Below are 114,803 nucleotides of genomic sequence, written 5' to 3'. Positions count from 1 at the left end.
TCTTTTGTACTATTAAATATCTAACGGCTGGTTTATTACATAAATATCATGTTAATCCAACAAAAAATATTAAATAAAAAATTTTGTTTCATTAATTTAATTTTTTTGTGCGACATGAGCGCAAAAACTGTAGAATAATTTGATGAAGACTTCAAAAAATTGAAATGAATCATTATTATAACAAAATGAAAATAATCACTCGAATTCTTATTACATCATTTATTGCTTGGTTTACATTTGCAGAAAAATTAATTGCGGACCCATTCTCAAACGTTAATCTAAGAGCTGGCCTGATTTCTGCACTTCAGCAACACCCGGTGATCCTAGATTTTTATTCGGAAAACGATTATGAACTCATTTGGTTTGGAAATAATGAGTTAGCAAGTCAAAGAAGAGCTGAATTAGTCAATTCACTTCAGTCGGCTTCATTTCATGGCCTTCCCAAAAAAAAGTATCAAGTAAATAGCCTACTAAGCAAGTTATCCACCAGCGACAGTCTATTTGAAATAGGGTTGCTAGAAGGGTTATTTATGATTGCTTTTACCGAATATGCTTCCGACTTAGATACTGGAGTATTGATCCCATCGGAAATTGACACTGATATTGTAAGGCAGATTAAGCTCAAAGACACGGATTTTTATATTCAAGGTCTTCTTTCGCGAAATCCATACGACTATTTTCGATCGCTTGGTCCTCAGTCGAGTGAATATGCTCGCCTTTTAGTAGAATACCAAAAATTGTTGGAAATAATTAGAAATGGAGGTTGGTCGAATATCGCCACAGACAGAATTCTGCGGTTTGGTGAATCAGGTGATGATGTGGTTGCCGTCCGAAATCGTTTGTTCGACCAAGGCTACATGTCCAATTCAATATCAACCAAATTTGATAAAAAACTTTTAAAAGCTGTCCAAAAATACCAATCTGATCATGGTTTGATTCCGGATGGAATTGTCGGTGAAGGTACAATTCTGGAGCTAAATATTACCGCAGAGCAAAGATTATCTTCCATAATTGTAGCTTTGGAGCGTGAACGTTGGCTAGGTGATACGCTGGGCCAAAGGCATATATGGGTAAATTTAGCAGATTTTAAGGCAAAAATAATTGAAGATCAGGCGGTAGTTTTCGAAACCCGAACTGTGCTTGGAGTTAACGATGAAAGTATGCGCAGTCCTGAATTTTCAGATAAAATGGAGTATATGGTAGTGAACCCTACTTGGCACATTCCTGTTTCAATCGCTAAAAATGAATACTTGCCGGAATTGAAAAAGGATCCTGAGGCTTTGCCATTTTTAAAGCTATTTGACAGCTCAGGATCTCTTGTTGATCGGGAAAGTATAGATTTCTCTATTTTAGGTAAAAATTATTTTCCATATGAAATGAAACAGTTACCATCCACAACTAATGCTTTGGGATTAGTTAAATTCATGTTTCCTAACCCTTACAATATTTATTTACACGACACCCCGGCTAAAGATTTATTTATGAAAGAAGTCCGTGACTTTAGCCACGGCTGTATTAGGTTGCACGAGCCTTTTGACTTCGCTTATGCTCTTTTAGAAAAGCAAACGGATGAACCGAAAAGTGAATTTCAGAATGCTTTGAAAAGTGAAGAAGAAACTATTATTTTACTATCGAAAAGCGTTCCTGTTCATATTACTTACAGAACCGCTTTTACTAAAGCTGGTGGAGGTATAGAATTTCGCAGAGATATCTACGGACGTGACCAAAAAATATATGATGCTCTTGCAGAGCTGGGCTTAGAATTAAGTGAAAACATATAGTATAAAATACCTCACAGGATTATAATGGGTTTTACTTTAAAAGAAATTTGTGAAGCAGTAGGTGGTTATACTGAGGGTGACGCAACTATAATCGTGAATTCTGTAGCAGAACCTGGTTTGGCCAGTGAAATCGATTTAGCCTTCGCAGCTGATATTAATTTTGCCAATCAAATTAAAGATGGTGCCTCTAGAGTTGCAATTCTGTCGCCGGGTATGAACTTTAGAGATTATGGATTAGATGGGGCTTTAATCGTAGATAGGCCTCGTTTTGCTATGTCAGGCTTAACTAAAATTTTTGATCAAGGTCAGCGCTACCCAACAGGAGTTCATAGTACAGCTATTGTTTCTAATAAGTCTAATATCGCAAAAAACGTGAGTATAGGTCCATATTCCATAATATCTGATGGTGTTGATATTGGTGAGGGTTCGGTAATTGGCCCAATGTGTTTTGTAGGCGTAGACACAAAAATTGGTGATAATGCGTACCTCCGTGAAGGAGTAAAGATCGGCTCCGATGTCATTATTGGTAAAAGGTTCATAGCTCAATCTGGTGCCGTCATAGGCAGCGATGGTTTTTCCTTTGTAACAAAAGATGTGTCTGACGCAGAAATGGCTCGAGAAAGTTTAGGTAAAGCTCAAAGATCAAATAATGAGAATAAATGGGTGAGAATTCATTCTCTGGCAGGAGTGGTTCTTGGCGATGATGTAGAGATTGGCGCAAACAGTACTATTGATCGTGGCACTGTGCGAGCAACCAGAATTGGAAATAATGTAAAAACTGATAATCTTTCGCAAATAGGACATAATGTATCGATAGGAAATAATTGTTTAATTTGCGCTCAGGTTGGGATAGCTGGGTCCTCTCGATTAGGAAATAATGTAGTTTTAGGAGGTCAGACAGGTATAAGTGACAATATTGTAATTGGAGACAATGTAATTACGGGAGGGGCCACGAAGGTTTTGTCGAATGTGCCATCAGGTAAAATAATGCTCGGTTATCCTGCTACCAGTATGGATAAACAAATAGAAAGTTACAAAGCTCTAAGAAAATTACCAAATTTAGTTAAGCAGTTTGCGGATCTGAAAAAAACTATTTCAAAAAAAAGATAAAAAATAATTAGTGCTAATTGAGAAGCTCAAATCAGTGGAAAAAATCATGGATATTCGAAGCAAAGTCATAGAAATTATCGCCGATCAAGCGATAATTGAGACTTCCGATGTGAGTGATGAAAGTACTCTTGAAGGTCTGGGCATAGATAGTCTTGGCTTAGTCGAAAGTATTTTCGCTATTGAAGAGGCTTTTGATATTCAGGTGCCTTTCAACGCAAATCAACCGAACGAAAGTCCGTTTGATTTGTCATCTGTTGCGACGATCGTACAGGGAATAGAAGAGTTAATTCAGGAACAATCGTGAAACGGGTCGTCATAACTGGTGCCGGTACAATTAATTCCATCGGTCAAAATGTTTCACAAACAATAAATTCATTTAAAGAAGGTCGTTGTGGCATTTCTGATCTTAAATTTAAGGATGTAGAACGTTTATCGATTAAAATTGGTGGCCAGATTCATGATTTCGAGCCAGATAAGCATTTTAATCGCCAGCAGTTGTCACTGTATGATCGTTATACGCAATTAACGCTAATTGCCGCTAATGAAGCAATTGAACAATCTGGTTTAATCTTCAATGGGCAGCTTGCAGCCTCAACTGGTGTTGTTCTAGGTACTGCGGGCGGAGGAGTCAGTACTTGGGACGATAATTATAGAGCTGTCTACGAAGAAGGGAAAAACAGAGTGCACCCATTTGTAGTCCCTAAACTCATGAACAACGCTGCCGCAAGCCATCTATCAATGAAATATAACCTCAAAGGTCCAACCTTTACTGTTTCAACTGCCTGTGCCAGCTCTAATCATGCAATGGCCCAAGCTTTCCAAATTGTGCGATCCGCCCAAAGCCCAGTTATGGTCACTGGAGGTTCAGAGAGCATGTTATGTTTTGGTGGTGTAAAGGCGTGGGAAGGGCTTAGAGTGATGAGTAAGGATGCCTGCCGTCCCTTTTCTTTGAATAGAAATGGAATGGTACAGGGTGAGGGAGCGGCAATTTTTGTTTTTGAGGAGCTAGAGCATGCAAAACGTAGGGGAGCAAATATTATTTGTGAAGTAAAGGGCTTTGCGATGTCCTCAGATGCTGTTGATATAGTAAATCCTTCTAAGCAAGGTGCCGCCCGCGCAATTTCTAATGCATTGCAGGATGCTCAAGTAAATGTGGAGGATGTTGGTTACATTAATGCTCATGGTACTGGTACAGCAGCAAATGACAAAACAGAATGCTCCGCTGTTGCGGACGTCTTTGGCCACCATGCTGACAAGATAATGATTTCGTCAACCAAATCTATGCATGGGCACATAATAGGCGGAACTGGTGCTGTCGAACTGCTGGCTTGTATTCTTGCACTTCGAGACGGGATAATAGCGCCGACTATTGGATACGAGGAGCAAGATCCTGAATGTGCACTTGATATTGTACCTAACGAAGCAAGGGAAGCAAAAGTTGAGTTGGCTATTTCCAATGCATTTGCGTTTGGCGGTCTCAATGCAGTCCTTGTATTGCAAAAAGTATGAGATTAACGTGCAGCCGTAAATATTTTGATTTCCGCTTGCAATGTAATTTTTTTATTGAAAATCAAAATATAATCTCAATTCACTCAGATGGCTATAAAAGTTTATGCATTTAAATTTCTTATCTTTTTTAATAGCCAATAAATTATGGTTATCGGCAGGGTTTCTTTTGGCTTTGTCTTCCAGTTTTGGTCAAACTTTTTTTATTTCAATATTTGCTGCTGAAATAATGCACAATTTTAATCTTTCAAATTCTGAGTGGGGTACGATTTATGCGTCAGGAACTCTTTTATCCGCTGCGGCAATGATTTATTTCGGTGGGCTAGTAGATGATTATAAAACTAGAAATATTTCCTTCTTAGTTTTAGGAATTTTAACTTTAGCCATGTTGACTATGGCTAATACAGGATCTGTAGCGGGCCTAATTATTACTATTTTTCTACTGAGACTGATGGGTCAGGGGATGTCTACACACTTAGCTCATGTAGCTATGTCCAGATGGTTTTCTAGATACAGAGGTCGCGCCCTCGCAGTTGCAAATTTGGGTTATTCACTGGGAGAGTCCTTCCTCCCAATGTTTTTTGTTGGGTTTTTAGTGTGGCTACCATGGAGATCGGTTTGGTTGTTTTCTGCGATATTTCCTATAATTGTTGCCGTAGCTATATATTTTACGCTTAAGGATGAGCGATCTCCTAAGTCTTTTAAAGAGGATAAAGTTAGTTTTGGTATCGGAGGGCGGCATTGGTCCAGATCCCAGGTTCTAAAAAGTAGTATTTTTTGGTTTGCTTTTCCTGGGTTGCTAGGCTTACCAGCATTTGGAACTGTTCTTTTTTTTCAGCAAGTCAATTATGCTCTTCTCAAAGGCTGGGATCATCTTTCAATGGTTAAAGCATATCCGCTCTTTACGATTATGGCTGTTGGAGTTTCGTTTTTATCCGGATCATTGATCGACAGGTATGGGGCAACTAAATTAATTGGTTTGTACCAAATACCGGCAGTTTTTGGATTTTACATGTTTTCTATTTGTGAGACTATAATGGGGTTCTCAGTCGGGCTAATATTATTTGCGGTAACTGCTGGTTCAAACAATATTATTCCGAACGCTTTTTGGGCTGAGTGCTTTGGGACGTCTCATTTAGGTCGCATAAAGTCTTTAGCTGCTGGGATAATGGTAATTGGTTCAGCGCTGGGTCCCTTAATAAGCGGTGTTTTAATCGATGTGGGTTTTAATTTAAATTCGCAATATATTTTGTTTGCTACCTATTTTATTCTGAGTTCCGCTCTACTATTTACGTGCACTCGAAAAATACTGGTTAACTATTAATGATTATTTTGCATCATAAAATTGTTGCACCCCTTTAAGGCTGCAAAGTCATCCAATACCAGGTATATTGAAAATCTTCGGTTAAATTTTGAGAACCGTCCTTTATTGCAAAAAGCTTTAGTAAAGTCTTCTGAGTTTAAATGTTCTTTCAGAGACCGTGCAACGCCTCCAATTAAAAAAATACCGCCAAATGGCAATAATATTAGGGCAAGGTCTCCAAAAAACGATCCGGCAGAACTCGCTATAAACTGGGCAACTTTTTTTGAGTTTTCATCACCTTGAGATGCTTTCTGCATTATCTGAGCTGCAGTTTCCGTTTTTCCACAAAGGGCCGCTCCTACATTTTCAATCCCTCGCCCTGAAAGAATATCTTCAACTGATATAAAAGAATTTTCTGAAGCTATATTATTTAAAATTGATCGATAATTTTTATCTGCTAAAGATATTTGTGAATGGCCTGCTTCTGAAGGCGGGACAAAGGTTTTTTGTCCAACTTTGAATACTGGAGCAGCATTGAAGCCTGTACCCATGCCACACACTAGTTTTGTTTCGTTTGGATTTGAATTGTGAGTTCCAATCCTGATGGATTCTACCTGAGAACTATCTAGACTTGTCAGCCCATATCCCTGAGCTTGTAAATCGTTAATTATTCCTACATGTTCAGCGCCCGTTATTGAGGCTATGGAACCTTCGCTGAAACTCCACGAGAGATTAGTCATTTTTGCAGACTTCCCTTCGATGGGCCCTGCGGCAGCAATTCCTGCATACGTTACAGAGCTAATGCTAACTAGGTCCAAATAATCAGCTAGAATAGTTTCAAATGAGTCATACTTATTGTTTGAGTATGTCATACAAGTGTCTTCGAGAAGTACCTCACTATCGAACAACGCAATTCTTGTATTTGTGCCACCGATATCAGCGGCTAGACATAGCTGGTTTTTCATCAAAGGCTTTCTTAATTTCTCGTATAATATTATCCATTAAGTCTATTTCTTTAATGCTGCAACAATAAATAATACAATTAAAACAATTATTTATACACCTAGCCCACTTTTGCCAGTATCGCTGAAAGCTATGCATTACATATAGTCAATTCGAAAGTTATAAAAACCAGAATATTTGAAATTTGTATTGGAGAGTTTTATGAAAGAAGCTATGTCTTCAGACAATAGCGGAGTTTCTTTATGGCTGAACTTAAATTCATTGAAGTTCGTGGTGCTAGAGAGCACAATCTAAAGTCAGTGGATGTCGATATTCCACGGGACCAGCTTGTTGTTATAACTGGTCTTTCTGGTTCTGGTAAGTCTTCTTTAGCCTTTGATACAGTTTATGCTGAGGGTCAAAGGAGATATGTTGAAAGCTTATCAGCATATGCTCGACAATTTTTGGATATGATGGAAAAGCCTGACGTGGATCATATTTCGGGATTATCTCCAGCTATTTCTATTGAGCAAAAAACTACCTCAAAAAACCCCCGATCAACGGTCGGAACCGTTACAGAAATCTATGATTATTTACGATTGCTTTTTGCCAGAGCTGGAACACCTTATAGTCCGGCCACTGGACTTCCGATAGAAGCTCAACAAGTTCAGGAAATGGTTGATAAAATTATGTCGCTAGAGGCTGGAACTAAAGCATTTCTCTTAGCTCCCATTGTTCGTGATCGGAAAGGTGAATATAAAAAAGAATTTTTGGAGCTCAAAAAACAAGGGTTCCAAAGAGTAAAGGTTGATGGTAGTTTCTACGATCTTGATGAGCCCCCTGAATTAGATAAAAAATACAGGCATGACGTAGATGTTGTGGTCGATCGATTAGTAATCAAAGAGGGTTTAGAGACACGTCTCGCCGATAGTTTAAGAACATCTTTAGATCTGGCTGATGGCATTGCAATATTGGAAACATTGGTTGAAAATGGAGAGCCACAACGCCACACTTTTTCGGAGAATTTCTCCTGTCCTATCAGTGGCTTCACTATTCCAGAAATAGAGCCTCGGCTTTTTTCTTTTAATGCTCCCTTCGGCGCCTGTCCTGACTGTGATGGGTTGGGTGCTGAGTTATTCTTTGATGAGCGTCTAGTGGTTCCTGATAAAGAATTAAAAATAAGTGATGGCGCTCTTGCTCCATGGAGAAAGGGTAAAAGCCCTTACTTTCTGCAAACTATTGAGGCGCTCGCCAATCACTATGGTTTTGATTTTAGCGCTAAGTGGAAAGAAATACCAATATCTGTACAGCAAGTATTTCTCTATGGTTCCGGAGAGGATGAAATCCTATTCAGGTACGATGAGGGGGGCCGAGTATATCAGGTAAAGAGAACATTTGAGGGTGTTATTCCAAATATGGAACGCCGTTATAAAGAAACTGATAGCAGTTGGATACGGGAGGAATTTGAGAGTTATCAAAACAAACGGCCGTGTGAAACGTGTGAAGGTTATCGTCTCAATTTGCAAGCACGCTCTGTCAAAATTAATGAGTTCCATATCGGTGAAATTGTGGAGATGTCAATTAAAGATGCTCTAAACTGGTTCTCAAAAGTGAAAAACTCGCTTTCACTACAAAAACAGGAAATCGCTAATTCTATTTTGAAGGAAATTATCGAACGACTTGGATTTTTGAACAATGTGGGACTAGAGTATTTGACTTTATCTAGGAGCTCAGGAACGCTTTCGGGTGGTGAAAGTCAGCGAATAAGACTTGCTAGTCAGATTGGGAGCGGACTAACAGGTGTTCTTTACGTGTTGGATGAACCATCTATCGGTTTACACCAACGAGATAACGGTCGACTATTGCAGACTTTAAAAAACCTGCGTGATCAGGGGAATACGGTAATTGTAGTTGAACATGATGAGGAAGCCATTCTTGAAGCAGACTATGTGTTTGATTTAGGACCAGGCGCTGGCGTTCACGGGGGCCAAGTAGTGGCAGCGGGCACACCTGGCGAAATTATTGCGAATTCAAACTCTATAACTGGTCAATACTTGTCAGGTGATAAAAGTATAGCGGTACCATCTGTTAGAAGAAAAGGTAACGGTAAAAACATTACAATTAATGGAGCTACTGGCAATAATCTGAAATCTTTAGATGTAAAATTTCCTTTGGGTAAGTTTCTTTGCGTGACGGGTGTTTCAGGTGGAGGTAAGTCAACTTTAGTCATAGAAACATTGTTTAAAGTTGCATCAATGAGACTAAATGGAGCCAAGCAAACACCCGCCCCCTGCGAAAAAATTATTGGTCTAGAATATTTAGACAAAGTAATCGATATTGATCAGAGGCCAATAGGTCGTACGCCAAGATCAAATCCAGCAACATATACAGGGGCATTCACACCTATTCGAGAATGGTTTTCAGGTTTGCCGGAGGCAAAAACAAGGGGATACAAGCCTGGAAGGTTTTCTTTCAATGTGAAGGGTGGCCGTTGTGAGGCATGCCAAGGGGATGGGGTTATCAAAATTGAAATGCATTTTTTGCCTGATGTTTATGTAACTTGTGAAACATGTGCAGGTGCTCGATATAACCGAGAAACGTTAGAGATAAAATTTAAGGGAAAATCTATTTCTGATGTTCTGGATATGACGGTCGAAGATGCTCAATCATTTTTTAGTGCTATTCCCAGTATAAGAGAAAAAATGGATGCTTTAATGAGAGTTGGTCTCGGCTATATAAAGGTTGGTCAGCAAGCTACAACGTTATCTGGAGGTGAGGCACAGAGAGTAAAGTTATCTAAAGAGTTATCGAAGCGAGCAACCGGCCGCACTCTGTATATTTTAGATGAGCCGACGACTGGATTACATTTTGATGACGTGCGAAAGCTTCTGGAAGTACTTCATGAGTTAGTTGACCAAGGAAATACGATCGTAGTTATTGAACACAATCTTGACGTGATAAAAACAGCGGACTGGATAATAGATATAGGTCCTGAAGGTGGTGATAAAGGGGGACAGATTGTTGCCGAGGGTCGGCCGGAAGATGTTGCGTTGAACCCAAAAAGCTATACTGCACATTACTTAAATGAGTTGGTTTTCAAAAAAGAAATTTCAGCGGCCGAGTAAAACCCTTTGATGAATAAAATTAGATAGGAATAACCTTAATTGAAGTTATTCTATTTGCTTTCCTTTCTACTACCTCAAAGCGATAACCATGGAAACTAAATACTTGCCCAACGGTCGGTATCATTTGTGCTTCATGGATCACTAATCCTGCGAGGGTATTTGCTTCATCATCCGGCAGTGACCAATCGTTCGCTCTATTAATATCTCTAATCGTTGTTGATCCTTCCAGAAAATATGATCCGTCTTTCGACTGCTTAATATCGTTTGTGTCCTTTGGATCAAATTCATCAGATATTTCACCCACGATTTCTTCCAAAATATCTTCAAGTGTAATCAAGCCTTGGAGACTACCATATTCATCAACAACGAGCGCAAAATGCGTTCTAAGATGCAAAAATTGCCTCATTTGATCATCTAAAGAAGTTGTGTCTGGTACGAAATATGGTTTCATGGCGACATGGCTGATGTCAAAGTTATTCAGCTGGTTAATGTTCGGAGATTCTTCATTTATAACTTTATACATTTCCCGTGCTAAATCTTTGGCATGTATTACGCCGATTATGTTATCTGGATCATTTAGAAATACTGGAAGTCTGGTGTGAATGCTCTCCAAACATTGCGTTAAAATTTTGGTTGGTTCGTCACTTGAATCAATCATTTCAATGTTCGACCTATGGAGCATTATCTCTTCCACGGTTCTATCGGACAAATCTAAGGCCCCCAAAATCAGGTCTCTGTCCTCTTTTTCAACAATACCCTCCGAATGCCCGAGTTGAATTGCTCCAGCAATTTCTTCCCGTACAGCTAATATATGACTGTTAGGATCTGTTTTAACCCCAAAGACCCGCAAGATTAATCTTACAAGAAATCTAACAGAGGCTACTATGGGAGATAAAACTTTAATGATCAGATTGATAAAACCAGCAACTTTGGCAGCAGCTAATTCGGCATTTGTAATAGCATATGTTTTGGGCAATACCTCCGCAAAAATTAAGACGAGGATTGTCATAATTAATGTAGCAAGGGCGATGCCACTCTCCCCAAAAGTTTGCGTAAATAATGCTGTTGTTAGGGAGGTAGCTAAAATGTTTACTAAGTTGTTACCTAAGAGAACAGATCCAATTAACCCCTCTGTGTCCTCAGTTATTTTTAACGCTTTCGCAGCACCTCTTGAGCCTTTGTCCGCATGCGTGCGCAACTTGCCGCGTGAAGCCGCGGTCAGAGCAGTTTCGCTACCAGAAAATACAGCGGAAAGAAGCAAAAGAAAAAAAACTGCCCCAATCGTTATCCAAAAACTTTGATCTATAAACGTTAAATCGCTCTCCATACCTTTTCCTAAGTTTAAAAGTCCTGCGCTACAAAAAGAGTGTTATAGTTAATTACCAATAAAAATCAAAGAAGATTCCAAAAGATAAATAATTTAACGATAATTTTGCTGTAAATATTGAGACTCTCCAAAGCATAACTACTTTTCTGATAACGGGTGATGATTAAATACCAAATTATTAAGGCTGTCGTCTACAACATGTGTGTATATCTCAGTGGTACCCAAATCTGAATGGCCTAGTAAAGTTTGGATTACTCTTAAATCTGCTCCATTGGCCAGAAGGTGTGTGGCAAATGCATGCCGAATGACATGTGGACTAACCTTTTTTGGATCTATTTCGGCAAGAATTGCCCACTTTTTTAATTTTTTAAATAGCCACTGACGCGTTAAATAACCACTTTTGTTGTTAGATGGAAATAAATATTTCGAACTAAAGCTATCGTGCTTGTTCGAAGCTTTCAGTAAAATTTCTCGGTGTTTGAGCCAGATATTAATTGAGGATCGTGCTACTTTTGATACAGGAACAAGACGTTCTTTCGATCCCTTACCTGAGACTAAAACCATGTTGGGATTGCCTTTTACAGAGTCTAGTGGAAGTGACATCATTTCGGAAACACGCATTCCAGTAGCATATAGGAGTGTCATCAAGCAAATATTACGAGCCTTTAAACTTTTGTTTTTTGCTTCTTTTCCGGCCGCTTCTAAAAGTCGCTCTATTGTCTCTAAAGTTACTGACTGAGGAAGCTTTTTTGATCTACCTGGGCCCGAGATCTGAAGCGCTGGATTAGTCTGTGTCCATCCTTCCTCAACAGCAAATCTATAAAATTGTTTTATTGATGATAAATGTCTAGCCCGGCTTGCTATTGATAGTCCTCGATTTTTGAGGTGAACCAGGTATTGCTCAATATGCTGAAGTTGTACATCTAGAATTTGAATTTTACTGGGCGCTAACCAATCGATATATTTGTCTAAATCTTGGCTGTAAGATTTAATGGTATTTTCAGATGCGTCAATATCTACAGATTTAGCTTCCAAAAAAGTAAAAATAAGATCTTTGCTCATTCTTAAGTTTCACTCAGTATTAACCATAAGGCAGTTCGCTGTGATACTCTTTCCAACCCAACGTGTCGAAGCGTAGATATTGATTCAAGTAAATCTTGCATGTCACCGGATATACCTCGCTCCAATTGTATTAATGCATTCAAAATAACTTCCCCTAATTTTCCATCTGCCAGTTGTAATCTCACATAACTGGGCACTCTTGGGCGATAAAATGCATCCAAAAGAGTTTTTTCAAGAGCATTCTTTGGTTTGACAAACTGCACCTCGCGGTTTGTGAAAGCAAAAATAATTGGCTCTAAAGCGTTAATTGCCAGTGGGTTAGATATTATGTTATTGTAGTTTGAGGAAAGCATTCCAATTTTTATAGCCATAATTTCTGAATTTGGAGTGAGTTTTGTTTCTAAAAGTCTTGGGGTAAATATTTCCGCAAAAATTGAAGAATTTGCAGTGAATCGAAATAATTGCCATGCATTCTTTAGTGCTAATTCTACTTCTTTAGTGCTATCTGATGAGGCAAGAGCTTTATCAAGACGTTGTATAGCGCTTACTCTTTCCCAAATGCCATAGGATGAAGTAGGTTCATAGGCTGTAAATATTCCCAAAAATCTGTTAGCATCAATAACGCCATATTCTGCTAGTTTTTCAGCTGCAGTGAGTTGGGCATACCACCCGTTCTCGCCTGATAAATCACTAAAGATAAATGCGTTAGCTAAATCCTCTCTTACAATATGGTAGCCCAGTGTTTCGTATAATTTGAAATCTAATGGACTTAGGTTTATTTCTGGCGTTGGAAAAAATTTTTGCGTTGCTTCGTCAATTTCCAAAAATTCCCCTAATAGTACCAAAGTAGAAGTTTCAACACTGTCCAGAGCTTTCGATGTGTTGTAAATCAGCGATGCAGTTAGCCAATCACCTTCAAGTGCATGGCAATAAATTCTACCAGCATCATTTTTATAATTAGCACCAAGCTCCAATACTTGTTTACAGGCTGGCTCGTATTGACTGCCTAACAATGATGCTTCGAACAATTTAGGCACGAGCTGTGGAGGTAATGGTGAAGCGCGTTCTAGAAGCGCAATTGCTGGATCAATCGCTCCTGAACTAATCAAAATCGATATCCTTTCAGAGAGAAATTCTTCTGTATCGTCCAATGATAAAGGTGCTTCTGCTTCCGCTAAAAGCATTTGGAATAGTAACTTTTGTGCGGCTGGTGAGGTTGGCGACCCAAGTTCCCGTAATAATCGCACTAAATCGTCTGCTTGGCTTTCCTTCCACATACTAGCAGGAAAGCCGGTAACCGTTGGTGGTAAAAGGCCAACTGAACTGCGTGGAACATCGTCTAATTTGGTTACTTCTATTTCTGGTAGGGCCGTTTGACTTACCTGGACCAGATTATGAGAATTAATTAACTTTTGGCTATTATACACATAATAATTATTTTCGAGAAACTTTGATGAGACTGTTCCAGTAAAAACTGCGGTAGCCGCAATTGAAGTAAAAATAAAGCTCGCTTTAGTTCTCATGAAGCTCCACAGGTAAATTTATAATTTTTTGTTTTGGAGTGAAATCAAATCCCAGGAAAGGTCCAATATAGGCAAATATAATTAATGCTACCGCTCCTAATGCGGAAAAATAGAAAAGCCACTTAATAATTTTACCCATATTATATACCTGCTATTCAAACATTATTGAAGTTAGTCCTGAAAGTATTGTCAAGTTAATCTAATAACAAACAGTCATTGAAATTTGAACCTAGTTTCTTGATAAAGGAGCTATGAAAGAACAATTAAAAAAAACCATTGCATTTATTGGTATGATGGGTGCGGGGAAGACTGCCGTGGGAAGAGTAGTTGCATCAAAACTAAACGTGCCATTCCTTGATGCTGATACTGAGATTGAAAAAGCAGCTAATATGTCTATTCAAGAAATTTTTACCCGTGATGGGGAAGATTTTTTCAGAGAAAGGGAAGCTCAAGTAATTTTACGTTTAATGAAGGGTTCCCCAAGTATTCTATCCACAGGGGGAGGGGCATTTATACAAGAAGCCAATAGACAAGCAATAAGTTCGCTTGGTGTATCCTTATGGCTGGATGTCGAGATTGATTTGCTGTGGTCGCGAGTAAAAAACAAAGATACCAGGCCTCTCCTCAAATCTCCAAATCCTTTTGAAACTTTAAAAATGCTTCACCTTGAAAGGCAGCCCATATATAAGAAAGCTGATCTCTCAGTTAAGGCTTCATCGCATTACACCGTTGAGGATATGGCCCAAAAAGTAATAAATAGTCTAAGATCATTTCCTAACTTGTTTGAGGAATAATTTAATGCAAAAGGTAAGTGTAGGTTTAGATAAACACTCCTACGACATATTAATTGGCCATGGTTTAATTAAAAATTCTGGTCAAATAATTGCACCGTTACTATCTAACAATCGTGTTGTTGTAATCACAGATCAGAACGTTGCCCCATTACATTTGCGTTTTTTTGAAAGTTCGATGAAATCAGCAGGAGTATCCGTTTCCTCATTAGTTCTTCCCGGTGGTGAAAGTACAAAGTCCTGGAAGTACTTAATTCGAGTTGTGGAATGGATTTTAGAGCAGAAAGTAGAGCGTAACGATCTGGTGGTTGCTCTCGGTGGTGGAGTGATAGGTGATTTAGTGGGCTTCGCAGCCGCAACCGTAAGACGCGGCGTACAATTTGCGCAAATTCCGACTTCTTTGCTTGCTCAAGTCGATAGCTCCATTGGAGGTAAAACGGGTATTAATGTGAGTTTCGGTAAAAATTTAGTTGGTGCATTCCATCAGCCTGCAGTTGTTATTGCAGACACTGAAGCGTTGGAGACACTTCCTCATCGGGATTTTTTATCTGGTTACGGAGAAGTGGCCAAATACGGATTGCTTGGCGACGAGAAATTTTTTAGATGGTTAGAAGAAAACGCTGCCTCTTTAATAGATGGGGATGTTGAACTCCGCATGGAAGCTATTAAAAGGTCTTGTCAAATAAAAGCTAAAATTGTTGAAAATGATGAGCGAGAATATGGTGAGCGTGCACTTCTAAATTTAGGACATACCTTTTGTCATGCATTGGAAGCAGTCACAAACTTCAGTGACATATTATTGCACGGAGAAGGTGTCTCTATTGGTTGTAATTTAGCATTTGAAGTCTCTTCTAGACTTGGGCTATGCTCTCAGGAGGTGCCTAGTAGAGTTAGGGAGCATTATCATTCCATCAACGTAGCGACTGATATTTTTCAAATAAATGGTTTTGTGGGGAACGCAGAGCAAATATATGATTTAATGGCCCAAGATAAAAAAGTCGTGAATGGAGTGATACGATTCATATTAGCCAGTGATATAGGAAAAGCTATGGTCCACGAGAATATAGACAAAGCCCTAATATTAGAAGTTCTACAGCAGTCCTTGGAACTTTAAGTACACCTTAAAAGGGTATTTCATCATCGAGATCATTAGAGGCGTAACTCGTCTGATCATTATTTGATAAATCACTATTTTGAGATTTATTTTCAAGTTGTGAGTAATCTGAACCTTCTATATCTGAACCTGAGTTCCTGCTATCCAACATTGTGAGTTCGCCTCTATATGGCCTTAGAACTACTTCGGTAGTATATCGATCATTTCCAGCTTGATCCTGCCATTTACGTGTTTCTAACTGTCCTTCCACGTAAACTTTAGAACCTTTCTTTAGGTACTGTTCAGCAACACGTACAAGTGCTTCATTCGTAATCGAAATATTGTGCCATTCAGTTCTCTCTCGTCGTTCGCCAGTATTTCGGTCTTTCCATGTCTCAGATGTCGCAATACTGAAATTTGCCACTTTTCCACCATTTGGAAAGTTACGGACTTCCGGGTCACGACCTAAATTTCCTAGTAGGATTACTTTATTTACTGACCCTGCCATAATACTTACCTTTCCGATCCAAATAAGAAAAGTAGTACAGCATTTCCAAGTCAGAATGAAAGAGTAAAATTGATCAATCAGTATTTTCCATTCAATCTTTTTAATCGATGCTTTCGACTTTCACTTGCTACAAAGATTTAGAGAGCTATTTCTTTTTTATGAAAAGAAGTCTAACAATTTTTTCCGGCTGCCTTTGGCTAATGGTAGCCTCTATATTAAATGCGAGCTCCACAACACAAACACTTTTAGACCAACTTGAGCGTGCGCAGTCCATGGATGAAGCGGGTCCAATTGTCGATAAGCTTTGGAGAGAATGGACTAGCGCTCATAAGAATAGTGATGAAGAGTCTTTGATGTCTGAGGGTTTAGTCGCGATGTCAGAAGGAAACTTGGGTCGAGCTGAAAATATTTTCACAAAACTAATAGAAGTAAATCCAAATTTTACTGAGGCTTGGAATAAAAGGGCAACCCTTCGATTCATGTTATGGGATTTTGAAGGTTCGCTCAAGGATGTCGAAAAGGTTCTAACTCTGGAACCGAGACATTTTGGGGCGCTATCTGGTCTTGGCATGATACACCTTCGGTTGGGAGATCCCGAAAGAGCTCTGAAAGCATACGAGGACTTAGTAAATATTTTTCCAAGTAATGCTGATGCTGTTCAAAAGATTATCACGCTTAAAAACTATTTAGGCATAAATACTCTTTAGTTCTCGATACATTTGTGACATTTCTCATTTTGAGAAATAGTCTGATAATAGAATAAATGTGAATAATCCAAAAATAATACAGACGATAAAGGGAAACCCTCATCAAATAGTTTTTGTGGGTTTCTTTATTTATGCATTTTCCCTGGGTGCAATGTTTCCTCGTTTGGATGATATTCAAACTTCTTTAGAGATTGATAAAGCCGAATTGGGTTTGTTGCTTCTTTGCATTCCTCTTGGGCTTCAGGTCACACTTTTATTCGCTGATAGGTTGGTTAGAGCCATTTCATTAAAAAATGTTATTTGTTTAGGAATTCCATCAATTTGCTTTACACAATTTGCAGCAGTTGCAGTAAATCAAATCGCATTTTTTGCTTTTTTTCTGATCATATGTGGTGCCTTTGTGGCTGTAGTGGAAGTGGCGATTAACCTTGAGGCTGATCGAGTTGAGCATGCTTTGGGCAGCCGTATCATGAATAGAAGTCATGCTTTTTGGTCTATTGGATTTTTTTCCACCGCCGTAGTGGGGGCATTATTTTCTCAATTTAAAGTGATGTTAGAAATACATTTTTTGTTAGTTTGTGGAATAGCTTTTCTTATATCAAAAATAATTTTCGAGGATTATATCGTTGCCTCTCCAAGGCACACCAATGTTACAAAGATTAAAAAGTTTTCACTTCCAACCGGCCCTATTTTTGTGATGGTCCTATTCACCATGTCAGCAATGCTGGTAGAGGGTGCTAATATTGACTGGTCAGTAATATTTATGAGGGAGATACATTCTGCTTCTCCTTTTATTTCTGGCTTTTCTCTCGCAATGGCTGCTTTTTCTCAAGCTTTGGTAAGATTTTTTGGCGATAATTTACTAAATAAATTTGGACCCATTTTGATAAGCGTTGCGAGCCTTTTTTTCATGTTCTTAGGCATATTTTTAGTTGTTTTATCAAACTCAAGTATATTGGCAATATTGGGGTTCCTATTTATGGGAGCTGGTAGTGCAGTAATTTTCCCGATGGCGATTTCAATAGCTGCTTCTAGAAGTGATCGTCCAGCAGAAACTAATGTGGCATCTCTTACCCAGTTTGCCTTTGGAATGTTTCTTTTAGGACCTCCCATTCTTGGCTTTGTTGGAGAGGCTTATAGTCTAAGATGGTCTTTTTCCCTTTGCATTCCTTTACTTATTTTAAGCTGTTTAATGCTTCTGATTATGATTAAGAAAGAGCCATACTTTTCGAAGTAATTTGTTTTTATTGGATGTTAATATGGAGGTATACATAAAATGGCGGTTGTTTGGATACCCTCACAAGATCAAATTTTGAATTCAAACTTAAAAAAATTTACTGACTTTGTTGAAGAAAATACTGGTAAACACCTCAAGTCGTATGATGAGTTACATCACTTTTCCATATCAAATCCTGAGTTTTGGCGATTTATAATTGAGTTTTGCAAAGTTGAAGGTGAATGGAATGGACCTATATACGAGGGAGAAAAAATATTTTCGGCAAAATGGTTTCCTCAATCAAAATTAAATTTTGCTGAAAATATGCTAAAAAATCGAAGTGATGATGAGGCTTTGATTTTCCGGTGCGAAGATCGTATTTCAGAAACACTTAGTTTTGCTGAACTATATAATCAAGTAAGTAAGACAGCACAGCATCTGAAAGAACTCGGCGTGACTAAAGGTGATCGAGTGGCTGGTTTTCTACCCAATTTTGCAGGCTCAATAGTGGCAATGCTAGCTACTGCTTCAGTTGGAGCAATTTGGTCTAGCTGTTCGCCTGACTTTGGGGAACAGGGAGTGATTGATCGGTTTGGACAAATTGAGCCTAAAGTCCTTTTCTGCGTAGATGGATATTTTTATAATGGAAAAACACATAATTGTTTAGATAAAATAAAGTCCTTCACAGCTCGATTACCCTCTTTAAAGCAGGTGGTTATATTCGATTATGCGTCTCTAAGTAATATTATTATTGATAATTCAGTTTCCTATCAGGAAATTGCAGAAAACTATGAAGCAAGCGAAATTGGTTTTGAGCGTGTGAGTTTTGATCATCCCCTTTATATAATGTATTCTTCTGGTACCACTGGCGTGCCAAAATGCATCGTACATGGGCATGGAGGTACTCTTGTTCAGCATTTGAAAGAACACCAGCTTCAAACAAACATTTCTTCCGGCGATAGAGTATTTTATTTTACAACTTGCAGCTGGATGATGTGGAATTGGCTGGTTTCAGCTCTTGGAACCGGAGCAACCATCATGCTCTATGATGGATCTCCTACATATCCAGATAATACCGTTCTTTGGAAGTTTGCAGATGAAGAGCAGTGCAGCCATTTCGGCACCTCGGCAAAATACATCGAAACGTTAATGAAAAATGATGTCAATCCAAGTGCAATTTTTAAACTGAGTAATTTGAAGGTTATTTGCTCAACAGGCTCACCCCTTAGTGCAGAGTGTTATGATTATATTTACAAAAATGTGGGGTATGTTCATTTAGCTTCCATTTCGGGGGGAACAGACATCGTGTCATGTTTTGTTATAGGAGTTCCCACTATCCCGGTAAGACGTGGAGAGATTCAGGGTGCTGGCTTAGGTATGGCGGTAGAAATTTGGAATAGCAGTGGCAGGGTTAATCGAGGAGAAAGAGGGGAATTAGTTTGCACAAAGCCGTTTCCATCCAGACCAGTTAAATTTTGGAATGATATCGATGGTAAGAAATACCATGCAGCCTACTTTGATCGTTTTGAGGGAGTATGGGCTCATGGTGATTTTGCCGAGCAAACAGTTGATGGCGGATATATTATTTATGGCAGATCCGATGCAACCTTAAATCCTGGAGGCGTAAGGATTGGGACTGCTGAGATATACAGACAAGTGGATAGGGTCAACGAAGTTTTAGAAAGTATTGTTATAGGACAAATATGGGAAAGTGATACGCGAATAGTCTTGTTTGTTAAGTTAAGAGAGGGGATTAATTTAACTGAAACTTTGGCTGATACTATTAAAAAATTAATAAAAGATAATTGCACCAGTCGTCATGTGCCATCAAAAATACTTCAGGTAGAAGATATACCAAGAACAAAGTCAGGTAAGATCGTTGAAATACCTGTTAGGGATATTGTTCATGGAAGGGAGGTAAAAAATAAAGAAGCTCTCGCTAACCCGGAAGCCCTTGATTACTTTAGAGATCGGCCCGAACTGGCATTGGAATAACTTTTGCTAATAAAATATAAACTTATTCAGCTGCAATTTTGATAACTGGTTCCATTTTTTCCAATTTAGATTTTACTAAATGGCACTTGATTTGGTGTCCGCCGTCTAAAGTTTTTATTGGTGGTACTTCTGTTTCGCATAGTGAACCAGGAACGTCTTTTTTCCATCGGCATCTAGTTTGAAATGGACAACCAGAAGGTGGGTTCATCGCGGACGGAATATCTCCCTCTAGCACTATATGTTTTTTCTCAATACTCGTATCGGCAATTGGAACCGCAGACAGTAGTGCCTCCGTGTATGGATGATAGGGCGGTGAAAAGACTTGGTCCGTTGTTCCCAACTCAACAACGTGACCAAGGTACATCACCATAACCCTATCTGAAAGATAACGTACAATTGAAAGATCATGACTTATAAAGAGCAGAGTTGTTTTTTCTTTTCTTTGAATTTCCATTAGTAAATCAGTGACTGCAGCCTGCACAGATACATCCAGCGCTGATACTGGCTCGTCTGCAACTACAATCCGAGCGCCACCAGCAAAAGCGCGCGCTATTCCAACCCGCTGCTTTTGACCTCCTGAAAGTTGGCGAGGCATTCTGGTTGCAAATGCACGGGGTAACTTCACCAAATCAAGTAGCTGAAGCATGCGGTCATTTCTCTCGTCATCACTTTGGCCGTATTTAAATACTTCCAGTGCCCTTACTATCTGACGGCCTACTGTCATTGATGGATTAAGCGTATCAAATGGGTTCTGAAAAACCATTTGAATATCTGCGACCGTTTGAGTGTCTCGAGCTTCTATTGGCGTAGATCCTATATTTTCATTGTCTAAAAGGATGCCGCCGTCGGTCGCGGTCTCCAGACCCATCAATACTTTTGCAAATGTAGATTTCCCACAGCCAGATTCGCCAACTATCGCTAATGTTTCACTCTCCCTAGCTTCAAACGAAAGTGTCTCATTTGCCTTCACTGTTTTATATGTGCCACTTGAGCCGAATAATGCATTAGCTGCTACTTCGTAATATTTCTTCAGATTATCTATTTTTAGAACCACATCCCCAGGTGGCAGACTTTCGAACTGTGAAGAATTTGAAATTGGTGTATCCCAATCAATTTCATCTATTCTCGAACATCGACTGAAATGTCGCTCAAAACCTTTAATTTTGTTCATCGGGATAGCTTGGGTGTTACATAAGCCATCTTTAAAATAATTACATCTTGGACCAAAATTGCATCCGCTTGGTCGTTCATGAGGCAATGGAAAGTTGCCTGGAATTGCTACCAGGGGGCGACTATTTTTATCAGCGCCTGGAAGAGGGATGGATCGGAATAGAGCCTGAGTGTAGGGATGCTGCATTTTATCAAAAACATCTGATATTGAACCTGTTTCTACGGCTTCACCAGAATACATAACACAAATTTGATCACAAGTTTCTAAAATTAATCCCAGATTGTGCGAGATAAACAGCATAGAAGTGCCATATTTTTTGCCTAAGTCTTTAACTAGATCTACCACGGCGGCTTCGACTGTTACATCCAACGCTGTCGTTGGTTCATCTAAAATTAAAAGAGATGGTTTAGACATTAAAGCCATAGCGATGACTATGCGCTGCTGTTGACCACCTGAAAGTTGATGAGGATATGACTGCAAAATTCTCTCTGGATCCGGTAGTTTTACATCGATAAGAACTTCTTTTGCTCTTCGCAAAGCTTCCTTCTCCGATACACCCTCGTGAATAATAGGAACTTCTATCAGCTGCTTTCCAACTTTCATGGCTGGGTTCAAAGACGCCATGGGTTCTTGATAAATCATTGCAATTTCATTGCCTCGAATATCTCGCAACTGTTCAGCGCTCATCTTACCCAGATCTTGCCCTTTAAATTTAATTTTTCCTCCAACAATGTGGCCATTTACTCCTAAGTCCTGCATAACACCTAAAGCAACTGTCGATTTTCCACAGCCAGATTCACCCACCAAACCAACGGCTTCTCCAGGTTGTACGACCACAGAGAAGTCCATTACGGCAGGGATTTCTCGAAGGCGGGTGAAGAACGAAATGGAAAGTTGATCAATCTCTAAAATTGGTCCATCGTAGCTAATTTTTGACATTATATTCTCTGTTTAGACCTCTTGTTGTGAATAGCACAAACTTTTTTAATCTTTTAGGCTTTCTTCTCTTAGGCCGTCTGCTAGTAAATTTAATCCTAGGACCAAACTTAGCAAAGCAATAGATGGGACTAGAGCAGGGTGGGGGTAAATTGAAAGCAACTTACGACCATCGTTAATAGTAGCACCCCAGTTTGGATCCTCTGGTGCAAGCCCAAGGCCAAAAAAACCCAGAGTTCCCAAAAGTATAGTTGTGTATCCTATTCGTAGGCAAAAATCGACGATAAGAGGACCTCTAGCATTCGGTAATATTTCCCACAGCATTATATACCAAGCGCCTTCACCTCGGGTTTGAGCTGCTGCAACATAATCTCTGGTTTTTATGTCCATCGTTAAACCCCTTACAATACGGAAAACTGTTGGAGCATTTACAAAAACAACTGAGACAAATACTGTTAGTAGTCCCGCGTCGACATCGAATAGATCGATAGATGATAAAAAGGAAATTTTGCTGCCGGCTTCATTAATCAGTGAAATATATAAAATACCCAGGACAGCGAGGCCAATACCGAGCAATGCGTTTCTTTTAGTTGGGACTATGTGAAAGCGCGAATTCACAAGCACAGTAAAGAATATCAGAGGAAATAGGAAAAGGACAACAGCCATATATTGGGGTAATCCAGTTAACCGAATTTCTGGTGTGACCAGAAGATAGAATAGCAAAATAACTGGAAATGCTAATATCAAGTTAGCTATAAACGAAATCGTTGTATCAAGGCGCCCTCCGTAATATCCTGCAGGAACCCCTAAAGTTATACCCACCATAAAAGCAAATAATGTCGCCATCGGAGCAATAATGATAACTATAGTGGAACCTGCAATCATTCTGCTGAAAACATCGCGAGCGAGATGATCGCCTCCTAATAGAAAGTGACTAAAGTCGCCATCTTCGGCGCCGCGAAGTGGTGTCCCAGGGACTTTATTTTTCATACCAGAGAACTGTGCTAATGGATCGTGTGTTGTAATCCAGTCAAGGGCTCCAGCAAAAAAACCTGCGAAAACCCAGAACATCACTATTGCAAAGCCAATCATGCCGATTGTTGAGTCAAATAATTTTCCGTAGAGACCAAGTGAACGTTTAAATCTAAATGAAACAAGAAACAGAATAACCAAAGCAACCCAAACTGGCCCTAGTCTGAGTACTATCTGGATAATTATGTCACTCCAAGTTAACAAATCCATATCAATAATCCCTAAGTGACACTGATGCGGGGATTTAGGTATACATACCCAATATCAGATATGAGTTGTGTAACTAAAACGACGAATACTGATACAACAGATACGCCCAGCAAAAGTTCTATGTCATTGTTACCTGCCGCTTGCACAAGAGCCCATCCAAAACCCTTATAGTTAAATAGGGTCTCAACAATTACAACACCATTTAACAGCCATGGGAATTGAAGCATTATAACTGTGAATGGAGCAATCAGTGCGTTTCTTAGAGCATGCTTTAAAACTATGTTTGGAAAAGATACACCTTTCAGACGGGCTGTTCTGATATATTGAGCTGTCATTACCTCAGCCATTGAGGCACGGGTCATTCGAGCAATGTAACCCATCCCATAGATGGCTATTGTTACGACTGGTAGAAAAAAGTTTTCTAAGTTTGGATTGTCCATCGCTGCTGTAGCAGTACCTTTAAACCATTTAAGTCCAAACGCGCTTGATGCAAAAACTGCTATTAGAATGACCCCAGATACGTATTCGGGGGTCGCAGTCGTGACAATTGAAAAAGTTGATAGGGATCTGTCGGTACGGCTTCCTTCGCGCATTCCTGCTAATATTCCAATGATTAAAGCGCTTGGCACCATCAGAGCCATGACCCAAAACATTAAAATTCCAGTTAGGCCCAATCGGGTTGTGACTATACCCCACACATCGCTTTTAAAGCGGGTAGAGTACCCCCAGTAACCCTGTAATATGCCACAATACCTGGGAGCTTCAGATGGAATTTGATCACTTTTAAAACATCTCCCTCGTATCTCTCCGTCTGAGCCTTCAATTACGTATCCTGGATATACTCCTAACCATTCACCATATTTAACCGGTAGCGGTAGGAGATACCCTCTGTTTTCCAAAAAGGAGAGGACGGCTTCATCGTTCATACGAAAATTGCCCTGGGTTTTCGCCATTTTTTCCAAATTTGGATAAAGATTTGTGAGAAAGAATACTACGAATGTCAGGCATAGGGACGTAAACAGCATTATCGCTATTCGTCGAAGTATGAATAGTGCCATTTATTACCCGTAAACTTTAGAGATTAAAGAGGTTATATCAAAGCCGCGCCTAAATTTGGCGCGGCCCTAGTTTATTTAATATTAAGCTTTGAAGCCCCACTTATAAACGTGTGGGTGGTACGCTATGTGCTGCTCACACTGCAGGTCAGGTCTGTGGCTTCTATAGAGATTTCTCCAGTACGGTTGAATTGTTACACCCTCATCTCTGATTAGAGCTTGACACTTGCCAGCGATTTTACGTCTTTCGTCAGCATCAGCAATAGAGTTTGCTTCTGCCAATAGAGCATCAAATTCTTTATTATCCCACGCGAACTCATTCCAAGCTTCACCTGACCGGTAAGCTAAGCCCCAAACTTGGGTTGCAAACGGTCTGTGGTTCCAGTTCGTTGAGCTGAACGGATATTTTGTCCAATCATTCCAGAATGTTGAGCCAGGTAAAATAGTCCTCTTGACTTTAAAACCAGCGTCTCGCAGCTGCGCTGCAACAGAGTCTGTGGTGTTTTTGCGCCAATCGTCATCTATAGAATGCAGTTCATGTTCATAGTCTTCCATACCAGCTTCCTTCATCAAAGCCATCGCTTTGGCAGGATCGAATGGTAGCCGGGTTACGCTATCATCGTGCTCCGGGTGCATTGGCCCAGAATGGAAGTTATTAGCTGGGGATCCTTTCCCCGCATAGCCTAATTCCAGGCAAACTGAGTTATCAACAGCCATTGCAAGAGCCTGTCTAACGCGCTTATCTTTATACGCGTCGGCTAGTTGGTTTGGCCGAATTACGATGGTTGAGCCCGTGGAAATTGTAGAGTTTTCCCATCCGATTGAGGGTACAATATCAACGAATTCACCAACAGTTTCGTAGAAAACATCCACTTCATCGCCCTCAGCAGCTGCAATGTATGCAGATTGATCAGTACCGTAATCAATGAATTCAATACGATCCAATGGAACTGTTCGGCCTACAGCATAGCCCCACCAATCGTGCCCTTCATTTTTTACAGTCACTGCTTTAACGCCTGTCTCATAACTTTCTGGTATAAAAGGACCTGTTCCTACTAGGGCAGATGTTCCCATTGTGTCTGGGTTGAAACTAGAGTGAACAACGGCAGCTGGGTAGTCCGCCATGCCTGCGATTACCGTGATGTCAGAAGCGACACATGTTATTTCAACTGTGTGGCTATTTACAACCTTAATTGCACCAGCCGCTGCCTTGCCAGTATCCGCATCGATCAATGAAGCCATGCGTCCGGCCATTGAATTACCTTCAACTGATTTATCGCACCAGCCTTCAATGACTCGCGCAACGTCGTCAGCTGTGAAATCGTCGCCGTTGTTCCACTTTACGCCTTTACGAACGTTAAGTGTATACTTTGTAGCATCTGAGTTCGCAGACCAACCTTCTAATAAGTTTGGTGTAATTGAACCATCGTTATTATATTCAACTAGATATTCCAGTGTCCCAGCAGTGAAATGCGCAAGTTGTGTCCAATCAAAAGTTCTTGGATCTTTAAGTGCAATGCATTCCATTGCCATCCGCATTGTGCCACCTTGTTGTAAATGTCCGCCAGCTGCTACTGGCGTCGAAGCGCCAATAAGTCCATATGCACCAGCAGCCGTGACTCCCAGGGCTGTGGCTCGAGCCATAAATTCTCTTCTATCCATTTCGCCATCGAGATGTTCTTTAGCATACATCTGAGCAACTGGATGGATTTCTCCTCGTACGTTTTTATGCGTCATTTTTGTCTCCCTGTTATGACACCTAATTTAAATCTAGAAGCAGAAGCATACAAAATAATGCCTGAAACTTCAACCGTACCTGATATGAGGCATTAAAAGATAGTGAAGGTCAACAGTAGTTATCGGCATTTCCTTGTCAAAATACGACAGGCATATGATTGATAAACGACATACCTTTACAAAGTTAGATCGGTTATGTCGTTCCAGTCAGTCATTCGTGTTTTAATCCAGGTTTTTTGCCTTTTAGCATATTGCCTTGTAGCTATTGACGCGTTTTCTATTGCCTGGTTAATCGACAATTCACCTTTTAAATGTGCGATCAATTCTGAGGCGCCAATTGCTTTGCTTGCGAGTGAATTTTCATTCCAATTAACCAGATTTTTTTTTGCCTCATCCAAAGCCCCCATTTTGATCATTTGTTCAAAGCGAAGTCGTATTTTTTTATCTAAATCAGCTTTGTCTGGATTAACTACTAACGGATGACATTCACTTACAGGTAAAATTGCAAGCTCGGTCTCACTTTGCCATCTTTTTAAGGACTTACCAGTTTCATGGAAAACTTCCCATGCTCGAACAACCCGCATTGGATTCTTAACATCAATATTTTCTAAGGTCTCGTTGTCAAGATCCTGTAGAAGGCCCATGATACCATTATCATTGAGCTTTTTCTTGCTTAAATTTTTTACTTTATTGGAAATTTTAGGTATGTTTACGAGACCCTCTGTGAGTGCTGTAAAATATAAGCCTGTTCCACCAACGATTATTAAATTTTTGTTAGTTTTTAAAATTTCTGATAATTCCCGCAACCAATGTCCAACGGAATACTCTTCGTCAGGTGCTTTGTGCCCGTATAAGTGATGCTGTATTATTTTTTCATCTTTTGATGTAGGTCTGGCCGTTAAAATCCGCCAATTACTGTAGACCTGGAGTGAGTCTGCATTAACAATGTGTCTTTTCAATTTGATAGCCAAAGACATCGCAAGTTTAGATTTTCCAGACGCTGTAGGTCCAACAAGTAAGATTGGCTTATTGCTTACTTTCTTTAGAAAATTATTAGTTATCGTATCAGTCATGCTGTTGTGCTTTATAAATTATTCTGAGATAAACCAAGAAATTTCTTGAGTGATGAAAATAATATTAGCTATCACAGCTGTTTTGCCCTAATCATTCAAGTGTTAAAGACGGAGATATCAATGGCCTCATCTGACAGCAAAGTTCCTCAATTTAAAAGGGTAATGCTGAAGATTTCGGGTGAAGCTTTGATGGGAGATAAGGGTTTTGGATTAAATCCACCAACCGTTGAAAGAATTGCACGAGAAGTAAAATCTGTCCACGAGTTAGGCGTGGAGATATGTATGGTCATTGGGGGAGGAAACATATTCAGGGGTTTGCAGGGCAGTGCTCAAGGGATGGAGCGAACTACTGCGGACTACATGGGTATGCTTGCAACTGTAATGAATGCTTTAGCTATGCAAAGCGCTTTAGAAAGTGTCGGTGTTTACACACGTGTGCTGAGTGCCATACCAATGGATCAAATTAGCGAGCCATATATTCGTCGTAGGGCAGTAAGGCATTTAGAAAAAAAAAGAGTATGTATATTTGCTGCTGGAACTGGAAACCCTTATTTCACTACAGATACGGCTGCGACCTTACGAGCGAGCGAAATGGCTTGCGACGCTATATTTAAAGGCACAAAAGTAAATGGAGTTTACGATAAAGATCCAGTTGAACACACTGATGCAAAAAGATTTGATCATATTTCTTATGATCAGGTACTCTCGCAACATCTAAAGGTCATGGATGCCTCGGCTATTGCACTTGCCCGTGACAATAAACTGCCCATTATAGTTTTTTCACTGGCGGAACCTGGCGGATTTAAGACAATTTTAGCTGGAAATGGTACCTACACAAAAGTATATGAAAATAGCTAGGATTATTGTGCTTCTTATGCAATGATTTACTGAAAAGAGCAGAAAAATGTCAGAAGAATTTGAATTAGATGTCGATGACTTAACACGCAGAATGGATGGGGCAATGAGTGCTCTGAAGTCGGAATTTGCTTCGCTTCGTACGGGTAGAGCATCTTCATCGATGCTAGACCCAATAATGGTTGAGGCTTATGGTCAGAAGACTCCAATTAATCAAGTGGGGACGGTAAATGTTCCGGAACCTCGGATGGTAACAATTAATGTTTGGGACAAATCGCTTGTAGAATTAGTAGATAAAGCAATTCGAGAAAGTGGTTTAGGTATAAATCCTCAAATGAACGGTACTTTGATTATGCTTCCAATACCGGAGCTAAATGAGGAGCGGCGAAAAGAACTTAGTAAAGTTGCGGCTCAATATGCCGAGCAAGCTAGGATATCAATTCGCAACATTAGAAAAGACGGAATGGATCAGGTAAAGAAATATAAATCAGATGGAATGTCTGAGGATGATCAAAAGTTTTGGGAGAGCGAAGTCCAGGAGATGACCGATGACTACGTTAAGCGAATTGATAGTTTTCTGAATACTAAGCAAGATGAGATCATGCAGGTTTGACTAAAACAAGAATGCCAGAAAATAAAGGAACTATTGGTGCAGCCGAGCATGTTGCTATAATCATGGATGGTAACGGTCGATGGGCCAAGGCGCGAGGCAAACCTCGTCTGTATGGGCATCGAGCCGGTGCAAAGCGAGTACGAGACATTGTTGAGGCTTGTCCTCAACTCGGTGTTAAATACCTAACAGTCTTTGCCTTTTCCACCGAAAATTGGAAACGTACTCAAACAGAAGTTGCAGGTTTGATGAGATTATTTAAGAAATATATTCTCAGCGAGGCAAAAAGATTGGTAGATGCCGGGGTTCGTGTAAGGTTTATCGGCGATCGTTTGCGCCTGGAGCCAAGGTTAGTCCAATTGATGGATGAGCTGGAAAAGATGACCTCGGAAAATACACTTGTTAACCTCACCGTTGCAATCAATTATGGTGGAAGAGATGAGGTGGCTCGAGCTAGCAGGCGAATGGCGCAAGATGTCGCAAAGGGTAAACTTAATCCAGACAAAGTTAATGAACAAACTTTGGCTCGTTATCTTGATACTTATGTACTTCCAGACCCTGATCTTGTTATTAGAACTTCTGGAGAAGCTAGAATTTCTAATTTTCTGTTATGGCAATCGGCCTACGCAGAATATGAATTTGTCAAAACTTTATGGCCAGATTTTAAAGTCAGGGATTTTCAAGAAATTGTATCTATTTTTGGTTCTCGTAAGCGTCGTTTCGGCGGGTTGCTGGCATCATGACAGTGGCGCGATGGAGTGACTTACCGTCTCGCCTATACTCAGCTAGTGCTTTGGGATTAGCAGGTTTTTCAGCAATGTTTTTCGGTGGGCTATTCTTGCTAGTTACTGTAGCTGGTTTGGTCTTCGTTATGCATTACGAATTGGCCAAAATGCAGAGTCCACTATTCTTGGACGCTCCAATATATTCTTCAATTGCTGCTTTGATAACCATCTTATTCTTAACCTATGCAGATCTTTGGATATTGTCTTTGAGTATTTTAGCAGTTTCCTTGATATGCCAGTACTTTTTAATGAGAACTCAAAAGCTTTTGGGTGCACTATACTCTTTGATTATAATTTTAGGCGGTTTCTATATCATAGAACTCAGAAGTCATTTCGGAATTTTATTTGTTGCATGGATTGTCTGCCTTGTTATTTTGACAGATACATTTGGTTATTTTGGCGGTCGGTTAATTGGCGGTCCAAAATTTTTTATTAGTATTTCGCCGAATAAAACTTGGGCCGGAGTGCTGTCTGGTTGGGCAGGGGCCTTCCTTTGTACCTATTTTTTCATGGAATTCAATGCCTTTGCGGATTTTACGCTTACCGGACAGACTTTATTTTTATTTGCAATCTTACTCTCTTTTTGCTCACAAGTTGGTGATTTGTTCGAAAGCTTTATGAAGAGAAAATGTAAGGTGAAGGATAGTTCAAATATTATTCCAGGACATGGTGGTTTTCTTGACAGATTTGATGGTATCATTGTTGCGATATTAATTTGTGGTATTTCGGAACCTCTATTTTCATGAATAAAAAAAGAATTTCTATTTTTGGAGCTACAGGCTCGGTTGGGCAAAATACTCTTGATTTAATTTCCCGTGATAGAGAGTCCTATGAAATTGTGGTGTTAACTGCAGGCTCAAACATTGATTCACTTATCAAGGCAGCTTTACAATTCAAACCTCAGGCCATTGTAGCTGCAACCAATGATCAATTTAAAGAATTAAAAAATGCTTTAAGCAATACCGAAATCAACATTGGAACAGGTAGAGCGGCACTGCTCGAAAGTGCGTCTAGAAAGTGTGATCTGGCATTTTCAGCTATTGTTGGTGCTGCAGGCCTTGAGCCAGGATTGATTGCACTGGAAAATGGAGCTAATTTAGCGCTGGCAAATAAGGAAAGTATGGTTGCAGCGGGGGATCTGGTAAAAAAAACGGCCTTTAAAAACAATTGTAAATTAATACCAGTTGATAGCGAGCACTCTGCTATTTTTCAAGCGCTACATGGAGAGAATGTTAACTCGATCGAAAGGGTTATTTTAACTGCCTCCGGTGGTGCGTTCCGTGATTGGACAATTGAGGAAATAGCCAAGGCTACCCCTGAGCAGGCATCAACCCATCCAAATTGGAACATGGGTCAAAGAATTACTATTGATAGCGCGTCGATGTTTAATAAGGCCTTGGAAGTAATTGAAGCAAAAGAACTTTTTAATCTGACAGCAAAGCAAATTGAGGTTCTTGTGCATCCACAGTCTCTAGTCCACGCAATAGTGGGCTTCTGCGATGGTGGTATGCTGGCTCATTTAGGTCCGCCAGACATGCGCCATGCTATTGGCTACGCCCTAAACTACCCAAATCGTAAAACATTGCCGTTAGAAAAGTTAGATTTTACAAAAAGTAGTCCTCTTACATTTCTAGAGCCAGATAAAGAACGTTTTCCTGCAATCGGTTTGGCATATGACGTGATGGCGTTAGGGGGTATATCTGGAGCTGTATTCAATGCTGCTAAAGAAACTGCACTTGACGGGTTCTTAGCAAAACAAATTGGTTTTCTAGACATGTCCATTATTGTTGAAAAAACTATTACTGAAATTTGCCATTTGAAAAACTGCCATAAAACGGAAATTTGTTTAAGTAATATTCTTGATCTTGATTCACTGGCACGAAATTATGCGGCAGAGTTAATTCAGATGCAGGGGAGCTAGAAAAAGTTTGGAAGTTTTTCCCTATTTTGGTGGAATTTTGCACCCTGTCGTCTCATTTATTGTGAGTTTATCTATAATTGTTTTTGTGCATGAGTATGGCCACTACATTGTGGGTAAGTGGTCTGGAATCAAGGCTGATGTATTTTCCGTAGGTATGGGACCTGTTATTTTATCCCGTGTCGACAAGAATGGAACTACTTGGCAGATAGCTGCAATTCCATTTGGTGGGTTTGTAAAATTTAAGGGTGATGCAAGCATATCCAGTAGTCATGCGGACTTTCGTTCAAAAGCACTCGATGAAAACGATTTGCGAACAACTTTGCATGGTGCGCCACTTTGGGCGCGGACTGCGACAGTCGCGGCAGGACCGATATTTAACTTCATATTCTCTATAGCCATATTTTTCATCCTGTTCGTATCGGTAGGGCAGGTGCGAGAGCCGTTGACCGTAAGTAAAATAAATCCATTACCATTTGTTAATCAGCTTGAACAAGGTGATGAAATTATAAGTATTTCTGGTTATAAAATTGGCTCAGCTAGCAGCTTAAGTGAGATACTAGAGTATATCGAATATGTTGATCCAAATTCAATTACTTATGAAATCCGAAGAGATGGAGAGACATATTTTGTGGTTGGCCCGCCAATAGATCTTCCACGTGTTTCGGGCTTAGTCCCGCTCTCGGCTGCTGTAGAAGCAAATTTGAATGCAGGTGATGTTATTTTGGAAATCAACGGTGAGCCAATTAATAAATTCGATGAATTGAAAGAGGCGGTTGAAAAATCTTCTGGATCTTCTATTGACCTCACGGTTTGGCGCGACGCAAAAATATTTCAAACGACAATTATTCCCAAAAGAGAGGACATACCTCAGCCTGAAGGCGGTTTTATAACAAAATGGAGAATTGGAATAGTCGGCTCGATATACCCTTTTGATTTGCTTACAGAGCCAATCCCAATCCTGCAAGCAGTTCGACTCTCCGTTTTTCAGACTTACTCGATAATCTCTTCCTCAATTAATGGGCTATACCATATTGTAGCAGGCAATATTAGCACCTGTAATTTATCTGGCCCAGTTGAAATAGCGGAAATTTCTTCTCATATGGCAAAGGAAGGAATTCAAAGTTTTATTCAAACACTGGCATTATTCTCAGCCGCCATTGGTTTTATGAATCTATTACCAATCCCAGTTTTGGACGGAGGCCACTTGGTATTTTATGCTTATGAGGCAATTTTCAAGAAACCTCCAAACCAAAAGGCATTGGGCGTTCTTATGACGACGGGGCTTGCTTTGGTGTTGTTTTTTATGATGTTTGCAATTTTTAATGATTATTATTGCTGATTTTCACTAATTTTATTTTATGCTTTTAAAATCGGATTTGATTGCCTTTGACATGATAAATTTTTGTAGGTAGTCACATAGTGGGGTTAAAAAGCAATACCTGGGAAATCCTATGAAATTGAGAGAAAAACTTTTTTACATCATTTTTGCTTTACCGGCATGTTTGTTCTTATCATTTCCAAGCATTCTTTTGGCTCAAACATTTGCGATTTCAGAAATCGAGATAGTTGGCAATCAACGAATTGAGACTGATACAATCAAGTCGTTCATCTCTTTACCGGAGGGCCAGAATTTTGAGGCTAATGAAATTAACGCTGCATATCAAAGAGTTCTAAAAAGTGGTTTGTTCGAAAGTGTGGAGTTTGACGAAAATGACGGCTTGCTGAGAGTAACTGTCGTTGAGTACCCCACTATTAATCGAATTTATTTCGAGGGCAATGTACGTGTTGAGGATGCAGCTTTAGAAAAGGTATTAAAATCTAAAGAAAAATATGTGCTGGATTCTCAAACGGTTGAACAGGATCGAAAAAATATTGCGGAAACGTATGCCGTAATGGGACGTTTAGCGGCAAGAGTTAATCCAAAAGTAATTAGAAAGCCAGAAAACAGAGTAGATTTAATTTTTGAGATTTTTGAAGGTGGCGTAATTGAAATTGAAAAAATTGGGATTGTAGGCAATAGGGCTTTTTCTGACCGACGGTTACGTCGTGTTTTATCCACTAAACAAGCTGGTCTTTTTCGAACCTTCGTAAGATCCGATACATTTGTAGAGGAAAGAATAGAGTTTGATAAAAAAGTTCTAACAGATTTTTATACTTCACGAGGTTTTGTAGATTTCCGAGTAAATTCGGTCAACGCAGAACTTACAGAGGAGAGGGATGGGTATTTCTTGGTCTTTAATATATCTGAAGGTCAAAAATTCGCTGTAGGAGATGTAGCTGTCGAAACCAGCCTAAAAGAATTGAACGTAGATGAGTATTTTGAAATCTTAAAGCTAATAAAGGGTTCAACATACTCTGCTAAGATTGTTGAGCTTGATGTCGAAAGAATAGAGCGTTTAGCTTTGAGAAATGGCGTTGATTTTATTAGGGTTAAGCCCAAAGTTACAAAGGACAGTTCTTCTTTGTCACTTAACGTTAACTACTTAATGGAACGCAGCCCACGCGTTATTCTCGAGCGAATAAATATAGCCGGTAACACTGCTACTTTAGACAAAGTCATTCGTAGACAATTCCGGGCCGCTGAGGGGGACCCGTTCTCTGCACGACGTATTAGACAAGCAACTGATCGCATTCGTGCTCTAGGTTTTTTTGAAACTGTTGATGTTTCGGCTCGCCAAGGGAAAGCAAAAGATTCTGTAATTGTTGATGTTTCGGTAAAAGAGAAGCCAACTGGATCTGTTAGTTTAGGGGGATCTTATTCCACCAGCTCAGGTTTTGGTCTTCTATTGGAATATGCGGAACGAAATTTTTTGGGTAGAGGGCAAGACTTCCGCCTGAAATATAATTCGGGTGTTGGTAGTCGAACATATTCTCTCGGTTTTATAGAGCCAGAATTTTTGTCTCCGGGCTTAAGTCTTGGGTTTTCTAGTAAGTTCACAGAAACTGAGAAAGAGAACTCTAATTACGATACAACTATCCTGGATGTCTCACCTCAAGTATCTTTCCCAATTAGTGATTATAGTAATATCTCTGTGAGCATAGGATACAATGAGACAGAACTCAGGGACCCAGTGAATGTTGGAAACATTATTCAAAATGAAGTGAATATGGGACAAGAGGAAAGAGCATATTCAAAAGTTGCATATACTTACAATACATTGCGTGATGGATTAGACCCAAACTTTGGTATGGTTTTTAGAGTGTCTCAAGAAGTTTCTGGGTTTACTGGCGATGGTGAGAGCTCAAAAACAAGTGCGTTGGCGAGGTTACAGAGAAAAATTTTAAACGAAGAGGTTTTACTTAAAGGCACGCTCGAGGGAGGGGTCTTGAATTATGGTGATAGCCGAGTAACAGACCGTTTTTTTCTTGGTTCAGCATTAATGAGAGGTTTTGAACCCGGCGGTATAGGTCCAAGAGAAATTGTTGACGAAGGCGAAGTTATAAACGATGCCTTAGGAGGTAATACTTTTGCAGTGCTTAGACTGGAAGCCGAATTTTCGTTGGGTCTCCCTGAAGAATATGGGGTCGATGGTGGGATATTCTTTGATGTAGGTAACTTGTGGTCGTTAGATAAAATGAATGAGAATGTTATTTATGAAGATGGTTCCTGGCGAAGTGTACTTGGCGCTTCTTTATTCTGGAAAACACCTATTGGGCCACTCAGATTTAATTTTTCACGACCACTGCAAAAGGAAACATTTGATAGGGAGCAAAATTTTGATCTTACGATCAGGACCCAGTTTTAGAAATGCGGCTCCTATGTATTCTTTTTTGTCTTTCTGTTTATTGTCCAGCAATTACTATTGCGCAAGAGACGGACACTGGTGAAGCCAGTTTTTCTAGTGTACTGACAATAGATATATCGAGAATTGCTAGGGAGACGCAATATGGGCAGCGCATATTTAAAGAATTTGAAAACGCGCAGAGCGAACTGGTTGAAAGTAATACAGTCATACAGAGTAACCTCGAAGCTGAAGAACAAAGCCTAGTAGAACTGCGTAAAACTCTTGCTGCGGATGAATTCAGAAAATTAGCAGTTGAATTCGATGAAAGAGCCAATGCTATTCGAAAAGAACGTGCGGCGTTGGAAAATACGCTTTTTGAACTTCGAGACGAAAACATAAATAAATTATTGCAGCTTTCTGTCCCGTTCTTGCAAGAAATTATGCTGAGTTATAAAGCATCCGTAATAATTGACAGACGTAACATAGTTTTATCCAATCCGATGGTCGATATTACTGATAAGGCAATAGAGTTAATAAATGATAAGTTAGGAGACGGGACTAAGAACGCTGACTAACTAGACCCACTTTTGAGAGGTCGTTTTGATGTTAAGTAAATCCTGTATAGTATTCCAATGAGAAGGAACTTTTATGAGTGATGTTGAAAGAATTGCAGATATTGATTTAATAAAGCGTATTCTGCCGCATCGGTATCCGTTTCTATTGGTCGACAAAGTAGTTGATATAGATGGTTTTAATAAAGCCACTGGTTTAAAAAATATTACATTTAATGAACCACAATTTCAGGGTCATTTCCCAACTACTCCAATTATGCCGGGTATTATGATAGTGGAGGCAATGGCACAAACGGCAGCTGTAATGGTTGGAGTCGGTTTGAATTTGGCAGATAAAAACATGCTTATATATTTTATGGCAATCGATAACTGTAAGTTTAGAAGAAAGGTAACTCCTGGCGATCAATTGATCATGAATTTAAATACCTTAAGGGGGAAACCTGGTGGTAAAGTATGGAAATTTTACGGAGAGGCTAGTGTTGATGGTGAAATGGCAGCTCAAGCGGAATTTTCTGCTATGATGGATTTGAATAATACCGAGGTATAATCGTGGCAAATGTAAATATCCATCATAGCGCCATAATTGAAGATGGAGCGGAAATTGGCGAGGGAACTTCCATAGGACCCTTTTGCTTTGTGGGAAGTAAAGTCAGATTGGGACAAAATGTAGAATTGAAAAGTCATGTTGTCATAAAGGGCGATACCCACTTGGGTGATGAAAATACGGTTTTCCCTTTTGCTGTCTTGGGGGAAATACCGCAAGACAAAAAATTCAATGGTGAAAGTACTAGTTTAAAAATAGGAAGTCGAAATCAAATTCGAGAGCATGTCACCATAAACGTAGGAACTAAAGGTGGTGGAGGAATAACGAAAGTTGGCAATGACGGACTATTCATGGCCGGGTGTCATATAGCGCACGATGCTCAAGTTGGAGATAATGTCATTTTAGTAAATAATGCTTCTTTAGCTGGGCATTGCATAATAGAAGATAATGTTATCGTTGGTGGATTAAGTGGAGTACATCAATTTGTCAGGATAGGTGAGGGAGCTATAATCGGAGCAGTAACAATGGTCACTAATGATGTGATCCCCTACGGATTGGTTCAAGCTCCCAGGGGTGAATTAGATGGTTTAAATCTGGTAGGCTTAAAACGTAAAGGAGTTCCTAGAGCTGATATTATGGCATTGAGGGCAGCATTTCAGACCCTTTCACAGGGAGATGGTACTTTCCAGGACCGGGCTCAAAAGCTAACAGATGATAGTGAAAGCAAATACGTAGAAAAAATTGTAAGTTTTGTTTTAGGCCACAGTGATAGGTCTTTCCTTACCCCTAGATAAAATAATATGAAAAATTATAAGAATGTTGCAATCATAGCTGGCGGAGGTACTTTACCAAAAATAGTTTATGAAGAACTTTCTGATCCATACGTGATAGGGTTTGAGGGCATGCCGTGTTCTCTGAGTGACCGTGCTAAGTTTCATAATTTTAATCAGCTCGGTTATTTCTTTGAAGATTTAAATGCCCGTGGTATTCGTAGCGTTGTCATGGTTGGCGATATGAAAAGGCCATTATTGGATGAGACAAAATTTGACGAGTTTTCAAAAACAAGGTCTCATTTAATTTTTAATGCCATGCAACAAGGTGATGATACAGTTTTAAAATACATTATTTCATTATTCCTTGAGGCAAATATTACTCCCATTGGGGCACATGAAGTAGTGAGGAATTTAACATTAAAAGCAGGGGTTTATAGTGGCTCTGTAGACAACTTAAATGTAGAGGATGTTAAGCGTGCTGATGAAATTTTAGAAAGAACAAGTTGTCTTGACATAGGCCAGTCGATAGTTGTCGAGGCTGGACAGGTTTTAGGTATTGAAACGGTTCAAGGCACAGAACAGCTGCTTGGTTATGTTCGCGATACCTCTATTGCTCTAAGGCGAGTAGGAGTAGGTGTTTTCGTAAAAAGAGAAAAAATAAACCAGGACTTACGCGTGGACATGCCTACAATAGGGCCGGAAACAATCCGTCAAGTATATGATGCAAAGTTGGCTTCAATTATTATAACTCCTGGTAAAGTTATTGTACTAGACCAGGACGAATGCTTTCGACTGTGCGAAGAGCTTTCATTATCATTTATCGTTAAGGAGCGGGAAAAATGAAAGTGTATTTAGTTGCGGGTGAACCTTCGGGTGATAAGCTTGGAGCTGAATTAATGGCTGGTTTAAAAAGCTGTGCTGCCTATGAATTGGACTTTCATGGCGTAGGTGGTCCTTTAATGGAAGAACAAGGACTGACTAGCTTATTCCCAATAACTGAAATAGCGGTTATGGGTATCGGCGAGATTTTAGCCAAATACATTTTTCTGAAAAAACGAATTAAAAATACAGTAGACGACATACTGCGACTTAAACCCGATGTACTAATTACGATTGATGCGCCAGAATTTTCTTTGCGGGTTGCCAAAATGGTTCGTAAAAAATTATTCATAAATACTATCCACTACGTTGCACCAACCGTTTGGGCTTGGCGTCCCAATAGAGCAAAAAAAATTTCTGGTTATGTAGATCATATTTTAGCATTGTTTCCATTTGAACCACCTTACATGCAACGGGAAGGAATAAGTTGCGATTTTGTTGGGCATCCAGTGGCAAATGAAAATTTGCCAGAACCAAGTTTGGTAAAAAAATTTCGGCAACAACATAAAATAGGCGAAAATGATACCCTTGTAGCATTTCTGCCTGGTTCAAGAATATCTGAAGTTGATCGTTTAATGCCCGTTTTTAAAAATGTTTCGTCAATGCTGATTTCTCAAAAATTAAATACTAGGATAGTTACTGTAGTAGCCCCTGCAGTCGAGCATATTGTGGTAGAAAATTTGCAGAGGTGGGGCAACAATATAATTGTGGTAACTAAGGATGATCTTTCAAGTAATGATTTTCAGAAACTAAAACGTGAAGTATTCGCTTCTTGCGATATTGCATTAGCAGCGTCAGGCACAGTTTCTTTAGAATTGGCGTCTACTGAAACTCCAATGGTAATCGCTTACGATATGGGTTTTTTATCAAGACTCGTTTTTCGGCTGTTAGTAAGCGTTAAGAGTGTAAACCTCGTGAATTTAATTTCCGAACAGCATACTATTCCAGAATTTATTGGCAGCAATTGTAAGCCTGATAAGATTTTTCAAGCCTTGGTAAATCAGCTAGAAGATCCGATTGGTCAAAAAACAGCAATGCGAAAATCTTTAGACCTTTTGAGCGTTGGTGGAGAAAATTCAGGCACTGTAGCCGCAAAATCTGTTATAGCTTTTTTGGAGATACACAAAACTTAGAATGTTAGGGTTTTATTACTTTAGAAAATGTTTTCATGAAACCAACCAGAGAAATAGGAATAATTACTTGCTGATCACCTGAAGATATATGTTTTAAATAGATGGAAGCTTTTTCTTTATTTTTGAGCGCCTCTACTTCTTCTTTAGTTAGTCCAATTTGTGAATAGCAGCCAAGACTATTACAGAATTTGAACTGATATTTTTTTGGCTCTAAGTCTTGTATGGCCAAAATTAATCCTTCAGAAAGAATAGTTTCTAAAGGCACGATGATGGTTGCAGCAGCCTCGGCTACTTGATTATCTGATAGTTTGAATATTGAAATCTCGGCAACTGGTTGTTTTTTATCGTTAAATATTATTTGGTTTGCTTCGCAACGTTCTATGGAATTCTGTGGTGCAATACATTTAAGGTTCCAGTTTTTAATTGTCTCTTTAATATATGGTTGTATTTTTTGCGGCTCTCCTGCCATAGCATCATCTATAGATAGATTATCAGCCTCTTCTGCACTAACAGTTAGGGTGCTTAAAACAGATAAAAAAGTATAGGCCAGTATTAAATTCCAAGCAAAAAAGTATTTTTTTAAAATGTGAGAGTGATGGTATTTTGGCATAGGATTCTCAATAAATAATTGGTTTTTTTATGGCCCTAATGATGAGTGCAGGACCAGCTCGTATATTCTTTCAAAAAGGTGGGTCAATCACGTTTATAATGTACTATTTATACTTCAAAAGTTTTTAGGATAGCAGAAAAATCCAAACCGGATCCGTTCTTGTTTTCTACAAAATCTTTGTAAAGCGTCATTGCAAGATCCCCCATAGGAGTAGAAGCCTTAGTTTCGCTCGCTGCATTTTGAGATAGCATAAGATCTTTTAGCATTAAATCTGACGAAAAACCTGGGATGTAATTGTTGTCAGATGGCGCTTTTGGCCCAACTCCAGGAGCAGGGCAGTAGCTATTCATTGACCAACTATATCCAGATGAAGTGGACACAACGTCAAACATGGCTTCGCGGTCCAACTCGAGTTTATCTGCCAATGCAAAGGCTTCACAAGTCGCGATCATAGTAACCCCAAGTATCATATTATTACAAATTTTTGCGGTTTGCCCACTTCCGTTTTCACCGCAATAAACAGATCTACTTCCCATGTATTCAAATAAGAACCTTAATTGATCAAAATCATCTCTACTTCCTCCAACCATAAACGTAAGGCTGCCAGATTTTGCTCCCTGAACACCACCAGATACTGGCGCATCCAGCATATTTACCTTTTTATTACTAAGGGTCTGGCAAACTTCTTTCGTCGTCTTAACATCAATGGTAGAACAGTCGATTAATGTGCTCTCAGCATTAAAATTGTTAATAAATTCGGACACTATCTCTTTAACTATTAATCCCGACGGTAACATTGTGAAAACGATGTCTACTTCATTAAGAATTGCTGGTATGGATGGCATCATAGTTATTTCAGGTAACTTTATTGAGTTATCCGTATCGAAACCCAAAACATCTAAACCATTTTTGGCTAAGTTTTTTGCCATTGGTGCGCCCATATTGCCAAGGCCTATGAAACCAATTTTCAAATTTATCTCCATATTTTAAAATGGAACCTAGAACTGTTAGTTTATTATCGCCATTCAGAAATTAAATATTAATCCATCGCTTTAAAGTTGAATTCCCCACCTTCTTTAATACCTGATGGCCACCTGCTGGTTACAGTTTTTGTTCTAGTGTAAAATTTGAATGCATCTGGGCCATGTTGATTCAAATCACCAAATACAGATTTTTTCCAGCCACCAAACGTATGATATGCGAGCGGCACCGGAATTGGTACATTAACTCCAACCATTCCAATATTTATTCGGTTTGCGAAATCTCTTGCAGTATCACCGTCTCTAGTAAAAATAGCCGTCCCGTTGCCATATTCATGGCTCATGGCTAATCCGATGGCTTCCTCATAGGAACCTGCTCTTACAGTAGACAAAACTGGACCAAATATTTCCTTCTTATAAATATCCATATCTGGCGTAACTCTGTCGAACAAATGTGGGCCAACAAAGAAGCCATGTTCATAACCTTGAAGGCTAAAATCTCGCCCATCAATAACTAATTCGGCTCCTTGATCTATTCCACTCTGAACGAGATTCAAAATATTTTGTTTTGCTGCACTTGTAACCACGGGACCAAAGTCAACATCGTCTCCTGCTGTGTAAGGTCCTACCTTTAGTTTTTCGATACGTGGTGCCAACTTTTCAATTAGGCGATCTGCTGTTTCTTCGCCGACGGGTACAGCTACTGAAATCGCCATACAACGCTCACCAGCAGCACCATAACCTGATCCAACCAATGCATCTGCTGCTAAATCCATATCTGCATCTGGCATTACAATCATGTGGTTTTTAGCCCCACCAAAGCATTGAACACGTTTTCCATTAGCACAACCTGTCCCGTAAATATATTCGGCAATTGGTGTCGAACCAACAAACCCAATTGACTGTACTGTGGGGTTGCTCAACATAGCATCTACGCTTACCTTATCTCCATTGATGACTTGAAGTACCCCTTTTGGCAGACCAGCTTCTTCCATAAGTTCTGCCAATAAAATTGGAACTGAGGGATCTCTTTCTGATGGTTTTAATATGAAAGCATTTCCACAAACTATAGATGGTGCAAACATCCACATAGGTATCATTGCGGGAAAGTTAAATGGGGTTATTCCTCCACAAACACCTAGCGGTTGTTTCATCGAATACATATCAATGCCAGGACCTGCGCTATCCGTAAATTCACCCTTGAGCATTTGAGGGGCCCCAATACAATATTCTGCCACTTCCAATCCTCTTTGCACATCACCCTTTGCATCTGGAAATGTTTTGCCATGCTCACTACTTAAAACTTCTGCTAGTTTATCCATATCTCTGTGGAGTAAATCGACGAACTTCATCATTACTCGAGCTCGCCTTTGCGGGTTTACAGCTCCCCACTTGGGTTGCACTTTTGCTGCTATTTCAACAGCTGCATCAAACTCTTCTTTAGACGCAAGCGGTACGCGTGCCTGAACCTCACCAGTTGCTGGATTAAATACGTCTCCAAATCTGCCGGAACTTCCAGAAACACTTTGACCGTTTATATAGTGCGTTAGCTCTTTCATTTTCTTCTCCTAGTTATTAAGCCCATTATGCTTGTGCAAAAAAGCTAAATCCAGAGCTATTTTAGAAAAATCAATACAAATACCACCGAAAATAAGCAGGATGGTAATAACTCAAAATAGCAAATTCATCTATTGAATGATAATACAAAGCGCCCGACGTAACTTTAATAAAGATAAAAGGATTTTACTGTCGAAATCCCATCGCATAAAAAATTTTGAAAATACTTCGTTGCTTGACTGATTGTGGGTTCAGATGCACACTGCTGTGTACAAATTGCAAATGTTGGGAGTTAGTAATGCTCATTCAACAGGTTCTACAGGTAAAGGCAATCCCCGGTGTAATAACACTACCGCCGTCTGCTGCGATGTCCGAAGTGATCAAAGTGCTGTCCAAAAAAAGAATAGGTGGAATAGTTATCTCTTCTGACAAAAAGTTTTGTGAGGGAATTATATCTGAAAGAGATATCGTTAAGATCTTGTCTCGGAATGGCGCTGTTGCTTTAGACCACACCGTCGACAATTATATGACCAGTAAGTTAATAAGTTGCACGCCTGATGCAACAGCAGACCAAGTTTTGACCGTAATGACTGAGAAGCGATTTCGTCACATGCCTGTTATTGTTAATAGTGAACTATTAGGTCTTGTAACAATAGGAGACATCGTTAAGGCTCGATTAACTGAATTGGAAATGGAAAAAGAAGCTTTGGAAGGCATGATTATGGGATATTAACATGTCTTTTCATTCATTTATCCTTGAAATTAATCTGTAAAAGTGGGATCCCATCCCTGTAGTTTTATCTAAGGAATTACTGAGTGCGCATTGGTTTATATCCAGGTACATTTGATCCTATAACATTGGGTCATATTGATATAATAAATAGAGCATCAATGCTTGTGGATAGACTTGTAATAGGTGTCGCAATCAATAGGGACAAATCTCCTCTCTTTAATTTAGATGAGCGAGTAAAAATGATTGAAGTTGAATGCTCAAGTCTCGGCAAAAAAACTGGCACAGAAATAATTGCTCATCCATTTGAGAATCTCCTTGTAGATTGTGCAAATGATGTAAACGCCTCAGTAATTTTTAGAGGACTTCGCGCTGTTGCTGATTTTGAGTATGAGTTCCAAATGGTCGGTATGAATCGCGCTTTGAATGATAGCATCGAAACCGTTTTTTTAATGGCTGAGGCAAAGCACCAGGCGATAGCATCGAAGTTAGTAAAAGAAATTGTGCGACTAGGTGGTGATGTTTCAAAATTTGTGACACCGACGGTAAACAAACAGCTCTTAGAAAAATTCTGAATAATTTATAATATCATCCGATATTAAATATGCTTTGCCATGACCACTGCGGTATCAGCCATTCTGTTGGAGAAGCCCCATTCATTATCATACCAGCTCAGAACTCGTACCAAATTGTTATCCATTACTTTGGTTTGATCAGCTGCAAAAATTGATGATCTAGGATCATGATTGAAGTCGCAAGACACAAGTTTTTTATCAGTATATCCCAGAACCCCTTTTAACGTGCTGCTTGCAATATTATTAACTGCTTCATTAATTTCAGTGATAGAGGTGTCACGATTTGCTTCAAAAGTAAGATCAACAACCGATACGTTTGGTGTCGGTACACGAACTGCAAACCCATCTAACTTTTCATCTAGTTCTGGTAGGACTAAACCAACAGCTTTAGCGGCTCCCGTTGTGGTCGGTATCATACTCAAACTTGCAGCACGTGCGCGGTATAGGTCATCATGCATTGTATCTAATACAGGTTGGTCACCGGTATAGCTATGTATGGTAGTCATAAACCCACGTTTTATACCTACTACTTCATGCAGAACTTTTGCAATAGGAGCCAAACAATTTGTAGTACATGAAGCGTTGGAAACGATTACGTCATTTTTTGTCAATGTTTCATGATTTACACCATACACAATTGTTTTATCGGCATTTTTTGCGGGAGCACTAATCAGCACACGTGACGATCCATTACTTAGATGTGCGGCTGCTTTTTCCCGGTCAGTAAAAATACCAGTACACTCCATTGCTATATCAATATGTCTCCAGGGTAACTCTGCTGGTTGCTTAATAGCAGTTACTTCAATTTCCATTTCACCAATAATAATAGAATTTTTGGTCGTTTTAATATCTTTCGCAAATCTTCCATGTATACTATCAAATTCTAACAAATGAGCATTTATTTCAGTTGATCCCAAATCATTTATTGCAACGATTTCCAGATCAGTTCTTCCAGATTCTACTACTGCTCTTAAAATATTACGTCCGATCCTGCCGAAACCATTAATTGCAACCTTGACTGCCATATTTAACCCTCAATTTAAGTTAGCGCTAACATCAAAAAATAAAGTACAAAAGTCAAGCCAAATAAGGGTCTCCAAACGGATAATACAGCATGTGATGTAAATGGTAATTAGCTGGGCGATAATATTCTAATCAAAACTCTTAAGTCGCGACTTATATCAGTTTTTGACCAATTTTTGAGGCAACATCTGTCATTCTGCACGAAAACGCCCATTCATTGTCATACCAAGCAAGTATTCTAACCAAGTTATCACCAACTACTCTAGTTTGATCTGGAGCAAATATCGAAGAGTGGGTCGTGTGATTGAAATCAATTGAAACTTTCGGTTCAGGATCAAATGCAAGTACTTTACTCATATTACCTTTGGAAGCGTCTTCTATAATATCATTAATATTTTGCGATGAAATTTTCTTTTTGGCCTTAAAGGTAAGATCAATGGCTGACACATTGGGAGTAGGTACCCTAATTGCCGTTCCATCAAGCTTTCCATCTAATTCAGGGATCACTGTTCCTATTGTTTTTGCTGCTCCTGTGGAAGTTGGTATCATAGCCAGAGCGGCAGCACGACACCGGTACAAGTCGTCGTGGCGTTTGTCTAATGTAGGTTGGTCACCAGTGTAACTATGTATCGTAGTCATCATCCCATATTCTATACCTACTGTTTCATTTAAGACCTTTGCAATAGGGGCCAAACAGTTTGTCGTGCACGATCCATTTGATAGAATTCGATCATTTCTTGAAATTTTATGATCGTTAACTCCAAATATAACTGTTCGATCCACATTTTTTGCTGGCGCTGAGATTAGTACAGATTTAGCGCCGTTTTTTACATGCGCTATAGCTTTATCATAGCTCGTAAATTTACCGGTGCACTCAAGAACAACATCACATCCTGACCAATCTAAGTCATCGGCATTGTAAGAGGATAGAACTTCAATGGGACCTCTTCCAAGATCGAAGCTGTTTTGGTTAACGTCAACCTTGCCCGCAAAACGACCATGTACACTGTCATATCTTAGAAGATGCGCGTTTGTTTCAATTGAACCTGGGGCGTTAACTTTTGATACTATTACATCGTTTCGGCCATATTCAAAGATACCTGCTAAGGTTGTTCGCCCAATTCGCCCAAAACCATTTATTCCCAGTGTTACCGTCATTTTATCCCCAATATATTTGATTCTCTTATAACCAATTTATTAGTAATAAAAACAATATTTTTATTTAAAATTAGTATGTTAGCGGTAAAATTACATGTTTGCGCAAACAGTTAGCGCAAACTATTCTATACCGAGAGAAAAATAATACTGAGGTTTAGGTACGGGATCACATTACAAAAGACTTATAGCTTCTGAGGCAATTCTATCTGGTGTAATGCCAAAATGGTTAAACAAAACTTCAGCAGGAGCAGATGCGCCAAAACTTTTCATACCTACAAATGAAGATTTGTTTGCTCTCGCTCTATGACCTAACAACCATTCATCCCAACCAGTTCTAACACCGGCCTCGATACCAATTCTAATTGCTTGGCCGGCAGGTAATATGCGTCTTTTATAGGTTTCGTCTTGTTGTGAAAATAATTCCATGCAAGGCATAGATACTACCCTGGTCCCTATTCCCTTATCTTCAAGTAATTCGCGTGCTTGCAAGGCAATAGAAACTTCGGATCCGGTCGCAATTAATATAACCCGTCGGTTTTTTGATGCTTCTTCCAAAATATATGCACCTTTAGATACTAAGTTTGCAAACTGGTGCTTTTGTCTAACAGTGGGGAGATTTTGCCTAGACAGCGCCAAAACTGATGGCGTATTCTTCATTGATAAAGCTATTTCCCAACATTCAGCAGTTTCAATTGTATCAGCAGGTCTAAATACTAATGTATTTGGAGTAGAACGGGATATAGCGAGGTGCTCTACCGGCTGATGTGTGGGGCCATCTTCTCCAAGCCCAATACTGTCGTGGGTCATAACAAAAATAGTTGGTATTTTCATAAGTGCGGCAAGTCTCATTGCCGGTCGTGCATAATCAGTGAAGCACATAAATGTTCCGCCGTACGGTCTAATGCCTCCATGAAGAGCCATACCATTCATGGCAGCAGCCATGGCGTGTTCTCGAATGCCGTAGTGTATATAACGACCTTTCCGATTGTTTTTATCAAATATTTTCATATCGTTTGATTTAGTATTATTTGATCCGGTAAGGTCTGCTGAGCCTCCTATCGTTTCCTGCATAAAGCTGTTTATTGCATTTAGTGTCAGTTCACTTGATTTTCTTGTCGCTATTGTGGGTGATGCCGCGCTACTTTCTTTCTTGAATTTACGAATAGCCGAGGTCAGTTTTTTTGGAGCATCTCCGCTAAAAATTCTTTCAAACTCCTTTCGTTTTGAATTTGATAAACTTTCTAGGTGAGACCGCCATCTTTGGAATGCCTTATCTCCCTCGAGACCTGCTTGTTCCCACTGCTCTTTAATCGATTTGGGAATATCAAATGGTTTGTGGCTCCACTGATAAACTTCTCTCGCATCTTTAATTAGTTCTGGATCGGTTAAAGCTCCATGACCCTTTGATGTGTCCTGTGCTGCTGTGCCTATCGCTATATGGGTTTTACAAGCTATCATTGTAGGTTTTTCAGACTTTTTTGCAGCTGAAATTGCACTATCAATTTCTTCAGGATCATGACCGTCTATCTCTATAACCTCCCAACCGGAGGCCTCAAAGCGTGTTTTTTGGTCGGTTGAATCTGTAAGATCTACAGTTCCGTCTATCGTGATATTGTTGTTGTCCCAAAAAACGATAAGTTTGTGTAAACGTAAATGTCCTGCAAGGCTGATAGCCTCCTGACTGACGCCTTCCATCAAACACCCGTCACCGGCAATTACGAAAGTATGGTGATCAATAATGTTTTGCCCAAATCTTGCGCGAAGGCTTTCTTCGGCAATAGCGAATCCCACCGAATTTGCTATCCCTTGTCCCAATGGACCGGTAGTTGTTTCTATAACATCTGATAGAAAATTCTCTGGATGGCCTGCAGTTTTTTTACCAAGCTGCCTAAAATTCTTTAGTTGATCTATGTCAAAATCAGCATAGCCACAAAGATATGCAACACTATAAAGAAGCATCGATCCGTGACCTGCAGATAAAATAAATCTGTCTCTATCTGGCCAGTTAGGTTGTGCGGTGCTAAATTTAAGATGTTTTTCGAACAAAATCGTAGCAACATCTGCCATCCCAATTGGCATGCCAGAATGGCCAGAATTTGCAGCCGCTACAGCGTCCAGTGTTAAAACACGTATGGCGTTAGCCTTCTCCCAGTGTTGAGGGTGAAGTTTTCGAAGCTTTTCAATTTCCATCGAAGACCGAGTCCTTCAGCAGATTAATCCATGTCAATGCATAACATGAGTATTGCGAAGTTCAAGTGAACAGTGAGGGCTGCTGATAATGATTAAAAGTTTTTGAATAAGAAAACTTAATCTATGAAAAATTTCCAAACAGGTTTATAAAATATTGTATATCAGTAATATATCCTAGAGGACTTGATTAAAGGGTAATATATGGAGCAAATAGTCGATTTAGAGCGTAGAATAGAGTTGGCGTTAAACGAAATTGAGCGCTCAGTATCTCTATATTCCAGAAATTCTCGTGTTGGTAGTGAACCCGCTAATGAAGAGTTAGAGAAACTTTCAATTGAGAATAAAAAGCTTGAAGCAGCAATTGAAGAATTAAAAGCTAAGCATAGTACGGAGCTGCAATCTTTATTAGCTGAAAGAGAAGAAGAGCGAGAAACCGTGAAAAAACTCTACAAAAGATTAACTGAAGTTGTTGAAAATTCTGGAGAATAAAGTCTATGCCTGAAATTAAGCTATCAATAGGAGGCAGAGATTTTCAAGTCGCTTGCCAAGAGGGTGAAGAAAATTTTCTCACTGACGCTGCAAATTTGTTAAATTCTGAGTCACAAAAATTGGTTTCACAGTTAGGTAGATTGTCGGAGTCTCGCATGTTGCTGATGGCAGGTTTAATGTTGGCTGATAGAATGATAAATCTAGAGAAGTCGATTAATGAGCGAGAAAAGCAAATTGAACAGAAAGAAATAGACTTAGAGAAATCGATATCTGCTGCAAAAGCTGCCTCCGATAGTAAGCCAGCGTTTGCTAATGATATTTCTGACCTTCTGGCTAAGACTGCTAAGCGATTAGAAAGCGTCGCTAAATTAACCTCTAGTCAGTAATTCTTTAAAATACGAAGTGGTAATCAGGCGTTTGCTTCGCGGATTTTTTCAGCTGCGTCTTTATCAAATTCAATACCATTTTTCTCAAATAAACTATCGAGTTCGCCTGATAAAGCCATCTCTGTAATTATATCACACCCGCCTACAAACTCTCCCTTGACATACAGCTGCGGAATTGTTGGCCAGTCAGAAAAGTCTTTTATTCCTTGTCTAACTACTTCATCCGCGAGTACATTTATGTCCTCATAGTCGACACCAATGTAATTTAGAACACCTGCTACTTTGCTCGAAAAGCCGCATTGAGGCATAGATTTATTGCCTTTCATGTACAAGACAACGTTGTTTTCCTCGATGGTTTTTTTTATTTGTTCGTTTACTTCAGACATTATTGTTCCTTTAACTATCAGATGGGGCCTTGGTTGTTAGCGCCAATGCATGTAACTCGCCATTTGAACCATCCATTTTTCCTTTTAAGGCAGCATAAACTGCCCTTTGTTGCTGTACACGGTTCATATTTTTGAAACTTTCATCAATAACCTCTGCAGAATAATGATTTCCGTCTCCTGCCAGGTCAGTAATTGTAATACTAGCATTTGGAAATTGCTCGCGTATCATATTCTCAATTTCATTTGCCTGCATAGCCATTTCAAATCTCCTTACGGCATCTTAAATATTCTTTTCACCTAAGAACAAGCCTAAAAAATCTATAGAGACAAATCTAGGTGATTAGTTAAAAATTTCAGCAAAAGAATTTCGATACTTGCTAAAAATTTCATCTTTGTCTGAATAAAAGTCTCCAAATTTGATTTTATCACCACCAAGCGTTCCAATATTTTCAATTGACACTTTAGCTTTCTTTGCATTGACAAAAAGTAACTCAGCTTGATCAAAATTACATGCAATAAGATATCGAGCTTGATCTTCTCCAAAAAGTTTAGCTGGATCTGAAGTTTGGATTTCCATGCCAAGATTTCCCTTTTCAGCTAATTCAAATGCTGCCAGTGCGATGCCACCATCTGATAAATCAGTGCAAGCATTTATGAGGTGCCTATTGTTCAATATGAAATAACCATTCTGTTTTTCAGCCATCAAGTCTACTTGGGGTGGAGAGCCATCTTGCAAATTAAACATTTCATCAACAATTGCAGACTGCCCTAAATGCCCAAAAGTATCTCCAACAACCAGCAAAAGGTCACCTGAGATAACAGAGTTTAATATTGGTTCTTCGTCTTCATTTATTAGTCCTACTGCACCAATTGTTGGGGTAGGTAGTATTGGCTCGCCGTCCGTCTCATTATATAAGCTTACGTTGCCCGAGACTATCGGCATTTCCAGTTTTTCAGCCGCCTCTGCGATACCTTTTATAGCGAGGACAACTTGTCCCATAATTTCAGGTTTTTCTGGGTTACCAAAATTTAAGTTGTCTGTTGATGCTATGGGTTTTGCTCCCACCGCACATAGATTACGGAATGCTTCAGCTACAGCTTGTTTCCCGCCTTCCAACGGATCAGCTTTCACGTATCGTGGTGTCACATCGGCCGTAAATGCTAAACTTTTATTCGTTCCATGAACCCTAACCATACCTGATCCAGTCCCAGGGGTAATTACTGTATCAGCCATTACCTGACTATCGTATTGTTGATAAACCCATTTCTTGCAGCAGTAGTTTGGAGAACTTATCAGGGATAGCAAACCCTCAAGTGGGCTGAAGCTTTTTATAACTTGCAAAGGCTTTACTTTTGGTGGTTCTTTCCAAGAACGGTCATATTCCGGCGAATTTCCAGATAAAGCTTTTAATGGAACTTGAGCCTTTATTTCTCCATTATGTTCAATAATGAATAAGTCCTCAGGTATAGTTTCTCCTATAATTGCAAAGTCTAAGTCCCACTTTTCAAATATTGCTCGACTTTGCTCTTCTTTCTCGGGTTTAAGAACCATAAGCATCCGCTCTTGGGATTCTGACAGCATCATCTCGTATGCTGTCATATTTTTCTCGCGTGTTGGAACGAGATCTAAGTTGAGTTTAATTCCAAGGTTTCCCTTATCACCCATTTCTACCGCAGAACATGTTAACCCTGCAGCACCCATATCTTGAATTGATACAACTGCATCTGTCTTCATTAGTTCCAAACAAGCTTCAAGGAGTCTTTTCTCTGTAAAAGGATCTCCCACTTGAACAGTAGGTCTTTTTTCTTCAATTGTGTCGTCAAATTCAGCAGATGCCATTGTTGCTCCGCCGACACCATCCCTCCCTGTTTTTGCACCTAGATAAACCACAGGCATTCCAACTCCAGATGCTGCAGAGTAAAAAATCATATTGTGATCAACTAAACCAGCTGCAAAAGCATTTACCAAACAATTTCCATTATATGATTTATTAAATCGGATTTCTCCCCCAACAGTGGGAACTCCAAACGAATTTCCATAACTACCGATGCCTTCTACAACACCGTGCACTAGTTCTTTCGTTCTTGGATGGTTTATTTCCCCAAATGATAAGGCGTTCATAGCTGCTATGGGACGTGCGCCCATTGTAAATACGTCTCTGAGTATTCCTCCAACGCCAGTTGCAGCGCCTTGATGTGGCTCTATGTAACTTGGGTGGTTATGGCTTTCCATCTTAAAAACAACAGCTTGATTGTCCCCAATGTCTACTATTCCAGCATTCTCACCAGGCCCGCAGATTACATTTTCACCCTTCTTTGGAAGTAATCGTAGCCATTTCTTAGATGATTTATATGAACAATGTTCATTCCACATCGCAGAAAATATCCCCAGTTCTGTAAATGTTGGATTTCGACCGATAATTTCCAGCAGAAGGTCGTATTCGCTAGAGTTAAGGCCATGACTTTCTATAAGTTCCGATGTGATTGCAGGCTCTAACATTTTATTCCTTGATTTGTTGCTGTTTCTAGTAATGGATTGATAAAGTGAGAGCAATGGAAAGGTTTTTATGATAAGGGTTTTTAGGTCGATGTGCTTAATAAATGGTGTAATTTATTGAGGTACAAACGAATAAAAGTTAAAAACTTTTTAAAAGTTTTTAGTACAAGTATTTTTAAGTTTTGAACGATTATCGAATGGAAACAGTTTTTGGAACTTATAGATTTAAATAAAAAGTTTTTTATTAGGGGATTACAAAATGCGTGGTTTCACTCCTAATGAGTTTAATGCTAGATTGTCTAAGGCCCAAATTTTATTACAAAAGTCTGATCTTGATTGCCTATTGGTAACAAATGAGGCGGATTTTCGCTATTTTACAGGATTTTTAACTCGTTTTTGGGAAAGTCCGACGAGGCCATGGTATTTGCTAATTTTTGCCAATTATCCGCCAATAACTATAGTGCCATCTATCGGAGTACATTTACTAAAAAAAACTTGGTCTGGTGAAATTCGTTCTTGGGAAAGTCCAAATGTTTCCGACGAGGGTATTTCATTGTTGCAAGATATTTTATCTGAATTTCTTCCAAAAAATGGAAAAGTTGGCCTTCCGTCAGGTCCAGAAACATTGTTGCGTATGCCACTCGTTTACTTCAATCAAATAAGGTCGTCGCTAGATAAACTTCACTTTGTAAGTGACTGTGAAATAGTTAAAAATTTGAGATTAATTAAATCTCAAGCAGAAGTTGAAAAAATCAGCCAAGCCGCTGCAATTGCTGGACGTGCATTTTCTCGAATAAATGAGGTTGCAGGTAGTGGTGTCCAACTCTCGAAAGTTTTTAGAGATTTTCAAGCTTTGTGTTTAGATGAGGGTGCTGACTGGGTATCTTATTTGGCTGGTGCATCAGAGCAGGGTGGATATTCTGATGTTATATCTCCTGCTAAAGATGCACCATTAGTAGCAGGAGATGTTTTGATGTTAGACACTGGGGTTGTTTATGATGGCTATTTTTGTGACTATAACCGAAATTTTGGTGTAACTGAGATCTCCAATAGGCTGAGCTCTAACTGGGATCGATTGCAAGAGGCAACGGAGGCTGGTAAAAATATGCTCATCCCCGGAAATACTGCGAAACAGGTGTTTTTTGCAATGAATGCAATTCTTCAAGAAAATAAGAAAAGAAAAAATAGCTCTGGCCGTTTAGGTCATGGGTTGGGTATGCAGCTTACAGAATGGCCTTCCTTTTCAAAATATGATGAAACAATATTACAAGAAGGTATGGTCGTTACACTTGAGCCAATAATAGATATAGATGACGAAAAGATATTAGTTCATGAAGATAATTTTTTAATTACGGCAAATGGTCCAGAACAAATTAGTCCTCAATGTAATCCAACAATACCTGTAATTTAGAGAAATCTAGTGCGGAAAGTTTCTTACGAAATCGGTTTGCCTATAGGCTCTAAGGCTAAACTTGGCTTAATTGTGCTCCAAGCTGATGAAACCATTGAATACGAGTTTTGGCAGCTAATATCAAAGTTGGATTTGGCGCTTCACGTGAGTCGCATTCCTAGTAATAGTGAAGTATCTAAGGATGGCTTAATGGCCATGAAGAAAGAACTGTCGGAAGCTGCAAGTTTGTTTCCTGAAAAAATTAGATTTAATGTTGTCGGCTACGCCTGTACCAGCGCTTCGAGTATAATCGGCTCTAAAGTTGTTTCAGATATGATTAGAAAGGGATGTGTTGCACAGGAGGTTTGCAACCCTATCTCAGCTTTAATAGCCGCTTGCAAGCAAATGAAAATAAATGATCTTTTGTTTTTGACACCTTATGTTAGCGATGTTTCTGAGCATTTAATTGAGGAGGTTAATTCTAATGGGATTAGAACAACCGTAACAGCTAGTTTTGATGAAAAAAACGAAGCGAGTGTAGCGAGGATAAGACCAACTTCAATAGTTGATGCAGTAAATGAGCTATATTCGGGACAGTCGGCAATATTCATTTCATGCACTAACCTTCAAACATTTACTATTATAGAAGAAATTGAAAAAAAATGTGGTTGCATTTGTTTTTCGTCAAACCAAGTCTTAATTTGGCAGATGTTACGTCTTGCCCACATTGATCATAATCTTAGAGGTTATGGTAAACTTTTAAGTAAAAGTTAGATCTGCAAAATTAAGAGGGTAAATATAAAATTTAAGCGAACTTAAGTGTATCAGCCTGGCAAGCTCAAAAATATTTCAAGATGTTTGCAATTTAACCTTTTCTTGCTCCAATTTAATTTTTTTTCGGTGTTCTATAATTTCGTCTTGGACAAAATCACGAAAGGTTTCTATTTTTTTTGAATGACGTAGTTCTTCTGGGTAAGCTAAATAAACAGGTACCTCAACAGATTCTACGTCATGCAAAACTCTCTGTACCCCGTCAAAGTCCTGTGTGACATAATCTGGTAAAACACCAATCCCTAGGTCATGAATTACAGCCTGTAAAACTCCAAAATAATTATTAACGGTCAGCATTGAGGGTAGATCATATTTTATTAAGTTTTGAACAAGTTCTAATCCTGCGCCAACCTGTGCAGACTTAGGATTTTGACAAATAAGTCTATGCTTTTTCAAGTCGTCTAAAGTTTGTGGTTCACCGTTCTGCGATAAGTATCGCGGAGAAGCATACAAGCGCATTTTAACAGTCATGAGCCGTTTTCTGATTAAATCGGCTTGGCTAGGTTCTTTCATTCGGATTGCTACATCTGCCTCCCGCATTGGCAAGTCAAGCACTCGTTCTTCAAGCATCAGATCAATTTTGAGTTGTGGATAGGCCTCGTAAAGTTTTGGTAATCTAGGAGCCAACCACAATGACCCAAAACCTATTGTAGTAGTTACTCTAAGTTCTCCATATATTTCCTCCTCACTATCTTTAATTCTGGCAGAGGCTGCATCTATTCTTTTTGACATAGATTTTGTTGCATCGAATAATAACTCGCCCTGTTCTGTGAGAATTAGACCTCGAGCGTGTCGATGAAACAAAATGGTGTTTAAGCTTTCTTCAAGTGATCTTATTTGACGACTTACTGCCGACTGCGATAGATGAAGTGTATCTCCTGCGTGCGTTAAACTGCCGGCATCCGCCACTGCATGAAAAATCCTAAGTTTATCCCAGTCCATAAGTATCTCAATATTTTTTTGATATTTGTAAACTAAATCTCTTAAGTTTCAATGAATTAAGTATTGCTTGATATAAAAATTTCCTATGAATTAAGTGTTGCTCTCAATACCACTGGATAATTTATTCTTATTAATATAGGGGCCTTAAGTAACAACAATGTATGTAGATCGTTATGAATAAAAAATTTTGTTACTATATAAGTTATGCACACTCTTCAACTAGTGGATTAGGTGGATCCTTTACAAGGGTTTTAGAGAACACTACGGGTAGGTTGGCTTTGCGAAAAAGCTCTAAAAGATGGCTACCTAACTTGAATTCTATGCAAGTCTTTTGGCACTCAATCATGGAAGTTTATGGAGTTACAATAGACGTAATGCAGGGTGACATTAGCGACATTCCTAGTCGGGAGCCTTTGATCGTAGTCGCTAACCATCCATACGGAATTTTGGATGGTTTAGTCATTGGATCCATTCTGGCACAATGTCGTGCAAACTTTAAAATTGTTGCAAATGATATTTTTAACAAAGCACAGCATTTAAAAGACACTATTCTTCCTATTTCATTTAAAAATGATCGTGATGCGATACTACTAAACTTGGGAACAAGAAAAAATGCCCTCAAGCATTTGTCGCAGGGGGGGGCAATTGGAATATTTCCAGGAGGCACAGTATCCACTTCATCTAGATTATTTTCTGAACCAGCTGACCCAGTTTGGAGATCATTCACTGCTAAAATGATTTTGAAATCAAACGCTGTTGTCATGCCTATTTTTTTTGATGGCAGCACTAGTAGAATATTTCAATTAGCCAGTCACTTTCACTCTGCATTGAGGGCTGGCTTATTAATGCGCGAATGCAAGTTGCGTTTAGATAAGTCTGTAAGCTTAGTAATAGGTAAGCCAGTTTCGCGAAATATATTAGAATCATATAAAAACGATCCGGTCGGCATGATGGATTTTTTGAGAAGAGAAACGTATAAATTATCACCAAATAAAAATCAAACTTTTGAATATGGGTATGAGTTTGGAAGCAAGCATCGAAATATGTAGGTATTTTATATGGCAGTAGGCATCTTTGACTCAGGGCTTGGTGGATTGACTATTCTTGATGCAGTCTCAAATAGAATGCCGAGCCAATGTTTTATTTACTACGGTGATAACGCTAATACACCCTATGGAGTAAGAGACTCTGATGATATTTACAAATTAACTACTACTGGATTAGAAAAATTGTGGGATGAAGGCTGTGATTTGGTTATTCTAGCGTGTAATACAGCCTCAGCTGCAGCACTGCGATCTATACAAGAAAAGTTTTTACCAAATGGTAAGAGATGCTTAGGTGTTTTCGTTCCATTAATTGAGGCTTTAACAGAGCGCAACTGGGGAGATAATTCGCCGCCACGAGAGGTTTCTGTAAAAAATGTTGCTCTATTTGCTACTCCAGCCACCGTTTCAAGCAGAGCTTTTCAACGCGAACTTGCCTTTCGTGCAATTGGTGTTGACGTAGAAGCCCAGGCATGTGGAGGGGTTGTGGATGCAATTGAAGATGGTGATCTAATACTTGCTGAGGCATTGGTCCGTAGTCATGTCGATGCATTAAAAAGAAAAATGCCTTTTCCTGAAGCGGCAATACTCGGGTGTACGCATTATCCACTTCTAGAAAAGAGTTTTAAGGAATCTTTGGGGCCCGATGTCAAGGTTTTCTCTCAGGCAAGCCTAGTGGCAGCAAGTTTACAGGATTACTTGGAGAGACACCCTAATATGAAAGGAGCTGCCACAGCTTCTAAATTTATCACTACCGGGGACCCCAAGAAGGTTTCGGACCGCGCAACACAGTTTTTAAAACGTAAGATTGACTTCGAACGCTTTTAAATCTTAAGTTTTGGCAAAAAGAGAGTATGAATGAAGCATAAATTAGCAATAATTGGAGCATCTGGCTACACAGGCGCTGAGCTTATAAGGCTAATCGAGACGCATCCAAAAATGGAAGTAACAGCACTAGTCGGGAATACTAGAGCTGGTTCGTCAATGTCGGACATATTTTCACATCTATCCCATATGGAACTTCCATACTTAACAAAACTTGAAGAAACAGATTTCGAACGAATTGACCTATGTTTTTGTGCTTTGCCCCATAAGACAAGTCAGCAAGTTATTGGTCAACTTCCCGAAAGTCTTAAGGTCATAGATCTGAGTGCAGACTTTCGCTTGAGAGACGTTAATGATTATGAAAAATGGTATAAAGAGAAACATGTTGAGACGGAACTTCAAAAAAAAGCCATTTATGGTTTAACAGAATTTTATCGCGAGCGGATTAAAGGCGCAAATCTTGTTGCAGGCACTGGGTGCAATGCAGCCCTCGGTCAGTATATATTACGGCCACTTATTAGTTCAAATGTAATTGATTTGGAAAATATTATCTTAGATATGAAATGTGCGGTTTCAGGTGCAGGTCGTGCAATGAGAGAAGACTTGCTACACTCAGAATCTTCCGAGGGAATTAGGGCTTATGCGGTGGGTGGAATTCATAGACATCTGGGAGAATTTGATCAGGAATTTTCACTGCTTGCCGGTCAGCCTGTGCAAATTCAATTTACTCCCCATCTTATCCCGGCAAATAGAGGTGTACTTGCGACTGCCTATGTAACGGGAAAGTCAGAAGAGATTTATGATACACTTTGCCAGCGATATGTTGATGAGCCCTTTTTACATGTTTTGCCGTTCGGTAAAATGCCGGCTACTCAAGACGTAAGGGGTTCGAATTACTGTTATCTTGGGGTAGTTCAAGATCGTAAGCAAGATAAAACTATCATAATTGGCGCTCTGGATAATTTAACTAAAGGTAGTAGTGGTCAAGCCATACAGAATGCCAATTTAATGTTGAATGAAAAAGAGACTTTGGGGCTGGAGATGGTCCCTTGTTTTCCATAAGTTTGTTAAAATGAAGAATTTGAAGAAAAAGCGCCGAGTTCAGATCATCAGCATTGCGTTCGTTGCATTGGCAACTGCTACTATTTTGATAGGTTTTGCGATGAAGGATGGGATTAATTTTTTTAAAAGTCCTACCCAAGTTGTTGAAAATACACCCAACCCTAATGAGGTATTCAGGATCGGAGGGCTGGTGGAGGAGGGCAGTTTGCTTCGAGGTGTTGGTGAAACCATTTCATTTAATGTTACGGATGGTAATGAAAGTGTTAATGTTAAATTTACAGGGATCTTGCCCGATCTATTTGAAGAAAATCAGGGTATGGTTGCAATGGGTAAATTTTCCGATGGAGTATTTTACGCCTCTGAAATCTTAGCTAAGCATGATGAAACTTACATGCCAGCTGAAGTAATTGACGCACTTAAAGAACAAGGGGTTTATCAAGAACCGAAATAATGATTTAACGTACTGAAACCCTCTTAATTATTTTTGAGCGAGGAATTTCATAGTTCATGATTACTGAGTTAGGTCATTTTTGTTTAATATTGGCGATGTTGGTTGCTTTTTTGCAATGTATTGTTCCATTTCTGGGCGCTCGAAAAAATAGTTATGGAATGATGAACTTTGGTGCGACCGCTGCAAATTTACAATTTGCTCTTTTAACGCTTTCTTTTGGCGCCTTGACACATGCTTTCGTAACTTCAGATTTTTCCGTTCGTTTGGTAGCTTTAAATTCTCACTCTTTAAAACCGCTGTTGTATAAGATTAGTGGAGTATGGGGTAACCATGAGGGTTCTATGCTTTTGTGGGTACTGATATTGGCTTTGTTTGGAGCTAGTGCTGTTTGGTTTGGAAGTAATCTTCCGATTAGATTGAAGGCTACAGTTCTCTCTGTTCAAGGAGCAGTTGGACTTGCGTTTTTGATATTTATTGTCTTTACCTCTAACCCATTTCTCCGTATTTTCCCAATCCCATTCGATGGCCAAGATCTTAATCCATTACTTCAGGACCCAGGTTTAGCTTTTCATCCTCCATTTTTGTATCTGGGCTATGTTGGGCTAAGTATGTCATTTTCCTTCGCAGTTGCCGCTCTTATAGAAGGCAGAATAGATGCAGCTTGGGGAAGATGGGTAAGGCCGTGGACACTTGCAGCTTGGCTTTTTTTGACAATAGGGATAGCACTTGGAAGCTGGTGGGCTTATTATGAATTAGGTTGGGGAGGTTTCTGGTTTTGGGATCCGGTAGAGAATGCATCTTTTATTCCCTGGTTGTGTGCGGCAGCACTTCTTCATTCTGCTATAGTTGTTGAAAAGCGCGAAAACCTAAAAAGTTGGACAATTCTTCTTGCGATATTAGCATTTGGTTTCTCACTTACGGGGACTTTCATTGTGAGATCTGGCTTACTAACCTCCGTCCACGCTTTTGCGAATGACCCTGAACGAGGATTCTTTATCTTACTAATCTTTTGCTTTTTTGTAGGCGGTGCTTTGACGCTTTTTGCATTTCGCTCTAATTCACTTCAGGCAAAAGGTGTATTTTCTGTCGTAAGCAGAGAGAGCTCGCTGGTTGCTAATAATATTTTGTTAGTTGTTTCTGCTTTTGTTGTTTTTGTTGGAACGATTTGGCCTTATATTGCGGAAATATTTTTTGATAGAAAGTTGAGCGTTGGACCTCCATTTTTTAATATTGCTTTTACACCTTTCATGGTCGCGCTTGGGTTAATCTTGCCAATAGGCGCGATGGTTCCTTGGAAGAGGGGAAGATTAAACAAAATTTTAAAATCGCTTTTGATACCAATCAGCTTTGCTATTTTATTGGCCTGCTTTGTTTGGGCGTTACAATCCCAAAAAACTATACTTGGCCCTATGGGTTTGTTTTTAGGAGTGTGGATAGTAATAGGAGCTTTGTATGATCTATATAGCCGAACTGGATCAAATCGAAATTTGTTGAGACTCTTTCGTTTACCTCGTTCCGATTGGGGAAAGACTGTTGCTCATGTTGGATTTGGTACCACGATATTTGCTATTTCAGCATTGGTTGCTTGGGAAAGTGAAGATATTCGCACAGCAAGTATTGGTGAAACTTGGTCTTTTTCAGGTTATGATTTTACTTTGCAGTCGGTTGAGAATTTGTCAGGTCCTAATTATTTTTCTGTTCAAGCGTCCATTAAAGTTGTTCAGGATGGTGAGGCTGTAGCAACTTTGTTTCCGGAAAAAAGAAATTATCCTGTTGCTCAGATGCCGACAACAGAGGCTGCCATAGATTACAAGCTGACCAGAGATGTTTATTTAGTTTTAGGTGACCGCCAGCTTGATGGTAAATGGACTGTTAGAACGTACATAAAACCATTTGCAAATTGGATATGGGCTGGATGCATAATAATGGCTCTGGGTGCATTGATATCATTATCGGATAGGCGCTACCGAGTAGCGGCAGGAGCAAAGTCAACCCCAAGAATTGAGATAAAAAAAGCCTGAAAATGATTTTTAAAAAAATAATTTTTATTTTCGCTTTAGCTACGTGCTCAATAGCTAATGCTGTTGAACCTGATGAGGTTCTTGCTAATCCTAAGCTGGAGGAGCGCGCGAGGCAAATCTCTAAAGATTTGAGATGCTTAGTTTGTCAGAACGAGAGTATTGATGAAAGTGATGCGGCTCTTGCAAGAGATTTGAGAGTATTAGTAAGGGAACGACTTCAGGCAGGTGATAGCAATGATGAAGTAATAAAATTTGTAGTTGATCGCTATGGAGAGTTTGCCTTGCTACGCCCGCGAATTGACGGTGTGAATTATTTATTATGGTGGTTCGGCCCATTATTTTTACTTTTTTCAGTATTAACAGCTGTATTTTATGTAAGAAAACTTGGAAACATCTCAAAGACCCAAAATGATTTAACTGCACCGCTTAATGATGAAGAACGGAAGAAATTAAAAGAGATTATGGGTGATTGAGACTATTTAACTTACTCCAACAAGATAGAGACGGTTAACTGAATTATGAATTACGAAAATATACTGGTTGAATACGAAAATTCTGTGGCAACTATTATTTTGAATAGGCCAAATGTAATGAATGCTTTAAATTCACAAATGAGGGCAGAGCTTACGGATGCTGTTACTCGATATTCTAAGGAAGCACGGGTGGTTGTTCTGACTGGTTCGGGAAGCGCGTTTTGTTCGGGGCAAGATTTAGGCGATGGCAACTCGTTACAGTCAGTAGATTTAGAGAGAACTTTACGAGATGAGTATGAGCCATTAATACGTGCAATTGTTAATTCCCCGATACCAACCGTAACTGCTTTAAATGGGGCGGCTGCAGGTGCAGGGGCAAATTTGGCATTAGCAGCAGATATCGTAATTGCGAAATCCAGTGCTTATTTTGTGCAGGCTTTCAGTAGAATTGGTTTAATTCCAGATGTCGGTGGCACTTATTTCCTGCCGCGAGCTATGGGCTTGGCTAAAGCTATTGGCTCTTCAATCTTTGCGGATAAAATTATGGCCGCTGAAGCTCAGGAAATTGGATTAATATATGAATATGTTGAAGATGATAATTATGACATCCATCTAAAATCAAGAGTAGAGTATCTTTCCAATGGACCAACAGTTGCTTTTACTGGGATCAAGACAGCAATGCGAAAATCTTTAAATAACTCTTTAGATGAACAGTTAGAGCTTGAGGCTAAATTACAAAAAAAATGCGGCAATACACGTGATTTCCAGGAAGGTGTTTTAGCGTTTCATGAAAAAAGAGATGCTAAATTTGAGGGGCGGTAAGGTCTCTTATTTGACTATCTATTTTCTATGTCTACGTAGTCTCGTAAGGTTTCGCCAAGATACAGTTGTCTAGGTCGTCCAATTTTTACTTGTGGATCTGCGATCATTTCTTTCCATTGCGATATCCACCCAACAGTCCTAGAAACTGCAAATATTGGAGTAAACATTGAGGTTGGGAAGCCCATTGCTTCTAGGATAATCCCTGAATAGAAATCAACATTAGGAAAAAGCTTCTTTTCTATAAAGTATTGGTCATTAAGAGCCATGTTCTCCAGCTCTTTTGCGACTTGTAAGAGAGGATTATCTTCAATACCAAGCAGTTCTAATACTTCATCTGCTGACTTTTTTAGTACTCGAGCTCTTGGGTCTATATTCTTATATACTCTGTGGCCAAATCCCATCAACCGAAATGGGTCGTCTTTATCTTTTGCTCTCGTAATATATTCTGGGATACGATCGACAGTTCCAATTTCTTTCAACATTTCTAGACACGCCTGATTTGCGCCTCCGTGTGCTGGGCCCCAAAGGCAGGCGATTCCTGCAGCGATACACGCAAATGGGTTGGCACCAGAGCTACTTGCTAAACGAACCGTTGAAGTAGACGCATTTTGCTCATGATCTGCATGTAATGTGAATATTCTATCCATCGCACGGCTTAAAATTGGATTTACTTGGTATTCTTCGGCTGGTACTGCAAAGCACATTCTTAAAAAATTTGACGCATAATCCAAATTATTAAGGGGATAAACAAAGGGCTGCCCAATTGTGTATTTATACGCCATGGCGGCAATTGTTGGCATTTTTGCAATAAGCCTTATTGATGCTACTTCTCTTTGCCAAGAATCAGTTATGTCTGTGCTGTCATGGTAGAATGCTGACATTGCACCCACGACGCCGGTCATAACCGCCATAGGATGAGCATCACGACGGAAACCTCTGAAAAAGTACATCATCTGCTCATGTAGCATTGTGTGGGTTGTGACCCTGTGCTCAAAATCTTCTAACTCAGCCCCAGTTGGCAAATAACCGTATAAAAGTAAAAAACATACTTCCAAATAATGCGACTTATCAGCGAGTTGATCTATAGGATATCCGCGGTGAAGCAGTTCACCTTTGTATCCATCTATAAATGTTATTGTACTGTCACAGCTAGCGGTAGAGGTAAAGCCAGGATCGTATGTAAATACACCTGCTTGATTGTATAATGTTGTAACGTCAATTACATTGGCGCCGGCTGATGGAGAATGAATAGGAAGTTCAATCTCGTTTGCACCAATAATAAGTTTTGCCGTTTTTGATTTGCCAGCCATAATGTCCTCCAAAATGCTGCAACTAGTTGATGCTTTAACTCCGCATTATCCTGACGTGGTGTGAATTAAATTTAATTTTTATACGTATCTTCAAACTCAATTAGCCGCTCAATAGTTTCAACTCTTCCTAGAACTATCATCATATCAAACACACTTGGTGTTTTAGGACTTCCCGCAAGGGCTGCCCTTAAGATGGGAGCTACATCTCGAAACTTCAGTTCAATCTGCTCACAAACGAGGTTTAACAACTCTTCTAAATAGTTCCGGTCCCATCTAACATTTTGCAGTTGCGGCGTCAATATTTTGAGAACATTTAAAGGTAAATCTTCGATTCTCCCCTCAATGTCTGGGTCAAGACAAATTGGTCGTTCTTGAAGAATAAATCTATTTTTTTCAATTAGTTCAGAAAAGCTCTTAACAGCATTTTTTGTGAAATCTAGTGACTTAAGAAGGCCGTTTAACTGTGCCTGTGAAAAGGCTGGTTGACCCACAGCTTTCAAGTATCCTGTTAGCTCATGCAGCAGCGCAGCATTATCTGTATTAGCTATATGCAACTTTGAAATATTGGACAATTTTTTAAAGTCAAACCTCGATGGACTTTTCCCAATACTTTGCAAATTAAACCATGTTTTTGCTTGTTCATCAGTAAAAAACTCATCGTCGCCATGGCTCCAGCCCAGACGCGCAAGGTAATTTCTCATTGCAGCTGCTGGATAGCCCATTTTTTTATACTCAATCACGCTTGTTGCGGCGTTACGTTTTGATAATTTTTTCCCATCTGCACCATGTATAAGTGGAATGTGTGCATAAACTGGAATTGCCCAATTCAATGCAGAATAAATTAAATTTTGTCTGGCTGCATTGTTCAGATGGTCGTCGCCTCGAATAATATGCGTAACACCCATATCATGATCATCCACTGCAACAGCCAACATGTAAACGGGCGAACCGTCAGATCTGAGTAGGATCATATCGTCTAGTTGACTATTCTTTATTACAATATCTCCCTGAACCTCATCTTTAATAATCGTAAACCCATTTTCTGGAGCCTTAATTCTTATCACAAAAGGTTTTTTTGGGAATGTGCTTGGTAAGGCATTTCTCCAAGGGCTTCGAAAAGCATTTGGACTTTTATTGTTAATTGCCAAATTTCTTAAGTCATCGATCTCCGTTTCTGTTAAAAAACATTTGTATGCTTTGCCTGTTTCCAAGAGCTTATTTGCAATCTCAACGTGACGTGGTGCCCTCTTTGATTGGCTAATAGGCTCACCATCAAAATCTAGTCCTAGCCATTTCATTCCGTCGAGGATAGCGTCCTGTGCAGCATCGGTAGAACGATTTTTGTCTGTGTCTTCAATTCTAAGTAAAAATTTTCCATTTCTACCTCTGGCATACAACCAATTAAATAGAGCTGTTCGGGCAGTTCCTATATGCATATCGCCGGTAGGAGATGGAGCAATTCGTGTCACAACGTTGGACATTAATTTCGCCTCTGTGCTGTTTTTAAGTAATTATGCTCAGTTCTTATAGTTAATAATACCAATGAACAAGCAAGTCTTCTTAGACCTACAACGGCATATGTTAACTCAAAACCATTTGCGAGGAACGATTGTTTTCTGGCTAAATCAACTAGTAAGACCTTATTAGCCCGACCAGTCGCCCTTGGACTTTTACGTCACCACTTGGCAGTATTCTGGTTTCATATGCCGGGTTGGCTGCTTCCAACGCTATTGCATCGCCTCTGTAAAAAAATCTCTTTAATGTTGCTTCACTATCTTTCACGAGTGCTACAACAATATCGCCATTTACTGCTGTTTTTGTTTCTTTTATTACGACAATATCCCCATCGTTAATTCCTTCTTCAATCATGGAGTCACCCTTTACTTCTAGCGCATAATGCTGCCCTCCATTCCTTAGCATGTGCCCTGGAACGGCTACATTATGGGAAATTTGACTTATAGCTTCAATGGGAACTCCGGCTGCTATTCGTCCCATTACTGGTAGCTCGCTAGTATGAACTGATTCGGAAAGAGTTCGAGGGTTTACGTCCTCATCGCTTGCCGGATTTTTGGTGGAAACGCGGCTTAGTTTGGTTACTTTATTGTTTGTTTCTAGTGAATCTGGCAGTTTAACTATTTCTATGGCGCGCGCTCTATGAGCAAGCCTTCGAATGAATCCCCGTTCCTCGAGAGCGGTTATAAGTCTGTGAATTCCAGACTTTGAGCGTAAATCCAAAGCCTCCTTCATTTCGTCAAAAGAGGGTGGTATTCCGTCTTTATTCAAATGCTTGTTTATATAATTTAATAAATCGAGCTGTTTTCGTGTAAGCATGCTTTATCCTCAATTTTTTACCTTTGTTCTACTAATGTTCCTTTTTTGTGTCAAGCTTTTGTGAGTTTTTGTTAAATTTTAATGTATTCGCACAGTGTTTTCGCCTGTAGAGCCTTTGCGTGCGCAGCTCTGATAAGAAGCGCATCTGCATCGCATAATAAAGCCAAACGTGCACTATCTTGGTTCTCTACAGGTTCAAGATATCCGTTTGGTAATAAAACTGCACGCATGTAGTGTTCGCGTGGTCCGTTTTTTGGAAGTGAGGTGCTACACGGAGCCATCAGGCGGGGCGCGCTTTTTTTCTCTAACCCTAGCATTGCCTGTATCAATGGTCTGATAAAGACATAGCCACAAACCAAGGCTGAAACTGGATTTCCAGGCAGCCCAACAAGTGCGGTCTCGTTGATTTTTCCAGCCATCAATGGTTTCCCAGGACGCATTGCCACCTTATGAAAGCTTTTATCAACGCCAAAATTATTGGTTGCTTCATTTATTAGATCATATTTACCAACTGAAGCACCGCCAATTGTAATAATTAGATCTGCGTCTTGCGCTAAGCCTATTATATATTCAATAGATTTTAAGTTATCCTGAGCTATTGGTAATATTCGTGGTTCAGCGCCGCACTCCTTACAAAGGGCAGCTATTCCGTATGCGTTAGATGCAATTATTTGATCAGGCTTAGGTGTCTCTCCTGGAAATACTAACTCATCACCAGTAGAAATTATTGCTACTGTTGGTTTCTTTCGGACGCTTAAATGTGCGAAATTCATAGCTGCCAAAAGTGAGATTTCTTTTACCCCAAGTATTAAGGGTGTTTTCACTTTGTATCCTTTTGAAAAGTCCGAACCTTCGAGCCTTATATTTGATTTTTTATCAAAGTTTTCTTTTACAATTATAAACTTTTTGTCAGCCTCTACATCCTCTTGCATGAGCACAAGATTCGCTCCATCTGGGACCTGAGAGCCAGTAAAAATTCTTACTGCTTCATTTTTATTTATTTTTTTTGGATAAGAATGACCTGCGGCAGACTCGCCAATGACTTTAAATTCTGCGCCTGATTTCAAGTTTGCTTTATGTATAGCATATCCATCCATCGCTGATGACGGGAAAGGGGGGTTGCTGCGAGTTGATTCCAACGGTTTGGCCAGTACACGTCCTAAGCATTTTTTTAGCTCAACGGTTTCAACAGGTGTAACTTTCGCGATCAAAAATAATTTTTCTAATGCCTCTGTTACAGAAATCATGGATTTTCGATACGTCCTGATTTTCCGCCGTCTTTCATAGTCAGTCGGATATTACCAATTTCAATCGTTTTATCTACGGCTTTCAACATATCATAAATTGTTAGGCAGCTAACTGTTACAGCAGTTAAAGCTTCCATTTCCACTCCAGTCGGCCCATTAGTTTTTACGTGAGCTTCTATATCAACTCCTGGCAATTCTCTGTTTGGCTGAAGATTTATTTTAACGTTGCTTAGCGGGATTGGGTGGCAAAGTGGTATTAAATCCGACGTTTTTTTGCATCCCATTATGCCTGCTACGCGAGCAATTGACAATACGTCACCCTTCTTGGCTTTCCCCTCGGTCATTATATTGAAGGTCTCACGTTTCATTCTAACGGCACCTTTTGCGATGGCTAATCTGTCGGTATTATCTTTTGAGCTTACGTCAACCATGTGAGCGTTGCCCTTATTGTCAAAGTGGGTCAAAGATTTAGACATTTATGGTCTCAATGGATTGCTTAGAATTTTCTGGGTTGCTGTTTTAACGTTTGGTTGTCGCATTAAACTTTCTCCTATTAAGAATGATCGTACGTCTAATTCTGCCATTGATCGGAGGTCCTCGGTATTGAAAAGTCCACTTTCGCTAACAATCAATCGATCACTGGGTAAAAGTTTTGATAATCTTTTTGTTGTTTCAAGTGAAGTCTCAAACGTTTTCAGGTCCCTGTTGTTTACTCCAATCATGGGTGACTTTAGATTCATTGCTCTCTCAAGTTCTATTTCATTGTGTACTTCAATTAAAACATCCATGTTCCAGGAAACCGCGGCATGTTCTAGCTCTTCTGCTTGTTGATCACTGACCGATGCCATGATTATCAGGATACAATCTGCGTTTAATGCACGTGCCTCAGTAACTTGGTAAGTATCATACATAAAATCTTTGCGTAGGGCAGGGAGTTGAGTTGACTTTCTGGCATTTGTTAAAAAATCTTTATCACCCATAAAACTTGGCTTATCCGTTAAGACCGACAAACAGGTAGCGCCTCCTTCTTCATATGCCGTGGCTAATTTTTCTGGATTAAAATCTTCTCTAATTAAACCTTTTGAAGGAGATGCTTTTTTAATTTCTGCTATCAATCCGTATCCGTCCTTCTGAGCATGTTTTATTGCTCTATAGAAGTTCCTTACTGGAGATGCAGCTTTTGCAAGCTCCTCGATCCTGCTCACAGATACTAGTTTTTTGTCTTTTTCAATTTCTTTCAGTTTATACTCTTTAATATTATCCAAGATGGTCATAGTCATAGCTCACCGTTAGAAACCTTTTTTACTAGTTCTAAAGATTCCTTCGCTTTGCCACTGTCTATACTATCAGCTGCATACTCAACGCCCTCTTTTAATGAGCCACACTTTCCAGCAATCAACAGCGCTGCGGATGAGTTTAAAAGCACAGCGTCCCTATATGCACTTTTTTTGCCCTCAAGTAGTGCTTTTAGTTCAGATGCATTTTCTGCCGGAGACCCGCCAAGTATTTCTGATAACTTGTGAGTAGGTAACCCTGCATCTTCTGGATGAACCTCGAACGAACTAATTTTTCCATCAAAAAGTTCGACTACAGTTGATACACCAATGATGGTAAGTTCATCGGTTCCGTCAGATCCATGCACCAACCAAGCTTTTTCACAGCCTAGTGTATCTAAAGTTTCAGCCATAGGGAAAAGTAAGTCTGGTGCAAACGCACCACTTAGCTGACGTTTTACACCTGCAGGATTGGTTAATGGTCCAAGAATATTGAAAATGGTCTTACATCCAAGTTCTTGCCTGATCGGCATAACATGCTTAGTCGCTGGGTGATGCATTGGAGCCATCATGAATCCAATACCAGCATTTCGGATTTCTGCCTCTACGACATCTGCTTCAACCATTACATTTATTCCAAGGGCCGTTAATGCATCAGCGGCCCCAGATTTTGAACTTAAATTTCTGTTACCATGTTTTGCAACTGTTACTCCGGCACCTGCTACCACGAAAGCAGACGCTGTAGAAATATTGAGTGTTCCAACTCCATCCCCGCCAGTGCCAACTATATCAATAGAACCTGATGGAGCATCTACAGGAATGCATCTCGATCTCATTGCTTCAGCGGCAGCGGAATATTCTGAAACGGATTCACCTCTTGCTCTCATCGCCATCAAAAAGCCACCCACCTGCGAGGGAGTAGCTTTTCCTTCAAACAGGATATCGAACGCTAATTTTGCTTGGGCAGTACTTAGCGGACCCTCTGAGGCTGCATAAATTAATGGTTTCATTTCCTCAGTCATAGTTTGATCCCTGTATTACTAATAAAATTCTTTACTAATTTATGCCCATGCTCCGATGCAATGGATTCTGGATGAAATTGCACCCCAAAAATAGGAAGTTTTTTATGGGAAAGTCCCATTATAGTTCCGTCCTTGAGCCATGCTGTTTTTTTTAAATCACTCGGTAAATTCTCTCTTGAGACAACTAAGGAGTGGTATCGTGTGGCACTAAATGGCTCAGGCATTCCTTTAAATAGTCCTGTACTATCGTGGTGAATTTCTCCCATTTTCCCATGAATAATTTCATGGCAACGAATTATATCCCCCCCAAAGGCCTGTGCGATCGTTTGATGTCCTAAGCATACTCCAAATACAGGTATTTCGCTTTCGGCGGCTTTTAGTGTTAATTCCAAACAGATTCCGGCTTGATCTGGATCGCAAGGGCCAGGCGATAAAACTATTCCTGATGGTCTCATATTTATAGCATCAGTTGCAGTAATAGCATCATTGCGCTTTACAATTATATTTGGTGACAATGCACCTATTAAATGAACCAAATTATATGTAAAACTATCATAGTTATCTATAATAAGGATCATAATTTTTCCCTTTAGCACGATCAGGACTAGCGTCAGAAGTCTTCGTCGAGTATTATTTATTATGTGATAGTTGTGGGTATCAATGTGTGCAAGTGTTTTAAGTTTATGCGTGCATTTTTATTCGAGGAGAGAGAACGATTATTAGGTTTTTAATTGGTGTTATTTCTGCGCTAATACTTGGAGGAATAATTATCAGTATCCCTTCAACGGTAAGAATAGTATCGGGCAAAAGTAGTGCACTGCCAACTAAGGTCATATTAGAAGTGCCTTCTGGCTCAGAATTTAATCAGTCGAGGCCTGATTTGCCTCCTGTTGCAATTTACCAACTCGAGCCTGTGATAATGCCATCAAATGATAATTTTTTAGTTTTAGACACAGATTTTGAGACTAAATTAACTGAGCAAATGACAGCGTCCGCTCTTGAACCAATAACTGATCAGCTTGGAGATAACCTTGTTGAAGCACTTGGTCAGCCGACCGCCTCACAAAACCAACTGTTTCAACCGCAGCTCTATGAAACACGGCCAATCTTGCCATCTATATCCAAAAATTTGGATTCCTCGTTTGTATTAATCGAGACCCCAATGAAAAACCCTTCAACTCAAACAACTAATCAAGCCCTTGATCAGGTGGAATATGATGGAACTGATAATCTTCGACTAGAAGATTTTAATCCAGATCTTCCAGCTGAACCATCAGTACCTTTATTAGAAGCAAATCCAGTTGGGGGCAGCGTGCAAAAATCGAATTAATAGTGCCAATGTTTGTAATACGGTTACTCATTTAAATATGCTGTATAAGTAAGCATCTTTGGAAAGCCGGTTTAATCTTTCAGAGTCCGGAAAACGGCAGCATCAGCTGCAGCACGTCTTATTGCATTAGATTTGTGAACCGTTTCCATATATTCATCTTCCGGTACGCTGTCATATACTACACCGCCACCAGCCTGAATATAAAGCTTTTGGTCCTTTAAAATAGCTGTGCGCAGTGCAATACACATATCCATGTCGCCAGCTGCACTGAAGTAGCCGACTCCGCCACCGTAAACGCCTCTTTTTTCAGGTTCTAATTCATCAATGATCTCCATTGCTCTAACTTTTGGAGCACCAGAAACTGTGCCTGCAGGCATGCCTGCAAAAAAAGCGGATAGAGCGTCATGTTCCGGTGCAAGCTCTCCAACTACATTTGAAACTATATGCATCACATGACTGTATCGCTCGATTATAAATTCCTCAGTTGGTATGACTGAGCCGATTTTAGATACACGTCCAACGTCATTTCTACCTAAATCTAGTAGCATTAAATGCTCAGCTAATTCTTTTTTGTCGTTTAGTAATTCAACTTCTAAAGCTTTGTCCTCCTCGGGAGTTTTCCCTCTGGGACGTGTTCCGGCAATCGGCCTTATTGTAATTTCGTTGTCAAACACTCTTACGAGAATTTCAGGACTTGCGCCAATAACTTGAAAATCTCCAAAATTAAAGAAGAACATGAAAGGAGAGGGATTTGTTCGGCGCAAAGACCGGTATAAGGAAAAAGGTGGTAACTTAAAATCTTGAGTCCATCTTTGTGACGGTACTACTTGGAAAATATCACCAGCCGTAATGTACTCTTTAGCTTTCTCAACTGCCTTTAGATAATTGGATTTCGAAAAATTAGAAATTGGTGGATCTATATCTTTTGGATTTCCTAAATCTCTAGTTTCTAATATTTCACATTGAAGTTTTTTAACGGCACCAGCAATTAATTTTGATGCATTTTCGTAAGACTTTTTTGCATCGTTTTTCTGATTATGCCAAACTGGCACTACTAATATAACCTCACCCTTAGCTCCATCTAAAACAGCAACCACAGAGGGACGTAAAAATACTCCATCTGGCAATCCAATTGGATCCGGGTTTAAATTAGGAAGGTTCTCTATCAGGCGGATGGTGTCGTATCCCAAGTAACCAAAAATCCCAGCGCTCGCCTGTGGTAAATCTTTCGGAATATCAATGTAACTGTCGGATAATAGTTTCCTCAAACTAGTTAAAGGATCAGCTTCCTGCCTTTCAAATGTGCAAGGCTCATTATCTTCCACTCTTTTTAAATAACTCTCATTTCCAGCACATTTCCAGATCCTATCGGGGCGCATACCGATAATGGAGTATCGTCCTCTTATTTCGCCACCAGTTACTGATTCAAGAATAAATGAATTTTCTTCCCCGTTTGTTAGTTTAAGCATTAAAGATACTGGGGTGTCCAAGTCTGCGGCTAATCGACAGTAAACTAATTGGCTTATTTCATTCGTATAGTTTTTCTCAAAATGCTCATAAGTTGGTGTAAGTTTCATAATGACTTCTACTGAAAGTTAACGTGCACAGCATTAATCGAACTTTCATCAACCGTAATGCCTCTAGATTTTTGAACATCGGAAACCATAATCCTGAAGAGGTCTTGCGAAAGTGTCGATTTTATTTGCGTTTCTAATGATTTTAGAATTTCTACTTCTTCTGGCTGTTCAGAAACGCCGTCTCGAATGTTTATTAGACGCAATATAGCTACCTTATCTCCTATTTCTTCAACTTTGTACTCATCCTTGTTCATTTCAAAGACCGCAGCTAACAATGCAGGAGGTGTTTCATCAGAGAAGTCGTCTCGTGAAACTTCTTCAAATTTAGTTGATTTCAAAGAGCTTATGTTTCCGTTGTCTATGTAAAGTTTGGCCTCATCTTTTAACAACTCGTTTTTCTTTTTACTGACCCAATTATCAAGTACCAGTTGATATACCTCATCAAGCGGTTTTAAGGCTGGTTCCACAACTTCATTTAGCCTCAAAGCAATCACTGACCCATCTTCTAGCACAATAATTTCAGGAAAATCTTTGGCTGAAACTGCTACGGCTGCAGTTCTGAAGTCTTCATATTTTGTTACATCGCTGTCTTCCATTCCAGGAAAAAATGCAATTTCTTTGAGCTCGAGTGGTGTTTCTATTGCTAATTCTTCCAAGCTAGCTCCAGATGCAAGAAGATCATCAAACTGCTGCGACTGATTGGCAATTTGTGTAATTGCTTCTGCTAATGCTAATTCTTCACTGAGCTGATCCCTCACGGACTCGAAAGTCAAAGTCTTAGCTTCTCTAATTTCGATTAATTTGAAAAGGCTAGGTCCGAGATCCGTTTCAAATGGCCCTATAATTTCCGATAAATTTGCATCAAATAAACTATTTCCAGCATCGCCCAGTTCAGTTTTTGTCCTAAAGCCGATGTCAATCTCGCTCCCGGTAAGACCGCGCTCATTTACAAATTGAGAAAAGGATGTATTTTCATCTTTAATTGATTGTAGTGCAGTCTCTGCCTCCTGCGTCGTTAAAAATACCAACCTTTCAGCGCGTCTTTTTTCTTCTTGCCTAAATTCGGATATTCTTTGAGCGTAGACCTCTTCTAGCACTTGTTGATCTATCTCAATTTCTTCACTGAGCATTTCTGGGGTCAGTATTACATATGTAATCATTTTGGTTTCAGGTGTCATGTATTGATCTGAATTTTCGTTGTGATGAGTTTTTAACTCTTCATCAGTTGGAGTTGGATCCGGCTTATCCAAATCTTTCCATGCGAGCGTTACTGACTCAAAGTCACGTTTCTGGAATAGATATTTTTCCATTATTTTTAAGTAATTTAATGGTATCTTTACACCGTCGGTAATGCCAGACTGTAAAATCATTCTTGAGGTTTCAGATCGTATGCCGTCCTCATAAATAGAGGGTGTCATGCCAGCATTTTCGAGCACAAAAGTGTACGTTTCTTTGTCAAACCGTCCGTCTATCCCTTGAAAGGCAGATGTTTCATTCAAATTGGTCACAATTACTTCATCATTTACCGATATACCTAAACGCTTTGCTTCGTCTTCTAGGCTTTTAGCTGTTATCAACTGGCTTAGAACGTTACTCGTAATACCGAATGCTTGAGCCTGTTCGAATGTTATTTCCTGTCCCAGTTGAGCAGAAAACCGTCGAAGTTCATTACTTAGCGCTCGTGTATACTCTCTACTACTAATCTCAGTTTCGCCTACCGATGCAACGGCATTGTCTGAGCTAGAAAAATTTACTGCACCAAAGCCGCCTAGACCAATAATTACAAAGGTCATTAATACCCAAGCGAACGTCGTGCCCAATTTGCTTTTGGAACCTGCCATCTTTACCTCTAGTGATACGTAGAATTAATTTATCATATTTATTTACTGTTAAGACGCTGATAGCTTAGGTCTTTCAGTCTTTCAAGCAAAGTACTAATCTTATTTTTGTCAATATTTGCAAATGCGATCCGAAACGATCTGAAGCCAAGCGGGTTATGCTTAGGATAGAACATAGTACCTGGCATTAACAGAATACCTTGGTCCCGCAAAATTAATGGAGCCAGAATATTTGATCCGTCTTCAAAAGGATGTTCAACGAAAGCAAAGTAAGCACCACAACCTTTCAATGACCAGCCAGCGGCAGACAATGGTTGAAATTTTTCTGAAAAATGTTTTGCCCGCTGAAGTATTTCAGTTCTCCGGTCTTCGGCCCATGCTTCCAAATTGTTAAGGCCCCAGTTTGCAGCGTATTGGCCAAGCTGTGGAGGGCAAACTGTAAATGTATCGAGAGCCTTTTCTATCTCAATTAAATTTTTCTTACTTGTTAGTAGTGCTCCAACGCGATGACCAGTCATTCGATAAGTTTTCGAAAATGAATAAAGAATGGTAAGCACCTGATCCCAATTATTATTTTCTAGAAGTGTATGGGGTTGAGATGCGTTTGGATGAAAGTCTTTATAAGTTTCATCGATTATTAAACGTATCTGGTTTGATTTACACAAGTCGAAAAATTTTTGAAGGAGTTGGTTGGAATATATAGCGCCCGAAGGATTATTGGGGCTTACGAGTACTATTGCCCTCGTTCTATCCGTTATTAAAGCCTCGGCCTTTTCAATTATTGGATTCATATTGGCGTCTGTGTCTAGTGGTATACTTTTTACACCTGCCATTTGTAACCACATATGGTGGTTGAAATACCATGGAGTTGGAATGATTACCTCGTCGTTTTCGCCGGTAAAAGACGAGATGCTTGCGCAAAAAGCCTGATTGCAGCCACTAGTAATTGCTACATTTTGATTACTGACTTTTCCCTGATATTGCCTGGACCATTTGCTGGCTAGACTTTCTCGAAGTTCATCTAACCCAAGAACTGGTCCATATGTATTTACTGCGTTGTCACATAAAATCTTATTCGCCATGAACTCCAGCATTTTTTTGGGCGGTGGTTCCGTTGGTGCTGCCTGGGATACATCTATTAATGGTTTTGACGGTTGTAAATCTGGATCTGCTAGCCAGTTTTTTACTTCGAGAACTGGCGGTGGATCCACGCCTATTGTGCGTGTCGTTTTTATTATTTTATCGGTGAAAGTCATTATGAGCTTAATCTGTTCCTCGGTATGGTTCTACATATTGTAGAGCCATGTCCCACGGAAAGAATATCCAAGTATCTTGACTGACTTCTGTTATATAAGTATCAACCTGGTTTCTTCCAAGTGGTTTTGCGTATATTGTCGCTACGTGTGCTTTTGGCATTATAGTGCGAACTGCCTCAAGTGTTTTGCCAGTATCTACCAAATCATCAATAACGAGAACGCCAGAGCCATCTCCGATTAATTCAGAATTTGGTGGCTTTATAACCTTTGGTTCAGCTTGGGTCTGATGGTTGTAAGACTTTACGCTAATGGTATCTACTGTACGAATGTCTAATTCTCGCGCAACTATCATAGCTGGGGCCATGCCACCCCTCGTTATCGCCACTACGGCTTTCCATGCACCTGTGCCAGGTCCTTGTCCATCAAGTCTCCATGATAATGCCCTAGCATCACGATGCAATTGGTCCCAACTTACATGAAACCCTTTTTCATGTGGCAATCGTTCAGACATTAATCCTTCCTCCCAGTAACAGCGTCGATATCAGGCGCATCTACTGCCTTCATGCCAACAATGTGATAGCCTGAGTCAACATGCAAGATTTCTCCAGTAACACCTGAACCGAGATGTGAAAGTAAATATAAAGCAGATTTTCCGACATCATCTATTGTAACGTTTCGTCTGAGCGGTGAGTTAAGTTCATTCCATTTTAATATGTACCTAAAATCTCCAATTCCGGAAGCTGCCAAAGTTTTGATGGGACCAGCTGATATAGCGTTAACCCTGATGTTATCCTTGCCCAAATCTTCAGCCAAATATTTAACCGAAGCTTCTAAGGCTGCTTTCGCAACTCCCATTACATTGTAATGAGGCATGACCTGTTCCGCCCCGTAATACGTGAGTGTAAGCATTGAACCACCGTTTGGCATCAATTTTTCGGCATGACTAGCTACCGCTGTAAACGAGTACACAGATATATTCATTGTCATATTGAAATTTTCAAAACTTGTATCGATGTATCGACCACGCAGCTCTGATTTATCTGAGAAACCTATTGCATGAACTAGGAAGTCGAGTTGACCCCATTCTTTTTTTATTTCTGAAAATAAGTTTGCAACACTTGTTTGATCTGACACATCGCATTCGACTAAAAAATTAGATCCAACTCTTTCAGCGAGAGGCCCAACTCTTTTTTTCAAGGCGTCTCCTTGATAGGAAAAGGCCATCTCTGCACCAGCTTCAAAGCAAGATTTTGCTATTCCCCAAGCTATCGATTTTTCATTAGCCAGCCCCATGATGAGGCCTCGCTTGCCGGTCATTAATCCAGATGACATAAAAAATTCCTCCGAAATTTAACTGTTGAAACTTTTAAGCTATGGTAAGTAGACCTTCAAGCCTGACAAATATTTTTTTGGCCCTAATTACATTTTGAGATATATCAGATTCTTTCGGGAGTAGAGTAATGGTGGAGAAAGATGGTAAATTTGAGGGGAATAATCCTTTCGACATTTGCAAGCGGTGGATCGCCGAGGCCGAAGCTGGCGAGCTTAATGATCCCAACGCAATCGCACTTAGTACCGTTTCCGCGGATGGTATGCCGAATGTAAGGATGGTTTTACTGAAAAACATTGATGATTCTGCATTTGTATTTTTTACTAATTTTGGCTCACAAAAAGCTTTAGAAATTTTTGATTGCGGCAAGGCGAGTTTTGTATGGCACTCGAAATTTTTGCGGAGGCAAATTCGAGTAAGAGGTTTTACTTCGTTAGAGGGTGATCAGGCATCTGATGAGTATTATAATTCACGGTCTTTAAGAAGTAGGTTGGGAGCCTGGGCGTCATTACAGTCAAAACCATTGGACTCACGAGAAACACTGTTAAATCAAGTTGAAAAATTTAGTGAAAGTTTAGGTCAGGAACCGACGCGGCCAAAATTTTGGGGTGGTTTTCGAATTGTACCCGCTGAGATAGAATTTTGGGCAGAAGGTGAGTCCCGCTTACATGATCGCTTTTTGTGGACTAAACACTCTGTGGATGGGCCTTGGAAAATACAACGGTTATACCCTTAATTAGTGATTGGTCATTGCGGCAATGGACTCACTTTTTTTGTTGCTATTAAAATCAAAGAAACTCGCTGTATTTACTGCTGTTGTTGGCACAGCTATTCTTAGCGGCTTTAATTCGATTGCAGGCGACAATTGTGATTGGGAAGAATTATTAATTTACAATAGTATGAATAGACAGGCCAAGTTTTGTGTTGAACTGGCTACAACGTACAGCGAGCGGCAGCAGGGCCTAATGTTCAGGAAGGACATGGAATTTAATGAGGGTATGATGTTTGTCTATGATCAACCACAACCGGTATCGTTTTGGATGAAGAATACGAGTATTCCTTTGGATATTATTTTTGCAGATGGGAGCGGAACCGTAACAAAGATATTCAAGAATGCTGTTCCATTCAGCACAGTCAGTATTTTTGGTGGAGAGCAAGTTCAATATGTGCTCGAGATCAATGCGGGATTATCGAAGTCTTTGGGAATTAAAGTAGGTAATATCTTACAACATCGTCTTATTAATTCTCGAAATTAGCTTTCTAAGCCTAGCTAATTTATTTTATTTTTTATCCCTTAGGTCTTTTCAAATCATTTTTGATTATATAGAGACAAATTCGTCGGGGCGTAGCGCAGCCTGGTAGCGCGACGGTTTTGGGTACCGTAGGTCGCAAGTTCGAATCTTGCCGTCCCGACCATCTTAATCTAAATTGCTTACCCGGTTTTTCAGTATTAGCCTGGTACAGGTCAGTCAGACTGATTTGCAAAAGTATAATTTTTTTTTGAAGAAGTGAATCACTGGGGATCTATATTTTTGAGAATTTCAGTATAAACATTTTCATGTAACTGTCCAAAATTATTAGATTTTAGCAATTGCTTTTTTTAAGCTCACATGATCGGAATTTGCTTTTTTTTTGGGCGAGTTTTTACCACAAAGTCGAGTCAAGAACGTTTTTCACAATTTTATGAAATTTATCTATTGACCTTTGAGGTCAACCTACGTCAAGTTGTGTGAACTGGACACACCACATACTATATGTAGTAGGAAGAGATAAAGTGTCGTAACTTTGTCGTCAGAGGGTATTCGTCCATATTCATGGCTTTTCAATGAGAATTGAAGGCTTAACGAGAAACGTAAAAGTAGGTGGGTTATAATGAAAATTAATAGAAATTTTACGACGGCGGGTAAGTGTGCATATGACGACATAAACTTTACTAGAACATCATCTGAGATCAAAAACCCCGACGGGTCGATTGTGTTCCAGTTGGAAAATGTAGAAGTCCCTGAGAACTGGTCTCAAGTTGCAAGTGATGTGATTGCGCAGAAGTATTTTCGTAAAGCCGGTGTCCCAACCAGAACCAAAAAAGTAAAAGAGAAAGGCGTTCCAGAATTTCTATGGCGATCTGTGCCTGCCACTGACGCGTCATTTACTGGCGAGACTTCTTCTAAGCAGGTCTTTGACCGACTGGCAGGCGCGTGGGCATATTGGGGTTGGAAGGGAGGTTACTTTTCAAGCGAAAAGGATGCCCAATCTTATCTTGATGAAATGAGATACATGCTAGCAACGCAGATGGCTGCCCCGAATAGTCCTCAATGGTTCAACACAGGTTTACATTGGGCTTATGGCATTGACGGCCCTAGTCAGGGTCACCATTATGTCGACTTTGAAACAGGAAAGCTGGTTAAATCAAAGTCCGCTTATGAACATCCTCAACCCCACGCGTGTTTTATTCAATCTGTTAGTGACGATTTGGTAAATGAAGGCGGTATAATGGACCTTTGGGTGCGAGAAGCTCGCTTGTTTAAGTATGGATCAGGTACCGGAACAAATTTTAGCTCTCTACGGGGTGATGGAGAGCCTTTATCCGGTGGTGGTAAGTCGTCAGGATTAATGGGATTTCTCAAAATAGGAGATCGGTCCGCTGGGGCAATAAAGTCAGGCGGGACAACGCGTCGGGCTGCCAAAATGGTAATTTGTGACGCAGATCATCCGGATATAGAGGAGTTCATCAATTGGAAGGTAAAAGAAGAGCAAAAAGTTGCTTCAATAGTAGCGGGCTCCAAGATCCATGAAGCAAAATTAAACCAGATTTTTGACGCTATCAAAACCTGGGATGGTGGGCTTGAAGATGCAGTAGATGCGCAAAAGAATAGTGCATTAAAAAATGCCGTTAGGGACGCCAAAAAATCTCTGATACCCGAAACTTACATCAAAAGAGTGCTTGATTATGCAAAGCAAGGGTACACAGGCATTGAGTTTCCAACTTACGATACAGACTGGGATTCAGAAGCATATGCATCAGTATCTGGTCAGAACTCAAATAACTCAATTAGAGTTACTGACGCATTCCTAGACGCAGTTAAGAATGACGAAAATTGGGATTTGATAAACAGGGTGAATGGAGAGACAGCAAGGACAATCCGTGCGCGTAAGTTGTGGGAGGACGTGGGTCATGCAGCATGGGCCTGTGCGGATCCAGGAATTCAATTTCACGATACTGTAAATGCTTGGCATACATGTCCTGAGGATGGCGAAATAAGAGGCTCGAATCCTTGTTCTGAGTATATGTTCTTAGATGATACCGCTTGCAATCTAGCTAGTATGAATTTGCTAAAATTTCTGTCTAAAGGGGAGTTTAAAGTAGATGATTACATACACGCTACAAAATTATGGACAGTAACATTAGAAATCTCGGTTTTGATGGCCCAATTCCCCTCAAAAGAGATTGCGCAAAGATCATACGATTTCCGCACGCTGGGGCTTGGCTACGCTAATATTGGTGGTTTGTTGATGAATATGGGTCTTGGTTACGATAGTGACGAGGGAAGATCATTATGCGGAGCTCTGACAGCAATTATGACAGGTGTCGCTTACTCTACAAGTGCGACAATGGCGGCAGAGGTAGGAGCGTTCCCTGGCTATTCAAAAAATAGAAATCATATGCTTAGAGTGATTAGAAATCATCGAAACGCAGCACGCGGGAAAGACAGTGGATATGAATCGTTGAGGGTAAAGCCAGTTCCATTAGATCACCTTAATTGTCCAGATCCAGCTTTAATAGATAAAGCAGTTGAAGCTTGGGATGAAGCATTAGCGCTTGGTGAGGAAAACGGGTTTAGAAATGCTCAGGTTTCCGTAATAGCGCCAACAGGCACAATTGGATTGGTTATGGACTGTGACACAACTGGGATAGAGCCTGACTTTGCATTAGTAAAATTCAAGAAACTAGCCGGGGGAGGGTACTTTAAGATTATTAACCAATCGGTACCGGCGGCGCTTAGAAAGCTTGGCTATTCAGAAGCCAATATAGAAGAAATTGTATCTTATGCAGTAGGTCATGGATCCATAGGAAATGCACCAGGCATAAATCATACAAGCTTGATTGGTCATGGCTTTGGGCATCAAGAAATAGATAAGGTAGAGGCAGCACTAGGATCGGCATTTGATATACGTTTTGTATTTAATCAATGGACCTTAGGAGCGGATTTTTGTACCGACGTCCTCGGCATTCCTTCTGATAAATTGGTGGACAGCAATTTCGATCTGCTCCGGCACCTGGGGTATAGTAAATCTGAAATAGATATGGCAAATGATCACGTGTGTGGCACAATGACTTTGGAAGGGGCGCCACACCTCAGTGTAGAGCATTACCATATATTTGATTGTGCGAACCCATGCGGTAAAAAGGGTAAACGATATTTATCGGTGAATAGTCATATTCATATGATGGCTGCTGCGCAGTCGTTTACGTCTGGTGCAATATCGAAGACAATCAATATGCCAAATGATGCGACTATAGATGACTGCCAAAAAGCGTATGAGCTATCTTGGTCTCTGGGAGTGAAAGCAAATGCACTTTACAGAGATGGTTCAAAACTATCTCAGCCATTAGCTGCAGCACTGCTTGATGATGATGATGATGCTGCAGAACTTATGGAAGAAGGAAATCCTCAAGAGAGAGCAGCAACTTTGGCGGAAAAAGTAGTCGAAAAGGTTATTGTAAAAGAGATTATCAAGGAACAAGAACGTTCTAAGATGCCAGAAAGGCGAAAAGGCTATACCCAGAAAGCAATAGTAGGCGGTCATAAGGTATACTTAAGGACCGGAGAATATTCGAATGGTGCTCTTGGTGAAATTTTCATTGATATGCATAAAGAAGGAGCAGGATTTCGCGCCATGATGAATAATTTTGCGATAGCCGTGTCGGTGGGATTGCAATACGGGGTGCCGCTCGAGGAGTTCGTAGATGCATTTACATTCACAAAATTTGAACCGGCTGGAATGGTGCAAGGTAATGATAGCATTAAGAATGCCACATCTATTTTAGATTATATCTTTAGAGAATTAGCCGTCAGTTATCTTGATCGCACAGATCTGGCCCATGTTAAGCCAGAGGGTGCGAGTTTTGATGATATAGGTCTTGGAAGTGAGGAGGGTGTGCGGAATGTAAAAGAAGTTTCAGACACCGCCGCTACACGCTCTTTGGAGGTTTTAAAACAAATTAGTTCGACAGGTTATCTAAGAAAAAGGCTGCCACACGAATTAATGCAGCAGCAAGAAATTGGCGGCGAAATATCAGATACATCGAGTGTGGATGTGGGTGCTATAGTTGCAACAAAACCTATGTCGGTTAAGGGTGATGCTGATCCGGTGATGAATGCTAGAGCGAAAGCAAAACTTCAAGGTTATGAGGGTGACCCGTGCTCGGACTGCGGCAATTACACTCTAGTGAGAAACGGTACTTGCATGAAGTGTAACACATGTGGGGGTACATCCGGTTGTAGTTAACGAGACATAGGGCAGGTGCGCCTGTCCTTGACGACGTTCAGGCCGCAGGCAAAATATCCAGCGAGCAGTTCTGACATAAGAGCTTGAACGGCGAAACTAAAAGAGGTCAAATCTGGCCTCTTTTTTTTATACTAAATTCAACTTTTCATTTGTTACGAAATTGAATTTTGTATATCCTTGACGATATTTTGCCAAAAACCAGTGCTTTGAGCTCCTGACACAGCGTATTGATTGGCCACTATAAACATGGGTACAGCTTTTATACCCATTTGTCGCGCAGTGTGATCTTTTTCAGTTATATTGGTTAAATCATTATCTGAAGTTAACAATCTGAGAATTGATTTTTCATCCATAAAATATTTTGATGCTAGCTTTGCTAGAACATTAATATCACCCAAATCTAAACCATTTACAAAATATGCTTTAAATAATTCGGACACTATTTGATTTTGACAACCCTCAATTTTAGACCAGTGAATTATTCGATGGGCATTCACTGTATTTGGAGTGACTTTAATTTTATCAAGTTTTGCATCTATATTATCGCTTTTTGTGCGCTCAATGATTGGGCCATATGCTTCAACAACGCCATTAGAGCCGCCAAATTTTTTTTCTAAGTATTTTTTTCGATTCATTCCAGTTGGAGGCATTTTTGGATTTAGTTGAAAAGGATGCCATTCAATATTAAACGGATTTTCATTTAATCCCTCAAGAGCGCGCTCTAGATAAACTTTACCTATATAACACCATGGGCAAATTGGATCTGAGTAAATATCAAGCGCAATCAACAGTCATTCCTTTGTAGGTTTCGCTAAGCTTCTTTCTCGATATTTTGCCATTATTTACGGTAGGAATAGTTTTCGTTTTAATATAAATACGGGGCTTTTTGTAGTCTGCAAGACGTTCTTCTATGTGTTTTCGTAATTCTTCTTCAAAAAGATTTGCCTCAGTTGTAAAAATCACAGCAATTACAGTTGTATCTTTTTTAATCTCTAAATTGAAAGCTACAATATTTTCTAACCCCTCCAAATCAAGGAAAGCATTCTCGATTTCCTTAGGAGAAACTCGAAATCCGCCCTGATTCAAAATATCATCTGCGCGGCCAAGGTGTTCAATAAATCCATCTGCCTTCATTCTACCCAAATCACCTGTTGCAAACCACTCTTTGCCATTTGATTTGATGGCATCTTCATTGTCGTACCCAATCATAAGTCCCTGATCTTCTGATGAAATTGCTATTATGCCAACTTCACCAATTGGCACTGGATTGTAAGTAACCTTATTAATAATAGCTACTTTTCGGCCTTTCTGTGGGCGACCAATTGTTTGGATTTCAGATCCAATATTTTCGTTAGTTGATATAAATGTCGAACATTCACTCATTCCAAAAGCTTCATAAATAAATTTTTTCGTTCTTTTTCGCCATTTATCGTGAATGTTTTGGCTCAATTTTTCCCCAGCGGAAAAGCAATGCCTTAAACTGGGAAACTCAAGTTCTTCATTTTGGTCGAGTAATTTTCTATACACACCCGGCACTGCAGCAAATAATGTCGCGTTGGAATTCTTTATTACATTTGGTATGTCGGGGATGGTTAAATTGTCTCCCAATACGATAGATGTTGCTCCGATGCTCCAAGGGTCAAGTAAACCAGTACCGAGTGTATATGTCCAATTTAATGCTCCAGCGTGAAGCAATCTGTCATTTGAAGTCAAAGAATACCAGTCAGAATGCATAGATTTCCGGGCCCAAATGGCTCTATGAGCGTGTTGAACAGCCCTCGGTGTGTTTGATGTCCCAGACGTGAATACGATATATGCTAGCCTATTTGGATTGCCTCTCTTAAACTTCGCTTTTCTGCCCTCAAATGAGAACTTTTCAATATCGGTTTCAGAAATTATTTGTGTATTATCGAAATTAGTTCTCAAAGGTTTTGATGTGATTATAGCTTTAGGTTCTATGAACTTAATTAGCTTTATTAGCTCATGTCTTGTTAAACTGCTTGCCGTTGGAACTGGAATTATACCAACCGATATTGCTCCGAGATAAGCGATGGGAAAGGTAATAGTGTTTCCTAACCTCAACAAAATTTTATCCTCTGGCTTTAATCCAACTCTTATTAAATTATTACCGGTTCTGAGAATTCGATTTTTAAGTTCATCAAAACTTACCGATTGTTTGCCTGTTCTTGAGACGATTTCAAGCGCAGATTTTGTTGGGTTTTTGCACGATTTTTCAAGTACATACTCTGCCAAATTAAACTGATTTGGACAGCTAACTAGTGACTTATCTTTGTATATTGACTTCATTATTTATGATTTTTTAATCTGAGTAACGAACTGAAGTATATTTAAAGGCATACTTATTTGATTACAAAACAAAACTTATTTTGTGTAGAGATAAGTAAGAGGAAATATATCGCTTGTCTTATGGTTATTTAGTTAGATCCAAATATTACAAAAATATACTTGGATGATAGTGTTTAAAAGTATATAAAGAGGTTACTGCTCGATAGGTTTCTTGCCTGTATGAAACCTGCCTCAATAACTATACGCCTGCCCAGTGCAGGCGTTTTTTTTTATTTTATATTGAAATTCGTTGCAGAGTTATCGCAATTTTTCCATATAATATTGGCTTTTTGTAAGGAATTAAAATATTTCAGCAGATTAATAAGCAGATTTTAATCAGTAAGGAAATATCTAATGAACATTTTTAGTGTAGATAGAATCAGCCCTTGAATTAAAAATTAAAATGGATGCTGCTTTCTGAATAATATCTACTTGTTAATACCATTTTTAGTTTATTCTTGCTCAATTATAATAGCAATTTTAGTAAATTATTGGGAAAATATTCTGTTTACATTCCTAATTTTCTATAATTTAAGAACAACGTTATTGTATAATTATGAAGCCTCAGAGAAAATATATGTCATTTCGTTTAGATGATACCGATAGAAAAATATTATCAGAATTACAGATTGATGCTGGTCAATCGCTGGATGAAATAGCTAAAAAGGTTTTTTCATCTAAAACACCGGTTTGGAATCGAATTAAAAAAATGAAAGATTATGGTATAATTGGAGATACTGTATCAATACTCAACGCTGACAAACTTGGTTTTGACGCTTGTTTTTTTGTTATGATTAGAACAAGTGAGCATGATTTGGAATGGCAAGAAAACTTTCTGCAGGCTCTAAAAAATAGGCCTCAAGTACAAGAGGCTCATCGGCTGGCGGGTGATATAGATTATATACTGAAAGTAAGAGTTAAAAATGCGCGGGCGTATGATGAATTTTACCAAGCTTTGATTTCTGAAGTAAAAGTTCACAATGTTACAGCACTTTTGTCGATGGAAGAAATTAAAAGCACTGTTCAATTGCCACTTGGCGATATTAATTTTGCAGGGATACGTTAAGCATCTGCAGACCATGAAAATGATACAAGTTAGAGTAAATTGGCTGGTCTAAAATTCTGATATTAGGAAACTTTTTAAATATAATCGGTAACGCAGTAACTAATTCTAATCGTGCTAACGGAGCGCCAACACAAAAGTGAATTCCGCTCCCAAATGAGAGATTTTTTTTGATTTGCCGAAATGGGTCGAATTTGTTGGGGGATGCCCAGATTCTTTCGTCTCTTCCTGCTGCTCCTATTACCAAAGCTACTTGATCGCCACATTTAAATTTATGATTTCTAAAAATGACATCTTCATAGGCGTATCTCGTGAACATATGTAAAGGCGGATCGTATCGTAAGATTTCCTCTACTGTCGAATTGATGTACTTAGGTCTTAGATAATTTCTATCTTTGCCGTGCTCAAGGATTGCTTTTATACCGTTTCCCACCGTATGGACTGTTGCCTCGTGTCCGGCATTCAAGAGTAATATACAGGTAGATATTAATTCATCTTTTGTAAGTTTTTCGCCCTCTTGCTCTGCGGCAATAAGATGAGAAATTAGATCATCTTCAGGTTTATATCTCTTTTCTTCAATGTATTTTTCCATAAAGCTTACGAATTCTTTTGTCGATGAATTAGCTTTAATCTCCAATTCTTTCGTCCTGCGCGCTTGATACATCATAACCATGTCATTCGACCAACTAAGTAAATCTTGCGCCATAGTTTCAGGAACGCCAAGTAAGCGAGCAATTACTATAACTGGTAATTGGGTGGCGAACCCTTTGAGGATATCTACGTTATTACTTTTGAGATCATCCAGAAGTTTATACGAAAGTGCAGCAATCTCAGGTTGCATTGTATTAATTTTTCTAGTTGTGAATGCACGCAAGACCAGACCTCTTAATCGAGTGTGCTTTGGCGGTTCGAGTTCTAGCATTGAGTTTGATTCTACATGGTTAAATGCTTTTAAATGTTTCTCATCGTTATTTGACCGGTTTTTTAACTTTTCGCGACCAAACCTTTTGTCTTTGAACAAAAGCTCCTGACCGGCAGCATCAAAAACGGCGGGCATATTGTATTCATTCCAATAATATAGACCGTCGGTTGATACAAAATTTTTGTAAAACTTATAGGGATCTTGAATAAAGTCTTCATCAGTTGGGTTTTGTGAAATTAACTGCATTTCAAGATTAGAAAATCAGCAATTGGTATCTTCGAGTGCCCTTATTATAGGAGCAAATTTATCAAAAGAAAGTGATGCTCCACCAACAAGAGCACCATTTACGTTAGGAACGTTAAAAATTTCAAAAACGTTAGATCCATTTACTGAACCACCATAAAGTATTGGAATATCTGATGCCTTTGATCCACATAATTCAGTTAAGTTTTCTCTAATAGATTCGTGAGTTTTTGATATTTCATTGGCCTTAGGGGTCAAACCGGTTCCTATCGCCCATATTGGCTCATAAGCAATAATGATTTTTCCTAAATTCATGCAGCCTTGTATTGACTCGAAAAGCTGTTGCCTCAATACTGCTAGCGTTTTATTTTCTTTTTTCTGAAGCTCGCTTTCACCAATACAAATAATTGTCTGTAAATTTTGTTCTAAAGAAGTTTTAACTTTACGCGCAATTATTTGATAGGTTTCATTGTGTTCAGTTCTGCGCTCTGAGTGTCCAATTATCGAGTGTGTAATGCCAAGATCGACCAACATTTCAGCACTAATTTCACCGGTGAAGGCTCCTGAACTTTCTGAATGTAAGTTCTGTGCGCCGATATTAATATTTTTTGCTAGTTCTTTTGCAGCAGATAAAAGAGTGTAAGGAGGACAAACAATAATTTCTACTTCCGACCTTGCAAATTCATCAGATATTTTTTTTATCTCTGACAAATTTTTGCTTGTGCCGTTCATTTTCCAATTTCCAGCAACTATCTTCCTCATGGTGACCCCAGTCGATCTTTTCTTGTTTTTTTTATAGGCTGATGAATTACATCTTCAACTCCACTTAACGTTTAGTAAGTAAGCTCATATGTTATTTGTTTAAATATCCTTGAATTTGATACTTTCGCCGCATCCACATGCTTCAGAAACATTTGGATTATTAAATTTGAAAGCGCTCTCTAGCAGCGAAGTTTCATAATCTATCTCGGTTCCAAATAAAAACATTTGAGCTGTAGGTGCAATTGAAATTCGAACACCGTCCTGTTCAATTACTTCATCGTTTTTATCCAATTCTGTAACATACTCGATTGTATATTCCATTCCAGCACATCCGCCTTTTTTAACTCCAACTCGAAGGGCGAGTGCATCAGAGTTATCCATAAGTAATTTAATATGAGAAACTGCGCGTGGTGTCAGTGAAATAGGTGGTTTGTTTGGAATTGAGAACATACTTACCTCTACATGAAACCTAACTCAAGTTTTGCTTCATCACTCATCATATCCATTCCCCATGGCGGTTCCCAGATTAATTCTACGTCGACTTTTCTTATTCCAGCTATGGGTTCTATAGCATCTGACACCCACCCTGGCATCTCTCCTGCAACAGGGCAACCCGGTGCCGTAAGCGTCATTATGATTTTCACGTCGTTTTCATTGTTAATATCAATAGTATAGATAAGACCTAAATCGTAGATATTTACTGGTATTTCTGGATCATAAACAGTTCTACAACCCTCTACAACGGTCTCATACAATGAATGGTCCGTAGAAGAGGGAGGTATTAAAGGTGTTCCTTCCATTGGATTTGAGGCGTCAGACATTAACCATACCTATCTATTTCTGAGTAAAGTTATAAGTAATTAAAACTTAAACGTCCAGACAATAACTTTACCGTACTGCTTCGGAACCTGGAAAATCTAATTCTGAAACTTGCGCTGCTACTGGAGCGGTATTTAGAGGGTGAAGTTCGGAAGATACATTAGGAATATCTTTTAATTTCTTCCATTTTTTTTCGTGGTACACTTCCAGCCCACTGAACTTAGATTTATATCCCATCTTAGAGCTGCCTGGCACCCAATAACCTAAATATACATAGTTTAAATCTAGTTCCCTAGCTAACATTATATGATCTAAAACTACGTAAGTGCCTAAAGAATGCTTGGCTAAAGCAGGATCGTAAAATGAGTAGACCATGCTTAAACCATCATCGACGAGGTCTGTTAAGCACGCCGCTACTAGTTTTCTATCAAGTTCGTATTCTATAACCCGTGTTTCAACGGGTGTTTCTTCAATCATTGCTGCGAACTCAAATACGTCCATTTCGGCCATGCCACCACTTGCATGCCTGTCGTCCAGGTAACGCTTAAAGAGTTCAAACTGCTCATCTGTTGCCCAAGGAGATTTTGCCCGCCTTGATATATCGTGATTTGTCTTAAAAGTTCTTTTTTGTGATTTGTTAGGAAAAAACTCTTTAACCTCTACACGGGCTGATAAACATGCAGCACAATCTAAGCATGTAGGTCGGTACAATACATTTTGAGATCTACGAAATCCCTGCTTAGATAGGCAATTATTCAAACTTTGCGCTTCGTCACCTTGGAGTGCAGCAAATAACTTTCTTTCCTGTCTGTCATCTAGATATGGGCACGCCTGTGGTGCTGTCACATAAAACTGTGGGGCTATGGGAAGAGAGTGTCTCATAACATTACAGTAGCAATCTTATTCAAACATGGCAATGGAGAGGCACGCGTATGCGCAGAAACATTTTATTTAAAAAACTCTAACACTTGAAAATTCAAGTTGTAGCATCAAACATCTTTATTATTTGCTGATTAGATCAAATTTATATGTTAGATATAATACCAGATAAAAAATTTCTTAATTTATATTAATGCTACAAATTAAAAATACTTCAAACAGTCCCGTTACTGCAGATGAAACTATTATTTATGAAATCAGATCTTTATTTCCTGATTTTGACGAACGTTTACAGGATTTAATTGCGGGTATGTCGGGGTGTAGCCCCTTTCTTTATGGTTTAGTAAAAAAAGAAATTAACTGGATCAAAAATGCTTTGACTTCAACTAAAAGTCCTGAAGCGGAGATCATTAGTGAAGTATTGCAGAGCTCTGATGTAACTAAGAGCTTGCGGATTGCAAAAGGGCGAATTGCGCTTTGGACAGCGCTGCAGGATTTGTCTGGAAACTGGCAATTAGAAGATGTTAGTAAATGTCTGTCTGAGTTTGCAGATTTTAGCGTAAAGGTAGCTTTAAAAACTGCTATTGAGTCAATCATAGCCGAGAGAAAGTTTTCAAAATTAAAAAATTTTAATGATGCTGAACAGATCGGTATTTTCATTCTGGCAATGGGAAAGTTGGGAGCTCGAGAGCTAAATTATTCATCTGATATTGACCTTGTATGCTTCTTTGATGATGAAAAATTGGCCGAAAAAGATCTCTTTGAAACACGGAAAGCTGCAATTTCTGTTATAAAGGGAGTGACTAAGATTTTATCTGAGACAACAGAACATGGATATGTTTTCCGTACTGATCTAAGATTACGCCCGGACCCATCTGTAAACCCTGTTTGTATTGGATTTGAGGCAGCAGAGAAGTACTATGAGGCCTTAGGTCGAACATGGGAGCGGGCTGCTTATATAAAAGCAAGATATTGCGCGGGATCTAGTCCAATAGCGGTTAAGTTCCTAGCAGCATTGTATCCATTTGTATGGCGCAAATATCTTGATTTTGCTGCAATAGAGGATGCACATAGCATTCGCATAAGATACCAAAGAAAAATCGAGTTAAAAACAATTTCAAGTATTCTTGGTCATGACGTTAAGCTTGGTTTGGGTGGGATACGCGATATTGAATTTTTTACACAAACTCGTCAGTTAATTGTGGGTGGAAGGGATCCTGACTTACAGGTCGCTGAAACTCTCGTTGCGCTAGCGAAACTGGCTGAAAAGGGTTGGGTTTCTACAGATACTTCAAAAAGATTAGCTGAGCACTACCGATTTCTTCGTAAGGTTGAGCATTTGTTACAAATGGTCAATGATGCACAAACTCATACATTGCCTCAAACGGATGATGGATTTTTACGTTTGGCTAACTTTCTGATGTTAGATCGTACTGTATTCAAAGAGAAAATTATAAATGCATTAAAATCTGTTCATGATCTTACGGAATCATTTTTCAATCCTGAAGAAGGCTCTATCCCCAAAACAGTTTTTCCGGAGGGTAAAACATATAGACATGATCTTATAAGCAGGTGGCCATCTTATCCTGCGCTCAGGACAGCCCGAGCTGAAGCATTATTTTTAAAGATACAACCAATCATATTGGAAAAATTGTCAAATGCAGTTGATGCTGATCGCGCACTAATATCTTTTGATAAGTTTTTATCCTTACTGCCAGCTGGAGTTCAGCTATTTTCATTATTTAATACAAACAGACAACTTATTGATCTTTTTATCGATATAATATCTTCATCGGATGCTTTATCTGAATATCTATCTGTTAATGTTCAAGTTTTAGATGCTGTGATTGGAGGTTCTTTCTGGAGTCAATGGCCAGGAGAAAAATCTCTTAGCCAAGATTTAGCAAATACAATTGCACGGGAACAGGACTATGAAAGCCAATTGAATGCATCTCGAAGATGGGGAAGGGAATGGCATTTCAGGATTGGTGTGCATTTACTAAGGGGCGTAATAACTCCCGAAATGGCTACAGGCCAGTATGGTGAATTGGCTCTAGCCACGCTAAAAGAATTGTGGTGTTTGGTTAACAAGCAGTTTGCTAAAAAGTATGGTCCGGCGCCTGGTCGAGGAGCCGTATTAATTGGATTAGGATCCTTAGGAAGAAAACGGCTTCATTCTAAATCGGATCTTGATCTGATACTCATTTATGACGCTGCTGGTGTAGAATTATCATCAGGAGAAAAGTCAATAGATTCAAGAACCTACTATGCGAGGCTTACAAAGTCTATGGTGGCCGCTATTGGTGCCCCAATGACTGAAATAAGTTTATTTCAGGTCGATATGAGGTTAAGGCCATCTGGAAATCAAGGGCCAGTTGCAACATCGTGGGAAGCATTCAAGCATTATCAAATCTCAGAGGCATGGGTGTGGGAGCATCTTGCACTGGTCAATGCCACAATAATTGCTGGACCAAAAGGTTTGCAAAAGGATGTCTCCAAGTTTTGTGAAAGTTTAAAAACTTTAAGATCAGATGAAAAAGTGATGTCTGGTCTTTCTATTATGAGAAAAAGATTATACGCCTCGCAATCTATGAATGAAAACTGGAGCTTGAAATTGGGGCAGGGCAAACTTCAAGATATCGAGTTAGTTTCTCAAATGGGCATTATTTTGAGTAATGAGAGAGTTTCTGGTGTTCATAGCGGATTGAATGCGTTGTTTAAATTGAAAAAAATTTGTGCTGAAGACTTGAAGTACCTGATTAATACTTACGAAATATTAACGGATGTGCAGATCTTATCGAAGTTGCTATCAAACGAAGATAATCTGGACAGTGAACTTGGAGCAAATGGCGAGGAACTTTTGTTGCAACATACCGATACGCAAAGCCTTCCTCTATTTTTTGAAAAAATAAGAGAAATGACCACTAAATCTGCAGAGATTATTGGTAACATTTTGCCAAACCCAAAAGAGGTTTATGATGAAAGGTGATCACAATGACCCTAAGGCACTCATTAGAGAAAGCTTCAATATTGAGGGAATTACGATAGAGGAGTGTAGATCAATCTTTTTAGATTGGGCACTAAGTTTGCCGAATGAAGCTGATGCTTGGAAAACAATACCGTTACTTCTAGAACAATATGGGGACAAACAAGAGCATCCAATGTTAGTTACCTTGAGAGAGGGTTTGATAAAGACAGTAAGCCCCATAAGGCGTGGTGGGAGGAAAGGTCGCCTTACAAATTAAGAAAGCTTATCTATCTAATTCATTTTGCCAAGCCCTAGCTATGTTGCCAAATCTCGTGAATTGACCTTCAAAACTTAGTTCAATTGTTCCTATTGGTCCATGCCGTTGCTTTCCAATTATAAGTTCAGCACGACCATGAAGGTGCTCCATTTCAGATTGCCACTTTGCCATATTCTCAAGATCTTGATCACTTGGTTTTTCACGCTCTTTGTAATATTCTTCACGAAATACAAACATTACGACGTCAGCGTCTTGTTCAATGGAACCTGACTCTCTCAAATCTGATAATTGGGGCCTCTTATCATCTCTAGACTCTACCTGCCTACTGAGCTGAGAGAGAGCAATAACGGGTATGTTTAGTTCTTTTGCGATAGCTTTCATACCTTGTGTTATTTCAGAAACTTCATTCACCCTGCTATCTTTGGAAGAGGCAGGCCTTACGAGTTGAAGATAATCTACTATCATTACGTCTAAACCATGTTTTCTTTTTAGGCGGCGTGCCCTTGCTGCTAATTGGGAAATAGGTAGCGCAGGTGTGTCGTCTATGAACAATGGGCAACTTTCTAGTTCTTTTGCAGCATCAACAAACCGACGAAATTCTTTCTCTGTCATGTCCCCCCTGCGAATATTTTCAGATGGAATTTCTGCTGCCTCTGAGAGAATTCTCGCAGCGAGTTGTTCTGCACTCATTTCCAGAGAAAAAAACCCTATTACTCCACCATTTATTGAGCCCTCTGTTCCGTCTTTCAATATGCCCTTCTTGTAAGTTTTGGCGACATTATAAGCTATGTTTGTGGCTAATGAAGTTTTGCCCATTGAAGGTCTTCCTGCCAGAATTAACAAATCTGACTTGTGAAGGCCGCCCAGTTTCTTATCTAGATCAATGAAGCCAGTTGAAATTCCCGCAAGTCCTCCGTCGCGCTGAAAGGCAGCATTAGCTATATCGACGGCATCAGTTACAGCTTTTAAAAACGATTTAAATCCACTGTCTGTCTTCCCAGCTTCTCCCAATTGATATAGTGCTTGCTCTGCATCCACAATTTGTTCTCTGGGCTCCTGATCAATGTCCATTTTTTGAGCTCGCTCAGAGATATCTTTCCCCAGAAGAATAAGTTGCCGTCGAATAGCCAAGTCATAAATTAATTGAGCATAATCCTGGACCGCAAAACCCGCGACTGCTGAGGCCGCTAATTTAGCAAGGTAGCTTGCGCCTCCAAGTTCGTTTAAACCTGGATCATCTTTCAAAAAGGTAGTTAATGTCACAGGTGAGGCAATGCTATTTTTTTTTATTCTCCCAGATGCAACCTCGTAAATATTAGCATGAACCGGGTCAAAAAAATGTTCTGATGTTATTAAGGAATCTGCTCTATCGAATACCTCATTGTTGCTAAGGATTGCTCCCAAAAGTTGCTGCTCTGCTTCTATGGAGTGCGGCATAGTTTCAGGAGAATGAATTTCTGCTCCGGTGGGATTGATTGCAGTGACGGTGTTCATTAGTGGTTCTCTAACTAGGTTACTCGATGCATACACTAATGATCAAAGCTGGGCAAATTGTATAATTCTGTGGATACTTTGTGAATTATTTGAAGCAGCTTAGGACGAATTGAGCCCTAGTCAGTTAAGAAGATTGTATACCGATTAAAGGCGCTCGTTTTGCCATTCACGGGGTGAATTTAAAAACTTTTCAACCTCTTCTATTGTGCTAGAGGTGAAGGTCTTTTGTAATTTTACTTCCTCTAAAATATCCCACCAGGTACATAAAAAATGTAGCTTAATGTTATTCTCTTTAAATATAGCCGGAGCTTCAGAAAATATATCATAATAAAATAATACTGCTGTATCGTTACAAGTGGCACCAGTTTGTCTGATAGCTTCTACAAATGATACTTTTGAACCGCCATCCGTTGCGAGATCTTCAACCAAAAGGACAGTCTGATCGGAATTAATAACGCCCTCAATACGCGCATTTTTCCCGTAGCCCTTTGGTTTTTTTCTAACGTAGGTCATTGGCAAACCCATTCTTTCAGCAACTAATGCGGCGAACGGAATGCCTGCGGTCTCGCCGCCAGCGATGTTATCTATCTTTTCCATTCCAACGTCACGTAGAATTTTGACCGTCAAAAAGTCCATAAGCGTGGCTCTAATTCTGGCAAAAGATATAAGTTTTCGGCAATCAACGTAAGTAGGGCTAGGTAGTCCAGATGCCAATTTGTAAGGTGTTTCTGAATTGAAGCCAATAGCTCCTATTTCTATTAACATACGGGCAGAAAGCTTGGCAATTTCATTATCCGGTATGTAAGATGATGGTATCATTTGTTAACCTTTAAAATTCTCTATTTAGATTTGACAGACCAGTATAGTGGAAAACCTGGATCGAATACGGTTATATTACCCTCTGGAGTAGATATTTTGTTGGGAAACTCTACTGGATTTTTTTCTTTTACTAACTTTATATGTTCACTATTTACGGGTAGGTTATAAAAATTTGCACCATTTATACTAACAAATTTTTCAAGTTGTTTTAGTAGACTTTCTTGCTCAAATACTTGTGCTAGGATTGGTAAAGTATTTGGCGCAGTAAAACACCCTGCACAGCCACAGGAACTTTCTTTTTGACTATCAAAATGAGGTGCACTATCCGTGCCTAAGAAAAATGATGAATTACCCGAGACAGCGGCGTTTAACAGTGCTACTCGATGTTTCTCTCTTTTGGCTACCGGCAAGCAATAGTAATGAGGTTTGATACCACCAGCTAACATGAAATTACGATTCATTACGAGATGATGAGTTGTGATCGTTGCTGCTACGTTTTCTTTTGAAGTTTTAATGTAATTTACTGCCTCTTCAGTAGTTACGTGCTCCATAACCACTTTAAGGTTCGGAAAAGTCCGTATAATCGGATCAAGAACTCTCTCAATAAACACGTGCTCTCGGTCAAATATATCAACGTCAGGGTCTACTATTTCGCCATGAACACATAAAATGCAGCCAATTTCTTCCATTTTTTCAAAAACTTTGTGCAGTCTCGTAAAGTCATTTACCCCAAGCGAAGAATTAGTTGTTGCTCCAGCGGGATATAACTTTACCGCAGAAATTAAATTTTTAGCAAAGCCCTCTGCTAAATCCATTACGTCGATTGTTTCGGTTAAATAAAGTGTCATTAGTGGTTTAAAACTATGATCAACAGGGAGGGCCTCAATAATACGACTTTTATACATGTTCGCATCTTTGACTGTAGTAATTGGAGGTATTAGGTTTGGCATTATGATAGATCGGCCAAAAATTTTTGAGGTGTAAGGAAGTACAGACTTTAAAATTGTTCCGTCTCTCAGATGCAAATGCCAGTCATCTGGTTTAATTATTTCCAACTCTTTTGTCATGATTTTCGGTTACACACTTTTGAAGTTTATTTCTAGACAAATTAAAGGGAATTAATTTAATTTATAAAACATAAGCCATTTATAGGCTTGAATATATTTCTTAAAATAGCACAAAACCTAAATTTAAGTCTGTTTAATTTTCTATGCAAGACTACATCCAGTTAAAGCTCTGTAGGGAGAGATATTATTCTAATTCTTATGCATAAAGATGTGGACATTTAAAAATGGAATCGAACTACTCAAGCGACAACATTCCAGAGATTGCTCTATCTTGGGCATCTCTCGGTGAGCCGGTGGTTTTAGCAACTGTTGTTGAAACTTGGGGTTCTGCCCCGCGTCGGGTGGGGGCACAGATGGCTATCAGCTTAAATGGAAAGATGCAGGGTTCAGTATCGGGCGGATGTATCGAAAACGCAGTTGTGTCCGAAGCAGAAGAGACAATCAACACAAAAAAGATTAGACTACTCGAATATGGTGTAAGTAACGAAGACGCTTTTTCGGTTGGATTGGCTTGTGGCGGTAAAATTCGAGTAATGCTTGAGCCAGTTGGGCATTCAATTTCAATTGAAACATTAAAAAGATTAGTAGAATTAAGGCGAAACAAAGTTCCAGTGGCATGTGTTGTAGACATTAATACTGGCAAAACCGAACTAAAAACAGACAGTTTTTTTAAACGCTTAATTAGCGGATTGTCCGGTTTTGAGGAAGAAGATAAAGTTTTTGTAACTGTTCACAGTTCACCAATTAGAATTGTAATTGTTGGTGCCGTTCACATTGCACAGAGCTTGGTAAAACTTTCAAGAATAGCAAATTTTGATCCAATTGTGATCGACTCTAGAAGTGGTTTTGCGAATTCTGATCGCTTTGACTTGGAGAATATTATTGAGGAATGGCCGGATACTGCTCTTTCCGAGCTATCCATTGATAGAAATACTGCGATAGTACTTTTAACACACGATCCTAAGTTAGATGACCCAGCCTTAAAAATCGCCTTAAATAGCAATGCATTTTATATTGGCGCACTGGGATCCAAAAAAACCCATGCTGCTCGAAAAGATAGAATGGAAAAGTTAGGCTTTGGCCCAGAAAGCACAAAAAGAATAAGTGGGCCCATCGGTCTCAAGATAGGTGCTAGCAACCCGGCTGAAATTGCAGTTTCAATCCTTGCAGAGATAATTTCTAAACTTAGGCAGCATAAAGAATGAAGTTTGGAACAGTGCAAACCAAATATGCTGCAGGTGGCATATTAGCTCATTCATTGGTTTGTGGAAGAGATAGATTTCGTAAGGGAAAAGTTTTAGACGAAAAAGATATCAGACAGTTAATTCAATTCGGGTATGATGAGGTCGTCATTGCGAGGCTTGAAGATAATGATACTGAGGAGAATTTAGCTGCCGCAAAGGTTGCGGAAAATATCCATTTTTTGGCGGAGCCAGAGAATTTTAAAAAAAGTATTGCTTTTACTGGTCGTGTTAATATTTTTGCCAGGACGACTGGAATTATAGTTTTCGATGAAGAAAACCTTATAAAAGCCAATTCTATTGACAATATGATAACGATTGCAACAATACCAAATTATTCTCAGGTCACTAAGGGTTCAATCGTAGCTACAATAAAGATAATAAGTTATGGAGTGATTGCTTCTAATCTCGAGAAGGTCGCTAGTTTAGCAGCTGGAACGATTAGGTTGAAAAGACCAAAATATTTATCGGCACATTTGATTACCACAAAAATTTCTAGGGGTACTTCTGATAAGTCACTAAGTGCAATTAAAAAAAGAACGGATTCTTTGGGTTTATCATTAAGTGTAAACAAAGATGTTCCGCATCACGAAGATAATTTAAAGGAAGCTATTGCTGACGCTGCAAGTGATATAATTCTTATATTAACTGCATCTGCTACATCCGATATTTCGGATGTAGCTCCGATGGCAGTAAAATCTCTTGGAGGGAAGATTTTGAGGTTCGGCATCCCCGTAGATCCTGGTAATCTTCTGTTCCTAGGTCTTTTATCCGATAAGCCAATCATTGGCTTACCAGGTTGCGCCAAGTCTCCTGCAACGAACGGTGCAGATTGGGTATTGTCCAGAGTAGTTTGTGGTCAAATTCCGAGCGAATACGACTTTGCTCGAATGGGGGTAGGCGGTCTCCTTAAAGAAAACAGCTTACGACCAATGCCTAGATTAAAGTCTGAAACCCAAAAATAAGCACGAATATCTATTTAGAAGAGGTTGGTCCAATCATCATAGTCATTTGGCGACCTTCCATTTTTGGTATATTTTCTATTTTGCCAAAACCTTCGATGTCTGCTGCTATCCGCTCCAATAATTCTCGTCCTAGCTCCTGATGAGCCATTTCTCTTCCGCGAAATCTTAGTGTAATCTTTACTTTGTCGCCTTTTTCGAGAAACTTGGTTACACTCCGCATTTTAACTTCATAATCATGAGTATCTGTGCCGGGTCTAAACTTGATTTCTTTGACTTCTATAATTTTTTGATTTTTACGAGCCTCTGACTCTCGTTTCTGTTGTTCATATTTATATTTGCCATAGTCCATAATCTTACAGACTGGAGGATTGGCATTAGGTGAAATTTCGACTAAGTCTAGCCCGGCTTCGTCAGATAGTTCGAGAGCTCTTTCAGGGCTAACTACCCCTACATTATCGCCATCGCTTCCTATCAGTCTTATCTCTGGGCATATTATGTTCTCGTTTACTCTCGGGCCTGTATCGCGAGAGGGTGGGGCACTGTGCGGTCTTCGAACTATTGATTTCTTCCTTATATAACGAACAAGTGTTGGTAGAGATAGCGAGGTGTGTCTGAGGTTTCAAGAGTTCATTGATAAACATACAGAACATTCTCAATAAATGTGCTTAATTTGTGTATAATAAGTTTTTAGCCACTTTCATCCACCTCCTATTCTTCGTGTAGAGTCAAAATTATCACACTAGTTGCTGATCAGTATAATAGGTTTTGGAGTAGCCTTAGAAAATTGTTATACTATTTAAAAAATAATTGAGGCAGTAAAATGTATCCAAACTTAGCTCAGAGCGGCGTTTTATACGTTCGCCATATTAGAAATAAAAGAAATACAAAAATTGGAAGATTTTTAGAAAACTTTTATTGTGCGCTGAAAGACTTAATGTCAGCTCGTTGAAGTACCTTCCTGTCGGCTATAGGCTCCTTAAGTCTATGATTTCCATTTTATTGAACAGCCCATAGATGGTATTTGTTCTAGTGGTCCTTTGCCACTTTTAGCTATTTCGATCATAGCAGAATAAAGTTCTCGTCTTATTTCGGTTGGGCGTTCTCTTTTATTGTTCAAACGTCCTCTATATTGAAGACTCAATTCAGAATTAAATCCAAAAAAATCAGGTGTGCAGGCAGCGTCGTAAGCTTTGGCTACTTCTTGTGTTTCATCGTACAAGTAAGGAAATGATAATTTTTTATCAGCAGAAAGAGCCTTCATATTTTCAAAGCTGTCTTCGGGGTGAGTGGATACATCATTCGATGAGATTGCTATAACAGCTATATCATTTTTAATTAACTCTTTAGCCTCATATATTATTTCATCAAGTGCGCTCACGACATAAGGGCAGTGATTACATATAAACATAATTAAAGTGCCATTTTGACCACGCGCTTTATTAAGCTCAATTATTTCATTTCTTGTTGATTGGAGAGAGAAGTTTTGAGCTTTCCAACCAAACTCACAAACTGGAGTGCTGAGTGCCGGCATTAATATATCCTTTAATGAAAATTATTTACCATCAACTAATTTTAATGTAGACTTATTTTAATTATTTGTGCAATTTTTATATCAACTATTCTAATTTTCTGAGAGGACCTAGTAAATGAAAAAAGTTGTCATTATTTCCGTTTTATTTTTGGCAAGCTGTTCACAAATTACGGATGTTGCGAACGGAGTTGGTGGTGCGGCAGGTAATGTTATGAGTTCTGTGGCTGATGCAGTTGGGCTGTAACAGTTGTAGCCTTTTTATATTTTTGAGTTTTATTCTATTTCCTAATTGAAATTAAGTACCGGAGTTTAGTTTTGTCTGGAATTCACGAAAAAGTCTGCATTGCTTGTCAAGCAGATGCTGATCCTGCAAGTGAAGAGGAAATACAGCAATTTATTTCGAGTACAGATTGGTCTTTGATAAATGAAAGTGGTGTGACGCAATTATTCCGTAAATATAATTTCTCAGATTTTGAGAAAGCACTTATATTTACTAATAAAGTCGGTGAAATTGCTGAAGAGGAAGGTCATCATCCTAGAATTATAACCGAATGGGGAAGTGTAAAAGTATACTGGTGGAGCCATAAGATAAAAAAAATTCATTTAAATGATCTTATTTTAGCCGCCAGGTGCGATGTTGGTTATTCGTCGATTTGATATTTGTTAATCAAATAATTTTATAAAAGTTTTGCGCTAATTTTCTTTCAAAAAAGAAGAAGGTGACACCTAGCCTGTAAGTTGGTGTCACCTAAAAACTGAGACCTAAGATAAAATGTTGGTTCCCTGATATCAGGACGCTCATTAGTCCGATCTGCCTCTACCAAGATTAAATGAAAGACTAGCACTTATTTCTAGTAAAAATGTAAATTTATTTGTGAAACCTAAGATGGTGTTACAGTATTGTTACATTTAATTAAAAGCACATATAATTTGAATATTTAATATGTTAGATTTTTATTACCAATGAAGTTTCAATGCTTGATATACAGCAGCGGTAGCAGCATTTGATAAATTTAGTGATTTTACCTTTGAATTTTTCATGGGCAAGGCAAAGATGCGATCTGGCGTTTCTGCTAGTATGTCTTGCGGTAAACCTGTCGATTCAGAACCAAAGATTAAATACGAATTCTTTGTATATGGTGCATCATAAAAGCTAGTCCGCCCTATCTCCTCGAATAAAAATATATCTTCTTTAGATGGTTTTCTTGTGTTTATGAAGTCGTTCCAATCTTCATATTGACTTATATTTACATATTTCCAGTATCGTGTGCCTGCACGTGCGACACTGGTATCATCAATAGAAAATCCAAGTGGTTTGATTAATATCAGTTCCAAATCAAGAGCCACACAAGTTCTTCCAATAGCGCCAGTGTTGTGTGGTATTTCCGGTTTGACTAACACTATTTTCATTTGATTTGATCCATTAAATTTAATCTCAAGATTTGAATTTCGTTGAATAAATTGGTATACTCAACAAGTAACTAGAAATCGTAAAGATCAGACGCTTTTACTTAGAGTCGCGCCAAATTTGAGTATAATGACTCAGAATGGCTCGTAAATTCCTTCTTATCAGTTAAACGTCTGAGTGGAGGGCGAAATGCTTAGTCACAAACTATACGAAAAACTTTCTAATATAATGAGTCAATCAGCATTAAATAATCTTTCTGATACGCAGGTCGAAGCACTAGAGGAGGAACTTAGTAAACTTATACAAGAAAAGAATGGGGATATTGATGAGATTTCTTATGACGATCTGTTAGCTGCCTGGGAAAATGCCACTTAAAGTTAACTAATTTGGTATTTAATAGCACGGATTAAAAACTGATAGAATTAAAGTAGATACAATAATTTTATATTTCTAAACTTGAACATATCACTATGATTGTCTTTGTGTTAAATCTCTGTCGTACAAAATTATATAGAAGCGGATCCTAATCTTATGAAATCAAAAAAAGATATTAATATATGGGATCCAAACGAAATTGTTTACAAAGCAGGTGATAAATCGGTCTCTGCATACTTGGTTCTTGATGGATCAGCAGAAATAATCAGTGCAGACGGAGTAAAATTGAATTCATTCGGCCCGAATGAGTTATTTGGCGAAGCTTCTTTGGTTTTGAAATCTGACCGAACCGTGAGTGTTGTGGCGGGGCCTACAGGCTTGTCAGCAAAAGTAATCAGTTCCGCAAATCTCAGAAAAAGACTTCAAAAGGATGTATTTCTTTCAGCACTGGTTAGAAAGTTAGAAACTAGATTGATTACAGCCAATCAAAAAATTGATGCTCTTTCACAAAAAACTAAGAAATCTAAATGAATCAATTTTCTGATCTGAGCGAATTTTTAGATCAAGCTTGGTTGCTTTTGACGCGAGGCGTTGTTGATGCAAAATTTGCATCTAGAAATCCTACCTTCTCTACAATTTCAGAAGAAGGTTTTCCCACTATGAGAACCGTCGTTCTAAGAAGGGCTGACCGAGTGTCGAATTGTTTGGAAATTCATACGGATCTCAAAACCAATAAGGTATTTTCACTTAAGAAAAGTAATTTTGCTGGTCTGCATTTTTGGATCCCAAAAGCTAAGTTTCAGATAAGGGCTTCAGTAATTGTTGATATACTGACAGGCTCCGAAGTTGAAGCCGAATGGAGCAGAATACCAATGCAATCTCGAGTGTCTTATGGATCTGTTCCTCGACCAGGCACTGAAATAAAAGGTCCATTTGAGTACAAAAAAAATCCTCGGCAAGATTGCTTTGCGATTTTAAGATGTAATATAAAAGAACTCGATCTTTTGTACTTGGGAGATATTCATCAGAGAGCTGTTTATAAAATAGGTGAACGTTTGGCGTCCGTATGGGTAGCCCCATAAATTTTCACAATAAAAAAACCCTCAAGTAATTGATACTTAGGGGTTTTATTTGGCTCCGGCGGTTGGGATCGAACCAACGACCAATTGATTAACAGTCAACTGCTCTACCGCTGAGCTACGCCGGAACACTCCCTGCGTATAGCAACAGCTAATTAACTAGTCTAGTGGTAAGAAATTTTTTTTTAAAATTTTAAAGTAATGAATACATTGCTGTATCGGATGATATGTCATCAACCGTCACTTGTTTTTTTATAATTAAATCAACTAAATGAGCTTTAACATTTCTTGATGCGACGCTGAGTAAATTTTGATCAATGTTTATATATATATTTCTTGTAATTTGAGAAATAGTTGCATCCCTATATTTGAGAAAATTGAGAATTTCGATTTCTCTTTTTTTTCTATGCTCTATTAACTCAACAATACGTTCTCTGGGGTTTTCTACAGGAATTCCGTGGCCTGGATAAAACGTTTCACAATGAAGATTATATATTTTTTCACACGAATTTATAAATTGTGAAACATCTCCTTCTGGCGGAGAAATAACAGATGTGGACCATTCCATGATATGGTCTCCCGTGAATAACTTATCCAAATATTGATAGCAAATATGATTGGAGAGATGGCCGGGCGTATGATGCGCTACTATTTCCCACTCACGTGAACTTATTTTTTCTTTGTCTTCCAAAAAGTGATCTGGGACAAAGTCAGTATCAATTCCAAATGTTTCGGAGGCCAAGCCCATTTCACATATCTTTTTCATATCGTTAGAGAGACCATCTAATGCGGTTCCAAACGCCAATGTTGGTGCGTTTAAAATTTTTGATAGTTTAGGTGCAAGACCACTATGATCCAAATGAGAGTGGGTTATTAAAATATGAGTAACTTTCGTATTATCAGGAATAACTTCCATTATGTTGCGCAGGTGTACTTCAGAATTTGGCCCCGGATCTATAATTAGCAGTTCTTTTCTGCCCAAAATATAAGTGTTTGTTCCTGTGCTTGTCATTGCGGATGGGTTTGGCGCTGTAAGTCGCATTAGTCCATCCTGTAATTTTACGGCGCTTGAATTTACACTGCTTCCCAATGATCCCTGCATGAATATTAAATTCCTTAATCAAGAAGAATAAGCTAAACATAGAATTGATGTTCACGTGGATCAAACAATATATGCCTAAGAGGCTTTACTGGAGAGCAGCATTCATACTGCTTTTTCCTGTAATATTTCTGCAGTTGATTGTTTCTGTGGTTATTATGAAAAGACATTTCGAAGGTGTTACAGAGCAAATGACGGGAACTGTAGCATCTCAAATTAAGCTAATAGCAACTAAAGTTGAGGCGGCCGAAATTGATGCCGCTATTGAGCTAAGCGAGGGTTTGAACATGAAACTTTTGCCTGTTGAGTTAGATAATTCTATCGGTTCAAATAGCAAACGTTTTTATGATGTATCAGGCATAGTTGTCATTAGAGAGTTGTACAAACTAAAATGGGTTCAGAATGTAGATTTACTCGATGATGATTATGTGACCGTTACTTTAAGGTTAACGGATATGATCTTTCAGCTAAAGTTTGACCGAGCTCGCGTTTCAGCATCAAATCCGCATCAATTAATTGTAAATATGGTCGTTTTTGGTGCATTTTTTACATTAATTGCCTTCATGTATTTAAGAAATCAATTAAGACCAATAACTCGCTTGGCCACAGCGGCAGAAGCCTTTGGTCGAGGTCAGACGGTCCCATATACCGCATCAGGAGCAATTGAGGTAAAGGCAGCTGGAAACGCTTTTTTGGAAATGCGCAATAGAATTGAAAGACATATTGAACAGAGAACAATGATCTTATCAGGTGTAAGCCATGACCTTCGAACGCCTTTAACTAGATTAAAGCTTGGCATCTCTCTACTGGATAGCGATGACAAAGAGCCTCTAGAGCGTGACTTGGAGGAGATGAGATTAATGTTGGATGAATTTTTAACTTTTGCTAAAGCGCAAGATAACGAAAAATCAAATTTTGAGCTTTTAACGGTTTCAAGTATACTAGATAGTCTAAAAGCTGATTATCAGAGATCTAATGCTAAACTACATGTTGCTAATAATATAACGACTGGATCTTATTTAATGCGGCCATCATTAATAAGGCGGGCCTTGGATAATATAATTGGTAATGCACTTCGTTATGGAACGCTGGCGAATTTGAGGGTTACTGTAGACAATGAGCATATAAATTTTATCGTGGAGGATGATGGACCGGGAATTCCAGAGGAAATGCGTCCTGAAGCCCTGAAACCGTTTAGTCGCTTAGATCCTGCTAGAAATCAGGATAAAGGTATGGGAGTTGGTCTTGGTTTGCCCATTGCTTCTGATATTGCCCAGGCACACGGCGGAAGCTTGAGGCTGCTTAAATCAGATAAATATGGAGGGTTGAGGGCGGAGTTCAAAATAGCCGCAAAGAAGCAATTATCTTAATGGTAGGCCCGGCAGGACTCGAACCTGCGACCAAAGCGTTATGAGCGCTCTGCTCTAACCAACTGAGCTACAGGCCCTCCATAGTGGTGTGCTATCATAAATGAAGCGGACGTCAAGTGTTTCGCGTTGAAGTTTTGCCTGTTTGCATTTATGCCCCGTAAGAGTGCAATAAGGGTGTCACCTATGAAATCAAAAATTAGTGGTTTAACTTATGCTCAGTCGGGTGTAGACATCGATGCTGGAAATAAACTTATCGATAATATTAAACCTGCTGTCAGAAAAACATCGAGGGCTGGCGTTATTTCTGGTTTAGGTGGATTTGGTGCTTTATTTGACCTAAAAGATGCTGGTTTCATAGATCCAATATTAGTTTCTGCAACTGATGGAGTTGGAACAAAGCTGAGGATAGCTATTGAATTAGAAATATTAGATACTATCGGAATAGATTTGGTGGCGATGTGTGTTAACGATCTAATTTGCCAGGGTGCAGAGCCATTATTTTTTTTGGACTATTTTGCAACTGGTAATCTTGATTTAGAAAAAGCTACAAAAGTGATTAGCGGTATTGCTGAAGGGTGCTCAATGTCTAATTGCGCATTAATTGGTGGTGAGACAGCTGAAATGCCTGGTATGTACAAGAGCGCAGATTTTGATCTTGCAGGATTTGCGGTGGGCGCTTTTGAAAGAGGCTTCCATCTTCCAAAACCCATAAAAAGTGGTGATTTGGTAATTGGATTACCTTCTAGCGGTATCCATTCAAATGGTTTTTCTCTTGTTAGAAAGATAGTTGAGATTTCTGGACTGAATTACAAGTCGCCGAGTCCATTTTCTGATAACTCCTTGGGGTTAGAGCTTTTAACTCCCACTGAAATATATGCTAAACCTTGTCTAAAAGTCATTGAGACAGGGCAGATACTTGGTTTGGCTCACATTACGGGTGGTGGATTGACTGAAAACATCATACGCATTCTTGAACCGGGGCTGGGTTTAGAAATAAATCTTGAAAGTTGGACTTTACCCCCGGTTTTCAATTGGTTAGCAAATGCTGGGTCAGTTGATCCTGTGGAAATGTTAAAAACTTTCAACTGCGGTATTGGGATGGTGCTTATCATTCCGTCTGCAAGTAAGGATTTGGTCAAACAAATGCTTGACAGTTTTTATGATCAAGTCTTTGAGATTGGCATTGTCAATAACACGGGTGAAGTATCATTTTCCGGAGAACTTTTGTGACGAAAAAAGTCGCTATTTTTATATCTGGGTCTGGCTCAAATATGGTCTCTTTAGTGAATAGTATGTACAGACGAAACTATGCTTGGCCAAGTCTTGTTTTGTCAAATAAATCTTGTGCGAGTGGCCTGTCAAAAGCTAGGAAGTTTAATATTCCTACAGTTTGTATCGAACCTAAAAAGGCTAGTGGCTTTGATTTGGATTTTGAGGCAGAGATTCAAAGAGAATTAAAAAATTATAAAATTGAATTAATTTGTTTGGCCGGATTCATGCGAGTTTTATCAAGCAATTTTGTAGATATTTGGAAGGGAAAAATATTAAATATTCACCCTTCATTGTTACCTAAATATAAAGGTTTGAATACACACAAAAGAGTATTGGAGAATGGTGAGAAATTGACTGGATGTACTGTGCATGAAGTAACCCCTGAGCTGGATTGTGGTCGAATTCTAGGGCAGGCAACCGTACCAGTATTACCTCATGATACTGTTGAATCTATTCGATTAAGAGTTCTGGAAAAAGAACATCTTTTGTATCCAAGGGCCCTAGAGCAATTTTGTCTTGGAAGATCTGTCCTGGTCACTATGTGAGATAAAATGGATATAATAAAAACTACATCTGAGTTATCAAAGTTTTGCACGTTTGCTTGTAAATTCGATTATATAACCGTAGATACCGAATTCTTACGGGAGAGAACATATTACCCAAAATTATGCTTGATCCAATTAGCAATTCCGAGTGATCACAAGAATAGTGCTGTTCTAATAGATCCGTTAGCAGGCAATCTAGATTTATCACCACTTTATGAGCTATTTTTGAATACAAAAATTGTAAAAGTATTTCACGCAGCTCGCCAGGATCTTGAGATTTTTTTTCACAACAGGAATATAATTCCAAAGCCACTTTTTGATACACAACTTGCTGCTATGGTGTGTGGATTTGGCGAGCAAGTTGGTTATGAAACTTTGGTTCGCTCAATTTGCAAGGTTAATTTGGATAAGTCATCGAGATTTACAGATTGGTCTTTGAGACCCCTAAGTGCTAACCAGCAGAGCTATGCTTTAGCGGACGTAACTCATTTACGTAACATTTACGAATATCTTAAAGGCCAATTGAACACTAATGAAAGAGGGTCATGGGTCCAAGAAGAATTAAACATACTCGAAAACCCTGAAACTTATATTACGCGTCCAAATGAAGCTTGGAAAAGGATTAAGACCCGCTCAAATTCGAGTAAGTTTTTAGGAATTGTGGCTAGTTTGGCTGAATTCAGAGAACTCTATGCGCAACGAGCTAATATTCCTAGAAGTCGTGTATTCAAGGATGATGTTTTAATCGAGTTAGCCTCTTTGAAACCAAAATCTTTAGATGAGTTGGGTCGCAGTAGATTATTGTTGCGCGATGCCCGTAAGGGCAGAATTGCTTCTGGTATTTTGGAAGCCATAAAAACCGCAGAGGAACTAAAAGATGAGCAACTTAATAACGTTAACAGAGGTCAAAAACCCATAAACGGTAATTCTGCATTAGCTGATATGTTACGTGTTTTATTGAAGGCAAAATCGGAAGAGCTTGGAGTTGCATCAAAATTGATAGCTAATAGTTCTGATTTGGACAGCTTAGCATCCGGTGACAGAACAGTACCTGCTTTGTCGGGTTGGAGACATAAAATTTTTGGCAGAGAAGCTATCGAATTATGCGATGGTAAGGTTGGTTTGATTTTGGAAGGTAAAAGTATTACTACTTTTAAAATTTAGCTTAAAGCTTTAACTCAAAAATTGTGTTTTTGCTTTCGATTAATATTTTGTCAATGTTCTCTAGTTTTTTGGTGCCCAGGGTAATCGCAGTGGTAATAGTCCTATTTTCATTTTTCTTACTAACGTAGCGTGCTTTAAATGAATATTTTAATGTATTAGGCTCTTCAGTTGTAACTGGAATTAGGCGTGGATCATAAGCCACAGCACTTTCTATTACTCCAGAAGCCAATAATATGAAGTCATAAGCTTGTGTAATTGTTAGCTCAGCATATGTTACTTTTTCAATTAATTCTCCTGTGTACTTTTTAGGATTTGTCCTTGTTATTATATTTTCTTTTGGGATAAGTGGATTAATATCCATATGATTAGCTTCTTCTTTTGGTGATAAGTCAAAGATATTAGGGGCAGATGTGCAGCCGGCACAAAAAAGTAACGTCAAGAGATATAGTTTATAAACGGGCATCGTGAAATAATTGCAATTTTGAAATTAGTAATATTTTATCTAAATATAGATCATTACTGGAAATCTAACAATTGCAAAACAAAGAATTGTAAAGCCAAAAAGGGGTAAATATGTCGACAGCAGAGTTTAAGGCAATTGTCGAGGATTTTGAATTTATAGACGATTGGGAAGATCGATATCGTTACATTATTGAGAAAGGTAAAACCATGCCTTCGCTCGACGATGCTTTAAAAGTTGACGCCACAAAAGTTCATGGATGCGCTAGCCAAGTTTGGATGCACCCAACTATTGACAGCGATATATTTTACTTTGATGGCGACAGTGATGCCATCATAGTACGCGGTCTAATTGCATTGCTAAAAACGCTGTATAATGGGCTTCCAGTAACAACCGTCGTAAATGTCGATGCAGTAACCGAATTGGGAAAATTGGGTCTAACCGAACATTTATCTTCGCAAAGATCAAATGGTTTGAATGCAATGGTGGATCGAATTAAAAAAATAGCTGAGGCAGAAGTAATTAATCAATAGCTCCTTTCCATTTTATAATCGTATTTTTTAGGTCACCGTATCCTGTGAGTTTATATTCAAATTCAAGATTTAACTTCCTTGCACACTCCGTTGCCTTTTTCTTAAGAACTTCATCATTCGTTTGTGCTAAGTATACTAATTTTGTGTAATTCCCAAAATAAGCATCAATAAGTTCGGGATGTTTTTCCAAACCCAATGGTCTCCAAACAAAAGCATCAAATTGCCGCGCTAAAAAATCAGTTAGGAAGAAGGCAGTTGGATTCAATCTTTTTGCAAAGCTGATATTGCCCTCAAAAAAAGAATAGCAATGAGGACCTTGAATCATTTCGACGCCAAGATCTTTACAAGCTTTCTCAAGCATACCTCCGGTTCCACAATCAGCGTATGCAACATAGATTTTTTGATATTTTTGTTTATTATTTTTTACCGCGTCAATGACTGCTGGCGTGATTTTTTCTGGGTGATTATGATATATAGCAGGTAGGCATTTAATGGAAATGTTATCCCAGCTGAGGATTTCATTAATCGCAAGTATCTCTCTTGCTATAGCGCCGCATGCCACTACAAGAGTGGCATCCCTGGAGTTGCTTAAAGTTAGAGTACCATTTGTGAGGCCATCATCATCCAATAGGTCCATAATACTTCCAATATTGCTCAGAATGACTGCTTAACTGAAACTTAACTTTAAGCTGAAAGCTGATTATGCTTTCGAGCAACAAACTCTTTTGCAGTTTCAACTGCAACAGCGGCGTCTCGGCAGTACGCATCTGCTCCAATAGCCTTTCCGAATTCCTCGTTCAATGGAGCTCCGCCAACCAGTACAATATAATCCTCTCTAATGCCTTGCTCTACCATTGTATCAATAACTACTTTCATATAGGGCATAGTAGTGGTTAGGAGAGCTGACATACCCAAAATGTCAGGAGATTCTTGTTCCAAAGCATCCAAATAATTCTCTACTGGGTTATTAATACCTAAGTCGACGACTTCAAAGCCAGCGCCTTCCATCATCATTGAGACTAAGTTTTTGCCAATATCGTGAATATCACCCTTCACAGTTCCTATTACCATTTTACCGACTCTAGGAGCTCCGGTTTCTGCGAGCAAAGGTTTAAGTATAGTCATTCCAGCTTTCATAGCATTAGCCGCTAGCAAAACTTCAGGAACAAATAATATTCCATCTCTAAAATCTTGGCCTACAATCGTCATTCCGCCGACAAGAGCCTCAGTAAGAACTCGATATGGTTCCCATTTGCGTTCGAGAAGAATATTTACCCCTTCTTCGATCTCTTCTTTGAGACCGTCATAAAGGTCATCAAACATTTGCTGGACCAGTTCCTCATCGTCCAAATCAGCTAGAATGATATCTTCTTCTTCCATACCTATTCCCTTAAGTTGCATAAAAGATTGGCAATATATACTTAACTTAAACCTTTCTATTCTTTACTGCGTTTGAACTTTCCAATTTACGACATCGATTACTTCAAAGCCGACTATTTTTACGACAATATTCTATACTTTCTTGTTTCATTATGAATTAAATAAAAAAATTCGTAATTTTGCATATATCATGAGGTAGAGCGTCTTTTTCGTCTCGATCGCCCTGATAATGCTCTATCAGTATTTTTACCTATAGCTGCGTTCAGATTCTCCGAGAATTTTCCAAGTTTAGAAACAATTAAATCATCCGTTGGTGGATTGCCCAAAGGAGTAGTCTCCAGTGCTAATTTCATCGCGCGAATGTGCTCATACGCGGTACCACAACAACCCCCAATTATTTTTGCACCACTATCGCGCGCAAGAAGAGCATATTGAGCCATTACCTCTGGAGTTCCATCATATAAAAATTCACCATTCTCAAATCTTGGAACACCAGCGTTTCCTTTTAGGATAAGTGGGATGTTGAAATCTTCCTTTGTAAAGCCTTGTAAAGTTTTAATTATATCTGAGGCTCCGGTGCCGCAGTTAGCGCCAAAAGCTATTGGAGGATTCTCAAGATCTTTTATAATTTTTACAAATTCTTGCGGAGATATACCCATCATGGTTCTGCCCGCAGTGTCAAAGCTCATAGTCCCGCACCAAGGTAGATCGATTAACTCAATCGCTTTAGCTGCAGCGTAAAACTCCTCAGCTGCTGAAATTGTTTCTACCCATATAATATCAGCGCCTCCAGCTTTGAGACCTTCGGCCTGTTCATGAAAAAACTCTACCGCTGTATCAAATTTTAAATCGCCGATAGGAGAAAGTATTTCACCAGTCGGGCCAATTGATCCGGCTACAAATATTTTATTTTTGAATTCGCTTGCAACTTCTTTCGCTAGTGCAGCAGAAATTTGTGAGAGTTTGTAAGATTTTTTTTCTAATTTATGTAATTTAAGTCTTGCCCGGTTGGCGCCAAAACTATTTGTCAAAAACAGTTCACTCCCAGCATCTCCAAACATTCTATGTAGATTTTTAATTTTTTGTGGTTCGGTTTCGTTCCATATTTCTGGTGCATCTCCGTTACTCAGGCCCATCTGAAATAGATTAGTTCCGATTGCACCATCCGCCAGTAACCAGTCCCTTTGTCCGAGCGCTTCCGTGAAGCTTGATGGCATTGTTTTACCCTTTTTCTAGCGGTTTAATTCAAATAAAAAAATAAATAAAGTTCATAATTTTCACGTAAATAATGAAATATTTTAATAATACTTTAAGAAAAAATTCGCCTAAAACTTATGCAATAAATTCAATTATGCAAAATTTTACTTTCTGAACTGGTTGCCGAAATACATTTCTTTTAGTATGAGCGTGGCGAGCGCTCCATTCTTTTATGAAAGTTTATAAATGGCCAGACGTACTAAAGTATACGAGGGTAAAGCAAAAATTCTTTATGAGGGGCCTGAGCCAGGTACTTTGGTGCAGTATTTCAAGGACGATGCGACAGCATTTAATGCAAAGAAGAAAGAAATAATCGAAGGAAAAGGCGTCTTAAACAATCGTCTCAGCGAATTTTTCATGGTGGGGCTTAATAATATCGGAATACCCACACATTTTCTAAAACGTCTTAACATGCGAGAACAATTAATTTCATCATGTGAAATTATTCCGTTAGAAGTTATAGTTAGAAATTTTGCTGCCGGTACTCTGTGCGAAAGGCTTGGCTTAGACGAGGGGAGGCAGTTATCTCGACCGTTGGTGGAATACTGTTATAAGGATGATAGTTTAGGGGACCCATTAGTTTCAGAGGAGCACATAGCTGCTTTTGGCTGGGCCTCTCATCAAGAAATGGACGAAATTCTTAGCTTAGCATTGCGAGTAAATGATTTTATGTCCGGAATATTTTACGGAGTAGGTATAAGACTGGTAGATTTCAAAATTGAAATAGGCAGAATTTTTGAGTCAGATTTTCAGAGATTGGTCATTGCCGATGAGATTAGTCCTGATAGCTGCAGATTGTGGGATATAAATTCAGGAGAAAAGTTAGATAAAGATGTATTTCGGAGAGATTTGGGAAATTTAACCGACGCGTACTCAGAGGTGGCAATGAGATTAGGGGTGATCCAGCCCGCAAATTCGAAAGTGGCTGAGCCCAGACTGGTCAAGTAGGTACAAAATGAAAGCTTGCATAAAAATAATGTTAAAAAATGGCGTCCTTGATCCACAAGGTGAGGCAATTAGGCATGCGCTTAATAATATAGGCTTTGAGAATGTAACTGGGGTCCGGCAAGGTAAGGTAATAGAACTTGAAGTCGATGGATCTGATAAAGGTCAAGTTCGGTCTGAGTTGGATAAAATGTGCAACAAATTATTAGCTAATACAGTAATTGAAAATTTTGAAATCGAGATCCTATAATGAAAGCAGCTGTTATAGTTTTCCCGGGCTCTAACTGTGATAGAGACCTTGCGGTTGCTTTAGAAATGGTTGGTTTTGAAGTATCAAAAATCTGGCATAAAGACTCTGAACTTGAAAAAGAGATAGATCTTGTTGCAATACCAGGAGGGTTCTCTTTTGGTGATTACCTAAGGGTTGGGGCAATTGCCGCTAATTCTCCGATATGTAAATCTATAATTTCTCATGCTGAACGTGGCGGATATATAGTTGGGATATGCAATGGTTTTCAAATTCTTACTGAAACTGGACTTTTGCCGGGAGCGCTTTTGCGCAATTCTGGCTTGAAATATATTTGTAAAACTGTGGATCTTAATGTCGAAACGGCCAACAGTATCTTCACAAATAAATATAATCCTTCGAATGTTATCAGACTTCCGATTGCTCATCACGATGGAAATTATAATGCTGATGTGTCTGATATCGAGACTATGAGAGATCAGGATCTAATTGCTTTTACTTATTGTGATAATCCCAACGGCTCAATTGAGAATATAGCAGGAATTTTATCCAGTAATAGAAGAGTTTTAGGTATGATGCCGCACCCTGAAAGGGCTTCGGAAAAAGCTCACGGGAATTTAGATGGAGTAGTTTTTTTTAAAGGTTTGGTTGAGTCAGTATCAACTGCTTGATTTGTAAAGCTTTAAATTTCAGTCGGCAGATTGTTTTTGGCGGAATATGAAGAATAAACTTATCCATAATAGTCCAAGAAAAGCTGAAAATATTGTGTTCCATCCTGCCATAGAAATATTGAGGAATGACCATAAAACCTCATCACATTTTGTTAGTGGCGCTGACATGATCTGTTCGATCAAAGCGTCTGTAGACATGCTGTTTATACTACCAGATGAACATGTATTTGGGCCTGGCCAAAATTCTTGTTCTATTCCGAAGTGATATGCTCCAACTCCTGCGCTTGAAAATGCAGCCACAGCAGGAATAAATACTATTGTCCCTATTGAGGTGTAAGAATAGATGATACCAAAAATTATAGCGAGAACATGAGGATAGCGTTGCCAATAGCATAGCTTACATGGAGGTAAACCTCCTAGGTATTGAAAACCTAGAGCTCCAAGAAGTAATAAAGCTGACCCTAAGATTGCTATAAAAGTTAATCTTTTTTGGTTCATATTAATTTCAACCCTATAAATCCAAATATAAGTAATATGACAAAAAGCAAGAAAACCCAGTTAAGATATCTCTCAATAAAAATTTTTATTTCGTGTCCATAGAAATTCAAGAGTCCTGCGACTATAAAAAATCGAATTCCTCGAGAAACTAGTGATGCAACCACAAAAACCACGAAATTTAGGTTGGTAGCACCTGACATTATGGTAATTACTTTAAATGGTATGGGTGAAATACCAGCGGTAATAACTGCCCATAAACCAACCTGGTTGTATTTTTGCGAGAAATTTGCCATTTCCGCTTCTTTGCCAAGTGTATAAAGAATAGGTTGTGCGAATTGCTCATAGGAAAAAGCGCCAATTATATAGCCAAAAACTCCTCCTAGAACCGAAAATACAGTTGCTATTAAAGCAAAGAACCAAGCCCGGGACGGTTTCATTAAAACCATTGGAATAAGCATTACATCTGGTGGAATAGGGAAAAACGATGCTTCAATAAACGAGATTAGAGCTAAAAAGTATATTGCTTGCGGGTGAGCCGCAAGTGCCATTGTTTTATTGTAGAGTCGTTTAATCATTGGTTTCCTAAGTTTAGGCTGATCAATCATTTAATGCATTTAACGTCAAGCACACTTTACCTCTGGACGTTTTTCAATTCTAATATTAGACAGCAACTGTGCCCAAGTGGCGGAATGGTAGACGCAGGGGATTCAAAATCCCCCGATGGTAACATCGTGAGAGTTCGAGTCTCTCCTTGGGCACCATTATCGCATTAAATGCATCGTGTTATAAATTGATTTTACTAGGAAGTTAATTGTTGGAGGATCGTTTAGTGTCACACATTCAGTACACAATCTGTCGGAATGCAACCTATTATTACAACCGTAGAGTACCGAAACATGCAGAAAAACAGTATGGTAAATTCCTTAGGTACTCTCTGGGTAAATGCCCAGATTTAGCTGCCAAAATAGCTGTTCGCCTAACCTCATTACTAGAAAGTAACTGGTCTAATAATCAACATATCATGCCAATTAATATTGTTGAGACAATATCTAGCTATCAGAAAAAGTCGTATACACTTCTAGAAGTGCTCAATGACTACATAGAAATAAAAGATATTAACAAAAAAGTGAGTCATATTGCCGCTAGCACTCTAGTTTCTTTAGTGGGCAACAAAAGAATAGAGGACTACACAAGAGAAGATGCAAAGCTACTCGTCTCCTATTTAGGAAGAAAAGGAAATAAGACGGCTACAATCAGAAGAAGGCTAGGGAGCTTATCAGGCGCGGTAGAGGTTGACTGGTGAGAATAAATAAATGAATTGTTTATTCTGATTTTGGATAGCGAGGAAAATATGGAAAATTCTGCGTTATTGACCTGCCATTGTGGTGCTGTCGAGATAAACCTGAAACTTCCAAATGGAATTGAACATGTTCAAAGATGTTCTTGTTCGATGTGTAGTAGAAAGTATGCTGTCTTTGCCTGTGTTGACCTTAAGAATTTAGAGGTAATCAGAGGTAAAAATGAACTGAAGGAATATACTTTTCATACTCATACTTCTAAACATTGGTTCTGTTCAATTTGCGGGATTCATACACACCACCAAGCCCGTAACACACCAACTCAATATGTAGTAAACTTAG

At 39.2% G+C, this 114,803-nt stretch carries 114 protein-coding genes and 4 tRNA genes; 63 read left to right on the top strand and 55 right to left on the bottom strand.

Translation table 11 applies throughout. The features are described from left to right. The first annotated feature begins 185 nt into the window (after positions 1-185). The 5 genes from ACTF5Q_RS00590 to ACTF5Q_RS00570 all read left to right on the top strand — a co-directional run bounded on the left by ACTF5Q_RS00590 (position 186) and on the right by ACTF5Q_RS00570 (position 5,721). The gene (locus ACTF5Q_RS00590) at positions 186-1,781 is read left to right on the top strand and encodes a L,D-transpeptidase family protein (RefSeq protein WP_438952796.1); all 1,596 of its coding nucleotides are present in this window, start codon (positions 186-188) and stop codon (positions 1,779-1,781) included. Positions 1,782-1,805: 24 nt separating this feature from the next. After that, positions 1,806-2,891 carry a UDP-3-O-(3-hydroxymyristoyl)glucosamine N-acyltransferase gene (lpxD, locus tag ACTF5Q_RS00585; protein WP_438952795.1) on the top strand — a complete coding sequence of 362 codons (1,086 nt, stop codon included), beginning with the start codon at positions 1,806-1,808 and terminating at the stop codon, positions 2,889-2,891. A 46-nt stretch (positions 2,892-2,937) separates the two neighbouring features. Continuing rightward, the gene (locus ACTF5Q_RS00580) at positions 2,938-3,195 is read left to right on the top strand and encodes an acyl carrier protein (protein ID WP_438952794.1); all 258 of its coding nucleotides are present in this window, start codon (positions 2,938-2,940) and stop codon (positions 3,193-3,195) included. Further along, positions 3,192-4,400: a beta-ketoacyl-[acyl-carrier-protein] synthase family protein gene (locus ACTF5Q_RS00575; RefSeq protein ID WP_438952793.1), complete on the top strand. Its 1,209-nt coding sequence runs from the start codon at positions 3,192-3,194 to the stop codon at positions 4,398-4,400. Before ACTF5Q_RS00580 ends, ACTF5Q_RS00575 begins: the two co-directional genes overlap by 4 nt. A gap of 103 nt (positions 4,401-4,503) precedes the next feature. Next, positions 4,504-5,721: an MFS transporter gene (locus ACTF5Q_RS00570; protein WP_438952792.1), complete on the top strand. Its 1,218-nt coding sequence runs from the start codon at positions 4,504-4,506 to the stop codon at positions 5,719-5,721. Here ACTF5Q_RS00570 and ACTF5Q_RS00565 read toward each other — a convergent pair. Continuing rightward, positions 5,718-6,665: an ROK family protein gene (locus ACTF5Q_RS00565; RefSeq protein WP_438952791.1), complete on the bottom strand. Its 948-nt coding sequence runs from the start codon at positions 6,663-6,665 to the stop codon at positions 5,718-5,720. The two genes, ACTF5Q_RS00570 and ACTF5Q_RS00565, sit on opposite strands and share 4 nt — an antisense overlap. Positions 6,666-6,905: 240 nt before the next feature. Between ACTF5Q_RS00565 and uvrA the strand changes: the two genes are divergently transcribed. After that, on the top strand, positions 6,906-9,767 hold the full coding sequence (uvrA, locus tag ACTF5Q_RS00560) for an excinuclease ABC subunit UvrA (RefSeq protein ID WP_438952790.1): 2,862 nt from the start codon (positions 6,906-6,908) through the stop codon (positions 9,765-9,767). 19 nt (positions 9,768-9,786) lie between these two features. Here uvrA and ACTF5Q_RS00555 read toward each other — a convergent pair whose 3' ends face one another. The 3 genes from ACTF5Q_RS00555 to ACTF5Q_RS00545 all read right to left on the bottom strand — a co-directional run bounded on the left by ACTF5Q_RS00555 (position 9,787) and on the right by ACTF5Q_RS00545 (position 13,679). After that, entirely contained in the window at positions 9,787-11,094 is a 1,308-nt protein-coding gene (locus ACTF5Q_RS00555) for an HlyC/CorC family transporter (RefSeq protein WP_438952789.1), read from the bottom strand. A gap of 138 nt (positions 11,095-11,232) precedes the next feature. Next, positions 11,233-12,156 carry a site-specific tyrosine recombinase XerD gene (locus ACTF5Q_RS00550; RefSeq protein WP_438952788.1) on the bottom strand — a complete coding sequence of 308 codons (924 nt, stop codon included), beginning with the start codon at positions 12,154-12,156 and terminating at the stop codon, positions 11,233-11,235. 2 nt (positions 12,157-12,158) lie between these two features. Beyond that, entirely contained in the window at positions 12,159-13,679 is a 1,521-nt protein-coding gene (locus tag ACTF5Q_RS00545; RefSeq protein ID WP_438952787.1) for a hypothetical protein, read from the bottom strand. Positions 13,680-13,930: 251 nt separating this feature from the next. Between ACTF5Q_RS00545 and ACTF5Q_RS00540 the strand changes: the two genes are divergently transcribed. Together ACTF5Q_RS00540 and aroB are read left to right on the top strand one after the other, a co-directional pair. Beyond that, entirely contained in the window at positions 13,931-14,473 is a 543-nt protein-coding gene (locus ACTF5Q_RS00540; RefSeq protein WP_438952786.1) for a shikimate kinase, read from the top strand. Positions 14,474-14,477: 4 nt separating this feature from the next. Beyond that, entirely contained in the window at positions 14,478-15,584 is a 1,107-nt protein-coding gene (gene aroB / locus ACTF5Q_RS00535) for a 3-dehydroquinate synthase (protein ID WP_438952785.1), read from the top strand. Positions 15,585-15,591: 7 nt separating this feature from the next. On the opposite strand, the gene ssb is transcribed toward aroB, so the two are convergent. Continuing rightward, on the bottom strand, positions 15,592-16,071 hold the full coding sequence (gene ssb, locus ACTF5Q_RS00530; RefSeq protein ID WP_438952784.1) for a single-stranded DNA-binding protein: 480 nt from the start codon (positions 16,069-16,071) through the stop codon (positions 15,592-15,594). Positions 16,072-16,229: 158 nt separating this feature from the next. Here ssb and ACTF5Q_RS00525 point away from each other — a divergent pair, with 158 nt between their 5' ends. Genes ACTF5Q_RS00525 through ACTF5Q_RS00515 form a run of 3 tightly spaced genes read left to right on the top strand, consistent with a single transcriptional unit; the run spans position 16,230 to position 19,989 of the window. Then, positions 16,230-16,778 (top strand): tetratricopeptide repeat protein, encoded by a 549-nt coding sequence (locus ACTF5Q_RS00525; RefSeq protein ID WP_438952783.1) that lies wholly within the window; start codon positions 16,230-16,232, stop codon positions 16,776-16,778. A gap of 58 nt (positions 16,779-16,836) precedes the next feature. After that, positions 16,837-18,015, top strand: a complete 1,179-nt coding sequence (locus tag ACTF5Q_RS00520) for an MFS transporter (protein ID WP_438952782.1) — start codon at positions 16,837-16,839, stop codon at positions 18,013-18,015. 39 nt (positions 18,016-18,054) lie between these two features. Then, entirely contained in the window at positions 18,055-19,989 is a 1,935-nt protein-coding gene (locus ACTF5Q_RS00515; RefSeq protein WP_438952781.1) for an acetoacetate--CoA ligase, read from the top strand. 22 nt (positions 19,990-20,011) lie between these two features. Here the strand turns inward: ACTF5Q_RS00515 and ACTF5Q_RS00510 are convergent, their stop codons facing one another. The 5 genes from ACTF5Q_RS00510 to miaA all read right to left on the bottom strand — a co-directional run bounded on the left by ACTF5Q_RS00510 (position 20,012) and on the right by miaA (position 27,203). After that, positions 20,012-22,099 (bottom strand): dipeptide ABC transporter ATP-binding protein, encoded by a 2,088-nt coding sequence (locus ACTF5Q_RS00510; RefSeq protein ID WP_438952780.1) that lies wholly within the window; start codon positions 22,097-22,099, stop codon positions 20,012-20,014. A gap of 45 nt (positions 22,100-22,144) precedes the next feature. Continuing rightward, a complete protein-coding gene (locus tag ACTF5Q_RS00505; protein ID WP_438952779.1) occupies positions 22,145-23,338 on the bottom strand; it encodes an ABC transporter permease in 1,194 nt (397 codons plus the stop codon). 11 nt (positions 23,339-23,349) lie between these two features. After that, positions 23,350-24,396 carry an ABC transporter permease gene (locus ACTF5Q_RS00500; protein ID WP_438952778.1) on the bottom strand — a complete coding sequence of 349 codons (1,047 nt, stop codon included), beginning with the start codon at positions 24,394-24,396 and terminating at the stop codon, positions 23,350-23,352. Positions 24,397-24,477: 81 nt separating this feature from the next. Continuing rightward, a complete protein-coding gene (locus ACTF5Q_RS00495; RefSeq protein WP_438952777.1) occupies positions 24,478-26,130 on the bottom strand; it encodes an ABC transporter substrate-binding protein in 1,653 nt (550 codons plus the stop codon). Positions 26,131-26,306: 176 nt separating this feature from the next. Beyond that, positions 26,307-27,203 carry a tRNA (adenosine(37)-N6)-dimethylallyltransferase MiaA gene (gene miaA / locus ACTF5Q_RS00490; RefSeq protein ID WP_438952776.1) on the bottom strand — a complete coding sequence of 299 codons (897 nt, stop codon included), beginning with the start codon at positions 27,201-27,203 and terminating at the stop codon, positions 26,307-26,309. A 120-nt stretch (positions 27,204-27,323) separates the two neighbouring features. Here miaA and pyrH point away from each other — a divergent pair, with 120 nt between their 5' ends. From pyrH to lpxB, 12 genes are all read left to right on the top strand, one after another. After that, on the top strand, positions 27,324-28,061 hold the full coding sequence (pyrH, locus tag ACTF5Q_RS00485; RefSeq protein WP_020044765.1) for a UMP kinase: 738 nt from the start codon (positions 27,324-27,326) through the stop codon (positions 28,059-28,061). 46 nt (positions 28,062-28,107) lie between these two features. Further along, entirely contained in the window at positions 28,108-28,671 is a 564-nt protein-coding gene (gene frr, locus ACTF5Q_RS00480) for a ribosome recycling factor (RefSeq protein WP_438952775.1), read from the top strand. An 11-nt stretch (positions 28,672-28,682) separates the two neighbouring features. Then, entirely contained in the window at positions 28,683-29,411 is a 729-nt protein-coding gene (gene uppS / locus ACTF5Q_RS00475) for a polyprenyl diphosphate synthase (protein WP_438953074.1), read from the top strand. After that, positions 29,408-30,199, top strand: coding sequence for a phosphatidate cytidylyltransferase (locus ACTF5Q_RS00470; RefSeq protein WP_438952774.1), 792 nt, complete (start codon positions 29,408-29,410; stop codon positions 30,197-30,199). Before uppS ends, ACTF5Q_RS00470 begins: the two co-directional genes overlap by 4 nt. Beyond that, positions 30,196-31,374, top strand: coding sequence for a 1-deoxy-D-xylulose-5-phosphate reductoisomerase (gene dxr / locus ACTF5Q_RS00465; RefSeq protein WP_438952773.1), 1,179 nt, complete (start codon positions 30,196-30,198; stop codon positions 31,372-31,374). Before ACTF5Q_RS00470 ends, dxr begins: the two co-directional genes overlap by 4 nt. Before the next feature lie 7 nt (positions 31,375-31,381). Continuing rightward, positions 31,382-32,713, top strand: a complete 1,332-nt coding sequence (rseP, locus tag ACTF5Q_RS00460; protein ID WP_438952772.1) for an RIP metalloprotease RseP — start codon at positions 31,382-31,384, stop codon at positions 32,711-32,713. Positions 32,714-32,825: 112 nt separating this feature from the next. Continuing rightward, the gene (gene bamA / locus ACTF5Q_RS00455) at positions 32,826-35,120 is read left to right on the top strand and encodes an outer membrane protein assembly factor BamA (RefSeq protein ID WP_438952771.1); all 2,295 of its coding nucleotides are present in this window, start codon (positions 32,826-32,828) and stop codon (positions 35,118-35,120) included. Between the two features lie 2 nt (positions 35,121-35,122). Further along, on the top strand, positions 35,123-35,674 hold the full coding sequence (locus ACTF5Q_RS00450) for an OmpH family outer membrane protein (protein ID WP_438952770.1): 552 nt from the start codon (positions 35,123-35,125) through the stop codon (positions 35,672-35,674). A 73-nt stretch (positions 35,675-35,747) separates the two neighbouring features. Beyond that, the gene (gene fabZ / locus ACTF5Q_RS00445) at positions 35,748-36,218 is read left to right on the top strand and encodes a 3-hydroxyacyl-ACP dehydratase FabZ (protein ID WP_438952769.1); all 471 of its coding nucleotides are present in this window, start codon (positions 35,748-35,750) and stop codon (positions 36,216-36,218) included. Positions 36,219-36,220: 2 nt separating this feature from the next. Next, positions 36,221-37,009 (top strand): acyl-ACP--UDP-N-acetylglucosamine O-acyltransferase, encoded by a 789-nt coding sequence (lpxA, locus tag ACTF5Q_RS00440; protein WP_438952768.1) that lies wholly within the window; start codon positions 36,221-36,223, stop codon positions 37,007-37,009. A 6-nt stretch (positions 37,010-37,015) separates the two neighbouring features. Next, positions 37,016-37,831, top strand: a complete 816-nt coding sequence (locus ACTF5Q_RS00435; protein ID WP_438952767.1) for an LpxI family protein — start codon at positions 37,016-37,018, stop codon at positions 37,829-37,831. Then, complete coding sequence (lpxB, locus tag ACTF5Q_RS00430) at positions 37,828-39,000, top strand: lipid-A-disaccharide synthase (RefSeq protein WP_438952766.1); 1,173 nt, start codon at positions 37,828-37,830, stop codon at positions 38,998-39,000. The genes ACTF5Q_RS00435 and lpxB overlap by 4 nt, the downstream gene beginning before the upstream one ends. A gap of 4 nt (positions 39,001-39,004) precedes the next feature. Here the strand turns inward: lpxB and ACTF5Q_RS00425 are convergent, their stop codons facing one another. The 3 genes from ACTF5Q_RS00425 to ACTF5Q_RS00415 all read right to left on the bottom strand — a co-directional run bounded on the left by ACTF5Q_RS00425 (position 39,005) and on the right by ACTF5Q_RS00415 (position 42,149). Next, the gene (locus tag ACTF5Q_RS00425) at positions 39,005-39,610 is read right to left on the bottom strand and encodes an invasion associated locus B family protein (RefSeq protein WP_438952765.1); all 606 of its coding nucleotides are present in this window, start codon (positions 39,608-39,610) and stop codon (positions 39,005-39,007) included. A 107-nt stretch (positions 39,611-39,717) separates the two neighbouring features. Then, positions 39,718-40,581 carry a 3-hydroxyisobutyrate dehydrogenase gene (gene mmsB, locus ACTF5Q_RS00420; protein ID WP_438952764.1) on the bottom strand — a complete coding sequence of 288 codons (864 nt, stop codon included), beginning with the start codon at positions 40,579-40,581 and terminating at the stop codon, positions 39,718-39,720. A 68-nt stretch (positions 40,582-40,649) separates the two neighbouring features. Then, on the bottom strand, positions 40,650-42,149 hold the full coding sequence (locus tag ACTF5Q_RS00415) for a CoA-acylating methylmalonate-semialdehyde dehydrogenase (protein ID WP_438952763.1): 1,500 nt from the start codon (positions 42,147-42,149) through the stop codon (positions 40,650-40,652). A gap of 296 nt (positions 42,150-42,445) precedes the next feature. On the opposite strand from ACTF5Q_RS00415, the gene ACTF5Q_RS00410 reads away from it, so the two are divergent. Both ACTF5Q_RS00410 and coaD read left to right on the top strand, forming a co-directional pair. Further along, on the top strand, positions 42,446-42,880 hold the full coding sequence (locus ACTF5Q_RS00410; protein WP_438952762.1) for a CBS domain-containing protein: 435 nt from the start codon (positions 42,446-42,448) through the stop codon (positions 42,878-42,880). An 83-nt stretch (positions 42,881-42,963) separates the two neighbouring features. Next, the gene (coaD, locus tag ACTF5Q_RS00405) at positions 42,964-43,452 is read left to right on the top strand and encodes a pantetheine-phosphate adenylyltransferase (protein WP_438952761.1); all 489 of its coding nucleotides are present in this window, start codon (positions 42,964-42,966) and stop codon (positions 43,450-43,452) included. A 23-nt stretch (positions 43,453-43,475) separates the two neighbouring features. Here the strand turns inward: coaD and gap (ACTF5Q_RS00400) are convergent, their stop codons facing one another. The 3 genes from gap (ACTF5Q_RS00400) to tkt form a co-directional block, all read right to left on the bottom strand. After that, positions 43,476-44,477, bottom strand: coding sequence for a type I glyceraldehyde-3-phosphate dehydrogenase (gene gap, locus ACTF5Q_RS00400; RefSeq protein ID WP_438952760.1), 1,002 nt, complete (start codon positions 44,475-44,477; stop codon positions 43,476-43,478). Between the two features lie 151 nt (positions 44,478-44,628). Next, complete coding sequence (gap, locus tag ACTF5Q_RS00395) at positions 44,629-45,633, bottom strand: type I glyceraldehyde-3-phosphate dehydrogenase (protein WP_438952759.1); 1,005 nt, start codon at positions 45,631-45,633, stop codon at positions 44,629-44,631. Between the two features lie 171 nt (positions 45,634-45,804). Next, on the bottom strand, positions 45,805-47,823 hold the full coding sequence (gene tkt / locus ACTF5Q_RS00390) for a transketolase (protein ID WP_438952758.1): 2,019 nt from the start codon (positions 47,821-47,823) through the stop codon (positions 45,805-45,807). A gap of 201 nt (positions 47,824-48,024) precedes the next feature. On the opposite strand from tkt, the gene ACTF5Q_RS00385 reads away from it, so the two are divergent. Further along, on the top strand, positions 48,025-48,312 hold the full coding sequence (locus ACTF5Q_RS00385; RefSeq protein WP_153695687.1) for a hypothetical protein: 288 nt from the start codon (positions 48,025-48,027) through the stop codon (positions 48,310-48,312). A 5-nt stretch (positions 48,313-48,317) separates the two neighbouring features. Next, a complete protein-coding gene (locus ACTF5Q_RS00380) occupies positions 48,318-48,698 on the top strand; it encodes a cell division protein ZapA (protein ID WP_438952757.1) in 381 nt (126 codons plus the stop codon). Between the two features lie 23 nt (positions 48,699-48,721). Here ACTF5Q_RS00380 and grxD read toward each other — a convergent pair whose 3' ends face one another. The 3 genes from grxD to purL form a co-directional block, all read right to left on the bottom strand. Continuing rightward, entirely contained in the window at positions 48,722-49,084 is a 363-nt protein-coding gene (gene grxD, locus ACTF5Q_RS00375; protein WP_153695685.1) for a Grx4 family monothiol glutaredoxin, read from the bottom strand. 10 nt (positions 49,085-49,094) lie between these two features. After that, positions 49,095-49,343: a BolA/IbaG family iron-sulfur metabolism protein gene (locus ACTF5Q_RS00370; RefSeq protein WP_153691086.1), complete on the bottom strand. Its 249-nt coding sequence runs from the start codon at positions 49,341-49,343 to the stop codon at positions 49,095-49,097. A gap of 81 nt (positions 49,344-49,424) precedes the next feature. Beyond that, positions 49,425-51,584 (bottom strand): phosphoribosylformylglycinamidine synthase subunit PurL, encoded by a 2,160-nt coding sequence (gene purL, locus ACTF5Q_RS00365; protein ID WP_438952756.1) that lies wholly within the window; start codon positions 51,582-51,584, stop codon positions 49,425-49,427. Between the two features lie 256 nt (positions 51,585-51,840). On the opposite strand from purL, the gene ACTF5Q_RS00360 reads away from it, so the two are divergent. Both ACTF5Q_RS00360 and ACTF5Q_RS00355 read left to right on the top strand, forming a co-directional pair. After that, the gene (locus ACTF5Q_RS00360) at positions 51,841-52,992 is read left to right on the top strand and encodes a M24 family metallopeptidase (protein ID WP_438952755.1); all 1,152 of its coding nucleotides are present in this window, start codon (positions 51,841-51,843) and stop codon (positions 52,990-52,992) included. Positions 52,993-53,001: 9 nt separating this feature from the next. Next, positions 53,002-53,745 carry a maleate cis-trans isomerase family protein gene (locus tag ACTF5Q_RS00355; RefSeq protein ID WP_438952754.1) on the top strand — a complete coding sequence of 248 codons (744 nt, stop codon included), beginning with the start codon at positions 53,002-53,004 and terminating at the stop codon, positions 53,743-53,745. Positions 53,746-53,820: 75 nt separating this feature from the next. Here ACTF5Q_RS00355 and ACTF5Q_RS00350 read toward each other — a convergent pair whose 3' ends face one another. Beyond that, entirely contained in the window at positions 53,821-54,744 is a 924-nt protein-coding gene (locus ACTF5Q_RS00350; protein WP_438952753.1) for a LysR family transcriptional regulator, read from the bottom strand. 173 nt (positions 54,745-54,917) lie between these two features. Here ACTF5Q_RS00350 and ACTF5Q_RS00345 point away from each other — a divergent pair, with 173 nt between their 5' ends. The 7 genes from ACTF5Q_RS00345 to ACTF5Q_RS00315 are packed head-to-tail and all read left to right on the top strand — an operon-like array spanning position 54,918 to position 61,441. Continuing rightward, complete coding sequence (locus ACTF5Q_RS00345) at positions 54,918-55,793, top strand: lysophospholipid acyltransferase family protein (RefSeq protein WP_438952752.1); 876 nt, start codon at positions 54,918-54,920, stop codon at positions 55,791-55,793. 9 nt (positions 55,794-55,802) lie between these two features. Continuing rightward, positions 55,803-56,615: a glutamate racemase gene (locus ACTF5Q_RS00340; protein ID WP_438952751.1), complete on the top strand. Its 813-nt coding sequence runs from the start codon at positions 55,803-55,805 to the stop codon at positions 56,613-56,615. 30 nt (positions 56,616-56,645) lie between these two features. Next, a complete protein-coding gene (gene argC / locus ACTF5Q_RS00335; RefSeq protein ID WP_438952750.1) occupies positions 56,646-57,674 on the top strand; it encodes an N-acetyl-gamma-glutamyl-phosphate reductase in 1,029 nt (342 codons plus the stop codon). A 10-nt stretch (positions 57,675-57,684) separates the two neighbouring features. Beyond that, complete coding sequence (gene ccmE / locus ACTF5Q_RS00330; RefSeq protein WP_020044734.1) at positions 57,685-58,125, top strand: cytochrome c maturation protein CcmE; 441 nt, start codon at positions 57,685-57,687, stop codon at positions 58,123-58,125. A gap of 56 nt (positions 58,126-58,181) precedes the next feature. Further along, a complete protein-coding gene (locus ACTF5Q_RS00325) occupies positions 58,182-60,146 on the top strand; it encodes a heme lyase CcmF/NrfE family subunit (protein WP_438952749.1) in 1,965 nt (654 codons plus the stop codon). 2 nt (positions 60,147-60,148) lie between these two features. Continuing rightward, on the top strand, positions 60,149-60,619 hold the full coding sequence (locus tag ACTF5Q_RS00320; RefSeq protein ID WP_438952748.1) for a cytochrome c-type biogenesis protein: 471 nt from the start codon (positions 60,149-60,151) through the stop codon (positions 60,617-60,619). Between the two features lie 45 nt (positions 60,620-60,664). After that, the gene (locus tag ACTF5Q_RS00315) at positions 60,665-61,441 is read left to right on the top strand and encodes an enoyl-CoA hydratase-related protein (RefSeq protein ID WP_438952747.1); all 777 of its coding nucleotides are present in this window, start codon (positions 60,665-60,667) and stop codon (positions 61,439-61,441) included. A gap of 14 nt (positions 61,442-61,455) precedes the next feature. On the opposite strand, the gene gltA is transcribed toward ACTF5Q_RS00315, so the two are convergent. The 8 genes from gltA to ACTF5Q_RS00275 all read right to left on the bottom strand — a co-directional run bounded on the left by gltA (position 61,456) and on the right by ACTF5Q_RS00275 (position 69,203). Next, positions 61,456-62,751 carry a citrate synthase gene (gene gltA, locus ACTF5Q_RS00310; protein WP_438952746.1) on the bottom strand — a complete coding sequence of 432 codons (1,296 nt, stop codon included), beginning with the start codon at positions 62,749-62,751 and terminating at the stop codon, positions 61,456-61,458. Positions 62,752-62,822: 71 nt separating this feature from the next. After that, positions 62,823-64,232 carry a glutamate--tRNA ligase gene (gene gltX, locus ACTF5Q_RS00305; RefSeq protein WP_438952745.1) on the bottom strand — a complete coding sequence of 470 codons (1,410 nt, stop codon included), beginning with the start codon at positions 64,230-64,232 and terminating at the stop codon, positions 62,823-62,825. 148 nt (positions 64,233-64,380) lie between these two features. Next, positions 64,381-65,082, bottom strand: a complete 702-nt coding sequence (lexA, locus tag ACTF5Q_RS00300) for a transcriptional repressor LexA (RefSeq protein ID WP_438952744.1) — start codon at positions 65,080-65,082, stop codon at positions 64,381-64,383. Positions 65,083-65,153: 71 nt separating this feature from the next. Then, on the bottom strand, positions 65,154-66,329 hold the full coding sequence (locus ACTF5Q_RS00295; RefSeq protein WP_438952743.1) for a molybdopterin molybdotransferase MoeA: 1,176 nt from the start codon (positions 66,327-66,329) through the stop codon (positions 65,154-65,156). Beyond that, positions 66,326-66,805, bottom strand: a complete 480-nt coding sequence (gene moaC, locus ACTF5Q_RS00290; protein ID WP_438952742.1) for a cyclic pyranopterin monophosphate synthase MoaC — start codon at positions 66,803-66,805, stop codon at positions 66,326-66,328. The genes ACTF5Q_RS00295 and moaC overlap by 4 nt, the downstream gene beginning before the upstream one ends. Next, positions 66,806-67,609 (bottom strand): indole-3-glycerol phosphate synthase TrpC, encoded by an 804-nt coding sequence (gene trpC / locus ACTF5Q_RS00285; RefSeq protein ID WP_438952741.1) that lies wholly within the window; start codon positions 67,607-67,609, stop codon positions 66,806-66,808. Further along, positions 67,606-68,625, bottom strand: a complete 1,020-nt coding sequence (gene trpD / locus ACTF5Q_RS00280) for an anthranilate phosphoribosyltransferase (protein WP_438952740.1) — start codon at positions 68,623-68,625, stop codon at positions 67,606-67,608. Before trpD ends, trpC begins: the two co-directional genes overlap by 4 nt. Beyond that, positions 68,622-69,203 carry an anthranilate synthase component II gene (locus ACTF5Q_RS00275; protein ID WP_438952739.1) on the bottom strand — a complete coding sequence of 194 codons (582 nt, stop codon included), beginning with the start codon at positions 69,201-69,203 and terminating at the stop codon, positions 68,622-68,624. The genes trpD and ACTF5Q_RS00275 overlap by 4 nt, the downstream gene beginning before the upstream one ends. A 263-nt stretch (positions 69,204-69,466) precedes the next feature. On the opposite strand from ACTF5Q_RS00275, the gene ACTF5Q_RS00270 reads away from it, so the two are divergent. Next, positions 69,467-69,955, top strand: coding sequence for a hypothetical protein (locus ACTF5Q_RS00270; protein WP_438952738.1), 489 nt, complete (start codon positions 69,467-69,469; stop codon positions 69,953-69,955). Positions 69,956-70,026: 71 nt separating this feature from the next. Here the strand turns inward: ACTF5Q_RS00270 and trpE are convergent, their stop codons facing one another. Genes trpE through fabI form a run of 5 tightly spaced genes read right to left on the bottom strand, consistent with a single transcriptional unit; the run spans position 70,027 to position 75,958 of the window. Further along, complete coding sequence (gene trpE, locus ACTF5Q_RS00265) at positions 70,027-71,532, bottom strand: anthranilate synthase component I (RefSeq protein ID WP_438952737.1); 1,506 nt, start codon at positions 71,530-71,532, stop codon at positions 70,027-70,029. Between the two features lie 8 nt (positions 71,533-71,540). Beyond that, entirely contained in the window at positions 71,541-73,373 is a 1,833-nt protein-coding gene (locus tag ACTF5Q_RS00260) for a SurA N-terminal domain-containing protein (RefSeq protein ID WP_438952736.1), read from the bottom strand. A gap of 38 nt (positions 73,374-73,411) precedes the next feature. Continuing rightward, complete coding sequence (locus ACTF5Q_RS00255) at positions 73,412-74,626, bottom strand: aminotransferase (protein WP_438952735.1); 1,215 nt, start codon at positions 74,624-74,626, stop codon at positions 73,412-73,414. A gap of 7 nt (positions 74,627-74,633) precedes the next feature. Further along, entirely contained in the window at positions 74,634-75,137 is a 504-nt protein-coding gene (gene gpt, locus ACTF5Q_RS00250) for a xanthine phosphoribosyltransferase (RefSeq protein ID WP_438952734.1), read from the bottom strand. Then, entirely contained in the window at positions 75,137-75,958 is an 822-nt protein-coding gene (fabI, locus tag ACTF5Q_RS00245; protein ID WP_438952733.1) for an enoyl-ACP reductase FabI, read from the bottom strand. Before fabI ends, gpt begins: the two co-directional genes overlap by 1 nt. 128 nt (positions 75,959-76,086) lie before the next feature. Between fabI and pdxH the strand changes: the two genes are divergently transcribed. From pdxH to ACTF5Q_RS00225, 4 genes are all read left to right on the top strand, one after another. Beyond that, positions 76,087-76,692 (top strand): pyridoxamine 5'-phosphate oxidase, encoded by a 606-nt coding sequence (gene pdxH / locus ACTF5Q_RS00240; RefSeq protein ID WP_438952732.1) that lies wholly within the window; start codon positions 76,087-76,089, stop codon positions 76,690-76,692. Positions 76,693-76,714: 22 nt separating this feature from the next. Next, positions 76,715-77,212 (top strand): DUF192 domain-containing protein, encoded by a 498-nt coding sequence (locus ACTF5Q_RS00235; RefSeq protein WP_438952731.1) that lies wholly within the window; start codon positions 76,715-76,717, stop codon positions 77,210-77,212. A gap of 83 nt (positions 77,213-77,295) precedes the next feature. Then, positions 77,296-77,372: transfer RNA gene (locus ACTF5Q_RS00230), tRNA-Pro, on the top strand. A gap of 456 nt (positions 77,373-77,828) precedes the next feature. Continuing rightward, positions 77,829-81,464, top strand: coding sequence for a vitamin B12-dependent ribonucleotide reductase (locus ACTF5Q_RS00225; protein WP_438952730.1), 3,636 nt, complete (start codon positions 77,829-77,831; stop codon positions 81,462-81,464). A gap of 152 nt (positions 81,465-81,616) precedes the next feature. Here the strand turns inward: ACTF5Q_RS00225 and ACTF5Q_RS00220 are convergent, their stop codons facing one another. Together ACTF5Q_RS00220 and ACTF5Q_RS00215 are read right to left on the bottom strand one after the other, a co-directional pair. Further along, complete coding sequence (locus tag ACTF5Q_RS00220) at positions 81,617-82,252, bottom strand: DsbA family oxidoreductase (RefSeq protein WP_438952729.1); 636 nt, start codon at positions 82,250-82,252, stop codon at positions 81,617-81,619. Continuing rightward, on the bottom strand, positions 82,239-83,771 hold the full coding sequence (locus tag ACTF5Q_RS00215) for a class I adenylate-forming enzyme family protein (protein ID WP_438952728.1): 1,533 nt from the start codon (positions 83,769-83,771) through the stop codon (positions 82,239-82,241). The genes ACTF5Q_RS00220 and ACTF5Q_RS00215 overlap by 14 nt, the downstream gene beginning before the upstream one ends. 616 nt (positions 83,772-84,387) lie before the next feature. On the opposite strand from ACTF5Q_RS00215, the gene ACTF5Q_RS00210 reads away from it, so the two are divergent. Next, on the top strand, positions 84,388-84,876 hold the full coding sequence (locus tag ACTF5Q_RS00210; RefSeq protein ID WP_438952727.1) for an Lrp/AsnC family transcriptional regulator: 489 nt from the start codon (positions 84,388-84,390) through the stop codon (positions 84,874-84,876). Here ACTF5Q_RS00210 and ACTF5Q_RS00205 read toward each other — a convergent pair. From ACTF5Q_RS00205 to ACTF5Q_RS00185, 5 genes are all read right to left on the bottom strand, one after another. After that, on the bottom strand, positions 84,854-85,930 hold the full coding sequence (locus tag ACTF5Q_RS00205; protein ID WP_438952726.1) for a cytochrome P450: 1,077 nt from the start codon (positions 85,928-85,930) through the stop codon (positions 84,854-84,856). The two genes, ACTF5Q_RS00210 and ACTF5Q_RS00205, sit on opposite strands and share 23 nt — an antisense overlap. Before the next feature lie 126 nt (positions 85,931-86,056). Continuing rightward, positions 86,057-86,800: a triose-phosphate isomerase gene (gene tpiA / locus ACTF5Q_RS00200; RefSeq protein WP_438952725.1), complete on the bottom strand. Its 744-nt coding sequence runs from the start codon at positions 86,798-86,800 to the stop codon at positions 86,057-86,059. Between the two features lie 99 nt (positions 86,801-86,899). Then, positions 86,900-87,250 (bottom strand): HesB/IscA family protein, encoded by a 351-nt coding sequence (locus tag ACTF5Q_RS00195; RefSeq protein WP_438952724.1) that lies wholly within the window; start codon positions 87,248-87,250, stop codon positions 86,900-86,902. A gap of 8 nt (positions 87,251-87,258) precedes the next feature. Next, on the bottom strand, positions 87,259-87,621 hold the full coding sequence (locus ACTF5Q_RS00190; protein ID WP_153691049.1) for an SUF system Fe-S cluster assembly protein: 363 nt from the start codon (positions 87,619-87,621) through the stop codon (positions 87,259-87,261). A 67-nt stretch (positions 87,622-87,688) separates the two neighbouring features. Then, positions 87,689-88,501, bottom strand: a complete 813-nt coding sequence (locus tag ACTF5Q_RS00185; protein WP_438952723.1) for an arginyltransferase — start codon at positions 88,499-88,501, stop codon at positions 87,689-87,691. Positions 88,502-88,691: 190 nt separating this feature from the next. Here ACTF5Q_RS00185 and ACTF5Q_RS00180 point away from each other — a divergent pair, with 190 nt between their 5' ends. Next, a complete protein-coding gene (locus ACTF5Q_RS00180; RefSeq protein WP_438952722.1) occupies positions 88,692-91,487 on the top strand; it encodes a glutamine-synthetase adenylyltransferase in 2,796 nt (931 codons plus the stop codon). After that, complete coding sequence (locus ACTF5Q_RS00175; RefSeq protein WP_438952721.1) at positions 91,474-91,743, top strand: hypothetical protein; 270 nt, start codon at positions 91,474-91,476, stop codon at positions 91,741-91,743. Before ACTF5Q_RS00180 ends, ACTF5Q_RS00175 begins: the two co-directional genes overlap by 14 nt. Positions 91,744-91,749: 6 nt before the next feature. Here the strand turns inward: ACTF5Q_RS00175 and ACTF5Q_RS00170 are convergent, their stop codons facing one another. The 3 genes from ACTF5Q_RS00170 to pyrC form a co-directional block, all read right to left on the bottom strand. Next, entirely contained in the window at positions 91,750-93,237 is a 1,488-nt protein-coding gene (locus tag ACTF5Q_RS00170) for a replicative DNA helicase (protein WP_438952720.1), read from the bottom strand. Positions 93,238-93,381: 144 nt separating this feature from the next. After that, positions 93,382-94,056, bottom strand: a complete 675-nt coding sequence (locus ACTF5Q_RS00165; protein ID WP_438952719.1) for an orotate phosphoribosyltransferase — start codon at positions 94,054-94,056, stop codon at positions 93,382-93,384. Positions 94,057-94,076: 20 nt separating this feature from the next. Next, the gene (gene pyrC, locus ACTF5Q_RS00160; protein WP_438952718.1) at positions 94,077-95,123 is read right to left on the bottom strand and encodes a dihydroorotase; all 1,047 of its coding nucleotides are present in this window, start codon (positions 95,121-95,123) and stop codon (positions 94,077-94,079) included. Positions 95,124-95,347: 224 nt separating this feature from the next. Between pyrC and ACTF5Q_RS00155 the strand changes: the two genes are divergently transcribed. Both ACTF5Q_RS00155 and ACTF5Q_RS00150 read left to right on the top strand, forming a co-directional pair. Beyond that, positions 95,348-96,328, top strand: a complete 981-nt coding sequence (locus ACTF5Q_RS00155) for an XdhC family protein (protein WP_438952717.1) — start codon at positions 95,348-95,350, stop codon at positions 96,326-96,328. Beyond that, the gene (locus tag ACTF5Q_RS00150; RefSeq protein ID WP_438952716.1) at positions 96,325-97,329 is read left to right on the top strand and encodes a molybdopterin-binding protein; all 1,005 of its coding nucleotides are present in this window, start codon (positions 96,325-96,327) and stop codon (positions 97,327-97,329) included. Before ACTF5Q_RS00155 ends, ACTF5Q_RS00150 begins: the two co-directional genes overlap by 4 nt. A gap of 10 nt (positions 97,330-97,339) precedes the next feature. On the opposite strand, the gene infC is transcribed toward ACTF5Q_RS00150, so the two are convergent. After that, on the bottom strand, positions 97,340-97,801 hold the full coding sequence (gene infC, locus ACTF5Q_RS00145; protein ID WP_438953073.1) for a translation initiation factor IF-3: 462 nt from the start codon (positions 97,799-97,801) through the stop codon (positions 97,340-97,342). Between infC and ACTF5Q_RS00140 the strand changes: the two genes are divergently transcribed. After that, positions 97,698-97,907, top strand: coding sequence for a hypothetical protein (locus ACTF5Q_RS00140; RefSeq protein ID WP_438952715.1), 210 nt, complete (start codon positions 97,698-97,700; stop codon positions 97,905-97,907). The two genes, infC and ACTF5Q_RS00140, sit on opposite strands and share 104 nt — an antisense overlap. A 404-nt stretch (positions 97,908-98,311) precedes the next feature. Here ACTF5Q_RS00140 and ACTF5Q_RS00135 read toward each other — a convergent pair whose 3' ends face one another. Continuing rightward, entirely contained in the window at positions 98,312-98,860 is a 549-nt protein-coding gene (locus ACTF5Q_RS00135; protein WP_438952714.1) for a thioredoxin family protein, read from the bottom strand. A gap of 115 nt (positions 98,861-98,975) precedes the next feature. On the opposite strand from ACTF5Q_RS00135, the gene ACTF5Q_RS00130 reads away from it, so the two are divergent. Together ACTF5Q_RS00130 and ACTF5Q_RS00125 are read left to right on the top strand one after the other, a co-directional pair. Further along, positions 98,976-99,104 carry a hypothetical protein gene (locus ACTF5Q_RS00130; protein ID WP_438952713.1) on the top strand — a complete coding sequence of 43 codons (129 nt, stop codon included), beginning with the start codon at positions 98,976-98,978 and terminating at the stop codon, positions 99,102-99,104. A 71-nt stretch (positions 99,105-99,175) separates the two neighbouring features. Beyond that, complete coding sequence (locus ACTF5Q_RS00125) at positions 99,176-99,517, top strand: 4a-hydroxytetrahydrobiopterin dehydratase (protein WP_438952712.1); 342 nt, start codon at positions 99,176-99,178, stop codon at positions 99,515-99,517. 300 nt (positions 99,518-99,817) lie between these two features. Here ACTF5Q_RS00125 and ACTF5Q_RS00120 read toward each other — a convergent pair whose 3' ends face one another. After that, the gene (locus ACTF5Q_RS00120; protein WP_438952711.1) at positions 99,818-100,270 is read right to left on the bottom strand and encodes a tRNA (cytidine(34)-2'-O)-methyltransferase; all 453 of its coding nucleotides are present in this window, start codon (positions 100,268-100,270) and stop codon (positions 99,818-99,820) included. A 187-nt stretch (positions 100,271-100,457) separates the two neighbouring features. On the opposite strand from ACTF5Q_RS00120, the gene ACTF5Q_RS00115 reads away from it, so the two are divergent. The 3 genes from ACTF5Q_RS00115 to ACTF5Q_RS00105 all read left to right on the top strand — a co-directional run bounded on the left by ACTF5Q_RS00115 (position 100,458) and on the right by ACTF5Q_RS00105 (position 101,725). Continuing rightward, on the top strand, positions 100,458-100,643 hold the full coding sequence (locus tag ACTF5Q_RS00115; protein ID WP_438952710.1) for a hypothetical protein: 186 nt from the start codon (positions 100,458-100,460) through the stop codon (positions 100,641-100,643). 156 nt (positions 100,644-100,799) lie between these two features. Continuing rightward, positions 100,800-101,174 carry a Crp/Fnr family transcriptional regulator gene (locus ACTF5Q_RS00110; RefSeq protein ID WP_438952709.1) on the top strand — a complete coding sequence of 125 codons (375 nt, stop codon included), beginning with the start codon at positions 100,800-100,802 and terminating at the stop codon, positions 101,172-101,174. Continuing rightward, complete coding sequence (locus ACTF5Q_RS00105; RefSeq protein ID WP_438952708.1) at positions 101,171-101,725, top strand: pyridoxamine 5'-phosphate oxidase; 555 nt, start codon at positions 101,171-101,173, stop codon at positions 101,723-101,725. Before ACTF5Q_RS00110 ends, ACTF5Q_RS00105 begins: the two co-directional genes overlap by 4 nt. Positions 101,726-101,775: 50 nt before the next feature. Here the strand turns inward: ACTF5Q_RS00105 and ACTF5Q_RS00100 are convergent. Then, positions 101,776-101,850, bottom strand: a tRNA-Asn gene (locus tag ACTF5Q_RS00100). A 65-nt stretch (positions 101,851-101,915) separates the two neighbouring features. Continuing rightward, entirely contained in the window at positions 101,916-102,764 is an 849-nt protein-coding gene (locus ACTF5Q_RS00095; protein WP_438952707.1) for an MBL fold metallo-hydrolase, read from the bottom strand. Between the two features lie 131 nt (positions 102,765-102,895). Between ACTF5Q_RS00095 and ACTF5Q_RS00090 the strand changes: the two genes are divergently transcribed. Next, positions 102,896-104,191: an ATP-binding protein gene (locus tag ACTF5Q_RS00090; protein ID WP_438952706.1), complete on the top strand. Its 1,296-nt coding sequence runs from the start codon at positions 102,896-102,898 to the stop codon at positions 104,189-104,191. On the opposite strand, the gene ACTF5Q_RS00085 is transcribed toward ACTF5Q_RS00090, so the two are convergent. Beyond that, a tRNA-Ile gene (locus tag ACTF5Q_RS00085) sits at positions 104,192-104,268 on the bottom strand. Between the two features lie 106 nt (positions 104,269-104,374). Here ACTF5Q_RS00085 and purM point away from each other — a divergent pair. The 3 genes from purM to rnd are packed head-to-tail and all read left to right on the top strand — an operon-like array spanning position 104,375 to position 107,172. Next, the gene (gene purM / locus ACTF5Q_RS00080) at positions 104,375-105,421 is read left to right on the top strand and encodes a phosphoribosylformylglycinamidine cyclo-ligase (protein WP_438952705.1); all 1,047 of its coding nucleotides are present in this window, start codon (positions 104,375-104,377) and stop codon (positions 105,419-105,421) included. Then, complete coding sequence (gene purN / locus ACTF5Q_RS00075; protein ID WP_438952704.1) at positions 105,418-106,008, top strand: phosphoribosylglycinamide formyltransferase; 591 nt, start codon at positions 105,418-105,420, stop codon at positions 106,006-106,008. Before purM ends, purN begins: the two co-directional genes overlap by 4 nt. Before the next feature lie 6 nt (positions 106,009-106,014). Beyond that, positions 106,015-107,172 (top strand): ribonuclease D, encoded by a 1,158-nt coding sequence (rnd, locus tag ACTF5Q_RS00070; protein WP_438952703.1) that lies wholly within the window; start codon positions 106,015-106,017, stop codon positions 107,170-107,172. Position 107,173: 1 nt separating this feature from the next. Here rnd and ACTF5Q_RS00065 read toward each other — a convergent pair whose 3' ends face one another. Then, positions 107,174-107,533, bottom strand: coding sequence for a hypothetical protein (locus ACTF5Q_RS00065; protein WP_438952702.1), 360 nt, complete (start codon positions 107,531-107,533; stop codon positions 107,174-107,176). Between the two features lie 212 nt (positions 107,534-107,745). Here ACTF5Q_RS00065 and ACTF5Q_RS00060 point away from each other — a divergent pair, with 212 nt between their 5' ends. Beyond that, positions 107,746-108,165, top strand: coding sequence for a SufE family protein (locus ACTF5Q_RS00060; protein ID WP_438952701.1), 420 nt, complete (start codon positions 107,746-107,748; stop codon positions 108,163-108,165). On the opposite strand, the gene ACTF5Q_RS00055 is transcribed toward ACTF5Q_RS00060, so the two are convergent. From ACTF5Q_RS00055 to bmt, 3 genes are all read right to left on the bottom strand, one after another. Beyond that, entirely contained in the window at positions 108,155-108,802 is a 648-nt protein-coding gene (locus ACTF5Q_RS00055) for a DUF1638 domain-containing protein (RefSeq protein WP_438952700.1), read from the bottom strand. The genes ACTF5Q_RS00060 and ACTF5Q_RS00055 overlap by 11 nt on opposite strands. Positions 108,803-108,849: 47 nt before the next feature. Further along, the gene (locus ACTF5Q_RS00050; RefSeq protein ID WP_438952699.1) at positions 108,850-109,545 is read right to left on the bottom strand and encodes a corrinoid protein; all 696 of its coding nucleotides are present in this window, start codon (positions 109,543-109,545) and stop codon (positions 108,850-108,852) included. A 188-nt stretch (positions 109,546-109,733) separates the two neighbouring features. Then, positions 109,734-110,762 (bottom strand): betaine--homocysteine S-methyltransferase, encoded by a 1,029-nt coding sequence (bmt, locus tag ACTF5Q_RS00045; RefSeq protein WP_438952698.1) that lies wholly within the window; start codon positions 110,760-110,762, stop codon positions 109,734-109,736. A 226-nt stretch (positions 110,763-110,988) separates the two neighbouring features. On the opposite strand from bmt, the gene purC reads away from it, so the two are divergent. Genes purC through purQ form a run of 3 tightly spaced genes read left to right on the top strand, consistent with a single transcriptional unit; the run spans position 110,989 to position 112,665 of the window. After that, positions 110,989-111,750, top strand: a complete 762-nt coding sequence (purC, locus tag ACTF5Q_RS00040) for a phosphoribosylaminoimidazolesuccinocarboxamide synthase (RefSeq protein ID WP_438952697.1) — start codon at positions 110,989-110,991, stop codon at positions 111,748-111,750. A 7-nt stretch (positions 111,751-111,757) separates the two neighbouring features. Then, on the top strand, positions 111,758-111,997 hold the full coding sequence (gene purS / locus ACTF5Q_RS00035; RefSeq protein WP_438952696.1) for a phosphoribosylformylglycinamidine synthase subunit PurS: 240 nt from the start codon (positions 111,758-111,760) through the stop codon (positions 111,995-111,997). After that, positions 111,997-112,665 (top strand): phosphoribosylformylglycinamidine synthase subunit PurQ, encoded by a 669-nt coding sequence (purQ, locus tag ACTF5Q_RS00030; protein ID WP_438952695.1) that lies wholly within the window; start codon positions 111,997-111,999, stop codon positions 112,663-112,665. Before purS ends, purQ begins: the two co-directional genes overlap by 1 nt. Before the next feature lie 18 nt (positions 112,666-112,683). Here purQ and ACTF5Q_RS00025 read toward each other — a convergent pair whose 3' ends face one another. Continuing rightward, positions 112,684-113,163: a disulfide bond formation protein B gene (locus ACTF5Q_RS00025; RefSeq protein WP_438952694.1), complete on the bottom strand. Its 480-nt coding sequence runs from the start codon at positions 113,161-113,163 to the stop codon at positions 112,684-112,686. Continuing rightward, positions 113,160-113,738, bottom strand: a complete 579-nt coding sequence (locus tag ACTF5Q_RS00020; RefSeq protein ID WP_438952693.1) for a YqaA family protein — start codon at positions 113,736-113,738, stop codon at positions 113,160-113,162. Before ACTF5Q_RS00020 ends, ACTF5Q_RS00025 begins: the two co-directional genes overlap by 4 nt. A 100-nt stretch (positions 113,739-113,838) precedes the next feature. Between ACTF5Q_RS00020 and ACTF5Q_RS00015 the strand changes: the two genes are divergently transcribed. The 3 genes from ACTF5Q_RS00015 to ACTF5Q_RS00005 all read left to right on the top strand — a co-directional run. Next, positions 113,839-113,924 (top strand) — tRNA-Leu (locus tag ACTF5Q_RS00015). A 68-nt stretch (positions 113,925-113,992) separates the two neighbouring features. After that, complete coding sequence (locus ACTF5Q_RS00010; protein ID WP_438952692.1) at positions 113,993-114,466, top strand: hypothetical protein; 474 nt, start codon at positions 113,993-113,995, stop codon at positions 114,464-114,466. A gap of 48 nt (positions 114,467-114,514) precedes the next feature. Continuing rightward, positions 114,515-114,803 (top strand): GFA family protein (locus ACTF5Q_RS00005; RefSeq protein ID WP_438952691.1); only part of this gene is annotated, 289 nt, incomplete at its 3' end.

Source organism: Candidatus Salinivivens marinus, assembly GCF_965655845.1.
In the GTDB taxonomy this organism is placed as follows: Bacteria; Pseudomonadota; Alphaproteobacteria; order Rhodobacterales; family Rhodobacteraceae; genus Salinivivens; species Salinivivens marinus.
Note: the sequence above shows the minus strand (reverse complement) of the source record. Positions and strands in the feature narration are given on the sequence as shown.

Bases quoted from the DNA above. Each gene is read 5' to 3' on its own strand.
- ACTF5Q_RS00590 (WP_438952796.1), top strand. From the start codon at position 186: ATGAAAATAATCACTCGAATTCTTATTACATCATTTATTGCTTGGTTT.
- lpxD (WP_438952795.1), top strand. From the start codon at position 1,806: ATGGGTTTTACTTTAAAAGAAATTTGTGAAGCAGTAGGTGGTTATACT.
- ACTF5Q_RS00580 (WP_438952794.1), top strand. From the start codon at position 2,938: ATGGATATTCGAAGCAAAGTCATAGAAATTATCGCCGATCAAGCGATA.
- ACTF5Q_RS00570 (WP_438952792.1), top strand. From the start codon at position 4,504: ATGCATTTAAATTTCTTATCTTTTTTAATAGCCAATAAATTATGGTTA.
- ACTF5Q_RS00565 (WP_438952791.1), bottom strand. From the start codon at position 6,665: ATGAAAAACCAGCTATGTCTAGCCGCTGATATCGGTGGCACAAATACA.
- uvrA (WP_438952790.1), top strand. From the start codon at position 6,906: ATGGCTGAACTTAAATTCATTGAAGTTCGTGGTGCTAGAGAGCACAAT.
- ACTF5Q_RS00555 (WP_438952789.1), bottom strand. From the start codon at position 11,094: ATGGAGAGCGATTTAACGTTTATAGATCAAAGTTTTTGGATAACGATT.
- ACTF5Q_RS00550 (WP_438952788.1), bottom strand. From the start codon at position 12,156: ATGAGCAAAGATCTTATTTTTACTTTTTTGGAAGCTAAATCTGTAGAT.
- ACTF5Q_RS00545 (WP_438952787.1), bottom strand. From the start codon at position 13,679: ATGAGAACTAAAGCGAGCTTTATTTTTACTTCAATTGCGGCTACCGCA.
- ACTF5Q_RS00540 (WP_438952786.1), top strand. From the start codon at position 13,931: ATGAAAGAACAATTAAAAAAAACCATTGCATTTATTGGTATGATGGGT.
- aroB (WP_438952785.1), top strand. From the start codon at position 14,478: ATGCAAAAGGTAAGTGTAGGTTTAGATAAACACTCCTACGACATATTA.
- ssb (WP_438952784.1), bottom strand. From the start codon at position 16,071: ATGGCAGGGTCAGTAAATAAAGTAATCCTACTAGGAAATTTAGGTCGT.
- ACTF5Q_RS00525 (WP_438952783.1), top strand. From the start codon at position 16,230: ATGAAAAGAAGTCTAACAATTTTTTCCGGCTGCCTTTGGCTAATGGTA.
- ACTF5Q_RS00515 (WP_438952781.1), top strand. From the start codon at position 18,055: ATGGCGGTTGTTTGGATACCCTCACAAGATCAAATTTTGAATTCAAAC.
- ACTF5Q_RS00510 (WP_438952780.1), bottom strand. From the start codon at position 22,099: ATGTCAAAAATTAGCTACGATGGACCAATTTTAGAGATTGATCAACTT.
- ACTF5Q_RS00505 (WP_438952779.1), bottom strand. From the start codon at position 23,338: ATGGATTTGTTAACTTGGAGTGACATAATTATCCAGATAGTACTCAGA.
- ACTF5Q_RS00500 (WP_438952778.1), bottom strand. From the start codon at position 24,396: ATGGCACTATTCATACTTCGACGAATAGCGATAATGCTGTTTACGTCC.
- ACTF5Q_RS00495 (WP_438952777.1), bottom strand. From the start codon at position 26,130: ATGACGCATAAAAACGTACGAGGAGAAATCCATCCAGTTGCTCAGATG.
- miaA (WP_438952776.1), bottom strand. From the start codon at position 27,203: ATGACTGATACGATAACTAATAATTTTCTAAAGAAAGTAAGCAATAAG.
- pyrH (WP_020044765.1), top strand. From the start codon at position 27,324: ATGGCCTCATCTGACAGCAAAGTTCCTCAATTTAAAAGGGTAATGCTG.
- frr (WP_438952775.1), top strand. From the start codon at position 28,108: ATGTCAGAAGAATTTGAATTAGATGTCGATGACTTAACACGCAGAATG.
- uppS (WP_438953074.1), top strand. From the start codon at position 28,683: ATGCCAGAAAATAAAGGAACTATTGGTGCAGCCGAGCATGTTGCTATA.
- ACTF5Q_RS00470 (WP_438952774.1), top strand. From the start codon at position 29,408: ATGACAGTGGCGCGATGGAGTGACTTACCGTCTCGCCTATACTCAGCT.
- dxr (WP_438952773.1), top strand. From the start codon at position 30,196: ATGAATAAAAAAAGAATTTCTATTTTTGGAGCTACAGGCTCGGTTGGG.
- bamA (WP_438952771.1), top strand. From the start codon at position 32,826: ATGAAATTGAGAGAAAAACTTTTTTACATCATTTTTGCTTTACCGGCA.
- ACTF5Q_RS00450 (WP_438952770.1), top strand. From the start codon at position 35,123: ATGCGGCTCCTATGTATTCTTTTTTGTCTTTCTGTTTATTGTCCAGCA.
- fabZ (WP_438952769.1), top strand. From the start codon at position 35,748: ATGAGTGATGTTGAAAGAATTGCAGATATTGATTTAATAAAGCGTATT.
- ACTF5Q_RS00435 (WP_438952767.1), top strand. From the start codon at position 37,016: ATGAAAAATTATAAGAATGTTGCAATCATAGCTGGCGGAGGTACTTTA.
- lpxB (WP_438952766.1), top strand. From the start codon at position 37,828: ATGAAAGTGTATTTAGTTGCGGGTGAACCTTCGGGTGATAAGCTTGGA.
- ACTF5Q_RS00425 (WP_438952765.1), bottom strand. From the start codon at position 39,610: ATGCCAAAATACCATCACTCTCACATTTTAAAAAAATACTTTTTTGCT.
- ACTF5Q_RS00415 (WP_438952763.1), bottom strand. From the start codon at position 42,149: ATGAAAGAGCTAACGCACTATATAAACGGTCAAAGTGTTTCTGGAAGT.
- ACTF5Q_RS00410 (WP_438952762.1), top strand. From the start codon at position 42,446: ATGCTCATTCAACAGGTTCTACAGGTAAAGGCAATCCCCGGTGTAATA.
- gap (WP_438952760.1), bottom strand. From the start codon at position 44,477: ATGGCAGTCAAGGTTGCAATTAATGGTTTCGGCAGGATCGGACGTAAT.
- gap (WP_438952759.1), bottom strand. From the start codon at position 45,633: ATGACGGTAACACTGGGAATAAATGGTTTTGGGCGAATTGGGCGAACA.
- tkt (WP_438952758.1), bottom strand. From the start codon at position 47,823: ATGGAAATTGAAAAGCTTCGAAAACTTCACCCTCAACACTGGGAGAAG.
- ACTF5Q_RS00385 (WP_153695687.1), top strand. From the start codon at position 48,025: ATGGAGCAAATAGTCGATTTAGAGCGTAGAATAGAGTTGGCGTTAAAC.
- ACTF5Q_RS00380 (WP_438952757.1), top strand. From the start codon at position 48,318: ATGCCTGAAATTAAGCTATCAATAGGAGGCAGAGATTTTCAAGTCGCT.
- grxD (WP_153695685.1), bottom strand. From the start codon at position 49,084: ATGTCTGAAGTAAACGAACAAATAAAAAAAACCATCGAGGAAAACAAC.
- ACTF5Q_RS00370 (WP_153691086.1), bottom strand. From the start codon at position 49,343: ATGGCTATGCAGGCAAATGAAATTGAGAATATGATACGCGAGCAATTT.
- purL (WP_438952756.1), bottom strand. From the start codon at position 51,584: ATGTTAGAGCCTGCAATCACATCGGAACTTATAGAAAGTCATGGCCTT.
- ACTF5Q_RS00360 (WP_438952755.1), top strand. From the start codon at position 51,841: ATGCGTGGTTTCACTCCTAATGAGTTTAATGCTAGATTGTCTAAGGCC.
- ACTF5Q_RS00350 (WP_438952753.1), bottom strand. From the start codon at position 54,744: ATGGACTGGGATAAACTTAGGATTTTTCATGCAGTGGCGGATGCCGGC.
- ACTF5Q_RS00345 (WP_438952752.1), top strand. From the start codon at position 54,918: ATGAATAAAAAATTTTGTTACTATATAAGTTATGCACACTCTTCAACT.
- ACTF5Q_RS00340 (WP_438952751.1), top strand. From the start codon at position 55,803: ATGGCAGTAGGCATCTTTGACTCAGGGCTTGGTGGATTGACTATTCTT.
- argC (WP_438952750.1), top strand. From the start codon at position 56,646: ATGAAGCATAAATTAGCAATAATTGGAGCATCTGGCTACACAGGCGCT.
- ccmE (WP_020044734.1), top strand. From the start codon at position 57,685: ATGAAGAATTTGAAGAAAAAGCGCCGAGTTCAGATCATCAGCATTGCG.
- ACTF5Q_RS00325 (WP_438952749.1), top strand. From the start codon at position 58,182: ATGATTACTGAGTTAGGTCATTTTTGTTTAATATTGGCGATGTTGGTT.
- ACTF5Q_RS00320 (WP_438952748.1), top strand. From the start codon at position 60,149: ATGATTTTTAAAAAAATAATTTTTATTTTCGCTTTAGCTACGTGCTCA.
- ACTF5Q_RS00315 (WP_438952747.1), top strand. From the start codon at position 60,665: ATGAATTACGAAAATATACTGGTTGAATACGAAAATTCTGTGGCAACT.
- gltA (WP_438952746.1), bottom strand. From the start codon at position 62,751: ATGGCTGGCAAATCAAAAACGGCAAAACTTATTATTGGTGCAAACGAG.
- gltX (WP_438952745.1), bottom strand. From the start codon at position 64,232: ATGTCCAACGTTGTGACACGAATTGCTCCATCTCCTACCGGCGATATG.
- lexA (WP_438952744.1), bottom strand. From the start codon at position 65,082: ATGCTTACACGAAAACAGCTCGATTTATTAAATTATATAAACAAGCAT.
- ACTF5Q_RS00295 (WP_438952743.1), bottom strand. From the start codon at position 66,329: ATGATTTCTGTAACAGAGGCATTAGAAAAATTATTTTTGATCGCGAAA.
- moaC (WP_438952742.1), bottom strand. From the start codon at position 66,805: ATGTCTAAATCTTTGACCCACTTTGACAATAAGGGCAACGCTCACATG.
- trpC (WP_438952741.1), bottom strand. From the start codon at position 67,609: ATGACTATGACCATCTTGGATAATATTAAAGAGTATAAACTGAAAGAA.
- trpD (WP_438952740.1), bottom strand. From the start codon at position 68,625: ATGACTGAGGAAATGAAACCATTAATTTATGCAGCCTCAGAGGGTCCG.
- ACTF5Q_RS00275 (WP_438952739.1), bottom strand. From the start codon at position 69,203: ATGATCCTTATTATAGATAACTATGATAGTTTTACATATAATTTGGTT.
- trpE (WP_438952737.1), bottom strand. From the start codon at position 71,532: ATGAAACTTACACCAACTTATGAGCATTTTGAGAAAAACTATACGAAT.
- ACTF5Q_RS00260 (WP_438952736.1), bottom strand. From the start codon at position 73,373: ATGGCAGGTTCCAAAAGCAAATTGGGCACGACGTTCGCTTGGGTATTA.
- ACTF5Q_RS00255 (WP_438952735.1), bottom strand. From the start codon at position 74,626: ATGACTTTCACCGATAAAATAATAAAAACGACACGCACAATAGGCGTG.
- gpt (WP_438952734.1), bottom strand. From the start codon at position 75,137: ATGTCTGAACGATTGCCACATGAAAAAGGGTTTCATGTAAGTTGGGAC.
- fabI (WP_438952733.1), bottom strand. From the start codon at position 75,958: ATGTCATCTGGATTAATGACCGGCAAGCGAGGCCTCATCATGGGGCTG.
- pdxH (WP_438952732.1), top strand. From the start codon at position 76,087: ATGGTGGAGAAAGATGGTAAATTTGAGGGGAATAATCCTTTCGACATT.
- ACTF5Q_RS00235 (WP_438952731.1), top strand. From the start codon at position 76,715: ATGGACTCACTTTTTTTGTTGCTATTAAAATCAAAGAAACTCGCTGTA.
- ACTF5Q_RS00225 (WP_438952730.1), top strand. From the start codon at position 77,829: ATGAAAATTAATAGAAATTTTACGACGGCGGGTAAGTGTGCATATGAC.
- ACTF5Q_RS00215 (WP_438952728.1), bottom strand. From the start codon at position 83,771: ATGAAGTCAATATACAAAGATAAGTCACTAGTTAGCTGTCCAAATCAG.
- ACTF5Q_RS00210 (WP_438952727.1), top strand. From the start codon at position 84,388: ATGTCATTTCGTTTAGATGATACCGATAGAAAAATATTATCAGAATTA.
- ACTF5Q_RS00205 (WP_438952726.1), bottom strand. From the start codon at position 85,930: ATGCCCGCCGTTTTTGATGCTGCCGGTCAGGAGCTTTTGTTCAAAGAC.
- tpiA (WP_438952725.1), bottom strand. From the start codon at position 86,800: ATGAGGAAGATAGTTGCTGGAAATTGGAAAATGAACGGCACAAGCAAA.
- ACTF5Q_RS00195 (WP_438952724.1), bottom strand. From the start codon at position 87,250: ATGTTCTCAATTCCAAACAAACCACCTATTTCACTGACACCACGCGCA.
- ACTF5Q_RS00190 (WP_153691049.1), bottom strand. From the start codon at position 87,621: ATGTCTGACGCCTCAAATCCAATGGAAGGAACACCTTTAATACCTCCC.
- ACTF5Q_RS00185 (WP_438952723.1), bottom strand. From the start codon at position 88,501: ATGAGACACTCTCTTCCCATAGCCCCACAGTTTTATGTGACAGCACCA.
- ACTF5Q_RS00180 (WP_438952722.1), top strand. From the start codon at position 88,692: ATGCTACAAATTAAAAATACTTCAAACAGTCCCGTTACTGCAGATGAA.
- ACTF5Q_RS00175 (WP_438952721.1), top strand. From the start codon at position 91,474: ATGATGAAAGGTGATCACAATGACCCTAAGGCACTCATTAGAGAAAGC.
- ACTF5Q_RS00170 (WP_438952720.1), bottom strand. From the start codon at position 93,237: ATGAACACCGTCACTGCAATCAATCCCACCGGAGCAGAAATTCATTCT.
- ACTF5Q_RS00165 (WP_438952719.1), bottom strand. From the start codon at position 94,056: ATGATACCATCATCTTACATACCGGATAATGAAATTGCCAAGCTTTCT.
- pyrC (WP_438952718.1), bottom strand. From the start codon at position 95,123: ATGACAAAAGAGTTGGAAATAATTAAACCAGATGACTGGCATTTGCAT.
- ACTF5Q_RS00155 (WP_438952717.1), top strand. From the start codon at position 95,348: ATGGAATCGAACTACTCAAGCGACAACATTCCAGAGATTGCTCTATCT.
- ACTF5Q_RS00150 (WP_438952716.1), top strand. From the start codon at position 96,325: ATGAAGTTTGGAACAGTGCAAACCAAATATGCTGCAGGTGGCATATTA.
- ACTF5Q_RS00135 (WP_438952714.1), bottom strand. From the start codon at position 98,860: ATGCCGGCACTCAGCACTCCAGTTTGTGAGTTTGGTTGGAAAGCTCAA.
- ACTF5Q_RS00130 (WP_438952713.1), top strand. From the start codon at position 98,976: ATGAAAAAAGTTGTCATTATTTCCGTTTTATTTTTGGCAAGCTGTTCA.
- ACTF5Q_RS00120 (WP_438952711.1), bottom strand. From the start codon at position 100,270: ATGAAAATAGTGTTAGTCAAACCGGAAATACCACACAACACTGGCGCT.
- ACTF5Q_RS00115 (WP_438952710.1), top strand. From the start codon at position 100,458: ATGCTTAGTCACAAACTATACGAAAAACTTTCTAATATAATGAGTCAA.
- ACTF5Q_RS00110 (WP_438952709.1), top strand. From the start codon at position 100,800: ATGAAATCAAAAAAAGATATTAATATATGGGATCCAAACGAAATTGTT.
- ACTF5Q_RS00105 (WP_438952708.1), top strand. From the start codon at position 101,171: ATGAATCAATTTTCTGATCTGAGCGAATTTTTAGATCAAGCTTGGTTG.
- ACTF5Q_RS00095 (WP_438952707.1), bottom strand. From the start codon at position 102,764: ATGCGACTTACAGCGCCAAACCCATCCGCAATGACAAGCACAGGAACA.
- ACTF5Q_RS00090 (WP_438952706.1), top strand. From the start codon at position 102,896: ATGCCTAAGAGGCTTTACTGGAGAGCAGCATTCATACTGCTTTTTCCT.
- purM (WP_438952705.1), top strand. From the start codon at position 104,375: ATGAAATCAAAAATTAGTGGTTTAACTTATGCTCAGTCGGGTGTAGAC.
- rnd (WP_438952703.1), top strand. From the start codon at position 106,015: ATGGATATAATAAAAACTACATCTGAGTTATCAAAGTTTTGCACGTTT.
- ACTF5Q_RS00065 (WP_438952702.1), bottom strand. From the start codon at position 107,533: ATGGATATTAATCCACTTATCCCAAAAGAAAATATAATAACAAGGACA.
- ACTF5Q_RS00060 (WP_438952701.1), top strand. From the start codon at position 107,746: ATGTCGACAGCAGAGTTTAAGGCAATTGTCGAGGATTTTGAATTTATA.
- ACTF5Q_RS00055 (WP_438952700.1), bottom strand. From the start codon at position 108,802: ATGGACCTATTGGATGATGATGGCCTCACAAATGGTACTCTAACTTTA.
- ACTF5Q_RS00050 (WP_438952699.1), bottom strand. From the start codon at position 109,545: ATGGAAGAAGAAGATATCATTCTAGCTGATTTGGACGATGAGGAACTG.
- bmt (WP_438952698.1), bottom strand. From the start codon at position 110,762: ATGCCATCAAGCTTCACGGAAGCGCTCGGACAAAGGGACTGGTTACTG.
- purC (WP_438952697.1), top strand. From the start codon at position 110,989: ATGGCCAGACGTACTAAAGTATACGAGGGTAAAGCAAAAATTCTTTAT.
- purS (WP_438952696.1), top strand. From the start codon at position 111,758: ATGAAAGCTTGCATAAAAATAATGTTAAAAAATGGCGTCCTTGATCCA.
- purQ (WP_438952695.1), top strand. From the start codon at position 111,997: ATGAAAGCAGCTGTTATAGTTTTCCCGGGCTCTAACTGTGATAGAGAC.
- ACTF5Q_RS00025 (WP_438952694.1), bottom strand. From the start codon at position 113,163: ATGAACCAAAAAAGATTAACTTTTATAGCAATCTTAGGGTCAGCTTTA.
- ACTF5Q_RS00020 (WP_438952693.1), bottom strand. From the start codon at position 113,738: ATGATTAAACGACTCTACAATAAAACAATGGCACTTGCGGCTCACCCG.